98 protein-coding genes and 1 other RNA gene (2 of these 99 running past the window's edge) are annotated in these 115,343 nt (G+C 62.0%); 48 read left to right on the top strand and 51 right to left on the bottom strand.

What is annotated here, in order from left to right; all coding sequences use genetic code 11:
- From rssC to IB266_RS02000, 3 genes are all read right to left on the bottom strand, one after another.
- On the bottom strand, window positions 1-177 hold the 5' portion of the coding sequence (rssC, locus tag IB266_RS02010) for an anti-sigma factor antagonist RssC (protein ID WP_025212773.1). Its footprint begins 306 nt before the window's first position; 177 of the gene's 483 nt are visible here — the first part of the coding sequence; the start codon lies at window positions 175-177; its stop codon lies off the left edge, out of view.
- A complete protein-coding gene (gene rssB, locus IB266_RS02005) occupies window positions 177-1,358 on the bottom strand; it encodes a two-component system response regulator RssB (RefSeq protein ID WP_192259825.1) in 1,182 nt (393 codons plus the stop codon). Before rssB ends, rssC begins: the two co-directional genes overlap by 1 nt.
- A gap of 346 nt (window positions 1,359-1,704) precedes the next feature.
- The gene (locus IB266_RS02000) at window positions 1,705-2,394 is read right to left on the bottom strand and encodes a VacJ family lipoprotein (RefSeq protein ID WP_192259823.1); all 690 of its coding nucleotides are present in this window, start codon (window positions 2,392-2,394) and stop codon (window positions 1,705-1,707) included.
- Window positions 2,395-2,595: 201 nt separating this feature from the next.
- Here IB266_RS02000 and IB266_RS01995 point away from each other — a divergent pair, with 201 nt between their 5' ends.
- Window positions 2,596-3,216 carry an HAD family phosphatase gene (locus tag IB266_RS01995; RefSeq protein WP_192259821.1) on the top strand — a complete coding sequence of 207 codons (621 nt, stop codon included), beginning with the start codon at window positions 2,596-2,598 and terminating at the stop codon, window positions 3,214-3,216.
- A gap of 109 nt (window positions 3,217-3,325) precedes the next feature.
- Window positions 3,326-3,589, top strand: coding sequence for a DUF4404 family protein (locus IB266_RS01990; RefSeq protein WP_192259818.1), 264 nt, complete (start codon window positions 3,326-3,328; stop codon window positions 3,587-3,589).
- Window positions 3,590-3,775: 186 nt separating this feature from the next.
- On the opposite strand, the gene queF is transcribed toward IB266_RS01990, so the two are convergent.
- Window positions 3,776-4,606 (bottom strand): NADPH-dependent 7-cyano-7-deazaguanine reductase QueF, encoded by an 831-nt coding sequence (gene queF, locus IB266_RS01985; protein ID WP_013692631.1) that lies wholly within the window; start codon window positions 4,604-4,606, stop codon window positions 3,776-3,778.
- A gap of 61 nt (window positions 4,607-4,667) precedes the next feature.
- Window positions 4,668-5,189: a plastocyanin/azurin family copper-binding protein gene (locus tag IB266_RS01980; protein ID WP_192259817.1), complete on the bottom strand. Its 522-nt coding sequence runs from the start codon at window positions 5,187-5,189 to the stop codon at window positions 4,668-4,670.
- 152 nt (window positions 5,190-5,341) lie between these two features.
- On the opposite strand from IB266_RS01980, the gene IB266_RS01975 reads away from it, so the two are divergent.
- Entirely contained in the window at window positions 5,342-6,022 is a 681-nt protein-coding gene (locus IB266_RS01975; RefSeq protein WP_072407801.1) for a heavy metal response regulator transcription factor, read from the top strand.
- Window positions 6,019-7,377 (top strand): heavy metal sensor histidine kinase, encoded by a 1,359-nt coding sequence (locus IB266_RS01970; protein WP_192259815.1) that lies wholly within the window; start codon window positions 6,019-6,021, stop codon window positions 7,375-7,377. The genes IB266_RS01975 and IB266_RS01970 overlap by 4 nt, the downstream gene beginning before the upstream one ends.
- A 167-nt stretch (window positions 7,378-7,544) precedes the next feature.
- Here the strand turns inward: IB266_RS01970 and IB266_RS01965 are convergent, their stop codons facing one another.
- The 3 genes from IB266_RS01965 to IB266_RS01955 all read right to left on the bottom strand — a co-directional run bounded on the left by IB266_RS01965 (window position 7,545) and on the right by IB266_RS01955 (window position 10,794).
- The gene (locus IB266_RS01965; protein ID WP_072407805.1) at window positions 7,545-8,789 is read right to left on the bottom strand and encodes a lipoprotein-releasing ABC transporter permease subunit; all 1,245 of its coding nucleotides are present in this window, start codon (window positions 8,787-8,789) and stop codon (window positions 7,545-7,547) included.
- 63 nt (window positions 8,790-8,852) lie between these two features.
- Window positions 8,853-9,536, bottom strand: a complete 684-nt coding sequence (gene lolD, locus IB266_RS01960; RefSeq protein WP_162843734.1) for a lipoprotein-releasing ABC transporter ATP-binding protein LolD — start codon at window positions 9,534-9,536, stop codon at window positions 8,853-8,855.
- Window positions 9,537-9,543: 7 nt separating this feature from the next.
- On the bottom strand, window positions 9,544-10,794 hold the full coding sequence (locus IB266_RS01955; protein WP_092166585.1) for a lipoprotein-releasing ABC transporter permease subunit: 1,251 nt from the start codon (window positions 10,792-10,794) through the stop codon (window positions 9,544-9,546).
- A gap of 94 nt (window positions 10,795-10,888) precedes the next feature.
- Here IB266_RS01955 and IB266_RS01950 point away from each other — a divergent pair, with 94 nt between their 5' ends.
- Together IB266_RS01950 and IB266_RS01945 are read left to right on the top strand one after the other, a co-directional pair.
- Complete coding sequence (locus tag IB266_RS01950) at window positions 10,889-11,485, top strand: PilZ domain-containing protein (protein ID WP_103308894.1); 597 nt, start codon at window positions 10,889-10,891, stop codon at window positions 11,483-11,485.
- The gene (locus IB266_RS01945; RefSeq protein WP_072407809.1) at window positions 11,482-12,204 is read left to right on the top strand and encodes a glycerophosphodiester phosphodiesterase; all 723 of its coding nucleotides are present in this window, start codon (window positions 11,482-11,484) and stop codon (window positions 12,202-12,204) included. The genes IB266_RS01950 and IB266_RS01945 overlap by 4 nt, the downstream gene beginning before the upstream one ends.
- A gap of 42 nt (window positions 12,205-12,246) precedes the next feature.
- Here the strand turns inward: IB266_RS01945 and sthA are convergent, their stop codons facing one another.
- Window positions 12,247-13,641: a Si-specific NAD(P)(+) transhydrogenase gene (gene sthA / locus IB266_RS01940; protein WP_003183399.1), complete on the bottom strand. Its 1,395-nt coding sequence runs from the start codon at window positions 13,639-13,641 to the stop codon at window positions 12,247-12,249.
- A 211-nt stretch (window positions 13,642-13,852) separates the two neighbouring features.
- Entirely contained in the window at window positions 13,853-14,842 is a 990-nt protein-coding gene (locus IB266_RS01935; RefSeq protein WP_192260118.1) for an FAD:protein FMN transferase, read from the bottom strand.
- A 254-nt stretch (window positions 14,843-15,096) separates the two neighbouring features.
- Here IB266_RS01935 and IB266_RS01930 point away from each other — a divergent pair, with 254 nt between their 5' ends.
- Window positions 15,097-16,395 (top strand): MFS transporter, encoded by a 1,299-nt coding sequence (locus IB266_RS01930; protein WP_192259813.1) that lies wholly within the window; start codon window positions 15,097-15,099, stop codon window positions 16,393-16,395.
- Window positions 16,396-16,562: 167 nt separating this feature from the next.
- Here the strand turns inward: IB266_RS01930 and IB266_RS01925 are convergent, their stop codons facing one another.
- Window positions 16,563-18,026 (bottom strand): glyceraldehyde-3-phosphate dehydrogenase, encoded by a 1,464-nt coding sequence (locus tag IB266_RS01925; protein WP_060738403.1) that lies wholly within the window; start codon window positions 18,024-18,026, stop codon window positions 16,563-16,565.
- A 168-nt stretch (window positions 18,027-18,194) separates the two neighbouring features.
- Here IB266_RS01925 and mfd point away from each other — a divergent pair, with 168 nt between their 5' ends.
- Genes mfd through IB266_RS01910 form a run of 3 tightly spaced genes read left to right on the top strand, consistent with a single transcriptional unit; the run spans window position 18,195 to window position 24,926 of the window.
- Window positions 18,195-21,644 carry a transcription-repair coupling factor gene (gene mfd, locus IB266_RS01920; protein WP_192259811.1) on the top strand — a complete coding sequence of 1,150 codons (3,450 nt, stop codon included), beginning with the start codon at window positions 18,195-18,197 and terminating at the stop codon, window positions 21,642-21,644.
- Window positions 21,645-21,654: 10 nt separating this feature from the next.
- The gene (locus tag IB266_RS01915) at window positions 21,655-22,221 is read left to right on the top strand and encodes a CsiV family protein (protein ID WP_192259808.1); all 567 of its coding nucleotides are present in this window, start codon (window positions 21,655-21,657) and stop codon (window positions 22,219-22,221) included.
- 11 nt (window positions 22,222-22,232) lie between these two features.
- Window positions 22,233-24,926, top strand: a complete 2,694-nt coding sequence (locus tag IB266_RS01910; RefSeq protein ID WP_192259806.1) for a DEAD/DEAH box helicase — start codon at window positions 22,233-22,235, stop codon at window positions 24,924-24,926.
- Between the two features lie 586 nt (window positions 24,927-25,512).
- On the opposite strand, the gene nagZ is transcribed toward IB266_RS01910, so the two are convergent.
- Both nagZ and IB266_RS01900 read right to left on the bottom strand, forming a co-directional pair.
- The gene (gene nagZ / locus IB266_RS01905; protein WP_177431707.1) at window positions 25,513-26,511 is read right to left on the bottom strand and encodes a beta-N-acetylhexosaminidase; all 999 of its coding nucleotides are present in this window, start codon (window positions 26,509-26,511) and stop codon (window positions 25,513-25,515) included.
- Window positions 26,512-26,694: 183 nt separating this feature from the next.
- Window positions 26,695-27,402 (bottom strand): TetR/AcrR family transcriptional regulator, encoded by a 708-nt coding sequence (locus tag IB266_RS01900; protein ID WP_013692622.1) that lies wholly within the window; start codon window positions 27,400-27,402, stop codon window positions 26,695-26,697.
- A gap of 241 nt (window positions 27,403-27,643) precedes the next feature.
- Here IB266_RS01900 and lexA point away from each other — a divergent pair, with 241 nt between their 5' ends.
- Both lexA and sulA read left to right on the top strand, forming a co-directional pair.
- Entirely contained in the window at window positions 27,644-28,252 is a 609-nt protein-coding gene (gene lexA / locus IB266_RS01895) for a transcriptional repressor LexA (protein ID WP_003199651.1), read from the top strand.
- 10 nt (window positions 28,253-28,262) lie between these two features.
- Window positions 28,263-28,736, top strand: a complete 474-nt coding sequence (gene sulA, locus IB266_RS01890) for an SOS-induced cell division inhibitor SulA (protein ID WP_060738408.1) — start codon at window positions 28,263-28,265, stop codon at window positions 28,734-28,736.
- Between the two features lie 71 nt (window positions 28,737-28,807).
- Here the strand turns inward: sulA and IB266_RS01885 are convergent, their stop codons facing one another.
- From IB266_RS01885 to IB266_RS01855, 7 genes are all read right to left on the bottom strand, one after another.
- The gene (locus tag IB266_RS01885; protein WP_003183419.1) at window positions 28,808-29,041 is read right to left on the bottom strand and encodes a hypothetical protein; all 234 of its coding nucleotides are present in this window, start codon (window positions 29,039-29,041) and stop codon (window positions 28,808-28,810) included.
- Between the two features lie 106 nt (window positions 29,042-29,147).
- The gene (locus IB266_RS01880; RefSeq protein ID WP_060738409.1) at window positions 29,148-29,672 is read right to left on the bottom strand and encodes a DUF6586 family protein; all 525 of its coding nucleotides are present in this window, start codon (window positions 29,670-29,672) and stop codon (window positions 29,148-29,150) included.
- Window positions 29,673-29,908: 236 nt separating this feature from the next.
- Window positions 29,909-32,521: a type I DNA topoisomerase gene (gene topA, locus IB266_RS01875; RefSeq protein WP_192259804.1), complete on the bottom strand. Its 2,613-nt coding sequence runs from the start codon at window positions 32,519-32,521 to the stop codon at window positions 29,909-29,911.
- Window positions 32,522-32,636: 115 nt separating this feature from the next.
- On the bottom strand, window positions 32,637-32,873 hold the full coding sequence (locus IB266_RS01870; RefSeq protein WP_060738411.1) for a DUF1653 domain-containing protein: 237 nt from the start codon (window positions 32,871-32,873) through the stop codon (window positions 32,637-32,639).
- A 108-nt stretch (window positions 32,874-32,981) separates the two neighbouring features.
- Window positions 32,982-34,157, bottom strand: a complete 1,176-nt coding sequence (gene fadA, locus IB266_RS01865) for an acetyl-CoA C-acyltransferase FadA (protein WP_024618393.1) — start codon at window positions 34,155-34,157, stop codon at window positions 32,982-32,984.
- A 30-nt stretch (window positions 34,158-34,187) separates the two neighbouring features.
- On the bottom strand, window positions 34,188-36,335 hold the full coding sequence (gene fadB, locus IB266_RS01860; RefSeq protein ID WP_192259802.1) for a fatty acid oxidation complex subunit alpha FadB: 2,148 nt from the start codon (window positions 36,333-36,335) through the stop codon (window positions 34,188-34,190).
- Between the two features lie 591 nt (window positions 36,336-36,926).
- Window positions 36,927-37,364, bottom strand: coding sequence for a hypothetical protein (locus IB266_RS01855; RefSeq protein ID WP_060738414.1), 438 nt, complete (start codon window positions 37,362-37,364; stop codon window positions 36,927-36,929).
- Between the two features lie 101 nt (window positions 37,365-37,465).
- Here IB266_RS01855 and IB266_RS01850 point away from each other — a divergent pair, with 101 nt between their 5' ends.
- On the top strand, window positions 37,466-37,906 hold the full coding sequence (locus IB266_RS01850; protein ID WP_060738415.1) for a universal stress protein: 441 nt from the start codon (window positions 37,466-37,468) through the stop codon (window positions 37,904-37,906).
- A gap of 168 nt (window positions 37,907-38,074) precedes the next feature.
- On the opposite strand, the gene IB266_RS01845 is transcribed toward IB266_RS01850, so the two are convergent.
- A complete protein-coding gene (locus IB266_RS01845; RefSeq protein WP_192259800.1) occupies window positions 38,075-39,991 on the bottom strand; it encodes an ATP-binding cassette domain-containing protein in 1,917 nt (638 codons plus the stop codon).
- Window positions 39,992-40,205: 214 nt separating this feature from the next.
- On the opposite strand from IB266_RS01845, the gene IB266_RS01840 reads away from it, so the two are divergent.
- Window positions 40,206-42,134 carry a transglycosylase SLT domain-containing protein gene (locus tag IB266_RS01840; protein ID WP_060738417.1) on the top strand — a complete coding sequence of 643 codons (1,929 nt, stop codon included), beginning with the start codon at window positions 40,206-40,208 and terminating at the stop codon, window positions 42,132-42,134.
- Window positions 42,135-42,288: 154 nt separating this feature from the next.
- On the opposite strand, the gene IB266_RS01835 is transcribed toward IB266_RS01840, so the two are convergent.
- Window positions 42,289-44,061, bottom strand: coding sequence for an ABC transporter transmembrane domain-containing protein (locus IB266_RS01835; protein ID WP_192259798.1), 1,773 nt, complete (start codon window positions 44,059-44,061; stop codon window positions 42,289-42,291).
- Window positions 44,062-44,319: 258 nt separating this feature from the next.
- On the opposite strand from IB266_RS01835, the gene IB266_RS01830 reads away from it, so the two are divergent.
- A complete protein-coding gene (locus IB266_RS01830) occupies window positions 44,320-44,499 on the top strand; it encodes a PA1571 family protein (RefSeq protein ID WP_003199629.1) in 180 nt (59 codons plus the stop codon).
- A gap of 120 nt (window positions 44,500-44,619) precedes the next feature.
- Here IB266_RS01830 and pdxB read toward each other — a convergent pair whose 3' ends face one another.
- Window positions 44,620-45,774, bottom strand: coding sequence for a 4-phosphoerythronate dehydrogenase PdxB (gene pdxB, locus IB266_RS01825; protein ID WP_192259796.1), 1,155 nt, complete (start codon window positions 45,772-45,774; stop codon window positions 44,620-44,622).
- A 284-nt stretch (window positions 45,775-46,058) separates the two neighbouring features.
- On the opposite strand from pdxB, the gene IB266_RS01820 reads away from it, so the two are divergent.
- Entirely contained in the window at window positions 46,059-47,462 is a 1,404-nt protein-coding gene (locus tag IB266_RS01820; protein WP_318646564.1) for an MATE family efflux transporter, read from the top strand.
- Here the strand turns inward: IB266_RS01820 and tusA are convergent.
- Window positions 47,459-47,710, bottom strand: coding sequence for a sulfurtransferase TusA (gene tusA, locus IB266_RS01815; protein WP_003183455.1), 252 nt, complete (start codon window positions 47,708-47,710; stop codon window positions 47,459-47,461). The two genes, IB266_RS01820 and tusA, sit on opposite strands and share 4 nt — an antisense overlap.
- 187 nt (window positions 47,711-47,897) lie before the next feature.
- Window positions 47,898-48,971: a 23S rRNA (cytidine(2498)-2'-O)-methyltransferase RlmM gene (rlmM, locus tag IB266_RS01810; RefSeq protein WP_192259794.1), complete on the bottom strand. Its 1,074-nt coding sequence runs from the start codon at window positions 48,969-48,971 to the stop codon at window positions 47,898-47,900.
- 173 nt (window positions 48,972-49,144) lie between these two features.
- Here rlmM and acnA point away from each other — a divergent pair, with 173 nt between their 5' ends.
- From acnA to IB266_RS01795, 3 genes are all read left to right on the top strand, one after another.
- Window positions 49,145-51,886: an aconitate hydratase AcnA gene (gene acnA, locus IB266_RS01805; RefSeq protein WP_192259792.1), complete on the top strand. Its 2,742-nt coding sequence runs from the start codon at window positions 49,145-49,147 to the stop codon at window positions 51,884-51,886.
- Window positions 51,887-52,316: 430 nt separating this feature from the next.
- Window positions 52,317-53,105, top strand: coding sequence for a CPBP family intramembrane glutamic endopeptidase (locus IB266_RS01800; protein ID WP_192259790.1), 789 nt, complete (start codon window positions 52,317-52,319; stop codon window positions 53,103-53,105).
- 77 nt (window positions 53,106-53,182) lie between these two features.
- Window positions 53,183-54,748, top strand: coding sequence for a methyl-accepting chemotaxis protein (locus tag IB266_RS01795; RefSeq protein ID WP_192259788.1), 1,566 nt, complete (start codon window positions 53,183-53,185; stop codon window positions 54,746-54,748).
- Between the two features lie 162 nt (window positions 54,749-54,910).
- Here the strand turns inward: IB266_RS01795 and IB266_RS01790 are convergent, their stop codons facing one another.
- Window positions 54,911-55,603 carry an alpha/beta family hydrolase gene (locus IB266_RS01790; RefSeq protein WP_192259786.1) on the bottom strand — a complete coding sequence of 231 codons (693 nt, stop codon included), beginning with the start codon at window positions 55,601-55,603 and terminating at the stop codon, window positions 54,911-54,913.
- Window positions 55,604-55,699: 96 nt separating this feature from the next.
- Between IB266_RS01790 and ccoN (IB266_RS01785) the strand changes: the two genes are divergently transcribed.
- The 18 genes from ccoN (IB266_RS01785) to IB266_RS01700 all read left to right on the top strand — a co-directional run bounded on the left by ccoN (IB266_RS01785) (window position 55,700) and on the right by IB266_RS01700 (window position 72,208).
- Entirely contained in the window at window positions 55,700-57,124 is a 1,425-nt protein-coding gene (ccoN, locus tag IB266_RS01785; protein ID WP_003199614.1) for a cytochrome-c oxidase, cbb3-type subunit I, read from the top strand.
- Window positions 57,125-57,134: 10 nt separating this feature from the next.
- Entirely contained in the window at window positions 57,135-57,743 is a 609-nt protein-coding gene (gene ccoO, locus IB266_RS01780; protein ID WP_053120686.1) for a cytochrome-c oxidase, cbb3-type subunit II, read from the top strand.
- A 5-nt stretch (window positions 57,744-57,748) separates the two neighbouring features.
- Window positions 57,749-57,949: a cbb3-type cytochrome oxidase subunit 3 gene (locus IB266_RS01775; protein ID WP_060743060.1), complete on the top strand. Its 201-nt coding sequence runs from the start codon at window positions 57,749-57,751 to the stop codon at window positions 57,947-57,949.
- Window positions 57,946-58,899 (top strand): cytochrome-c oxidase, cbb3-type subunit III, encoded by a 954-nt coding sequence (gene ccoP, locus IB266_RS01770; protein WP_103308821.1) that lies wholly within the window; start codon window positions 57,946-57,948, stop codon window positions 58,897-58,899. Before IB266_RS01775 ends, ccoP (IB266_RS01770) begins: the two co-directional genes overlap by 4 nt.
- 482 nt (window positions 58,900-59,381) lie before the next feature.
- On the top strand, window positions 59,382-60,824 hold the full coding sequence (gene ccoN / locus IB266_RS01765) for a cytochrome-c oxidase, cbb3-type subunit I (protein ID WP_053120682.1): 1,443 nt from the start codon (window positions 59,382-59,384) through the stop codon (window positions 60,822-60,824).
- The gene (gene ccoO, locus IB266_RS01760; RefSeq protein ID WP_053120680.1) at window positions 60,824-61,432 is read left to right on the top strand and encodes a cytochrome-c oxidase, cbb3-type subunit II; all 609 of its coding nucleotides are present in this window, start codon (window positions 60,824-60,826) and stop codon (window positions 61,430-61,432) included. The genes ccoN (IB266_RS01765) and ccoO (IB266_RS01760) overlap by 1 nt, the downstream gene beginning before the upstream one ends.
- A gap of 5 nt (window positions 61,433-61,437) precedes the next feature.
- Window positions 61,438-61,623, top strand: a complete 186-nt coding sequence (locus IB266_RS01755; protein WP_192259784.1) for a cbb3-type cytochrome oxidase subunit 3 — start codon at window positions 61,438-61,440, stop codon at window positions 61,621-61,623.
- Window positions 61,620-62,603 carry a cytochrome-c oxidase, cbb3-type subunit III gene (ccoP, locus tag IB266_RS01750; protein WP_060738428.1) on the top strand — a complete coding sequence of 328 codons (984 nt, stop codon included), beginning with the start codon at window positions 61,620-61,622 and terminating at the stop codon, window positions 62,601-62,603. The genes IB266_RS01755 and ccoP (IB266_RS01750) overlap by 4 nt, the downstream gene beginning before the upstream one ends.
- Before the next feature lie 149 nt (window positions 62,604-62,752).
- Window positions 62,753-63,007 carry a type II toxin-antitoxin system Phd/YefM family antitoxin gene (locus IB266_RS01745; RefSeq protein ID WP_192259782.1) on the top strand — a complete coding sequence of 85 codons (255 nt, stop codon included), beginning with the start codon at window positions 62,753-62,755 and terminating at the stop codon, window positions 63,005-63,007.
- The gene (locus tag IB266_RS01740) at window positions 63,007-63,429 is read left to right on the top strand and encodes a type II toxin-antitoxin system VapC family toxin (protein WP_060738430.1); all 423 of its coding nucleotides are present in this window, start codon (window positions 63,007-63,009) and stop codon (window positions 63,427-63,429) included. Before IB266_RS01745 ends, IB266_RS01740 begins: the two co-directional genes overlap by 1 nt.
- 205 nt (window positions 63,430-63,634) lie before the next feature.
- Window positions 63,635-65,050: a cytochrome c oxidase accessory protein CcoG gene (ccoG, locus tag IB266_RS01735; RefSeq protein WP_192259780.1), complete on the top strand. Its 1,416-nt coding sequence runs from the start codon at window positions 63,635-63,637 to the stop codon at window positions 65,048-65,050.
- Between the two features lie 11 nt (window positions 65,051-65,061).
- Complete coding sequence (locus tag IB266_RS01730) at window positions 65,062-65,601, top strand: FixH family protein (RefSeq protein WP_060738432.1); 540 nt, start codon at window positions 65,062-65,064, stop codon at window positions 65,599-65,601.
- A 179-nt stretch (window positions 65,602-65,780) separates the two neighbouring features.
- Entirely contained in the window at window positions 65,781-68,231 is a 2,451-nt protein-coding gene (locus tag IB266_RS01725) for a heavy metal translocating P-type ATPase (RefSeq protein WP_192259778.1), read from the top strand.
- A 24-nt stretch (window positions 68,232-68,255) separates the two neighbouring features.
- Complete coding sequence (gene ccoS, locus IB266_RS01720; protein ID WP_192259776.1) at window positions 68,256-68,474, top strand: cbb3-type cytochrome oxidase assembly protein CcoS; 219 nt, start codon at window positions 68,256-68,258, stop codon at window positions 68,472-68,474.
- Window positions 68,467-69,150, top strand: a complete 684-nt coding sequence (locus IB266_RS01715; RefSeq protein WP_072407868.1) for a sulfite exporter TauE/SafE family protein — start codon at window positions 68,467-68,469, stop codon at window positions 69,148-69,150. Before ccoS ends, IB266_RS01715 begins: the two co-directional genes overlap by 8 nt.
- Window positions 69,151-69,371: 221 nt before the next feature.
- Window positions 69,372-70,754 (top strand): oxygen-independent coproporphyrinogen III oxidase, encoded by a 1,383-nt coding sequence (hemN, locus tag IB266_RS01710; protein WP_192259774.1) that lies wholly within the window; start codon window positions 69,372-69,374, stop codon window positions 70,752-70,754.
- Window positions 70,755-70,848: 94 nt separating this feature from the next.
- Window positions 70,849-71,583, top strand: a complete 735-nt coding sequence (gene fnr / locus IB266_RS01705; RefSeq protein WP_060738437.1) for a fumarate/nitrate reduction transcriptional regulator Fnr — start codon at window positions 70,849-70,851, stop codon at window positions 71,581-71,583.
- A 76-nt stretch (window positions 71,584-71,659) separates the two neighbouring features.
- On the top strand, window positions 71,660-72,208 hold the full coding sequence (locus IB266_RS01700) for an adenine phosphoribosyltransferase (RefSeq protein ID WP_003183509.1): 549 nt from the start codon (window positions 71,660-71,662) through the stop codon (window positions 72,206-72,208).
- Between the two features lie 126 nt (window positions 72,209-72,334).
- Here the strand turns inward: IB266_RS01700 and recR are convergent, their stop codons facing one another.
- The 4 genes from recR to dnaX form a co-directional block, all read right to left on the bottom strand.
- Complete coding sequence (gene recR, locus IB266_RS01695; RefSeq protein ID WP_060743061.1) at window positions 72,335-72,937, bottom strand: recombination mediator RecR; 603 nt, start codon at window positions 72,935-72,937, stop codon at window positions 72,335-72,337.
- A 66-nt stretch (window positions 72,938-73,003) separates the two neighbouring features.
- Window positions 73,004-74,038 carry an NADP-dependent oxidoreductase gene (locus IB266_RS01690; RefSeq protein ID WP_192259772.1) on the bottom strand — a complete coding sequence of 345 codons (1,035 nt, stop codon included), beginning with the start codon at window positions 74,036-74,038 and terminating at the stop codon, window positions 73,004-73,006.
- Window positions 74,039-74,313: 275 nt separating this feature from the next.
- On the bottom strand, window positions 74,314-74,652 hold the full coding sequence (locus IB266_RS01685) for a YbaB/EbfC family nucleoid-associated protein (RefSeq protein ID WP_003183512.1): 339 nt from the start codon (window positions 74,650-74,652) through the stop codon (window positions 74,314-74,316).
- A gap of 64 nt (window positions 74,653-74,716) precedes the next feature.
- Window positions 74,717-76,792 (bottom strand): DNA polymerase III subunit gamma/tau, encoded by a 2,076-nt coding sequence (gene dnaX / locus IB266_RS01680; protein ID WP_192259770.1) that lies wholly within the window; start codon window positions 76,790-76,792, stop codon window positions 74,717-74,719.
- Window positions 76,793-76,934: 142 nt separating this feature from the next.
- Here dnaX and IB266_RS01675 point away from each other — a divergent pair, with 142 nt between their 5' ends.
- Window positions 76,935-77,705: a substrate-binding periplasmic protein gene (locus tag IB266_RS01675; protein ID WP_192259768.1), complete on the top strand. Its 771-nt coding sequence runs from the start codon at window positions 76,935-76,937 to the stop codon at window positions 77,703-77,705.
- Here IB266_RS01675 and IB266_RS01670 read toward each other — a convergent pair.
- The gene (locus tag IB266_RS01670) at window positions 77,651-79,399 is read right to left on the bottom strand and encodes a putative bifunctional diguanylate cyclase/phosphodiesterase (RefSeq protein WP_192259766.1); all 1,749 of its coding nucleotides are present in this window, start codon (window positions 79,397-79,399) and stop codon (window positions 77,651-77,653) included. The genes IB266_RS01675 and IB266_RS01670 overlap by 55 nt on opposite strands.
- A gap of 338 nt (window positions 79,400-79,737) precedes the next feature.
- Between IB266_RS01670 and IB266_RS01665 the strand changes: the two genes are divergently transcribed.
- Entirely contained in the window at window positions 79,738-80,052 is a 315-nt protein-coding gene (locus tag IB266_RS01665; RefSeq protein WP_192259764.1) for a helix-turn-helix domain-containing protein, read from the top strand.
- A 199-nt stretch (window positions 80,053-80,251) separates the two neighbouring features.
- Window positions 80,252-80,758: a DUF4823 domain-containing protein gene (locus tag IB266_RS01660; protein ID WP_192259762.1), complete on the top strand. Its 507-nt coding sequence runs from the start codon at window positions 80,252-80,254 to the stop codon at window positions 80,756-80,758.
- Window positions 80,759-80,940: 182 nt separating this feature from the next.
- Here IB266_RS01660 and ffs read toward each other — a convergent pair.
- The 6 genes from ffs to IB266_RS01630 form a co-directional block, all read right to left on the bottom strand.
- An RNA gene (gene ffs, locus IB266_RS01655) (signal recognition particle sRNA small type) lies at window positions 80,941-81,037 on the bottom strand.
- A 293-nt stretch (window positions 81,038-81,330) separates the two neighbouring features.
- A complete protein-coding gene (locus IB266_RS01650) occupies window positions 81,331-82,491 on the bottom strand; it encodes a putative zinc-binding metallopeptidase (RefSeq protein WP_192259760.1) in 1,161 nt (386 codons plus the stop codon).
- Between the two features lie 233 nt (window positions 82,492-82,724).
- Window positions 82,725-85,082 (bottom strand): NAD-dependent DNA ligase LigA, encoded by a 2,358-nt coding sequence (ligA, locus tag IB266_RS01645; RefSeq protein WP_192259758.1) that lies wholly within the window; start codon window positions 85,080-85,082, stop codon window positions 82,725-82,727.
- A gap of 132 nt (window positions 85,083-85,214) precedes the next feature.
- Entirely contained in the window at window positions 85,215-86,060 is an 846-nt protein-coding gene (gene zipA, locus IB266_RS01640) for a cell division protein ZipA (protein WP_092166671.1), read from the bottom strand.
- Window positions 86,061-86,318: 258 nt separating this feature from the next.
- A complete protein-coding gene (gene smc / locus IB266_RS01635) occupies window positions 86,319-89,807 on the bottom strand; it encodes a chromosome segregation protein SMC (RefSeq protein ID WP_192259756.1) in 3,489 nt (1,162 codons plus the stop codon).
- 1 nt (window position 89,808) lies between these two features.
- Window positions 89,809-90,468 (bottom strand): GntR family transcriptional regulator, encoded by a 660-nt coding sequence (locus IB266_RS01630; RefSeq protein WP_192259754.1) that lies wholly within the window; start codon window positions 90,466-90,468, stop codon window positions 89,809-89,811.
- 370 nt (window positions 90,469-90,838) lie between these two features.
- Between IB266_RS01630 and xdhA the strand changes: the two genes are divergently transcribed.
- From xdhA to guaD, 4 genes are all read left to right on the top strand, one after another.
- Window positions 90,839-92,293, top strand: coding sequence for a xanthine dehydrogenase small subunit (gene xdhA, locus IB266_RS01625; RefSeq protein ID WP_192259752.1), 1,455 nt, complete (start codon window positions 90,839-90,841; stop codon window positions 92,291-92,293).
- Window positions 92,286-94,685: a xanthine dehydrogenase molybdopterin binding subunit gene (gene xdhB, locus IB266_RS01620; RefSeq protein WP_192259750.1), complete on the top strand. Its 2,400-nt coding sequence runs from the start codon at window positions 92,286-92,288 to the stop codon at window positions 94,683-94,685. The genes xdhA and xdhB overlap by 8 nt, the downstream gene beginning before the upstream one ends.
- Before the next feature lie 127 nt (window positions 94,686-94,812).
- Window positions 94,813-95,655, top strand: coding sequence for a xanthine dehydrogenase accessory protein XdhC (gene xdhC, locus IB266_RS01615; protein WP_192259748.1), 843 nt, complete (start codon window positions 94,813-94,815; stop codon window positions 95,653-95,655).
- Between the two features lie 19 nt (window positions 95,656-95,674).
- Window positions 95,675-96,979 (top strand): guanine deaminase, encoded by a 1,305-nt coding sequence (gene guaD / locus IB266_RS01610; protein WP_192259746.1) that lies wholly within the window; start codon window positions 95,675-95,677, stop codon window positions 96,977-96,979.
- A 122-nt stretch (window positions 96,980-97,101) separates the two neighbouring features.
- On the opposite strand, the gene IB266_RS01605 is transcribed toward guaD, so the two are convergent.
- On the bottom strand, window positions 97,102-97,866 hold the full coding sequence (locus tag IB266_RS01605; RefSeq protein ID WP_003183531.1) for a GntR family transcriptional regulator: 765 nt from the start codon (window positions 97,864-97,866) through the stop codon (window positions 97,102-97,104).
- A 355-nt stretch (window positions 97,867-98,221) separates the two neighbouring features.
- Here IB266_RS01605 and IB266_RS01600 point away from each other — a divergent pair, with 355 nt between their 5' ends.
- A complete protein-coding gene (locus tag IB266_RS01600; RefSeq protein ID WP_060738452.1) occupies window positions 98,222-99,412 on the top strand; it encodes a benzoate/H(+) symporter BenE family transporter in 1,191 nt (396 codons plus the stop codon).
- 167 nt (window positions 99,413-99,579) lie between these two features.
- On the opposite strand, the gene IB266_RS01595 is transcribed toward IB266_RS01600, so the two are convergent.
- Together IB266_RS01595 and IB266_RS01590 are read right to left on the bottom strand one after the other, a co-directional pair.
- Window positions 99,580-99,924 carry a YggL family protein gene (locus IB266_RS01595; protein ID WP_072407906.1) on the bottom strand — a complete coding sequence of 115 codons (345 nt, stop codon included), beginning with the start codon at window positions 99,922-99,924 and terminating at the stop codon, window positions 99,580-99,582.
- Complete coding sequence (locus tag IB266_RS01590) at window positions 99,914-100,108, bottom strand: hypothetical protein (protein ID WP_192259744.1); 195 nt, start codon at window positions 100,106-100,108, stop codon at window positions 99,914-99,916. Before IB266_RS01590 ends, IB266_RS01595 begins: the two co-directional genes overlap by 11 nt.
- Window positions 100,109-100,155: 47 nt before the next feature.
- On the opposite strand from IB266_RS01590, the gene dacB reads away from it, so the two are divergent.
- Complete coding sequence (dacB, locus tag IB266_RS01585; RefSeq protein WP_060738454.1) at window positions 100,156-101,622, top strand: D-alanyl-D-alanine carboxypeptidase/D-alanyl-D-alanine-endopeptidase; 1,467 nt, start codon at window positions 100,156-100,158, stop codon at window positions 101,620-101,622.
- A gap of 167 nt (window positions 101,623-101,789) precedes the next feature.
- Here dacB and IB266_RS01580 read toward each other — a convergent pair whose 3' ends face one another.
- Entirely contained in the window at window positions 101,790-104,174 is a 2,385-nt protein-coding gene (locus IB266_RS01580; RefSeq protein WP_192259742.1) for a GGDEF domain-containing protein, read from the bottom strand.
- Window positions 104,175-104,317: 143 nt separating this feature from the next.
- Window positions 104,318-106,588, bottom strand: coding sequence for a bifunctional 23S rRNA (guanine(2069)-N(7))-methyltransferase RlmK/23S rRNA (guanine(2445)-N(2))-methyltransferase RlmL (gene rlmKL, locus IB266_RS01575; protein ID WP_060738456.1), 2,271 nt, complete (start codon window positions 106,586-106,588; stop codon window positions 104,318-104,320).
- A gap of 531 nt (window positions 106,589-107,119) precedes the next feature.
- Here rlmKL and rmf point away from each other — a divergent pair.
- Window positions 107,120-107,335: a ribosome modulation factor gene (gene rmf / locus IB266_RS01570; protein WP_003223300.1), complete on the top strand. Its 216-nt coding sequence runs from the start codon at window positions 107,120-107,122 to the stop codon at window positions 107,333-107,335.
- Window positions 107,336-107,694: 359 nt separating this feature from the next.
- On the opposite strand, the gene IB266_RS01565 is transcribed toward rmf, so the two are convergent.
- The gene (locus IB266_RS01565; protein WP_060738457.1) at window positions 107,695-108,714 is read right to left on the bottom strand and encodes a quinone-dependent dihydroorotate dehydrogenase; all 1,020 of its coding nucleotides are present in this window, start codon (window positions 108,712-108,714) and stop codon (window positions 107,695-107,697) included.
- 221 nt (window positions 108,715-108,935) lie between these two features.
- Here IB266_RS01565 and IB266_RS01560 point away from each other — a divergent pair, with 221 nt between their 5' ends.
- A complete protein-coding gene (locus tag IB266_RS01560; RefSeq protein ID WP_225613373.1) occupies window positions 108,936-110,453 on the top strand; it encodes a hypothetical protein in 1,518 nt (505 codons plus the stop codon).
- A gap of 125 nt (window positions 110,454-110,578) precedes the next feature.
- On the opposite strand, the gene IB266_RS01555 is transcribed toward IB266_RS01560, so the two are convergent.
- From IB266_RS01555 to IB266_RS01520, 8 genes are all read right to left on the bottom strand, one after another.
- On the bottom strand, window positions 110,579-111,016 hold the full coding sequence (locus IB266_RS01555; RefSeq protein WP_225613372.1) for a hypothetical protein: 438 nt from the start codon (window positions 111,014-111,016) through the stop codon (window positions 110,579-110,581).
- Entirely contained in the window at window positions 111,006-111,713 is a 708-nt protein-coding gene (locus tag IB266_RS01550) for an oxygen-regulated invasion protein OrgB (RefSeq protein WP_192259740.1), read from the bottom strand. Before IB266_RS01550 ends, IB266_RS01555 begins: the two co-directional genes overlap by 11 nt.
- The gene (locus IB266_RS01545) at window positions 111,685-112,251 is read right to left on the bottom strand and encodes a secretion system protein (RefSeq protein WP_192259738.1); all 567 of its coding nucleotides are present in this window, start codon (window positions 112,249-112,251) and stop codon (window positions 111,685-111,687) included. The genes IB266_RS01550 and IB266_RS01545 overlap by 29 nt, the downstream gene beginning before the upstream one ends.
- Entirely contained in the window at window positions 112,238-112,960 is a 723-nt protein-coding gene (locus IB266_RS01540) for an EscJ/YscJ/HrcJ family type III secretion inner membrane ring protein (protein WP_103308500.1), read from the bottom strand. Before IB266_RS01540 ends, IB266_RS01545 begins: the two co-directional genes overlap by 14 nt.
- Window positions 112,957-113,265 (bottom strand): type III secretion system inner rod subunit SctI, encoded by a 309-nt coding sequence (sctI, locus tag IB266_RS01535; RefSeq protein ID WP_060738462.1) that lies wholly within the window; start codon window positions 113,263-113,265, stop codon window positions 112,957-112,959. The genes IB266_RS01540 and sctI overlap by 4 nt, the downstream gene beginning before the upstream one ends.
- 59 nt (window positions 113,266-113,324) lie before the next feature.
- Window positions 113,325-113,570, bottom strand: coding sequence for a type III secretion system needle filament subunit SctF (sctF, locus tag IB266_RS01530; RefSeq protein ID WP_371914564.1), 246 nt, complete (start codon window positions 113,568-113,570; stop codon window positions 113,325-113,327).
- Between the two features lie 21 nt (window positions 113,571-113,591).
- The gene (locus IB266_RS01525) at window positions 113,592-114,770 is read right to left on the bottom strand and encodes a PrgH/EprH family type III secretion apparatus protein (RefSeq protein ID WP_192259736.1); all 1,179 of its coding nucleotides are present in this window, start codon (window positions 114,768-114,770) and stop codon (window positions 113,592-113,594) included.
- A 128-nt stretch (window positions 114,771-114,898) separates the two neighbouring features.
- Window positions 114,899-115,343 carry the 3' portion of a transglycosylase SLT domain-containing protein gene (locus tag IB266_RS01520; protein ID WP_175459446.1) on the bottom strand. Its footprint extends 20 nt past the window's final position, so 445 of the gene's 465 nt are visible here — the last part of the coding sequence; its start codon lies beyond the right edge, outside the window — the gene reads right to left on this strand; its stop codon occupies window positions 114,899-114,901.

Here is a 115,343-nt window from a genome sequence, read left to right as displayed (position 1 = left end):
GCTGTCGATGCTGCGGGTTTCGGTCAGGTCGATCACGATGGCGCTGAAGTTCAGCGCGGTGAAGATCCGCTCAATAGTCGCATCCAGCGCCGAACACAGGGTCAGGCGCACTTCACCGACAAACTTCAGGACGAAGGTGCCGTCCTGCTCGGCGAACTGGATTCTACCGGTACTCATCAAAGGTTCCTGCTCAACACTAACAGGGCGATATCATCCGGCATCTCCCCGAGCGTGGCTAATCCAAACACTTGACGCAAGCCTTCCAGGCTGCCGCCCGCTGCGCTTACCCGTTCAGGCAAGGCCGCTTCTTTCTCTTTGAGTGTAGGTTCTGTCAAAAGGTCCAAAATGCCATCAGACATCAGCGTCAGGCTGAATGTCGATGGCAATTCCAGTACGTGGTCTTCGTAGGTGGCCTCGTTGAACAGACCCACCGGCAAACCACGCCCTTCCAGGTAACGAACACTGTCTGGCGTATACAACACAGGCAACGGCAGGTGACCGCCGATGCTATAGGTCAACAAACCAGTCTCCTCGTCGATGACTCCACCGACCATTGTGACGTGTTTGCCCAGCTTACAACTGATCAGGCCTCGGTTGATATGCCCAAGGACTTCAGAAGGCTTGAACTCTGGCAGCGTGCCATTGCGCTTGGATTCGAACAGCAGCCGCGTGGTCATGAACTTCAACAGCACCGTCACGAAGGCCGAGGACGCACCATGGCCGGAAACGTCCGCCAGGTAGAACGCCACTCGCCGCTCATCGACGCGGAAATAGTCCACGAAATCGCCCGACAGGTACAACGACGGGATGATCTGGTGGGCAAAACGGAAATCGTCGACGGTCCAGGGGCTGACCGGCAGCATGTTCATCTGCACCTGGCGCCCGGCGTTCTGGTCTTCCTGCAACAGGTTCAGGCTGGCTTCCAGCTCGCGGTTGGCGGTTTCCAGCTTCTCGCGGTAGCGCTGGTTCTCCACCAACAGCCGCGAACGGTCCAAGGCCCGGCGCACCGAGTGCTCGAGCACAGCAAGGTCTTCAAGGGGCTTGATCAGGTAATCCGCCGCGCCCAGGCGCAATGCCTCGACCGCATCGTTCATCACGCCCGCGCCCGATACCACGATCACCGGGGTCTGCGAGGAAAGCTCGGTCACCTGGCGAATGAGTTCGAGTCCGCCCATCTGCGGCATGCGCAGGTCGCAGATGACCAGGTCGGGCTTGTCTTGCTCGAATACCTGAAGACCCTGTTGGCCATTGCTGGCCTGCAGGACGCTGAAACCACTGTCTTCCAAGTAGGCTGCGAGACTGGCTCGCACCACTTCGTCATCATCGATTATCAGCAGCGTGGCACTGGTTTTTGGCATGTGGGCAAACGGCGCCAGAATTAGGTTGGCGTAGCGGGCTGGGCGGTCTGGCCTGGCACGCACTACTGGATTCGCTTTCTAGCCTCTCTGTCGTACCGGCTTCAGGCCTTTGCCCTACACGCCCTTACATCAGAGGTGCCCTTCTAAGGCGCAGACGGTACTCCCATCCGCGGGGCGTTTCAAGCTCATGCAGATAGCCGCTTGCCGTCTTTATTTGTCAAAGCACAGAGAGTTATAAGAACCGAGCGAAGCGTAACTCAATGGAAGGATCAAACCCGCTCAAACACGACGCCAAAGCACAGAAGGCGGCCTTTTGGGCCGCCTTCTGTGGTTTTACAAGTCGAAATCAAAAATCGTCTTCGACCTGGCCATCCTTGACTTTGAATTCGCGGTTCTGCAGGTAGGCATTGCGGATGAAGACGTATTTGTCGCCGCTCACCATCTTCTCGGCCGACAACAGGCTGGCGCGGGTATCGACGATGTTCAGGCCGTGAATGGAGTTACGCACCGAGACGTTATCGATATAACGATAAGGAGCGGTGTAGTCATCGACCAGCTTGGCCGGCGCGTCACGCAGGGTGCTTGGCCCCAGCAGCGGCAGCATCACATACGGACCACTGCCCAGGCCCCAGTAGCCAAGGGTCTGGCCGAAATCTTCATCGCTGCGCTGCAGGCCCATCTGGGTGCCCACGTCAAAGAAGCCCAGCAGGCCGAAGGTGGTGTTGAAGATCAACCGGGCGGTGTCGACCCCGGCGGCGGCCGGCTTGGCCTGCAGCACGTTGTTGGCCAGGTTGCCGACGTCGCCGATGTTACGGAACATGTTGTGGACGCCGTCTTCGAGGAACTGCGGCGTCACGTATTGATAACCCTGAGCCAGTGGCTTGAGCGCATAGGTATCGAGGGTGTCGTTGAAGGTGAAGATTGGACGGTTGATGCTTTCCCAAGGATCTTCTTCCGTCGCGGCCTGAGTGGCGAACGGAACCAGCAGGACACAGGCGGAAAGACACAGCTGAGCTAGACGATGGCTCCAGCGCATAGGGAAGAACTCCTTGGATTATTCAGGCAAGGGCGCCGAGCCCAGGCGGTAAGCTGGCTAGTATAAGACGGAACGCATGGATAGGCAGCACCGAAAAACACCCAGGCCGTAGGACTTTTCCGCGACTGGCATCCTTCACCTCACTGTCACCGGACTGTCATCGGAGCCCATTAGGCTGCTGGTTATTTCAAGGACGTTCCCATGCCCCGCGCCGAAGCCCTGCCCCTCCCCGCCCCCAGCCTGACCGCCGTACTGTTTGGCCTCAGCGGATGCCTGGTGGATTTCGGGGCGCGCATTCGTCAGCCAGGGGCAGCGCCAGCGGATCACGCCCAGCCGACACCCGGTGCCTTGGAAAGCCTGCAACGCTTGCAACATCTGAATATCCCCTGCGCCTGGCTCGACGAATTGCCTCCCGCCATCAGCCATAGCCTGGCGGCCTCACTGCCCGCGTCCATCAAAGCGCCGCAACTTCCTGCAACAAATTATCCATGGCCTGCGCCGCATGCCTGCTGGCAAGCGCTGATGGCGCTGAACGTCCAGCAGTTGGATGGCTGCGTACTGGTCAGCGGCGAACCACGGTTGTTGCAGTCAGGGCTCAATGCAGGTTTATGGACGATCGGACTGGCATCCTGCGGTTCTTTGTGTGGCCTGGCGCCCGCCGAGTGGCAGGCATTGAGCCAACAGGCGCGGGAAACCAAACGCGCCAAGGCCACCGTGCAATTGTTCGGCCTCGGGGTGCATTCAGTGATCGATCACTTGGGCGAGCTCGACACTTGCCTGGCCGATATCTGCCTGCGCCGCATTAAAGGCGAGAAGCCCTGACCGGGATCATGCAGGGCGCGTCAGTGTGGATTACTCTTAAGGCAGGCCATGGACTTTTGACGCAGCGTCGCGGTCCATGGCTGTGCCTATCAATAAAGGGAGTACGCCAATGCCTGCCCGCGAATTGCAAGAACAGCTCAACACACTGCGCGAGCAATTGGACCAGAATCCACCCCTGTCCGAAGCCGAACGCGCCGACCTGCAGGCGCTGATGGAACAGATCGAATTTGAGCTTGAACTGGAAACCCAAACACAGGACACCAACCTGGCTGACAATGTGAACCTGGCTGTCGAACGCTTCGAGCTGGAGCACCCCACGCTGGCCGGGACCTTGCGCAACATCGTGCAAGCCTTGGGCAACATGGGGATCTGAACCCTTCGCATGCAAAAAGCCCTGCTATCGCTAGCAGGGCTTTTTAGTTTCACGTGCCTGCAATGCATCCCCTGTGGGAGCGAGCTTGCTCGCGATAGCGGTGTATCAGCCAACCTCAATGTTGGATGTGCTGCCCTCATCGCGAGCAAGCTCGCTCCCACAAGAGCTTACTTCCACAAGGAAAGTTTATTGCCGGACCAGACGATGGTTCGGCAGTTGAACGTCTTCAGTACTGCGGTACGGGTTGATATCCAGCCCACCACGCCGGACATACCGCGCATACACCGTCAATTTCTCCGGTTTGAGCAAGCGCTGCAGGTCGAGAAAGATCCGTTCCACGCATTGCTCATGGAAATCGGAATGCTGGCGGAAGCTGACGATGTAGGCCAGCAGGCTGGCCGGGTCCAGGGCAGCGCCGCGATATTCCACCGCCACGCTGCCCCAGTCTGGCTGGCTGGTCACCGGGCAGTTGGATTTGAGCAGGTGGCTGTGCAGGCTTTGCTCGACGATGCGTGAAGCATCGCAGCGCAGCAGCTCCGGGCGCGGGTGCGCGTAGGAGTCGACGCTGATGTCCAGATCGTCGATGCAGGTACCGGGCAGCGCCACGATGCCTTCACGCTCCACGTCCTTGAGGCTGCGGATTCGCACACCCACCGCCTTGCCGGCCGCGGCCGACAGGTCCTGGCGCAGGGTGGCTTCCAGGCTCGCGGTGTCGGCGAACGGGGTCTGGTTCAAGGAGTTGAGGTACAGCTTGAAGGATTTGGATTCGATGATATTTGGCGAATCCGCCGGGATCGCGAATTCACCGATGGCCACCACCGGCTTGCCGGACGGCAACAGCCACGACAGCTCGAAACAGTTCCAGAAATCCACGCCCTTGTACGGCAGGGTCTCGGCCGTCAGGCCCAGTTCCGCCCATTTCGCGGTGCGCGGGATCGGGAACAGCAGTGACGGCGTGTACGTGGCGATGTATTCGCTGGATTTGCCCAGCGGCGAATGTTCGGCTGCGGGATGCATGACGGAAACCTGACTGAAGAATCAGCGGATTCTATCAGCCTTTGCCGCAGCCTTTGAGTGCTTACTGACTGACTGTCAGGTCGCCCTTCATCCCGGCCTGGTAGTGGCCGGGAATATTGCAGGCAAACTCCAGGCGCGTGGCCTTGCTGAAGGTCCAGGTCAGCTCGGCAGTCTTGCCCGGCTCCACCAACACGCTGTTGGGGTCGTCGTGGCGCATGCTCGCCTGGTCGTGGCCCATGGCGGCATGATCCATCCCCGGCTTCACCGCGGTTGGCATCAACTGGCCGCTCTGCTGCATCTTGAGCATTTCCTGTTGATGGTCGGCGTGCATGGCCGCGTTGCCCAGGTTGAACTCGTGGAGCAACTGGCCCTTATTGATCAGCACGAACCGAACCGTCTCGCCGGCCTTGATATCAAGGGCTCCGGGATCGAACGTCATATCGCCCATCACCACGTCAATGCTGCGACCGGCCTTGGCCGCCGGCGCGGGCTGGCCAAAATCGAAATGACCGGGCGATGCCCACAGCGGCGCACTGAGGGCCAGTGCACAAGCAGCCAGGATCAAGCGGTTTCCCATCAACATGTCCATACTCCAATCGGATTCAGCGTGTGGGAAACTCTATCGCTACAGCCCTGCCAGTCGGCTGACAGCTCGATTACAACTTTGTCAGGTTGCGCCACCAGCCCGCCTGCCACGGTATAACGCCCTTGTCCCAACCCAGCCTTGAGCCGCCCATGAAACTGCTGATCGTCGAAGACCAAACCAAAACCGGCCAATACCTGCGCCAAGGCCTGGGCGAAGCCGGGTTCAACGCCGATCTGGTGGCCGACGGCATCACCGGCCAGCAACTGGCCTTGAGCGGTGAATACGCCTTGCTGATCCTCGACGTGATGTTGCCCGGCCGCGATGGCTGGCAGATCCTGCAAGCCGTCCGCGGGGCTGGCCTGGATACGCCGGTGCTGTTCCTCACCGCGCGGGACGCGGTACAGGATCGGGTGCACGGGCTGGAGCTGGGCGCCGATGATTACCTGGTCAAGCCCTTTGCTTTTTCCGAGTTGCTGGCGCGGGTGCGCAGCCTGTTGCGCCGAGGCGGTTCGACGCAACAGGAAACCAGCCTGCAACTGGCCGACTTGCGCCTGGACCTGATCCGCCGTCGCGTCGAACGCAGCGGTCGGCGCATCGACCTCACCGCCAAGGAGTTCGCCTTGTTGGAAATGCTCCTGCGCCGCCAGGGTGAAGTGCTGCCCAAATCGCTGATCGCGTCCCAGGTCTGGGACATGAACTTCGACAGCGACACCAACGTCATCGAGGTCGCCATCCGGCGCCTGCGCATCAAGATCGACGATGAGTTCCCCAATAAGCTCATCCACACCGTGCGGGGCATGGGGTATGTGCTTGAAGAGCGCAGCCTGTGAGGGGCCGGTGGTCGCTGAGCAGCCGCCTGGCGCTGCTGTTCGCCGCCTGCACGGCAGTGGTGTCGTTGTTTGCCGGCGTGCTGTTCAGCCGTGGCAGCGAGGCACACTTCATCGAGCTGGACCAGCAACTGCTCGAAGGCAAGCTGATCGGCCTGCGCCGCGCCCTGCAAGACCTCAACGCCGATCAGACCCAGCGCCGACTGGAAGATGAGCTGAGCCGTCAGGCCGACCTGGCGCTGCGCATCAAGGGCAGCGATGGCGTGCGCTGGTACGACAGCTCGATCCGGATTCCGGCTCAGTTGCCGGAGCGGCCCGGCCTGTCGACCCTCAGCGATGCCGACAACGATTACCGGGTGTTGAATGCACCGCTGTATCCCGACCGAGCCGATTCACCGCAACTGACCCTGTTGCTGGACATCACCCACCACCAGCACTTCCTGCAACGCATGCAAAGGCTGATCTGGCTGACCGTCGGCCTTTCGGCCCTGGCCACCGCCCTGCTCGGTGCCTGGGCCGCCCGGCGGGCCTTGCGGCCGTTGCGACGCATGGGCGCCATCGCCGGCAACGTCTCGGCCCGTTCCCTCAACGCCCGCCTGCCCGAAGAGCAGATGCCCGCCGAACTGGCGGAATTGGCCCACAGCATCAACGCCATGCTCGGACGCCTCGACGATGCGTTTCAGCGGCTCTCGGCGTTCTCTGCCGACATCGCCCATGAGTTGCGCACGCCGCTGTCGAACCTGCTGACCCACACCCAGGTCACCCTCACCCGCGAACGCCCCCTGGAGGATTACCGCGAGGCGTTGCACAGCAATCTCGAAGAACTGCAATGGATGGCGCAACTGGTCAACGACATGCTGTACCTGGCCAAGGCCGACCATGGCCTGCTGGCGCTCAACCGCGAACCGCTGCAGTTGGGCGAGGAAGTGGACGTGCTGCTGGAGTTTTTCGCCCCCTTGGCCGAAGACGCCAAGGTCCGTTTGAGCCGCGAGGGCGACGGCCGCATCGAAGGTGACCGCAACATGTTGCGCCGGGCGCTCTCCAACCTGCTGGACAACGCCCTGCGCTTCACCCCCGTCGACGGCGAAGTGCGGGTGCGAATGGTCGATGGGACTCAAGAAGTGAGGGTAAGCGTGGAGAACAGTGGCGAGGGGATTCCAGCGGACTTGCTGCCACGCCTGTTCGACCGCTTCTACCGCGCCGACCCGGCCCGCCAGGAAGGCAGTAGCGAACACGCGGGACTTGGACTGGCCATCACCCGCTCGATCATCCGCGCCCATGGTGGGCAGATCCGTTGTGAATCGGCCGATGGCTGGACGCGGTTCCTGATCGAATTGCCGAAGACAAGCCAGCCCTGACACAAAACCCTGTGGCGAGGGGATTTATCCCCGCTGGGCCGCGAAGCGGCCCCAAGACAGTCAATTCAATCAGCCTGATGTACCGAGCTATCAGGGTTTAGGGCTGCTTCGCAGCCCAGCGGGGATAAATCCCCTCGCCACAAGGGTCTCGCGGCCATCCTGAGTTATCAGGAATACCGCAACGCCTGCGCCGGTTCGATCTTCGCCGCGCGCCATGCCGGGTAGACGGTGGCGAGGAAGCTCAGGATGAACCCGGCCGAGCAGATCAGCACGACGTCGCCACGCTGCAGCTCCGACGGCAGGTTGCTGACGAAATACACATCGGAACTGAAGATGTGCTGGCCGCTGACCCGTTCCAGCCAGCCCACCAACGCACTGACGTTCAACGCCGCGATCACCCCCAGCACGCCACCGATGAGCGTGCCGACGACACCAATCACCGTGCCCTGGACCATGAAGATCGCCATGATCTGCCGCGGCGTGGCGCCGATGGTCCGCAGGATCGCGATGTCCGCGCCCTTGTCGTTCACCACCATGATCAGCGTGGCGATGATGTTGAACGCCGCCACCGCGACGATCATCAGCAACAGCAAGCCAATCATGGTTTTTTCCATTTTCATGGCGCTGAACAGGCTGCCCTGGGTATGAGTCCAGTCGTCAGCCTTGTAATCCGCGCCAAGGCCAGTGGCGATGTCACCGGACACCTTCGGCGCCGCGTACAAGTCTTTCACCGCCAGGCGCACGCTTTGCACCTGATTCGGCTGCCAATGCTGCATCTGCGCGGCGTCGGCCAGGTGGATCAGGGCCATGGAGCCGTCCAGTTCGGCGCCGACCTTGAACACACCCACGACGTTCAAGCGCTGCATCCGCGGCGTGATGCCCCCCGGGGCGGTGCTGACTTCCGGCACGATCAACGTCAGTTTGTCACCGACATTCAAACGGAAACGCCGGGCCGTGATCTCACCGATGACCACACCGTATTCGCCCGGCTTCAAGGCATCGAGACGCCCCTGGACGATATGCTGGGCAACGATGGACACTTTGCCTTCCTGGGCCGGATCGATGCCGCTGATCTGGATCGGCTGCATCGAACCTTTATGGCTCAGCATGCCTTCCATCTCGGTAAACGGCACGGCGGCGGTCACTTCAGGATTCTTCAGCGCCGCGGCGGCCACCGGCTGCCAGTCGTCGATCGGGTTCACACCGACGATCGTGGCGTGGGGCACCATGCCGAGGATGCGCGAGCTCATCTCGCGCTGGAAGCCGTTCATCACCGACAACACCACGATCATTGCCAGCACACCCAGGGCGAGGCCGATCATCGAGGTCATGGAGATGAACGAAACAAAGCGATTGCGGCGCTTGGCGCGGGTATAGCGCGTGCCGATAAAGATCGATAACGGTCTGAACATTCGCGGGGCACCGTATGAAAATAAAAGACCCGGCACTGTTTCCAAGTGTCGGGTTTCGGTCGGTCAGATGGGCGTCAGGCAACCTTCCTGCAAGTGCAGGACGCGGTCCATCTGCCGGGCCAGGTTCATGTCGTGGGTCACCACCAGGAACGCCGTGCGCATCGAGGTGCTGAGCTCCAGCATCAAGTCCTGGATGCCTTGGGCGGTGTGGGAGTCGAGGTTGCCGGTCGGCTCATCGAGCATCACCAGACCAGGCTTATTGACCAGGGCCCGGGCAATCGCCACGCGCTGGCGCTCGCCACCGGACAGTTCGGCCGGCTTGTGTTCCAGGCGATGCCCCAGCCCTACCCGCTCCAGCAACGCCGTGGCGCGCTGACGGGCCTCGGGAATCGCCGTGCGGCCGATCAACAGCGGCATGCAGACGTTTTCCAGCGCGGTGAACTCGGGCAGCAGATGGTGGAACTGGTAGACGAAACCCAGGGAGCGGTTGCGCAGCAGGCCACGGGCCTTCTCGTTCAGTGCCGACAGTTCTTCGCCGGCCAGCCAGACACTGCCGGCGGTTGGCGTATCCAGGCCGCCCAGCAGGTTGAGCAAAGTACTTTTGCCGGACCCGGAGGTGCCGACAATCGCCACGCGCTCGCCCGGGTGCAGTTCCAGTTGCAGGCCCGACAACACCACCACCGACTCCGGGCCTTCCTCGTAGGATTTGCCCAGGTTGCGGCAGCTCAAGATTGCTTTTTCACTCATGCCCGACTCACTCATAACGTAACGCCTCCGCAGGCTGGGTGCGCGCGGCACGCCAGGCAGGATACAGGGTGGCGAGGAAACTCAGGACCAACGCGGCGCCGCAGACCATCAACACGTCATCGGACTGCAACTGCGATGGCAGGTAGTCGATGAAGTACACGTCGGCGTTGAGAAACTTGTGCCCGATCAGGCCTTCGAGGGCGGCAATCGCGGCGCTGACATTAAGTGCGGCGAACATCCCGACCAGGGCCCCCACGAACGTACCGATCACGCCAATGACCGTGCCCTGGACCATGAAGATCCGCATGATCTGCCCTGGCGTGGCACCGAGGGTGCGCAAGATCGCGATGTCGCCCTTCTTGTCGTTCACCACCATCACCAGCGTGGAGATGATGTTGAACGCCGCCACGGCGACAATCAGCAACAGCAGCAGGCCGATCATGGCTTTTTCCATGCGGATCGCCTGGTACAGGTTGCCGTGGGTGCGGGTCCAGTCCCGGGCGTAGTAGCGGTCTTCGCCAAGCTGCTGGGCGATGGTCCAGGCCACACGCGGGGCCTGGAACAGGTCATCGAACTTCAACCGCAGGCCCTGGACCTGATCCGGTTTCCAGCGATGCAGGCGAGCCAGGTCCTGAAGGTTGGTGACCCCCAGGTAACCGTCCAGCTCGCCGGCGCCGACATGAAAGATGCCGACCACGGTAAAGCGTTTCATGCGAGGGAACATGCCGCCCGGGGTCACGGTGACCTCCGGGGCGACGAAGGTCAGCTTGTCGCCGATGGCAACGCCGAGCTTGGCCGCGGCCTTGTCGCCGATGACGATGCCGAAGCTGCCGGGCGCCAGGTCGTCGAGTTTGCCCTGCTGCATGAAGTTATCGATGATCGACACCTGCCGCTCGAGTCCGGGGTCGATGCCATTGAGCAACACCTTGGACACCTTGCCGTCGTTGGTCAGCAACCCCTGCATCTGGATGAATGGCGCCACGGCCAGCACCTGCGGGTTCTGCTTGACCTTGGCGGCCAGACTCGGCCAATCGCTGATGGCTTCGCCGGTTTCGAGGGTCGCGTGGGGCACCATGCCCAGCACGCGGGTGCGCATCTCATGATCGAAGCCATTCATCACCGAGAGCACGACGATCATCACGACCACGCCAAGGGCCAGTCCGATGATGGACGTCAGGGAAATGAACGATACGAAATGATTGCGACGCTTTGCACGGGTATAACGCGTGCCGATAAATACGAAGAGAGGTCTGAACATGTCGGGGCTTGTTCGGAGGGAAAAGGAACGTCCTTGTGGCGGGGGTCACAAACCAGCTTTACACTCAGACCACCGCCGCTACCATGGGTTCGCCATGTCGACATTAGATGAAGAAGATCGCCGCGAATACTACCGTATCGAGGACACGATCGCACTGGAAATTCGGCCCCTCTCCATTCCTGAAGCTGCTGGCCAGGAAGTGTTGCAGGATGCTTCTCCACTGTTCAACCTGCTCAGTGAACTGCACCTGAGCGAATTCGAGTCACAGCACCTGCTGCGCCAGATCAGCGAGCGCGAACGCAGCGTCGCGGCGTACCTCAAGGCGATGAACAAACGCATCGACCTGCTCAGCCAGGTCATTGCCCTGACGGTGCTCGGCGAAATCGGCGAGCCACAGCCGGTGATCATTTCCGAAGGCGGCGTCGACTTCCAATACCCCACCCCAATCGCCGTCGGCGCCCACTTGTCGATCAAGCTGGTGCTGATGCCCCAGGCCCTCGGCTTGCTGCTGCGGGCGCGGGTCACCCACTGTGACCCCAAGGGCGACGGCTACGACGTGGGCACCGAGTTCGAACGCCCCACCGACGCCCAGCGCCAGTTGCTGGCCCGCTACATCCTGCAGAAACAGGCGCAAGAACGGCGCCTGGCCCGGGAACTGACCGAATCAGGTATCAATAAGGAAGAACCGTGACCCTCATTTATGGCCACCGCGGCGCCAAGGGCGAAGCGCCGGAAAACACCCTGACCGGTTTTCAGGAGTGCCTCAAGCACGGCGTACGCCGTTGCGAGCTGGACCTGCATCTTTCGATGGACGGCGAGTTGATGGTCATCCACGACCCGACCCTCAAGCGCACCACGGACCGCCGCGGCAAGGTGGTGGAACATTCCGCCGCCGAGCTGGTGACCTACGATGCGCGCAAGGGTGGCCCGGGCTGGATCAAGCCATGCCCGATTCCGCGCCTGGAAGAGCTGTTCGAGACGTGTGATTTCGAGCATTGGCAGTTGGAGGTCAAGAGCGCTTCACGCACCCGCGCTGCGGCCACCGTGTTGGGGATCCGCGAAATGGCCCAGCGGTTCGGGCTGCTGGACAAGATCACCATCACGTCCAGTTCCCGGGAAGTGCTCAAGGCAGCCCTGGACTTGACCCCGGACATCTCCCGCGGACTGGTGGCCGAATACGCCTGGCTCGACCCGTTGAAGGTCGCCCAGAGCTACGGCTGCGAGATTCTGGCGCTGAACTGGACCCTGTGCACGCCGGAACGCCTGATCAAGGCGCAGCGCCAGGGGCTGCATGTGTCGGTGTGGACCGTCAACGAGCCCGCGCTGATGCGCAGGCTCGCCGACTTTGGCGCTGACAGCCTGATTACAGACTTTCCCGGTTTGGCCACTGCCACCCTCGGGAAGGGCTGAAATCGGTCTCCCCGGCCGGCTCAGGCCACCGGCCGGAGCCGCTCAAAAAAGCCGGTTGAGTCCGTCATAGGCCGCTACCCGATAGGCTTCGGCCATGGTCGGGTAGTTGAACGTGGTGTTGACGAAATACTTCAGCGTGTTCAGCTCGCCCGGCTGGTTCATGATCGCCTGGCCGATGTGCACGATCTCCGACGCCTGGTAGCCGAAGCAGTGCACGCCCAGCACTTCCAGGGTCTCGCGATGGAACAGGATCTTCAGCATGCCTTGCGGCTCGCCGGCGATCTGCGCGCGCGCCATGCTCTTGAAGAACGCCTTGCCCACTTCGTACGGCACCTTGGCCTGGGTCAGCTCCTGCTCGTTCTTGCCGATCGAGCTGATCTCGGGAATGGTGTAGATGCCGGTCGGCACGTCGTTGACGAAACGCCAGCTGCCGTTGTCGACAATGCTGCCGGCGGCCGAACGGCCCTGGTCGTGGGCGGCACTGGCCAGGCTCGGCCAGCCGATCACGTCACCGGCACCGTAGATGTTCGGCACGCAGGTGCGGTAGTTCTCGTCGACTTCGATCTGGCCGCGGCTGTTGACCTTCACGCCGATGTTTTCCAGGCCCAGGGTGTCGGTGTTGCCGGTACGGCCGTTGCACCAGAGCAAGGCATCGGCCTTGATCTTCTTGCCGGACTTGAGGTGCAGGATCACGCCATTGTCGACGCCTTCGACCCGGTCGTAGTCTTCATTGTGGCGCACGGTGATGTTGTTGTTACTGAAGTGATAGCTCAGGGCCTGGGAGATTTCCGAGTCCAGGAAGCTCAGCAACTGGCCGCGGTTATCCACCAGCTCCACCAGCACACCCAGGCCGCTGAAGATCGAGGCGTATTCGCAACCGATCACGCCGGCACCGTAGACGATGAGCTTACGCGGGGTGTGACCCAGGCTCAGGATGGTGTCGCTATCGTAGATCCGCGCATGGTTGAAATCGATGTCAGCCGGGCGATAGGGGCGCGAACCGGTGGCGATGATGATGTGCTTGGCCACCAGCTTCTCGACCACACCATTGCCGCAGACCACTTCGACCGTCTGCTCGTCGGCAAAGCTGCCCGTGCCGAAGAACACGTCCACGCGGTTGCGGGCGTAGTAGCCGGTGCGCGAGGCCACTTGCTTGGAGATCACCTTCTCGGCGCTCTTGAGCACGTCCGGGAAGGAGAACCAGCGCGGCTCGCCGATGGCCCGGAACATCGGGTTGGTGTTGAACTGCATGATCTGCCGGACCGAGTGACGCAAGGCCTTGGACGGGATGGTACCCAAGTGGGTGCAGTTGCCGCCGACCTGCCGACGGCTGTCGACCATCGCCACCTTGCGCCCTGCCTTGGCCGCGTTCATTGCCGCGCCTTCCCCCGCCGGGCCGGAGCCCAGTACCACCACGTCGTAGTTGTAGACAGCCATGCGTACTCCTCAGAACAGGCCGCGACGCCTCACTAGGCATCGACGGCTAAATCATGCCGGCCTGCGGCATGAAGGAACAATTTGGGGCCGGTTCACGAGCCCGGCCACAGTCTATAGAAGCGTCAACGCCGCGCACATTACCCCTTGGTCGCGTCGTAGGCTAGTTTTGCCTGCGCTATTTCGCCACAGGTGACCTTTCAGGGCGCTGTCATCATTGAGGTTTTCCGCCCGTCATCCGTTCAAATGCTTCATTGGTGCGAACGACGAAACGGTCATTGTCCCGCAATACGAAAAATACCCCGACGCCCTGTTTCTGGGCATAGTCCCAACCCCGTTCAGGGCCGAGAATCAGCAACAGCGTCGATAGTCCATCGGCCATCAGCGCCGAAGGATGAATCACCGTGACTGACGCCAGGTTGTGCAGGACCGGCGCACCAGTACGTGCATCAAAGGTGTGGGAATAACGCCGACCGTCCTGTTCGAAATAATGACGGTAGTCACCCGAGGTGGAAACGCCGTAGCCGTTGACCTCGATGATACGCTCCGCCACCTGCCGGTCATCCCGGGGCTCTTCCAGGGCGATGCGCCAGGCCGAACCATCGGGTTTGCGCCCAACCGCCTTGAGTTCCCCAGTGGCTTCGGCCAGGTAACTGTCGATGCCCAGGGCCTGGAGCCTGGCGGCGATGCGGTCGACGGCATAACCGGCGGCGATACTGTTGAAGTCGACTTCCACCGCGGCGTCCTTGCACAACCGGTCGTCCTCAATACGCAAATGACCATGACCGACACGCTGGCGCACCAAGGCCAAGGCTTCTGCAGTCGGCACTTTCTCTTCCCGGGACTGGGGCCCGAAGCCCCACAGGTTCAACAGCGGCTCCACGGTCAGATCAAAGGCGCCATCGCTTTGAACCGACAACTGCTCGCCCACGCGGATCAGCTCCAGGACCGGCCCAGGCATGACCTGGCAACTGTTGGCCGGCAATGCGTTGAAGCGCTCAACGTCCGAATCGCTGCGATAAGTCGAGAATTGCCGATCCACTTCGGCAAGGATGTTTTCCACCTCGACCTGCACCGTTTTCGGCGCGGGCCCGGCGGAATGCCTGACGTACTGAATGGAATAATGACTGCCCATGGTCGGGCCGTCGAAACGTTCCAGGGTGTCGCCGCTGCCACAACCGGACAACACGCCGGCCAGCACCACAAGCTTTCCCCACCGTCCAGTTAACAAATCTTCATCTCCCCTCAAAACCGCGCCGGCCATTATGAGCTTCAGCGCGTGCATGCGCGAACCTGTAGGCGCACACCTGTGGGAGCAAAGCTTGCTCGCGATGAACGATAACGCAGCCTTGCAGCTGGACCGTGTCGCATGCATCGCGAGCAAGCTTTGCTCCCACAGGCTGCCCCCACAGCGTACAAGCGCCCCCATACAAGATTTGCCAGAGTGAGTACCTACCCATGTCTTCCACCACGAGCAACGGCAAGGCGATTTTTCGCGTCGTCAGCGGCAACTTCCTGGAGATGTTCGACTTCATGGTCTACGGCTTCTACGCCACAGCCATCGCCAAGACGTTCTTCCCCGCCGACAGTGCGTTCGCCTCGCTGATGCTGTCCCTGGCCACGTTCGGTGCCGGGTTCCTGATGCGTCCCCTGGGGGCGATTTTTCTCGGTGCCTACATCGACCGCCATGGCCGTCGCAAAGGCTTGATCATCACCCTGGCGCTGATGGCCATGGGCACCATACTGATCGCCTGCGTGCCAGGCTATGCGACCCTCGGCGTGACGGCCCCCTTGCTGGTGCTGCTGGGCCGATTGCTGCAAGGCTTCTCCGCGGGCGTGGAGCTGGGTGGTGTGTCGGTCTACCTGGCAGAAATCTCCACGCCGGGACGCAAGGGTTTCTTTGTCAGTTGGCAATCCGCCAGCCAACAGGCGGCCGTGGTGTTTGCCGGCCTGCTGGGGGTTGGCCTCAATCACTGGCTGAGCCCCCAGGAGATGGGCGACTGGGGCTGGCGCGTACCGTTCCTGGTGGGCTGCATGATTGTCCCGGCCATCTTCATGATTCGTCGTTCGCTGGAAGAAACACCTGAATTCCAAGCAAGAAAACACCGCCCCAGCCTGTCGGAAATTGTCCGCTCCATCGGTCAGAACTTCGGAGTTGTCTTGGCCGGCATGGCGCTGGTGGTGATGACTACCGTGTCGTTCTACCTGATCACCGCCTATACACCGACCTTCGGCAAGGCCGAGTTGAACCTGTCGGACCTGGATGCGCTGCTGGTCACGGTGTGCATCGGCTTGTCGAATTTCTTCTGGCTGCCTGTGATGGGGGCGTTTTCCGACAAGATCGGACGCAAACCCCTGCTGCTCGGTGCGACGATCCTAGCGATCCTGACGGCCTATCCGGCGCTGTCCTGGCTGGTAGCCAACCCCAGCTTCAGCCATTTGCTGATCGTCGAGCTGTGGTTGTCGTTCCTGTACGGATCCTACAACGGTGCGATGGTAGTGGCCTTGACGGAAATCATGCCGGTTGAAGTGCGCACCACCGGTTTCTCCCTGGCCTACAGCCTGGCGACGGCAACGTTCGGCGGATTTACCCCGGCGGCCTGTACCTACCTGATCCATGTGCTCGACAACAAGGCTGCACCGGGGATATGGCTCAGTGGAGCGGCGGTGCTGGGGTTGATTGCGACCCTGGTGTTGTTCAAGGGCAATCGGCATGAATTGCGGACTGCGCAGGCCTCAGTCATCGGCGGCGCCTGACAGATCGCCATCGTCGGATCGCCGCCCGGAGCAAGCTCGCTCCCACAGGATGTACACGATCAAACTGTGGGAGCGAGCTTGCTCGCGATGAGGCCAGCCCAGACACCACAAAACCCGGACAAAAAAACGCCCCGACAAGTCGGGGCGTTTTCACAAGCAGCTAAGGCTTAGCGCGGGAACGCTGGCGGGTTTACCCCGGCCATGTCTTCCATCACGCGAACCACCTGGCAGCTGTAACCGAACTCGTTGTCGTACCAGACGTACAGGACAACACGGTTGTCTTGGCTGATGGTGGCCTCGGCATCCACGACACCGGCGTGGCGCGAGCCCACGAAGTCGGTGGACACCACTTCCTGGGAATTGACGAAGTCGATCTGCTTATGCAGATCGGAGTGCAGCGCCATGTAGCGCAGGTACTCGTTCATCTCTTCACGGGTGGCGGCTTTCTCGAGGTTCAGGTTGAGAATCGCCATCGACACGTTCGGCGTCGGCACGCGGATCGCGTTGCCGGTCAGCTTGCCGGCCAGTTCAGGCAGGGCCTTGGCGGCGGCGGTGGCAGCACCGGTCTCGGTGATGACCATGTTCAGCGCGGCGCTGCGGCCACGGCGATCGCCCTTGTGGAAGTTGTCGATCAGGTTCTGGTCGTTGGTGTACGAGTGAACCGTTTCGACGTGACCGTTGACGATGCCGAACTTGTCGTTCACTGCCTTGAGCACCGGCACGATGGCGTTGGTGGTGCAAGAGGCGGCGGAGACGATCTTGTCGTCAGCGGTGATGTCGCCGTGGTTGATGCCGTGAACGATGTTCTTCAGCTTGCCCTTGCCTGGCGCGGTCAGGACAACGCGGTCGACACCCGGGCAGGCCAGGTGCTGGCCCAGGCCTTCGGCGTCACGCCATACACCGGTGTTGTCCACCAGCAGCGCATCCTTGATACCGTACTGGGTGTAGTCCACCTCGGTCGGGTTCTTCGCGTAGATCACCTGGATCAGGTTGCCGTTGGCGGTGATGGTGTTGTTTTCTTCGTCGATGGTGATGGTGCCGTTGAACGAACCATGGACCGAGTCACGGCGCAGCAGGCTGGCACGCTTGGTCAGGTCGTTCTCGGCGCCCTTGCGCACCACGATGGCCCGCAGGCGCAGGCCGTCGCCACCACCGGTTTTTTCGATCAGGATGCGCGCCAGCAGACGGCCGATACGACCGAAGCCGTACAGGACCACGTCAGTGCCTTTGCGAGCCGAAACGTTCTGCTGGCCAACCACATCAGCCATCTCTTCGCGCACGAACTGCTCGGCGCTACGGCCATTGCCTTCGTTGCGGAATTTGAACGCCAACTTGCCCAGGTCCACCGACGCCGCGCCGAGCTTGAGCTCGCTCATGGCCTTGAGCAGAGGGAATGTTTCGTGGACGGAGAGTTCGCTGTCGTCGGAAGAACGGTGGCGAGCAAAGCGGTGGGCTTTGAGGATCGCGATGACAGACTGGTTGATCAGGCTGCGGCCATAGATCGAGCTCACCACGTTGTTATTGCGGTAGAGCTGACCGATGAGAGGGATCATCGCTTCGGCGAGCGCTTCACGATCAATCCATTCACCAAGACACTGGTCGGGCTTCTGAGTCACGGTAACCTTCCACATGTAGGGGCTGAAAAAAGGGGCTACATTATGCCGCCGAGTCCTCGGCGGAGCAATGCGCGCCCGTCGCGCCGTGGTTTTCCTGCCGGCCAGGGTAGTCTGCGACTGACAGCAGCCCCCTTCCCCCGCTACAATTGTCGACTTTGTCGCAATGCTGGAGCTCAATCTTCCGTGCCCGTTCTGCGTCTTCCGCTTCTCCCTGCCGCGGCAGGTAAACAGCACTGGGGCAACCTGCCCGGTGCCGCCCTGAGCCTGGCCATCGCCGAGGCTGCCAGCGCTGCAAAGCGTTTTACCCTGCTGCTGACCGCCGACAGCCAAAGCGCCGAACGGTTGGAACAGGAGCTGAGTTTTTTCGCTCCGGATTTGCCGGTCTTGCATTTCCCGGACTGGGAAACCCTGCCCTACGACCTGTTTTCACCGCACCAGGACATCATTTCCCAGCGAATCGCCAGCCTTTATCGGCTGCCGGAGCTCAGTCATGGCGTTTTGGTAGTGCCGATCACCACGGCCCTACATCGCCTGGCTCCGACCCAATTCCTGCTCGGCAGCAGCCTGGTGCTGGACATCGGCCAGAAGCTCGATGTCGAGCAAATGCGCACCCGCCTCGAGGCCAGTGGCTATCGTTGCGTCGACACGGTGTACGAGCACGGCGAGTTCGCGGTGCGTGGCGCCTTGATCGACCTGTTCCCGATGGGCAGCAAACTGCCCTATCGCATCGACCTGTTCGATGACGAAATCGAGACCCTGCGCACCTTCGACCCGGAAAATCAGCGCTCCATCGACAAAGTGCAGTCGATCCGCCTGTTGCCGGCCAAGGAATTCCCGCTGCAGAAAGACGCCGTGACCCGTTTCAAGGCGCGCTTTCGCGAGCGCTTCGATGTGGATTTCCGCCGCTGCCCGATCTTCCAGGACCTGAGCAGCGGGATCACCCCCGCCGGTATCGAGTATTACCTGCCGTTGTTTTTCGAAGAAACCTCCACCCTGTTCGATTACCTGCCCCAGGACACCCAGGTGTTCTCCCTGCCGGGCATCGAGCAGGCGGCGGAAAACTTCTGGAACGACGTGCGCAACCGCTACGAAGAGCGTCGCGTCGATCCTTCCCGGCCTTTATTACCGCCGGCCGAACTGTTCCTGCCGGTGGAAGACTGCTTTGCCCGCCTCAAGAGCTGGCCGCGGGTGGTGGCAAGCCAGCAGGACGTGGAAACCGGCGTCGGCCGTGAACGCTTCCCGGCCAAGGCGTTGCCGGACCTGGCCATCGAAGCCAAGGCCACGCAGCCATTGGCGGCACTGGCGAACTTTCTCGACGCATTCCCTGGTCGCGTCCTGTTCACCGCCGAATCCGCGGGGCGTCGCGAAGTGCTGCTGGAACTGCTCGAACGCCTGAAGCTGCGTCCGAAGACAGTGGACAGCTGGCCGGACTTCGTCGCCGGCAAGGATCGCCTGGCGATCACCATCGCGCCGTTGAACGACGGCCTGGTCCTGGATGACCCGGCCCTGGCACTGGTGGCGGAAAGTCCTTTGTTCGGCCAGCGTGTCATGCAGCGCCGCCGTCGCGAGAAACGCGCCGACGCCGCCAACGACGCCGTCATCAAGAACCTCACCGAGCTGCGCGAAGGCGCGCCGGTGGTGCACATCGACCACGGCGTGGGCCGCTACCTGGGCCTGGCGACACTGGAAATCGACAACCAGGCAGCCGAGTTCCTGACCCTGGAATACGCCGAGGGCGCCAAGCTCTACGTGCCGGTGGCGAACCTGCACCTGATCGCCCGCTACACCGGCAGCGACGACGCCCTCGCCCCACTGCATCGCCTGGGCTCGGAAACCTGGCAGAAAGCCAAGCGCAAGGCGGCCGAACAGGTGCGCGACGTGGCCGCCGAACTGCTGGACATTTACGCCCGTCGCGCCGCCCGCGAGGGCTACGCCTTCGCCGATCCGAAAGCCGACTACGAAACCTTCAGCGCCGGTTTCCCGTTCGAAGAAACCGTCGATCAACAGACCACCATCGAAGCCGTGCGCGCCGACATGCTCGCGCCCAAGCCCATGGACCGACTGGTGTGCGGCGACGTGGGCTTCGGCAAGACCGAAGTGGCGATGCGCGCCGCGTTCATTGCCGTGCACGGTGGCAAACAGGTGGCGATCCTGGTCCCGACCACCCTGCTCGCCCAGCAGCACTACAACAGTTTCCGCGACCGCTTCGCCGACTGGCCGGTGACCGTGGAAGTGATGAGCCGCTTCAAATCCACCAAGGAAGTGAACGCCGCCGTGGCCGAACTGGCCGAGGGCAAGATCGACATCGTCATCGGCACGCACAAGCTGCTGCAGGACGACGTGAAGATCAAGAACCTGGGGCTGGTGATCATCGACGAAGAACACCGTTTTGGCGTGCGCCAGAAAGAACAGCTCAAGGCCCTGCGCAGCGAAGTCGACATCCTGACCCTGACCGCCACGCCGATCCCCCGCACACTGAACATGGCGGTGTCAGGCATGCGCGACCTGTCGATCATCGCCACGCCGCCGGCCCGACGCCTGTCGGTGCGCACCTTTGTCATGGAGCAGAACAAAAGCACGGTCAAGGAAGCCCTGCTGCGTGAGCTGCTGCGTGGTGGCCAGGTCTATTACCTGCACAACGACGTGAAGACCATCGAGAAATGCGCCGCCGACCTGGCCGAACTGGTGCCGGAAGCGCGCATCGGCATCGGCCACGGGCAGATGCGCGAACGTGAACTCGAACAGGTGATGAGCGACTTCTACCACAAGCGCTTCAACGTATTGATCGCCTCGACCATCATCGAGACCGGCATCGACGTACCGAGCGCCAACACCATCATCATCGAGCGCGCCGACAAATTCGGCCTGGCCCAGTTGCACCAGTTGCGCGGCCGGGTCGGTCGTAGCCACCACCAAGCCTATGCCTACCTGTTGACGCCACCGCGCCAGCAGATCACCCCGGATGCGGAAAAGCGCCTGGAAGCCATCGCTAACACCCAGGACCTCGGCGCCGGCTTCGTGCTGGCCACCAACGACCTGGAAATCCGTGGCGCCGGCGAATTGCTCGGCGACGGCCAGAGTGGCCAGATCCAGGCCGTCGGCTTCACCCTGTACATGGAAATGCTCGAACGCGCAGTCAAGTCGATCCGCAAGGGCGAGCAGCCGAACCTCGATCAACCCCTGGGCGGCGGGCCGGAAATCAATCTGCGTGTGCCGGCGTTGATCCCGGAAGACTACCTGCCGGACGTCCACGCACGGCTGATTCTCTACAAACGCATCGCCTCGGCCAGCGACGAGGAAGGCCTCAAGGACCTGCAGGTGGAGATGATCGACCGCTTCGGCCTGCTGCCGGAACCGACCAAGAACCTGGTGCGAACCACGCTGCTCAAGCTCAAGGCCGAGCAACTGGGCATCAAGAAAGTCGATGGCGGCCCCAACGGCGGCCGGATCGAGTTCGAAGCCCAGACTCCGGTCGACCCGCTGGTGCTGATCAAGTTGATCCAAGGCCAGCCCAAACGCTACAAGTTCGAAGGGGCCACGATGTTCAAATTCATGGTGCCCATGGAACGCGCGGAAGAGCGTTTCAATACCGTAGAGGCGCTGTTCGAGCGCCTCACTCCGACCACTGCTTGAAGGACGCCCCATGCGCCTGTTTCGCTCACTGACCTTGCTGTTGACCCTGGTCGCTCCCCTGGCGTTTGCCGCCGACCTGTATCAGGTTGAAATGATTCTGGTCCGCCAGAACGCCGAACCGGCGATTGTCAGCCGTGCCGCACCGGAAGACTGGGACGCCGGCGCGCAACGCCTGGGCGCGGACAGCCAGCGCACACCGGCCCTGGGCAACATCGTCGAGAAACTCACCGCCAGCGGCCAATACACGGTATTGATGCACAAGGCCTGGCAGCAGACCCTCGGTGAACAGGGACGCAAAGTCGCCATCAGCGATGGTGCCGAACAGTATGGGCAATTTCCCATCGAGGGCACCCTGGAACTGAAACTGGGCCGTTTCACCGACGTGGATGCCGATTTCTGGATCAACCAGATCGACGCCAATGGCCTGGTCACTGCCAGCGAGCGCCTCAAACAGCAGAGCCATACCAAGAATGGCCAACTGAATTTCCTCGATAACGGCCACCTCGGCCTGCTGATCAAGATCACCTCGCTGACCGCGCCCGCGCCACGGCAGGCACCTGAAGTCATTCCGGACTGATTGGCGCGCCTATGCCCTCGCCCCTGAGCAAACCCCTGGCACCTTCCTGGGTCAATCGATTCAAGGAACAGAGCCTGGAGCGCGGGCGCCGTTATGCGCTGGAAAACCGCGTCAGGATCGTCGAGGCCGGCGACAGCACCATCACCGCCAGTTGCGAAGGCTCTGGCGGCAACGTCTACCATCAGACCATTCGCCTTAAAGAGTCAGCCAAGGGCGCGCTGATTCTGCTCGAAGCCGCGTGCTCCTGCCCAGTGCGCATCAACTGCAAGCACTGCGCGGCAGTGTTGCTGCAAGTCCAGGAAACCCTGGCCTACCCGGCCGCCGAAAAAGACGCGCAATTGCTGGAAAAACTCCAGGCCGTGCTGGACAACCGCAGCCCCAAGGCCCCACCGCAAGTGCTGGTGGACAACGTACAACCGGTGCCGCGCCTATGGCTGGCCAGTATCGAGTTCAGCGCCTTCGAGCCACGCAACGGCAAGATGCAACGCTACATCCAGCACCGCGCCGCCTTGTCCTTCAGCTATCTGGACGAGTACGTCAGCGGCCAGCGCAACACCGACGTGCTGATTCGCCAGGAAACCCAGACACTGCGGATAAAACGCCACACCGATGTGGAACAGTCCTACCGCGAACAGCTGAGAATCCTCGGTTTCAAGGTCGCGACCCGACAAAGCAAGGCCCTGCCGGAAAGCGCTGGCGAACTGTACGAAATGGTCAACGACAGCGCCTGGCTGACGTTCACCCTCAACGACCTGCCGAAACTGCGCACCCAGGGTTGGGAATTGCAGATCGACGAGGACTTCGGCTTCGACCTGACGGCCGTGGACGAATGGTACGCCACGGTCGAGGAAACACCGGAACGGGATTGGTTCGACCTGGAACTGGGGATCATCGTTAACGGCGAGCGCCTGAGCCTGCTGCCGATCCTGTTGAACCTGATGCGCTCGCACATCGAGTTGTTCAACCCGGAACGCTTGGCCAGGCGTCGGGACGATGAACTGATTCTGGTCAACCTGCCCAACCGTCCGAACTCGGAGTTCGGTCCGCAGCAGGTGGCCCTGCCCTATGGCCGGCTGAAACCGGTGCTGGCGACCCTGGGCGAGTTCTACCTGCAAGAACCCGGCACCACCAAACTGCGCCTCAACAGCGCGGACGCCTTGCGCCTGAACCCGCTGCAGGACATGCCACTGACCTGGGAAGGTGGCGAACACATTCGCGGCCTGGCCCAGCGCCTGCGGGACATCAAGGATTACACCACCACCGCGCCGGAAGGCCTGAACGCGACGCTACGGCCTTATCAACTCGAAGGCTTGAGCTGGATGCAATCACTGCGACAACTGGAAGTCGGCGGCATCCTCGCGGACGACATGGGCCTGGGTAAGACCCTACAGACCCTGGCGCACATTCTCAGCGAAAAAAACTCCGGGCGCCTCGATCGCCCGTGCATGGTGGTGATGCCCACCAGCCTGATCCCCAACTGGCTCGACGAGGCCGCTCACTTCACGCCGCAACTCAAGGTACTGGCCCTGTATGGCGCCGGGCGCAAAAAGCATTTCGAACGACTGGCCGATTACGACCTGGTCCTCACCACCTATGCCCTGCTACCCAAGGATGTCGAGCGCCTGGCCGCGCAGCCATTGCACGTGCTGATCCTCGATGAAGCCCAGTACATCAAGAACCCCACCAGCAAAGCCGCCCAGGCCGCCCGCGAGCTGAACGCCCGCCAGCGGCTGTGCCTGTCCGGTACGCCCCTGGAAAACCACCTGGGCGAATTGTGGTCGTTGTTTCACTTCCTGCTGCCGGGCTGGCTCGGGGACGTCAAGAGTTTCAACCGCGATTACCGCGTACCGATCGAAAAGCGCGGCAGCGATGTAAGACTGCAGCACCTCAACGGTCGGATAAAACCCTTCCTGCTGCGCCGGACCAAGGAACAAGTGGCGACCGAGCTGCCGCCCAAGACCGAGATCATCCATTGGGTCGAACTCAGCGATGCCCAGCGGGACGTCTACGAAACCATGCGCCTGGCGATGGACAAGAAGGTCCGCGACGAGATCACTCGCAAAGGTGTGGCCCGTAGCCAGATCATCATTCTTGAGGCACTGCTCAAGCTGCGCCAGGTGTGTTGCGACCTGCGCCTGATCAACGACGCCACCCTGCCCGCCCGAGGCAGCACCTCGGGCAAGCTCGACAGCCTGATGGAAATGCTCGACGAGCTGTTTGAAGAAGGCCGTCGGGTGCTGCTGTTCTCCCAGTTCACGTCCATGTTGGCGCTGATTGAAGATGAGCTGAAGAAACGCGGCGTCGATTACGCCATCCTGACCGGCCAGACCCGGGACCGTCGCACGCCCGTCAAGGAATTCCAGAGTGGCAAGCGTCAGATCTTTCTGATCAGCCTGAAGGCCGGTGGTGTAGGCCTGAACCTGACCGAGGCCGACACGGTGATTCACTACGACCCATGGTGGAACCCGGCCACCGAAAACCAGGCTACCGACCGTGCCTACCGCATCGGCCAGGAGAAGCCGGTGTTCGTCTACAAGCTGATAGCCCGAGGCACGGTGGAAGAGAAGATCCAGCTGCTGCAAAAGGAAAAGTCCGACCTCGCGGCCGGCGTGCTGGACGGACGCGTGGCCGGAGATTGGAAATTGCAGAGCGACGATATCGAGGCGCTGTTCGCGCCGCTGCCGGACAAACTGGAAAAGCGCTGACCCCCCTCAATTCCTGTGGGAGCCGAGCTTGTCGCGATGGCGGTGGTTCAGCGGGCGCGGATGTTGACTGTACTGCCGTCATCGCGAGCAAGCTCGGCTCCCACAGGGGAGTTGCGGTGTTCATATAACCTGGGCCCACCACACTTCCAATGTGGGAGCGAGCTTGCTCGCGATGGCGGTGGTTCAGCGGGCGCGGATGTTGACTGTGCTGCCGTCATCGCGAGCAAGCTCGCTCCCACAGGGGAGTTGCGGTGTTCACACAACCTGAGTCCACCACACTTCCAATGTGGGAGCGAGCTTGCTCGCGATGGCGGTGGTTCAGCGGGCGCGGATGTTGACTGTACTGTCGTCATCGCGAGCAAGCTCGGCTCCCACAGGGGAGAGGCGGTGTTCATATAACCTGAGTCCACCACACTTCCAATGTGGGAGCGAGCTTGCTCGCGATGGTGGTGGTTCAGCGGGCGCGGATGTTGACTGTACTGCCGTCATCGCGAGCAAGCTCGCTCCCACAGGGGAGTTGCAGTGTTCACATAACCTGGCCCACCACACTTCCAATGTGGGAGCCGAGCTCCCACATTGCTCAGCGCTAATCAATCAGCTGGGCAGCCCTCAGCGCGCCGAGCGCCGCCAGCCAGCGAGGGTCCTGGCGATATTCCGTTGAAGCATAGGCCTGGCCGCGCATACGGGCGATCCGCGCCGAAGGCTTGACCTTCAGGCGCTGGGCAGCGCTCAAGGCCAACTCCGCGGCGGCGCGATCATTGCACACCAGCCCCATGTCGCAACCCGCCGTCAACGCCGCCTCGATACGACTGGCGGCATCACCGACCACATGCGCACCGGCCATCGACAGGTCATCACTGAAGATCACGCCCTCGAATTGCAACTCGCCGCGCAGGATGTCCTGCAACCAGCGGCGGGAAAACCCGGCTGGATTGGCGTCAACCTGCGGATAGATGACATGGGCCGGCATCACGGCGGCCAGTTGCTTGCTCAGCCTGGCAAACGGTACCAGGTCGTTGGCCCGAATCTGTTCGAGGCTGCGTTCATCGGTCGGAATCGCCACATGGGAATCGGCCTCGGCCCAGCCATGCCCCGGGAAGTGCTTGCCGGTGGCTGCCATGCCGGCGGCACTCATGCCACGGATGAAGGCACCGGCCAGCAACGCCGCGCGCTCGGGGTCGCCTTCGAAGGAACGACTGCCGACGACGGCGCTGCGCTGATAGTCGAGATCCAGCACCGGGGCAAAACTCAAGTCGAGACCGACCGCCAGCACTTCGGTGGCCATGATCCAGCCGCACTGCTCGGCCAGGTATTCAGCGTTCGGGTTGTCGGCTATCGCACGCATCGCCGGCAACCGCACAAAGCCCTGGCGCAGCCGCTGAACGCGACCACCTTCCTGGTCCACGGCCAATAGAAGATCAGGACGAATGGCGCGGATCGACGCGCTCAGCTCGCGCACTTGCCGCGGATGCTCGATATTGCGGGCAAAAATGATCAGGCCGCCTACTTCTGGCTGGCGCAACAGGTGGCGATCTTCGGCCGTCAGCCAGGTACCGGCGACGTCCACCATCAACGAGCCTTGCAGGCCAGCAGTCATAGCATTTCCTTAATAACGATGAACCCGCGCGGCGACACAGGCATGAGCAAACTGCCAGGCCCAGGGCCCGGCAGGTCGCGGTCATGCACTAAAGAATGGAACGGGTTCGAAACGAGAGTCGGCATGGGCGGCTAGCTTAGCGGATGTGGGCAACCGCGCCCACCCGTACACTCAAGCCTTGGCCAGCGCCGGCGTCGATTTGCTGCGTGGACGCAGTTGCGCGGCCGCCATGGCCTCATCGGTGACGCCACTCTCGGCACGCATGCCGGCCGCCAGGAACGGCACCATCAGGCGCATCACCTGCTCGATCGAGGTGTTCACGCCAAAATCGGTTTCAGCGATGGCCCGCAGCGCCTTGATCCCGGACATGCTGAACGCGGCGGCGCCGAGCATGAAGTGCACCCGCCAGAACAACTCGATGGGTGGGATGCGCGGTGCGGCTTCGTTGACCAACAGCATATAGCGACGGAACACCTTGCCGTACATGTCTTCCAGGTAACGCCGCAGGTGGCCCTGGCTCTGGCTGAAGGCCAGGCCCAGCAGGCGCATGAAAATGGACAGGTCGTTACCGCTGCGCGGTTGCACGACAAGGGCTTGCTCGACCAGGATTTCCAGCAGCTCTTCCAGGGTAGGCTTGACGTCAGGCTTGGCCTGGCGCCGCTCCAGTTCACGATCGAGGCTGAGGCAGAAAGGCCCGAGGAAACGTGAGAAGACCGCTTGGATCAAGGCTTTTTTCGAGCCGAAGTGATAGTTCACCGCCGCCAGGTTGACCCCGGCCTTGCTGGTGATCAGACGCAATGAGGTTTCGGCGAAACCTTTTTCCGCGAACAACTGCTCGGCAGCATCGAGAATGCGTTCAACGGTTTCCGACTGGGCCATGGTTACTCCGCCTGACAAACACTTGTTTGAAACATACGTTTCAGCCTAGGGGTTGTCAAGCCTGCCGGGGCGTTTTGCGAACGCCCGGTCACGTATTTAACCACACCTTTTCACAAGGGGTAGCCCTGCCCCATCCAACAACCCGACCGACCGTCCAGCGGCCTGTGGAAAAAGGAGGATTGCCAAGTGGCGTTCACTGTATATAATCCCAGTCACTGTATAAAAAGACAGAGCGATCAATATGCTAAAGCTGACGCCACGCCAAGCAGAGATTCTGGCCTTCATCAAACGCTGCCTCGAAGACAACGGCTACCCGCCGACCCGTGCGGAAATCGCCCAGGAACTGGGTTTCAAGTCGCCCAACGCCGCTGAAGAACATCTCAAGGCGTTGGCGCGTAAGGGCGCAATCGAAATGACCCCGGGCGCATCCCGTGGCATTCGTATCCCCGGTTTCGAAGCCAAGGCCGACGAAACCACCCTGCCGATCATCGGCCGGGTCGCGGCGGGCGCACCGATCCTTGCCCAGCAGCACGTCGAGGAATCCTGCAACATCAACCCTTCGTTCTTTCATCCCCGGGCCGATTACCTGCTTCGTGTACACGGCATGAGCATGAAGGACATCGGCATCTTCGACGGTGACCTCCTGGCCGTCCACACCACCCGCGAAGCCCGCAATGGCCAGATCGTGGTGGCGCGAATCGGCGACGAGGTGACCGTCAAGCGCTTCAAGCGCGACGGCAGCAAGGTCTGGCTCATTGCCGAGAACCCGGAGTTCGCCCCCATCGAAGTGAACCTGAAAGATCAGGACCTGGTCATCGAAGGCTTGAGCGTCGGCGTCATTCGCCGCTAAAGGAGGCTTTATGCAGTTCCCTCACACACCACAACACACACAACTTCCGCTGTTCGAGGCATTCATGGCCCAACCGCTGGTTCCAGTCCTGAAAGAGGTCATCGAGTCGCCCTGGGGCGTCGAACCCGAGGCCTTCAGCGAACTGTCGTTACGTGGTGCGGCCGGAAACTGCCTGAACCTGCTGGCGCCGATTCTGCGAGAACTCAGCCAGGACCAGGATGCTCGCTGGTTGACGCTGATCGCCCCACCGGCCAGCGTTACCCAGGCCTGGCTGCGTGACGCCGGCCTGAACCGTGAGCGCATCCTGTTGCTGCAGCCGCGGGGCACCCAAAGCGCCCAACAGTTGACTTGCGAGGCCTTGCGCCTGGGCCGTAGCCACACCGTGGTCAGCTGGCTCAACCCACTGACCACGGCCGCACGGCAACAGTTGATCAGCGCCGCCCGCACCGGGGACGCACAAAGCCTGAATATTCGATTGGGCTAAGACAAACGCGGGGCTTCTCCAAAGTAGAGAAGCCGACCAGCCACACTATTCAAAGAAGCCGACAGACGGGATCAGTGAAGAACCCGCGGCCCCTCTTCCTTGTTGAATTCGCCTTCAACCAGGCGACCTGCCATCTGGACGCCCACGCTCAGCATCGCCTTGGCGACTTCGACGTGTTGGCCCTGGAGGAATACCTTGGCATCTTCGGAGAAGTTCAAGGTAACCAGAGAACCCTCGTCCTCGGCCCTGCGCAGCTCGATGCGGCCATCAGGAAGTTCGACAATTTCTAGAAAGGACGTAGGCATAAAAGTCTGTTCTCCACGAAAGGCGAGGATTATATAGTCATCGGCCAGGCTCCGCTCGGGATCTTGACCAAGCGTTATCAACGAACGTAACGGGCCGAGGAGAAACTCAGCACTCGTTCAACCCTTCACGAAAGCGTATCGCCAGGCTCTTGAGGTTCTGGCGCCAGCTCTCCAGTTCCTCCCGGCTCAGCTCCTGCTCCGGGTCTTGCTCATCCAGATTGACCGCCACGATCAACGGCTGGGTCACGTCCCCCTTGGGCTTGCGCGGGGCCCGGGGCGGCTCGAACAGCGCCGCATGGGCCGCCAATAGCTTCGCAAGCCAGGTTTCCGGGTTATGCGCCAGCTCGACCATTTCGGCCAGTTCCGGAATCGCGATGGTTTCCAGCGCTTCGCGGGTCAACAGCAGCTCGGCTCGCGGGGCGTTTGCTTGTGGCAGGCGATAGAAACCAGCGATTTCATGGCACAACCCCAACAACGCTCCGTACAGGTGAAACAGCGCGGACTCACGTCCTGCCTGGAGCAGCGCCGGGGAATTCATCGCACGCCCGTCCTCGGCCCTGGTGAGTGCTTCGAGCGACAGGCCGGCGAAATAGATTTTCTGATTGGTGCGGGTATAGAGTTCGTGGGCCATGGCGGCATCTCCCCAACGAAATGAAAGCTTCACGCAAGTGCGACAGTGTCGTGGATCAACCGAGGCCACTGCAAGCCAAAAACAAAAAGGCCGCATGAAAACCTGTCGGTTGTCATGCGGCCTTTTTGTCAGGTCTATGCGGATTTAGCGATTGTAGAGGGCGGCTGCGCCGCCAGCGGGAGCAAGCTCCCTCGCCACAAGAGCCTCAACCCCGCCCTCCAGACAAGCCCTGGCGATCAGCGCTTGTCTTCAACGGTCCATTTACCGCCATCGTAGTACGCCTTCCAGCCGGTCGGCTTGCCGTCGACTTCGGTCTGCACGTACTGCTCCTTGGTCTTGCGGCTGTATCGAATGACTGCCGGGCGTCCTTCCGGATCCTTCTGCGGTGCCTCACAGAGGAAATGGTACTTCGGATCGATCTCATCCTTGTGCGGGAGGATTTCCATCACCAACGGTGCACGGGTCTCGCGGTTTTTCGGGAACTGGCTGGCCGCCAGGAACAGGCCGGAAGCGCCGTCACGCAGGATATAGGTGTCGTTGACCTTCTCGCACTTGAGCTCCGGCATTTTCACCGGGTCCATCTTCGGCGGCGCCGCGTCACCGCTCTTGAGCAGTTTGCGCGTGTTCTTGCAGGTCGGGTTGGTGCAGCCGAAGAACTTGCCGAAACGGCCGGTCTTGAGCTGCATCTCGCTGCCACACTTGTCGCACTCCAGGCTCGGGCCTTCGTAGCCCTTGATGCGATAAGTGCCCTCTTCAATCTCGTAGCCGGCACAGTCCGGATTGTTACCGCAGATGTGCAGCTTGCGCTTCTCATCCAGCAGGTAGGCATCCATCGCCGTGCTGCAGATCGGGCAGCGATGCTTGCCACGCAGCACCAGGGATTCCGATTCGCCCTCGTCGTCCGCAGCGATTTCGTCGCCCGGCACCAGGTTGACCGTCGCCTTGCAGCGCTCCTTGGGCGGCAGGCTGTAGCCCGAGCAACCGAGGAAGACACCGGTCGAGGCGGTACGGATTTGCATCGGACGGCCGCAGGTCAGGCACGGGATGTCGGTCATGACCGGCTGGTTGGCCCGCATGCCGTTGTCCGGGCTCTCCGCCACTTCAAGTTTTTTCTTGAAGTCGCCGTAGAACTCGTCGAGAACGTTTTTCCAGTCCCGCTCGCCCTGGGCCACATCGTCGAGGTTCTCTTCCATGCCGGCGGTGAAGCCGTAGTCCATCAGGTTCGAGAAGCTCTCGGACAAACGCTCGGTGACGATGTCACCCATCTTTTCCGAATAGAAACGACGGTTGTGCAGCGCCACGTAACCGCGGTCCTGGATGGTGGAAATGATGGCGGCGTAGGTCGAAGGACGACCGATGCCGCGCTTTTCCATTTCCTTGACCAGGCTGGCTTCGGAGTAACGGGCCGGCGGCTTGGTGAAGTGCTGGGTCGGATCGAGCTTGATCAGCTTCATCACGTCGCCCTGGGCCATGTCCGGCAGGACGTCGTCATCCCCAGGCTTGGTGATTTGCGGCATGACGCGGGTGTAGCCGTCGAACTTCAGGATGCGGCCCTTGGCACGCAACTCGAAGTCACCGGCACCGACGCTGACCGTGGTCGACAGGTATTGCGCCGGCAGCATCTGGCAAGCCAGGAACTGGCGCCAGATCAGCTCGTAGAGACGCTCGGCATCGCGCTCCATGCCCGACAGCTTGCTTGGCTCGGTGTTGGCGTCGGACGGACGAATCGCTTCGTGAGCCTCCTGCGCACCTTCCTTGCTGCTGTAGACGTTCGGCGTCTCCGGCAGGTACTTCTTGCCGAACTCGCTTTCTATATAAGTGCGCGCCATCGCCACGGCATCGACCGAAAGGTTGGTCGAGTCGGTACGCATATAGGTGATGTAGCCGGCTTCGTACAGACGCTGGGCCATCATCATCGTTTTCTTCACGCCAAAGCCCAGGCGGTTACTTGCGGCCTGTTGCAGCGTGGAGGTGATGAACGGCGCCGACGGCTTGCTGCTGGTCGGCTTGTCTTCGCGCTTGACGATGCTGTAGCTGGAAGCCTTGAGCTTCTCCAGCGCCGCCATGGCCTGGGCTTCGTTGAGTGGCTTGAAGGCCTCGCCCTTCTCGCGGGCCACGTCGAAGCGCACGGTCGCGCCCTTGGCGGTGCCGAGGTCGGCGTGGACTTCCCAGTACTCTTCAGGGATGAACGCGCGGATCTCACGCTCGCGCTCCACCACCAGCTTCACCGCAACCGACTGCACCCGACCAGCCGACAGGCCACGGGCGATCTTGGCCCACAGCAGCGGCGAGACCATGTAGCCCACCACGCGGTCGAGGAAGCGACGCGCCTGCTGGGCGTTGACCCGATCGATATCCAACTCGCCCGGTTGGGAGAAGGCTTCCTGGATGGCCTTCTTGGTAATTTCGTTGAACACCACGCGCTTGTAGCGGCTGTCATCCCCACCGATGGCTTCGCGCAGGTGCCAGGCAATGGCTTCCCCTTCGCGGTCCAAGTCCGTCGCGAGATAGATGGTGTCGGCATCCTTGGCGAGCCGACGCAGCTCTTCGATGACCTTTTCCTTGCCCGGGAGGATCTCGTACTTGGCTTTCCAACCGTGTTCCGGATCGACCCCCATGCGGGAAACCAGCTGCTTGCGCGCCTTGTCCTTGGGCGACAGCGCCGGCGCTTCACCGGCAGCAGCCTTGCCGCGCTTGGCGGCTGGCTCCTTGCTGGCGCTAGCCGAACCGCTGGTGGGCAGGTCTCGGATATGGCCGATACTCGACTTCACCACGTATTGGTTGCCCAGATACTTGTTGATGGTCTTGGCCTTAGCCGGGGATTCCACAATGACCAGCGATTTGCCCATGGATCAGAAAATTCCTGAATTCTAAAAAGTGAAAGGCGGTTGGCGCCTGACGCGGCACCGCTATATATAGTGGCTGCAAGGTGAGGTCAAGCGCAGGGTTGCCCGCATACCGGCCTCAAGGCGTGGAAAAAATGCTCTCCTCGGCCTGCACCAAAGCAAAGCGTGGCACCTGTTCGCCGTCAACCTCGACGGACTCCTGGAACATGCTCAAGGGACGCACCCAAAAGCCGTAATCGCCATACAGGGCTTGATAGAACACCACTTCTTCTTCGGTCTCGGAATGCCGCGCGATGCTGAATACGCGGTACTGCGGACCTTTGTAATGCTGGTAGAGCCCAGGTTGTATCGGCATGTCTTGGCCCTCACTCAAATCTTTTCAAAATAAAAACAAAATTTTTCTACTAAACCCGGAAAAAACAAAAACCGGGGCACTTGGCCCCGGCTTCCATCGACGCAACGCTTAGACGCGTTCGAAGACAGTGGCGATGCCCTGGCCGAGGCCAATGCACATGGTGGACACACCGAAGGTGCCGCCATTCTGCTTCATGACGTTGAGCAGCGTGCCGGAGATACGCGCACCGGAGCAACCGAACGGGTGACCCAGGGCGATCGCGCCGCCGTGCAGGTTAACCTTCTCGTTCATCTTGTCGAGCACTTTCAAATCTTTCAGCACAGGCAGGGCCTGTGCGGCGAAAGCTTCGTTGAGCTCGAAGAAGTCGATATCGGCAATACCCAGGCCTGCGCGCTTCAAGGCTTTCTGCGTGGCCGGTACTGGACCATAGCCCATGATCGCCGGGTCCACACCCGCCACGGCCATCGACCGGATCACCGCCATCGGCTGGATACCCAGGTCCTGGGCACGCTGGGCCGACATCACGATCATGCACGAAGCACCGTCGGTGATTTGCGACGAAGTACCGGCTGTCACGGTGCCGCCCTTCGGATTGAAGGCCGGCTTGAGGGCCGCCAGACTTTCCAGGGTGGTTTCCGGACGAATGGTTTCGTCGTAGTCGAACAGCTTCAGGAAGCCGTTCTCGTCGTAGCCCTGCATCGGGATGATCTCATCCTTGAACTTGCCTTCCACGGTCGCCTTGTGGGCGAGCTGGTGGGAGCGCACGCCGAAGGCGTCCTGCTGTTCGCGGGTGATGCCATGCATCTTGCCAAGCATTTCCGCAGTCAGGCCCATCATGCCCGAGGCTTTTGCCGCGTACAGCGACATGTGCGGGTTCGGATCGACGCCGTGCATCATGCTCACGTGGCCCATGTGCTCGACACCACCGACGACGAACACATCACCGTTGCCGGTCATGATCGCCTGGGCGGCGGTGTGCAGTGCGCTCATGGACGAACCGCACAGGCGGCTGACGGTCTGGCCCGCCGCAGTGTGAGGAATCTGGGTCATCAGCGAGGCCATGCGGGCGATGTTCCAGCCCTGCTCCAGGGTCTGGTTCACACAGCCCCAGATCACGTCTTCGACTTCGTTCGGGTCGACCTTGACGTTGCGCTCCAGCAGCTTGCTGATCAGGTGCGCCGACATGTCTTCGGCGCGGGTGTTGCGGTGCATGCCGCCCTTGGAGCGGCCCATCGGCGTACGACCGAAGTCGACGATCACGACGTCTCTAGGATTCAAGCTCATAAATGTTCTCTCGCTCTAGTCGTTGGGCGCTTAACCGAAGAAACGCTGGCCGTTCTTGGCCATTTCACGCAGCTTCGCGGTCGGGTGGTACAGCGCGCCCAGATCAGCGTACTGGTCAGCCAGGGCAACGAACTCGGCCACACCGATCGAATCGATGTAACGCAGCGCACCGCCACGGAATGGAGGGAAACCGATACCGTAGACCAGACCCATGTCGGCTTCGGCGGCGGTTTCGACAATGCCGTCTTCCAGGCAACGCACGGTTTCGAGGCACAGCGGGATCATCATCCAGTTGATGATGTCCTCGTCGGTGACTTCGCGCTGCTCGTAGACGATCGGCTTGAGCACTTCCAGCACCGACGAGTCGGCGACTTTCTTCTGCTTGCCGCGCTTGTCGGTCTCGTAGGCGTAGAAGCCCTTGCCGTTCTTCTGGCCCAGGCGCTTGGCTTCGTAGAGCACGTCGACGGCCGAACGACGGTCGTCCTTCATGCGGTCCGGGAAGCCTTCAGCCATCACGTCGCGACCGTGGTGGCCGGTGTCGATGCCGACCACGTCCATCAGGTACGCCGGGCCCATCGGCCAGCCGAATTTTTCCATGATCTTGTCGATGCGCACGAAGTCCACACCGGCGCTGACCAACTTGGCGAAACCGCCGAAATACGGGAACAGCACGCGGTTGACCAAAAAGCCCGGGCAGTCGTTGACGACGATCGGGTTCTTGCCCATTTTCTTGGCGTAGGCCACGGTGGTGGCCACCGCCAGTTCGCTGGACTTCTCGCCACGGATCACTTCCACCAGCGGCATCATGTGCACCGGGTTGAAGAAGTGCATGCCGACGAAGTTTTCCGGACGCTTGAGGGCCTTGGCCAGCAGCGAAATGGAGATGGTCGAGGTGTTCGAGGCGAGGATGGTGTCCTCTTTGACCTTGTCTTCGACTTCAGCCAGTACCGCCTGCTTTACCTTCGGGTTCTCGACAACCGCTTCGACCACCAGGTCGACATGGCCGAAATCGCCATAGGACAGGGTCGGACGAATGCCGTTGAGCACTTCGGCCATCTTCGCGGCGGTCATGCGACCTTTGTCGACGCGACCGACCAGCAGCTTGGCAGCTTCGGCCAGGCCCTGCTCGATCCCGTGTTCGTTGATGTCCTTCATCAGGATCGGCGTGCCTTTGGACGCCGACTGGTAGGCGATGCCGCCCCCCATGATACCGGCGCCGAGCACGGCGGCCTGCTTCACGTCACGGGCGATTTCGTCGTAGGCCTTGGCCTTTTTCTTCAGTTCCTGGTCGTTGAGGAACAGCCCGATCAGGCTTTGTGCAGCCGAGGTCTTGGCTAGCTTGACGAAGCCGGCGGCCTCGACTTCCAGTGCCTTGTCGCGACCGAAGTTCGCGGCTTTCTGGATGGTCTTGATCGCTTCGACCGGCGCCGGGTAGTTCGGGCCTGCCTGACCGGCCACGAAACCCTTGGCGGTTTCGAAGGCCATCATTTGTTCGATGGCGTTGAGCTTGAGCTTTTCCAGCTTCGGCTGGCGCTTGGCCTTGTAGTCGAACTCACCGCTGATGGCACGCTTGATGGTTTCAAGGGCCGCTTCCTGGAGCTTGCCAGGTTCGACCACGGCATCCACGGCACCGACTTTCAGCGCGTCTTCGGCACGGTTTTCCTTGCCGGCGGCAATCCACTCGATAGCGTTGTCAGCACCGATCAGGCGCGGCAGGCGCACGGTGCCGCCAAAGCCCGGGTAGATGCCCAGCTTGACTTCCGGCAGGCCGATCTTGGCCGTGGAGGCCATGACGCGGTAATCCGCCGCCAGGCACATTTCCAGGCCGCCACCCAGGGCGATGCCGTTGATGGCCGCGACGGTCGGTACGTTGAGGTCTTCGAAATCGCTGAAAATACGGTTGGCTTCGAGGTTGCCAGCGATCAGTTCGGCATCGGGCAGCTTGAAGTTGTCGACGAATTCGGTGATGTCGGCACCGACGATGAACACGTCCTTGCCGCTGCTGACGATCACACCCTTGATCGAAGCATCTGCCTTGATAGTGTCTACGGCCTGACGCAATTCATTCAGGGTTAGACGGTTGAACTTGTTGACGGACTCACCCTTGAGGTCGAATTTCAGTTCGACGATGCCACTTTCAAGAGCCTTAACCGTGATGGCTTTACCTTCGTAAATCATCAACTGATCTCCACGATATGGAAGCTGAACAGTACACGTTGGACGCTGGCTGCTGGTTCGGCATTGACGTTACCGTCGATGCTACGCCAATCCGCCAGGCACACCCGTCAACGCGATAGTCGGGGTCTGTAGGAGCCGTCTGAAAATACAAACGCTCAATTCATACGCCCGTTTGATTTGGGTACGTCACCTTCACGGAATTTCCGACAATTGTCAATCGCCCTAAACACAGGCGTGAACGCGACTTTACGGTCATTTCCGTACCCTACGGATCCGCAACACGGCGCCGCATGAGCAGCCATTCATAGAATCAATCATTAGAAAAATCGCCCTAATTCCAGACAGACCGGATCCAGCCGACTAAGCTGTCGGGAATGCGATTGAATTTTGCGAAATGAAGGGCGCTGCGAGCGCACGCCCTGACACGAGATGGATTACCGGCCTGCCTGGCCAACCCGCCCGATGAGACTGTCGGGCTTTTTTATGCCCGTAGGAGCTGCCGAAGGCTGCGATCTTTTGATCTTTCACTCAAGATTCAATTGAGCCTGGACAGATCGCGGCCTCGCTGCGCTCGACAGCTCCTGCAGCGTTTCAGGCCAACGCCTTCAGCACCGAGGAAATCTCCTGTAAAACACTCGCCTCGCCTTTCTCGCCCCAATACAAGGCGATCATTTGCCGGTCGGCTTCAACTTTGTAGACGTTGGCCGGCAATTTTTCGAAATGATTGAGCAGGGACTCATCCAGGCAGACTTCCCGCCACTGATTGGCCCAGACGCCCGGCGCAGTTTGCCAGTAGCTCCAGCAGGCCGGCTGGCTGCCGCGCCGAGGCCGATAGTACTGGGCACAGGGGTTTGGCGGCTGTTGGTCGAGCCAGTGCGGCCACTCTTGTGGCGCCAGTTGCATGGCCAGGCCCAGGCGTCGCGCTTCCATGCGCAGGGCCATGCGACCGCTCTGTACACGGGACGGACGCAACCATGCCAGCGGACTTAACACCACCAACAGGATTGACAGCACTATCCAGACCGTCATATTCGTACTCCCCGATTCTGATGAGCCCATTGACCCAGGTCGCGTCAATGCGCTTGAAACCAGCCATACTTACCGTATCGCAATTCTCTGGAGTGCCTTCCATGTACTACAACCACGTTCTGGTCGCCGTTGACCTCACTGAAGAATGCGATCCGGTCGTCAAGCGCGCCCTCGCCCTCTGCGAAGGCCGAGACACCCAGCTGTCACTGGTGCATATCGTCGAACCGATGGCCATGGCCTTCGGCGGCGACGTGCCGATGGACCTTTCCCAGTTGCAGCAGCAGCAATTCGACCAGGCCAAGGAACGCCTTGACCGACTGATCGTGAAATACCCGGCCCTGAAGAAGGAATTCAGCCACCTGACCTACGGCCAGCCGCGCCAGGAGATCCATCACCTGGCCAAGGAACAGGGGTGCGACCTGATTGTCGTCGGCAGCCATGGTCGCCACGGCCTGGCGCTGCTGCTGGGCTCGACCGCCAACGATGTGCTGCATGGCGCGCCTTGCGATGTATTGGCAGTACACCTGGTCAAGCGCACATAAACCTAAACCTGTGGGAGCGAGCTTGCTCGCGATCGTGGTAGATCAGCAGCATTGATGCTGACTGTCACACCGCTATCGCGAGCAAGCTCGCTCCCACAAGGGGATGGCGTTTCAAGTAAAAAATCCCGGCGCTCATTGCTGAACGCAGGGATTTTTCTCGTCAGTGGATCAAGCGTCCAGCTCGGCCCAGCGCTCGACCAATGCATCCAGTTCGGCCTGCAGTTGCTCCAGGTGCGCAATCACCTTGGCGGTTTCGGCAGCAGGCCGCTGGTAGAACCCGGTGTCGGCCATTTCGGCTTCTACCGCTGCGATCTGCTGCTCCTTCGCGTCGATATCACCCGGCAAGGCTTCCAGTTCACGCTGCAGCTTGTAGCTGAGCTTTTTCTTCGCGGGGGCCGGGGCTGCTGCGGCAACCGGCGCAGGCTCGGCCTTGACCACGGCCGAATTCAGGTCGGCCTTGCCGGACTTGCTCTCGGTGACCCCCAGCAGACGCGGCGAGCCGCCCTGGCGCAGCCAGTCCTGATAGCCACCGACGTATTCGCGAACCAGGCCTTCGCCTTCGAACACCAGGGTGCTGGTGACCACGTTGTCGAGGAATGCCCGGTCGTGACTGACCATCAGGACAGTGCCGTTGAAGGTCAGCAACACCTCTTCCAGCAATTCCAGGGTTTCCACGTCCAGGTCGTTGGTGGGCTCGTCGAGCACCAGCAGGTTCGCCGGCTTGCTGAACAACTTGGCCAGCAACAGACGGGCGCGCTCACCACCCGACAATGCCTTGACCGGCGTACGGGCACGCTGGGGGCTGAACAGGAAATCGCCGAGGTAGCTCAGCACATGGCGGCTCTGGCCATCGATGTCGATGAAATCGCGGCCTTCGGCGACGTTGTCGATCACGGTCTTTTCCAGATCCAGTTGATGACGCAACTGGTCAAAGTAGGCGACGTCGATCTTCGTGCCCTCTTCCACCTTGCCGCTGGTGGGCACCAGGCCGCCGAGCATCAGCTTGAGCAAGGTGGTCTTGCCAGTGCCGTTGGCGCCCAGCAGGCCGATGCGATCGCCACGCTGCAGCACCATGGAAAAGTCCTTGATCAGGAACGGGCCGCCAGGGTGCGCGAAACTCACGTTCTCCAGGACCATCACCTGCTTGCCGGACTTGTCAGCGGTGTCCAACTGAATGTTGGCCTTGCCGGTGCGCTCGCGACGCTCACTGCGCTCCATGCGCAAAGCCTTGAGCGCACGCACACGGCCTTCGTTGCGGGTGCGACGCGCCTTGATACCCTGGCGAATCCAGACTTCTTCCTGGGCCAGTTTCTTATCGAACAGCGCGTTAGCGGTTTCTTCCGCTGCCAACGCCGCTTCCTTGTGCACCAGGAAGCTGGCGTAGTCGCCGTTCCAGTCGATCAGGCCGCCGCGGTCCAATTCAAGGATGCGCGTCGCCAGGTTCTGCAGGAAGGAACGGTCGTGGGTGATGAACAGCACCGCCCCCTGGAAGTCTTTCAGGGCTTCTTCAAGCCAGGCGATGGCGCCGATGTCCAGGTGGTTGGTCGGTTCGTCGAGCAGCAGCAGGTCTGGCTCGGAGACCAGGGCCTGGGCCAGCAGGACGCGGCGACGCCAACCGCCGGACAACTCGGCGAGGGTCTTGTCGGCCGGCAGTTGCAGGCGGCTCAGGGTGCTGTCGACCAGTTGCTGCAAGCGCCAGCCGTCTCGGGCCTCAAGGTCGTGCTGCACGTGCATCAACTTGTCCAGGTCGGCATCGGTGACGATGTTCTGGCTCAGGTGGTGATACTCGGCCAACAGCGCGCCGACACCGTCCAGGCCTTCGGCGACCACATCGAACACGGTCCGCTCGTCGGCCACCGGCAGTTCCTGGGGCAATTCGCCGATTTTCAGGCCTGGCGCACGCCAGACCGAGCCGTCGTCAGGCTTCTGATCGCCCTTGACCAGCTTCATCATGCTGGACTTGCCAGTGCCGTTTCGGCCGATGATGCACACCCGCTCACCACGGGCGATCTGCCAGGACACCTTGTCCAACAACGGCATAGCGCCGAACGCAAGGGACACATCGCTGAATTTGAGCAGGGTCATGAGCTTCTCCAAAAACCGGGCGCGCATTCTACCTGAGATGAGGCCTCAAGGGTCCGCCAATTTCGCCACTGAAGCACTCTGCATAACAAATGTTGCGAACTTGCACCGACGGCCCCGCAAAGCTTTCGCCGGCTGCTGGCAAAAGGCTAAGCTACAGACAGTTACCCTGGGTTAACCCTTGGGCTTGTCATGTTTTTTTCTGCCCGGACGTCTCATGCGCAGTCGCCTTTTCAGTGTTTTATCGTGTCTTTTTGTATGTGCCACTGCCGTTCAATCCGCTCAGGCGGTGGATATCTCCACTCAGCGCCAATACTACGACGAGGCCAAGCGTGCCTTGGCCAAGGGTGATTCCGGCCCTTACTTTCGCTACAGCCAGGCCCTGCGCGATTACCCGCTGGAGCCGTACCTGGCCTACGACGAATTGACCGCTCGCCTCAAGAGCGCCAGCAACGCCGAAATCGAGAAATTCCTCGCCGAGCACGGTGACCTGCCCCAGGCCAACTGGATGAAGCTGCGCTGGCTGCGTTGGCTGACCGAGCGCGGCGACTGGGAGACCTTCGTCAAGTATTACGACCCCAAGCTCAATTTCACCGAGCTGGACTGTCTCAACGCTCAGTACCAACTCAGCCATGGCCTGAAGGCCGAGGGCTATGCCAACACCGAAAAGCTGTGGCTCACCGGCAAGTCCCAACCCCAGGCGTGCGATGCGTTGTTCGGCCTGTGGGCATCCCAGGGCCAGTTGACCGAGCAGAAGCGCTGGGAGCGCGCCAAGCTGGCCGCCCAGGCGCGCAACTACCCGCTGGCCAACAGCCTGGTCAGCGGCCTGACCACCCTCGCTCCCCGTGGCAACTTGCTGGTGGACGTGGCGCAAAAGCCCGAGTTGCTCAACCAGCCCTCGCGCTTCGTGCCAGCCGATGAACCGATGTCCGATATCGTCAGCCTCGGCCTGCGTCGCCTGGCCCGCCAGGACCCGGAAAAAGCCATGGCGCTGCTGGATGGCTACGCCAGCACCATGCATTTTTCCCGGGATGAAAAAGTCGCGATCGCCCGCGAGATCGGCCTGACCCTGGCCAAGCGCTTCGACAGCCGCGCCCTGGACGTGATGACGAAATACGACCCGGAGTTGCGTGATGACACCGTTTCGGAATGGCGCTTGCGCCTGCTGTTGCGCCTCGCTCGCTGGGACGATGCCTACCAGTTGACCCGTCGCCTGCCCGAGTCGCTGTCCAGCACCAACCGCTGGCGGTACTGGCAAGCCCGCACGCTGGAACTGGCGCAGCCGCAGAACCCGGAAGCCCTGACGCTCTACAAGCACCTGGCCCGTGAGCGGGACTTCTATGGCTTCCTGGCCGCCGACCGATCCCAGTCGCCGTATTCGCTCGTCAACAAGCCACTGGTGATGAGCCAGGCGCTGATCAACAAGGTGCGCAATACGCCTGGCGTGCGCCGGGCGCTGGAATTTCATGCCCGTGGCGACATCGTCGACGGACGCCGTGAGTGGTATCACGTCAGCCGTCATTTCAACCGGGACGAAATGGTCGCCCAGGCTAAACTGGCTTACGACCTGAAATGGTATTTCCCGGCCATTCGCACCATCAGCCAGGCCAAGTACTGGGACGACCTGGACATCCGTTTCCCGATGGCCCACCGCGAGACCCTGGTGCGCGAAGCCAAGATCCGCGGCCTGCATCCAAGTTGGGCGTTCGCCATTACCCGCCAGGAAAGTGCATTCATGGATGATGCCCGCTCCAGCGTCGGCGCCGCCGGCCTGATGCAACTGATGCCTGGCACCGCCAAGGAAACCGCGCGCAAGTTCAGCATTCCCCTGGCCTCGCCACAGCAAGTGTTGAACCCGGACAAGAACATCCAGTTGGGTGCGGCCTACCTGAGCCAGGTTCATAGCCAGTTCAACGGCAACCGCGTCCTGGCCTCGGCCGCCTACAACGCCGGCCCCGGCCGCGTGCGCCAGTGGCTGCGCGGCGCCGACCACTTGAGCTTCGACGTCTGGGTCGAGAGCATCCCGTTCGACGAAACCCGCCAATACGTGCAGAACGTGTTGTCATACTCGGTGATCTACGGCCAGAAACTCAACTCGCCGCAACCGCTGGTGGACTGGCATGAGCGGTATTTCGACGATCAGTGATTAACACTCCCACAAAGCCCTCTTCTTGTGGGAGCGAGCTTGCTCGCGATGGCGGCATGGCAATCACTTTGATGCTATCTGACGCACCGCTATCGCGAGCAAGCTCGCTCCCACAGGCTCTGCATCAAACACAGCATCCCCTGTGAACGCGGTATCAGTCGGTTGCTGCCTCCGCCCCCACATTGAACTGCAACGCCGCCAATCGCGCATACAGCGCATTGTTGGCGACAAGCTCCTGGTGAGTGCCCACGGCAACCACCTTGCCCTGGTCCATCACCGCGATCCGATCGGCGTTTTTCACCGTGGCCAGGCGATGGGCGATCACCAACGTCGTGCGGTTTTTCATCAGGCTGGGCAAGGCTTGCTGGATCAGGTGCTCGCTTTGCGCATCAAGGGCGCTGGTGGCTTCGTCCAGCAGCAGGATCGGGGCATCCACGAGCAACGCTCGGGCGATAGCCAGGCGTTGGCGCTGGCCGCCGGATAACCCGAGGCCGCCGTCGCCCAGGTGCGTCTGGTAGCCGTCGGGCATTTTTTCGATGAAGTCGTGGGCGTGGGCGATCTGTGCGGCCTCGCGTACCTGCTCCGACGTCGCCTCCGGGTTGCCATAGCGGATGTTCTCTTCGACCGTGCCGAAAAACAGCGCCGGGCTTTGTGAAACCAGGGCGAAATGCCGGCGCAGGTCCAGCGGATCGAGTCGAGTCAACGGTACATCGTCGATCAGTATCTGCCCTTGCACGGGATCATAGAAACGCAGCAGCAAATCGTAGACCGTCGACTTGCCCGCGCCGGAAGGCCCGACCAGGGCCAGGGTCTCACCGGCCTTGATACTCAGGTCGAGGCCGTCGACCGCATAACTGTCCGGCCGGGACGGATAGGAAAAACGCACGCCTTCGAGACGCAAATCGCCGCGGACCCGCGCCGGCAAGGTCACGAGGCCTGAAGCCGGCGGCTGGATGATGTTTTCCGAACGCAGCAGCTCGGCAATGCGCTCTGCCGCACCGGCTGCCCGCTGCAACTCGCCAATCACTTCGCTCAGGGTCCCGAAGGCACTGCCGACGATCAGGCTGTAGAACACGAACGCCGCCAGCTCGCCACCGGAAATCCGCCCGGCGATCACATCCATGCCACCGACCCAGAGCATCACCCCCACCGCCCCCAGCACCAGCACGATCACCAAGGTGATCAACCAGGCCCGCTGGGCAATGCGCTTGCGAGCGGTGTCGAAGGCCTGCTCCACCGTCACGGAAAAACGTTGTTCGTCCTGGACCTGATGGTTGTAGGCCTGCACGGTCTTGATCTGGCCGAGGGTTTCGGAGACATAGCTGCCGACGTCGGCAACGCGGTCCTGGCTCTGGCGCGACAGGCTGCGCACCCGCCTGCCGAAGACCAGGATCGGCGCCAGCACCAGCGGCAATGCGATCACCACGATGCTGGTGAGTTTGGGATTGGTGATGAACAGCAGCACGATGCCGCCAATGACCATCAAGACATTGCGCAAAAACAACGACAGCGACGAACCGATCACCGATTGCAACAAGGTTGTATCGGTGGTCAGTCGCGACTGGATCTCCGAACTGCGGTTGTTTTCGTAGAAACCGGGGTGCAAGTACACCAGATGGTTGAAGACCTGCCGCCGGATATCCGCCACTACCCGTTCGCCGATCCACGACACCAGGTAGAAACGGGCAAAGGTACCGATCGCCAGCCCCACCACCAGCACCATGAACAGGCCGATGGATTGATTGAGCAGGTGCGGTGAGCGGGTCATGAAGCCCTGGTCCACCAGCAAGCGGATGCCTTGGCCCATGGACAAGGTAATGCCCGCGGTGACAATCAACGCCAGCAAAGCGCCGGCGACCTGTTTGCGATAAGGGGCGATGAAGCCGCTGGCCAGGCGTATGGCACGGCGATGTCGGGAAGAAAGCATCAAAGGCGTCCGATAATGGAGCAGGAAAAAGGCCAGCTCGCGACGCCGAAACGCAGCGGAACCAAGTTGAATCGCAATGAGTCAGGTTAAATATGACCACTATGACTAGCGGCTAGATGTTATCGGTCTAAAGTCTGGCTGGAAACGCAACTGTGTTTCTGATTGAGTGGAGGTGTCGCCATGAACCTACAAGGAGTGTCATGGCTCGGTCACCTGGCGACACTAAAGTAGGCATACAACCTGATGAGGAGACAGGCCATGTCCTTGCAACACAGCAGCGACGACAAGATTCAAGTAATCCGCACGCAACCGGACCAGTCTCTGGGCTGCTCGTTCATCGATGCCCAAGGGCGCGAAGTACCGATCACCGAAGACATGATCCAGAAAGCCTGCAGCGAGCTGGAAAAACGACTGGTCAAGCCTGCCGAACAAAAGTGATACAGCCCGTCTTCAATTGGACCCGACGTTGATGTCGGGTTTTTTATGCCTGCCAGAAAGATTGTGGGAGCAAGGCTTGCCCGCGATGCAGGCACCTCGGTCCCCTGACCACGTCATCGTTCATCGCGAGCAAGCTTTGCTCCCACAACCCAGCGCCGTCACGATCTGTTGCAAAGCCGCCGACGGCCCTTCGATATGAACCTTCAAGCTGTCGATCTCCCGCCGTGGCGGATAATGCTTGCGCAAGGCATCGAAGGCGCGGCGTTGCTCATCGACGGTGCCCACCAGGCTGCGGCGAAAATCCGCGTCGTCGCGACGGGGGTCGTACACGCCCCGGCACAGCGCCGCCAAGGCCCAGGCCGGGTCGGTTTCGGCATCCAGGGTGATGCCACCCAGCCACGGCCGAGGCAACAGGTCGCTGAGGCTGACTTCAACCGGTCGCTCCAGGAACGCGCACAAGGCCTGGTAGATCTGGGCCGTGCCACGCTGGCGACCATCGAGGCTGTAACCGGCAATGTGCGGGGTAGCGATCACGCACAAATCGGCCAGGTCCACATCAACGGTGGGCTCCTGCTCCCAGACATCCAGCACCGCTTGCAGGTCTTCACGCTCCAGCAACACCTCGCGCAGCGCGGCGTTATCGATCACCGGCCCTCGAGCCGCATTGATCAGCCAGGTCCCGGGCTTGAGCTGGTTCAGGCGCGTTTCGTCGAACAGGTGCCAGGTCGGTTGCTCGCCGTCGCGGGTCAACGGGGTGTGCAGGCTGATCACATCGCACTGCTCGATGATCTGCTCCAGGCTCACATAGTCGCCGCCCTCGGCGGCCTGACGCGGCGGATCGCAGACTTTCACGGCCCAGCCCAGCCCCTTGAGCACCTCGATCAACCGCCCGCCCACCTGGCCCGCGCCAACCACGCCGAAGGTCCGCTGTTCCAGCGTCGCACCTTCGATTTCTGCCAGGGTCATCAGGCTGCCCAGCACGTAGTCCACCACGCCACGGGCATTGCAGCCGGGTGCACTGGCCCAGCGGATCCCCGCCTCGGCAAGATAATCCAGGTCCAGGTGGTCGGTGCCGATGGTGCAAGTGCCGACGAAGCGTACCTTGCTGCCTTCCAGCAGGGCCCGATTGACCTGGCTGACCGAACGCACCAGCAATACATCGGCGTGCTCGACCATCGTCCGGTCGATCCCCCGGCCCGGTACCCGGCGGATTTCGCCGAATCCTTGGAAAAACGCATCAAGCAGGGGGATGTTTTCGTCGGCGACGATCAGCATGGCAGAGCTCCTTTGGCGGGATGGGCAGTGTAGGCGCTCCTCGCCTCAATGGGCCAGCGCATTACTTCAGTGAACGATGGTATGGCGAGGGAGCTTGCTCCCGCTCGGGTGCGCAGCAGCCGCCAGTCTCCTTGGGCCTGCTGCGCAGTCCAGCGGGAGCAAGCTCCCTCGCCACGGGTAAAAGCTGGAACGCTTACAAATCCACAACACAGGTTTTTTCCTGACTACTGCGTCAAGGCGTAGAATTCGCCGCCTCGCGCTTAACCCTTTCGGACGCTTGCCCTGTGAATCCTGTCATCGACACCCCCGCTCCCCTCTCCCGCCCGGCCCGGGTACGCCTGGAATTCAAGACGTTGCTGGCCCTGGCCTTGCCGATCATGGTGGCGCAACTGGCGACCACCGCCATGGGCTTCGTCGATGCAGTGATGGCCGGTCGGGTCGGTCCACGGGACCTGGCGGCCGTGGCCCTGGGCAACTCGATCTGGGTGCCGGTGTTCCTGTTGATGACTGGCACCCTGCTGGCGACCACCCCGAAAGTTGCCCAGCGCTTCGGTGCCGGGACGTTCGACGAGATCGGGCCGCTGGTACGCCAGGCGCTGTGGCTGGCGCTGGTGGTGGGGTTGATCGCGACACTGGCGCTGTTCAGCGCCGAGCCGATCCTGCACATCATGAAAGTCGATCCCGAATTGATCGGCCCGTGCATGGAATACCTGCGGGGCATCGGCACGGGCCTGCCGGCCGTGGCGCTGTATCACGTACTGCGCTGCTTCAGCGACGGCCTGGGTCGCACGCGACCGGCGATGGTGCTGGGGCTGTGCGGGCTGGCGCTGAACATTCCGCTCAATTACATCTTCATCTATGGGCACCTGGGCGTGCCCGCCATGGGCGGCGTCGGTTGCGGCTGGGCCACGGCCATCGTGATGTGGGTCATGGCCCTGGGCATGGCCGGTTGGGCACGGTGGGCACCGGCCTATCAGTCGAGCCGGTTGTTCAGCCGTTTCGACTGGCCGCAATGGGCGGTCATCAAGCGCCTGCTGGGCATCGGCTTGCCGATCGGCATTGCGGTGTTCGCCGAGTCGAGTATTTTCGCGGTGATCGCCCTGCTGATCGGCAGCCTCGGCGCCACCGTGGTGGCCGGGCACCAGATCGCGCTGAACTTCAGTTCCCTGGTGTTCATGATCCCCTACTCCCTGGGCATGGCCGTCACCGTGCGGGTCGGCCAGGCCCTGGGGCGGCAGCAGCCTCGCGAAGCGCGCTTCGCCGCCGGAGTGGGCATGGGCACCGCGCTGGCCTACGCTTGCCTGTCGGCGAGCCTGATGTTCGCGTTGCGGGGGCCTATCGCGGCGATCTATACCGCCGATTCGGTGGTGATCGAGGTGGCATCGATGCTGATCGTCTATGCGGCGCTGTTCCAGTTTTCCGATGCGATCCAGGTCACGGCGGCAGGCGCATTGCGCGGCTACCAGGACACCCGGGTGACGATGATCCTGACCCTGTTCGCCTATTGGGGCATCGGCCTGCCAGTGGGTTACGCCCTGGGCCTGACCGACTGGCTCGGCGCGGCCAGCGGCCCGAGCGGATTGTGGCAAGGCCTGATCGTGGGCTTGAGCTGCGCGGCACTGATGTTGTCGATCCGTCTGGCACGTAGCGCGCGCAAGCAGATCCGCATCAGCCGCTCGATGGATTAAGCGAGTTTCTTGCGGATCCAGTAGAGGTAGGTGCCTGCCTCTTCCTGCTGGGCCACCAGTTCGTGGTCCAGGAACACGCAAAACTTGGGGATGTCGCGGCGGGTCGAGGGGTCGGTGGCGATGACTTTCAGCAGGCCACCGGGGGCCAGGTCGCGAATGTGCTGGTGCAGCATCATCACCGGTTCCGGGCAATTGAGGCCGGTGGCATCCAGCGTGCCGTCGACCGGCGTGTCGTTCATTTCACTCATGTTCTACTCCTGAAACTGGCCGGCATTGTCGCGCAATGTCGGCGCCCTTAACAGACCTGCATCAATCCCTGTGGCGAGGGAGCTTGCTCCCGCTCGGCTGCGCAGCAGTCGTCGCTCTTTGGATTGGGGTTGCTTCGCAACCCGGCGGGAGCAAGCTCCCTCGCCACAAAAGCTGTTCAAGGCAGCATCAACGGGATTTCGGCTTTTTCGTGTCCAACCGCCGCAGATGGCACGTCACTTCCTCACGGTCGTGGTACAGCTGCTTGCAACCGATCTCGACCTTGATGCCCCGGGTCTTGAAGCCATCGGCGATACGCTCGAGCAGGCGCTTCACCTCGGCATAACGCTGTTTCATCGGCAGCTTGAGGTTGACCACGGCCTCGCGACAATGGCCCTCGCCAATCCACTCTTCCAGCATCGCCGCATTGCGCGCGGGCTTTTCGACGATGTCGCAGACCATCCAGTCCACCGGCTGCTTGGGCTTGAACGTGAAACCGTCCGCCATCAGGTGTTGCACCAGGCCGGTGTCCATCAGGCTTTCGGCCATCGGCCCATTGTCGATGGCCGTCACCAGCATGCCACGATTGACCAATTGCCAGGTCCAGCCGCCTGGCGCGGCACCGAGGTCCACGCCGGTCATGTCACTGTGCAGGCGCTCGTCCCACTGCTCCCGAGGGATGAAATGGTGCCAGGCCTCTTCGAGTTTGAGCGTGGAGCGACTCGGCGCTTCCCGGGGGAACTTCAGGCGCGGGATGCCCATCGGCCACATCGCCGAATTATCCGCGTCCGCCAGGCCCAGGAACACTTCGCGGCCACTCTTGAACGTCAGCAGCAGGCGCGGCTTGTGCGGGTCGTCCACCAGCTTGCCGGCCCCGCCCAGCGCTTTGCGCAACGGGCCTTCGAATTTCTTGCAGAAGTTCGACAGCTCCTTGCCGTCATTGGTGTCGACCACCTCCAGCCACAGGCTGCCGCAGGTCGGGAACGCCGACATGTGAGCCAGGATGACGCTGATACGGTCGGTTTCCGGCAATTCAATGAACGTGCCCCGCGCCCACTGACGCGGAAAAATCAGCTCGGCAAAACGCTGCCCGCGCATCAGCCGCTCGGCGCCGTCCTCTTCGGTACAGACAAATTCGGCGCAGGCACTGGCCGGTTTGGCCTTGGCGTAGCCGGCCACGTTGAGCCGGGCCGCGTGTTCGGCGATCTCGGAACAGACCTCGCCTTCGAAGCCTGGCCGGCAGTGCATAAAAAGCGTGTTCATTGAAACTCCGTAGCAAAGCCTGTCACGAAAACCGCCGCATGATAGCGGAGTTCGGAACCGCGAACCTTGCTATAGAGTCCAGTGATTAGTCATATGCTCAAAACAGGGCTAGGTTAAAGGCTCTGTCCGTCCCCCTCAGTCCGTAGCCGTGCGGACTCAAAGGAGTGATTTCAATGCCGTCCCTCGATAGCCTGAAAACCCTTAAGACACTGCAAGTCGACGCCAGGACCTACCACTACTTCAGCCTGCCGGATGCCGCCCGAAGCCTGGGTGACCTGGACAAGCTGCCCATGTCCTTGAAGGTGCTGCTGGAAAACCTGTTGCGCTGGGAAGATGAAAAAACCGTCACCGGTGCCGACCTCAAGGCCCTGGCCGGGTGGCTCAAGGACCGTCGTTCCGACCGCGAGATTCAATACCGCCCGGCACGGGTACTGATGCAGGATTTCACCGGCGTCCCCGCCGTGGTCGATCTGGCCGCCATGCGCGCCGCCGTGGAAAAGGCCGGCGGCGATCCCCAGCGGATCAACCCGCTGTCACCGGTGGACCTGGTGATCGACCACTCGGTGATGGTGGACAAGTTCGCCAGCAGCCAGGCGTTCGAGCAGAACGTCGACATCGAAATGCAGCGCAACGGCGAACGCTACGCCTTCCTGCGCTGGGGCCAGAGCGCCTTCGCCAATTTCAGCGTGGTGCCGCCAGGCACCGGCATCTGCCACCAGGTCAACCTTGAATACCTGGGCCGCACCGTGTGGACCAAAGAAGAAGACGGCCGCACCTACGCCTTCCCCGATACCCTGGTGGGCACCGACTCCCACACCACCATGATCAACGGCCTCGGCGTACTGGGCTGGGGCGTCGGCGGGATCGAGGCGGAAGCGGCCATGCTCGGCCAACCGGTGTCGATGCTGATTCCCGAGGTCATCGGTTTCAAACTCATCGGCAAACTGCGCGAAGGCATCACCGCCACCGACCTGGTGCTGACCGTCACGCAGATGCTGCGCAAGAAAGGTGTGGTGGGCAAATTCGTCGAGTTCTATGGCGACGGTTTGGCCGACCTGCCCCTGGCCGACCGCGCCACCATCGCCAACATGGCTCCGGAATACGGCGCCACCTGCGGTTTCTTCCCGGTGGACGAGGTGACCCTGGACTACCTGCGCCTGTCCGGGCGTCCGGCAGAAACCGTGAAGCTGGTGGAAGCCTATTGCAAGGCCCAGGGCCTGTGGCGCCTGCCCGGCCAGGAGCCGGTCTTCACCGACACCCTGGAGCTGGACATGGGCAGCGTCGAGGCCAGTCTCGCCGGGCCCAAACGCCCTCAAGACCGGGTTTCGCTGCCGAATGTCGGCCAGGCTTTCAGCGACTTCCTGGGGTTGCAGGTCAAACCCACCAGCAAAGAAGAAGGCCGCCTGGAAAGTGAAGGCGGCGGTGGCGTCGCGGTGGGCAATGCCGACCAGGTGGGCGAAGCCGAGTACGAATTCGAAGGCCACACCCATCGCCTGAAAAACGGCGCGGTGGTGATTGCCGCCATCACCTCGTGCACCAACACCTCCAACCCCAGCGTGATGATGGCCGCCGGGCTGCTGGCGAAAAAAGCCGTGGAAAAAGGCCTGGTCCGCAAGCCTTGGGTCAAGAGTTCCCTGGCGCCGGGCTCCAAGGTGGTCACCGATTACTACAACGCGGCCGGCCTGACCGAGTACCTGGATAAACTCGGTTTCGACTTGGTGGGCTATGGTTGCACGACCTGTATCGGCAACTCCGGGCCGTTGCCGGACCCCATCGAGAAAGCCATCCAGAAAGCCGACCTGACCGTGGCCTCGGTATTGTCGGGCAACCGCAACTTCGAAGGCCGGGTGCATCCACTGGTGAAGACCAACTGGTTGGCCTCGCCGCCGCTGGTGGTCGCCTATGCCCTGGCCGGCACGGTGCGCATCGACATCAGCAGCGAGCCGCTGGGCAACGACCGGGACGGCAAGCCTGTGTACCTGCGGGACATCTGGCCCAGCAGCCAGGAAGTGGCCGCCGCCGTGGCCCAGGTCAACACCAGCATGTTCCACAAGGAATACGCCGCCGTGTTTGCCGGTGACGAGCAATGGCAGGCCATCGAAGTGCCGCAAGCGGCGACTTACGTCTGGCAGGATGACTCGACCTACATCCAGCACCCACCGTTCTTCGACGACATCGACGGGCCGCCACCGGCCGTCAGGAACGTCGAGGGCGCCCGGGTCCTGGCCCTGCTGGGCGACTCGGTGACCACCGACCACATCTCCCCGGCCGGCAACATCAAGGCCGACAGCCCGGCCGGTCGCTACCTGCGCGAACAGGGCGTGGAGCCACGGGACTTCAACTCCTACGGCTCCCGACGCGGCAACCATCAAGTCATGATGCGCGGCACCTTCGCCAATATCCGCATCCGCAACGAAATGCTCGACGGCGAAGAAGGCGGCAACACGATCTACATCCCCAGTGGCGAACGAATGCCGATCTACGATGCCGCCATGCTCTACCAGGCCACGGGCACGCCCCTGGTGGTGATCGCCGGCCAGGAATATGGCACGGGCTCGAGCCGGGACTGGGCGGCCAAGGGCACCAACCTGCTGGGGGTCAAGGCGGTGATCGCCGAAAGCTTCGAGCGCATCCATCGCTCCAACCTGGTGGGGATGGGCGTGCTGCCGTTGCAGTTCAAGCTCGACCAGAACCGCAAGAGCCTGAACCTCACGGGCAGGGAAACCCTGGACATCCTCGGGCTCAATGACGTCGAACTGACGCCACGGATGAACCTGCCCCTGGTGATTACCCGCGAGGATGGCCGCCAGGAACGGATCGAAGTGTTGTGTCGGATCGATACCTTGAATGAAGTGGAATACTTCAAGGCGGGCGGGATTCTTCACTATGTGTTGCGGCAATTGATTGCAGGTTAAGCACGCCCCCCTGTGGGAGCCGAGCTTGCTCGCGATAGCGGTGGATCAGCCTGCATCTGTGCTGAATGCTCCGCCATCATCGCGAGCAGGCTCGCTCCCACAATAGATTCTGGCTGCTCACAGACGCAGCGTTCGACCCCGATCCCCTGTGGGAGCGAGCTTGCTCGCGATAGCGATGGATCAGCCAGCATCAGTGTTGGCTGACCTGCCCCTATCGCGAGCAAGCTCGCTCCCACGGTTACTTAACAGGCGCTGTTTTGTATGAGCCCGCCTATAATCCCGCCGGCACTCACGCAACCGCGTCAGTCAACTGCCTGCCTCTCCTGCGCATGAATCTGCATGGACACAAATGTGCTCTTTGCGCGACACGGTGGCGTCGAAGCCCCGACGGCCGCCCTCGCCCAGAGCTTTCCCGCTAAAAGGATGTTGTATGCCCGCTTTACCCTGGCTTCACCTGGCCCTTCTTTCCACAGGCTATGGTCTGGCGCTGGTCTATGGCCATCTGGCCTGGACCGCGCTCATCTCGGTGGCGCTGCTGCTGTTCGCCGGTTACGCGGTGCGCCAGCAGGAAATGCCGGTGGGCCGGTTTCTCGGGCACGTCCTGTTTCTGGTGATGGCCTTGGCCCTGGCGATGCACTGGATGCCAGGCTTCTTCAACGGCCGGGCCATCCCGGCGCAACGCTTCACCGATGATGCGGCACGCTTCGCCATGTACCTGAACCAGGACAAGCCGCTGATCGGCTTCTGGCTGTTGCTGGCCTGCCCCTGGATCGTCGGCCGGCGCTCATTGCGCCTGTCGGTCCAGGCCACGGCGCTGGGCCTGGCGCTGAGCGCGGTGCTGGCCCTTGGCGGCGCGATGCTGCTGGGGATGATCCACTGGGCACCGAAATGGCCGGACCATGCGTGGATGTGGGTACTTAATAATCTTTTATTGGTCACGCTCGTGGAGGAAGCGCTGTTTCGTGGCTACATTCAGGGGGGCCTGAGTCGGCGCTTCAAACATATGGCCCAAGGCGACAACCTGGCGTTGCTCATGGCTTCGTTGCTGTTCGGCCTTGTGCATGCGGGCGCGGGTTGGCAATGGGTGCTGCTGTCGGGCCTGGCGGGGCTAGGTTACGGCCTGGCGTATCGTTTTGGTGGCCTGGGCGCGGCGATTGCCACGCACTTCCTGCTCAACCTGCTTCATTTCGCCCTCTTTACCTACCCGATGCTGGCGTGATAGCGACAGGCAAAAATAACTTCAACTAAAACCTGACGGCGCCGACAACCTTTCAAAGCCTTGCGGATCTACACACCATGCGTAACAACCAACCCGTCACACAACGCGAAAGGACCTTCCCGGCCCAGCAACGATTGATTTCGACCACCGACGCCAAGGGCGTGATCACCTACTGCAACGACGCGTTCGTTGAAATCAGTGGGTTTTCGAAGGAAGAACTGATCCGTTCGCCGCACAATCTCGTGCGCCATCCCGATGTCCCATCCGCTGTGTTCGCGCACATGTGGGACACGCTGAAACAAGGCTTGCCATGGATGGGCATCGTCAAGAATCGCTGCAAGAGCGGTGATCATTACTGGGTCAACGCCTATGTCACGCCCGTGTTCGAGGGCAATCAGGTGGTCGGCTATGAATCGGTGCGGGTCAAACCCTCCGCCGAGCAGATCGCCCGCGCCGAAGCCCTGTATCAGCGCATCAACCAGGGCAAATCCGCGGTTCCGGCCAGCGACAAATGGTTGCCGATGCTGCAGGACTGGCTGCCGTTTATCCTGGTCAGCCAACTCAGTTTCGTCGTCGGCGCCTTCCTGAACTCCCACTGGGGCTTTGCCCTGGCCGCCCTGCTGTCGGTGCCCTTGGGGCTGATGGGCCTGCAATGGCAACAACGCGGGATCAAGCGCCTGCTGCGCCTGGCCGAGCAAACCACCTCCGACCCCCTGATCGCCCGGATGTACACCGACAGCCGCGGCGTCCAGGCACGCCTGGAAATGTCGATCCTCAGCCAGCAAGCGCGCCTGAAAACCTGCCTGACGCGCCTGCAGGACACCGCCGAGCACCTTAACGACCAGGCTCGCCAGTCCAACACGTTGGCCCATGACAGCTCCAGCGGCCTTGAGCGCCAGCGGGTGGAAACCGAACAGGTCGCCACGGCCGTCAACCAGATGGCGGCAACGACCCAGGAAGTCGCCAGTCACGTGCAGCGCACCGCCGATGCCACCCAGGAAGCCAATCGCCTGACCAGCCGCGGCCGCGACATCGCCGGGGAAACCCGCGAAGCCATCGAGCGGCTGTCGGTGGTGGTCGGCGAGACCGGCAACACCGTGACTCAGTTGGCCAAGGACAGCGACGAGATCGGTGGCGTGGTCGACGTGATCAAAGGCATCGCCGACCAGACCAACCTTCTGGCCCTCAACGCCGCCATCGAAGCGGCCCGTGCCGGTGAGATGGGGCGCGGCTTTGCCGTGGTGGCCGACGAAGTACGCCAACTGGCACAACGCACCAGCGAATCCACCGGGCAGATCCATGCCCTGATCGCCAAGCTCCAGCAAACCGCCAACAATGCCGTGCAAACCATGGAGGCCGGCCACCGCCAGGCCGAAGAAGGCGTGGCGCGGGTCATGGAAGCGGACCAGGCATTGGTGGGCATCAGCGAAGCGGTGGCCCACATCACCGACATGACCACCCAGATCGCCGCCGCCACCGAGGAGCAAAGCTCGGTGGCCGAGGAGATCAGCCGCAACATCAGCAACATCTCGGAACTGGCCGACCAGACCTCCGGCCAGGCCCACAGCTCGGCGCTGCTGAGCGAAGAACTGACCCGCACGGCGAATTCGCAGTATTCGTTGGTGGAGCGGTTCAACCGCTGATTTCAGTGGGCAATCTGAAAACCCGGACAGCGAACGCTTCCGGGTTTTTTGTTGCCTGAGCAACCGCTATCGCGAGCAAGCTCGCTCCCACAACGGGGTTGTGAACGCCACAAATCCAGTGTGGGAGCGAGCTTGCTCGCGAAGAGGCCGGGACAGGCGCTATCAATCCTGAAAAAGAAACGCCGCCACCTTACCTGCCACCGCCTCCAGATGCTGCTCATGACTGAACCCCGACGCCTTCAGCGGCTTCAGGTCATGATCCCCCGCCACCAGCCACATCACCTCAATGCTCGGTGACAATTCATACCCCTGCACCGCCTCCCGGTTACCCAAGGCATCGCGCTCGCCCTGGACGATCAAGGTCCGGGTCTTTAACCCTGCCAAGTGCTCGACCCGCGGTTTCTCCGGCTTGCCCACCGCATAGAAGGGATAGCCCAGGCACACCAGCGCATCGGCGCCCAGCTCATCGACCAGCAGACTCGCCATGCGCCCGCCCATGGACTTGCCGCCAACGGCCAACCGCCCAGCGACATAAGGCCGCACCGTGGCGTACACCTCACGCCAGCATTCCAGCAGCTTGGGTGCCGGGTTTGGAGGACGCTTACCCCCATCCTGGCGCCGCTGGGCCATGTAGGGAAACTCGAAGCGCAACACGTTGACGCCCCGTGCGGCAAGGCGCGCGGCCATTTCTTCCATGAAGCCGCTGTCCATCGGTGCACCGGCACCATGGGCCAGGATCAGGGTTGGCGGCTCGGCGCCCGCGCCCGGTTGCGCGGCCGTCCACCGCCAACCGTGTTGCTCCACGCACCGCGCCCATTGATCCCCGTCAATACTGGCCTTGTGCTGTTTGTCCATGCTTGCCTCGCTTTTAGTCTGCCTATAACTCCAGGCGAAGAACGCCGCACTGCCTTGCGCAGGCGCTCACTTCGGCTGAACCGTGGATGGGGAACCATGAACACTTCTATCAGTACCGCCTACAACTACAAGGTGGTCCGCCAATTCGCCATTATGACGGTGGTGTGGGGCATCGTCGGCATGGGGCTCGGGGTTTTTCTCGCCGCCCAATTGGTCTGGCCGCAGCTCAACTTCGATTTGCCCTGGACCAGCTTCGGCCGCCTGCGCCCGCTGCACACCAACGCGGTGATCTTCGCTTTTGGGGGCTGTGCCCTGTTCGCCAGCTCGTTTTATTCGGTGCAACGCACCTGCCAGACACAGCTGTTCGCGCCAAAAATCGCCGCGTTCTGCTTCTGGGGCTGGCAATTGGTGATCCTGCTGGCGGCCATCAGCCTGCCCCTGGGCTACACCAGTTCCAAGGAATACGCCGAGCTGGAATGGCCGATCGACATCCTGATCACCATCGTCTGGGTGGCCTACGCCATCGTGTTCTTCGGCACCGTGGCCAAGCGCAACACCAAGCACATCTACGTCGGCAACTGGTTCTTCGGCGGGTTCATCCTGACCGTGGCGATCCTGCACATCGTCAACAACCTGGAACTGCCGGTGAGTTTCACCAAATCCTACTCGGTGTATGCCGGGGCCACGGATGCGATGGTGCAGTGGTGGTACGGCCACAACGCCGTAGGCTTTTTCCTCACTGCTGGCTTCCTGGGGATGATGTACTACTTCGTGCCCAAGCAGGCCGAGCGCCCGGTGTATTCCTATCGCTTGTCCATCGTCCACTTCTGGGCGTTGATCACCCTGTACATCTGGGCCGGCCCGCACCACCTGCACTACACCGCGCTGCCGGACTGGGCGCAGTCCCTGGGCATGGTGATGTCGCTGATCCTGCTGGCGCCAAGCTGGGGCGGCATGATCAACGGCATGATGACCCTGTCGGGGGCCTGGCATAAGCTGCGCAGCGACCCGATTCTGCGCTTCTTGGTGGTGTCCCTGGCGTTCTACGGCATGTCGACCTTCGAAGGTCCGATGATGGCGATCAAGACCGTCAACGCCCTCTCCCACTACACCGACTGGACCATCGGCCACGTACACGCCGGTGCCCTCGGCTGGGTGGCGATGATTTCCATCGGTGCGCTGTACCACATGATCCCGAAAGTCTTCGGCCGGCCACAGATGCACAGCATCGGCCTGATCAACGCGCACTTCTGGCTCGCGACCATCGGCACGGTGCTGTACATCGCCTCGATGTGGGTCAACGGCATCGCCCAGGGCCTGATGTGGCGCGCGGTGAACGAGGACGGCACGCTCACCTACTCCTTCGTCGAAACCCTGGTGGCCAGCCACCCAGGCTTCGTCGTGCGGCTGGCGGGCGGGTCGATCTTCCTTCTCGGCATGCTGCTGATGGCCTACAACACCTGGCGCACCGTGCGGGCCTACCAGCCTGCCGAAGCCGCCGCTGCCGCGCAGATGGCCTGAGGAGTCCACCATGAAACACGAAACAATCGAAAAAAACGTCGGCCTGCTGATGCTGCTGATGGTCCTGGCCGTGAGCATTGGCGGCCTGACCCAGATCGTGCCGCTGTTCTTCCAGGACGTGACCAACAAGCCGGTGGACGGCATGAAGCCCTACACCGCCCTGCAACTGGAAGGCCGCGACATCTACATCCGTGAAGGCTGCGTCGGCTGCCACTCGCAGATGATCCGTCCGTTCCGCGCCGAGACCGAGCGCTACGGCCACTACTCCGTCGCCGGCGAAAGCGTCTGGGATCACCCATTCCTGTGGGGTTCCAAGCGTACCGGGCCGGACCTGGCACGGGTCGGCGCGCGCTACTCCGATGACTGGCACCGCGCCCACTTGTACAACCCGCGCAACGTCGTGCCCGAGTCGAAAATGCCGGCCTACCCATGGCTGGTAGCCCAGGCGGTGGACAGCAGCCACACCGAAGGCAAGCTGCGCGCCATGCGCACCCTCGGCGTGCCGTACACCGACGACGACATCGCCGGCAGCGTGGCCTCGCTCAAGGGCAAGACCGAAATGGACGCGCTGGTGGCCTACCTGCAAGTGCTCGGCACTGCCATCAAGAGCAAGAGGTGAGCCTGATGTTCTTTGAAATGAGCACTGGAATGATCCGTGGCCTGGGCACCGTCGTGGTGTTCATCGCCTTCATCGGCCTGACCCTGTGGGTATTCAGCAGCAAGCGCGGCCCGGAATTCGCCCAGGCGCGCCTGCTGCCGTTCGCCGACGAACCGCCCGCCGACATCACCCCCCAAGACCCTGCGACAAGGAGTACCCGGCCATGACCACCTTCTGGAGTACGTGGATCTGCGTACTGACCATCGGCAGCCTGATCGGCCTGACCTGGCTGCTGATCGGCACCCGCAAGGGCGAGACCAAGGGCAGCGTCGACCAGACCATGGGCCACAGCTTCGACGGCATCGAGGAGTACGACAACCCGCTGCCACAGTGGTGGTTCCTGTTGTTCGCCGGCACCCTGGTGTTTTCCGTCGGTTACCTGGTCCTGTATCCGGGCCTGGGCAACTGGAAAGGCATCCTGCCCGGCTACGAGAACGGCTGGACCGGGGCCCATGAATGGGAAAAGGAAATGGCCAAGGCCGATGCCAAATTCGGACCGATCTTCGCCAAATTCGCCGCCATGCCGGTGGAAGAAGTGGCCAAGGACCCGCAGGCACTGAAAATGGGCGGTCGCCTGTTCGCCTCCAACTGCTCGGTCTGCCATGGCTCGGACGCCAAGGGTGCCTTTGGCTTTCCGAACCTGGCCGACAGCAACTGGCGCTGGGGCGGTGCTGCCGACACCATCAAGGCGACCATCATGGGCGGCCGCATGGCGGCGATGCCGGCCTGGGGCGAAGTGCTGGGGGACGCGGGGGTCAAGAACGTGGCCGCGTATGTACGCCACGACCTGGCCGGCCTGCCGTTGCCGGCAGACAGCGGTGCCGATCTGCAAGCCGGCCAGCAGGCCTTCAACACCACCTGCGTCGCCTGCCACGGCGCCAACGGCCAAGGGACTGAAGCCATGGGCGCGCCGAACCTGACGCAACCGGCCGGTTTCATCTACGGCACCAGCCTGGCCCAGTTGCAGCAGACCATTCGCCATGGTCGCCAGGGCCACATGCCGGCGCAGAATGAGTTGCTGGGCAATGACAAGGTGCAACTGCTCGCCGCTTACGTCTACAGCCTGTCCCAGGGTGCCCGCACCGAGCGCCTGCAAGCGGAACACAAAAGCGAATAAATCCTGACCACACAAACAGCCGCATTCATCTGGATGCGGCTGCTTCGTGCCCCTGCGCGACGCATTGTCGCACCCCTCCCATCGTCTTCCTTTCGGTTCCCCGGAATCAGGTCTAAGCTTGCCTCTGCGTGCGCTGGCGACTGCCGGTTTCAGGTCGACCCGACCCGATGCGTTCGACAATCGTTCGATAAAAAGGCCGCAAAGGCAGGTGAATACCGGCTGTTGCGACAGTTGCCTGGCATCACCCGAACGCCGTGTTCGAACACACCCCGTTACAACCGACCTGACCCCCTCGCCTCTTTCCTTCGTTGCGACATTTTGCCGAGGGCCAATTTTGTCCCTACTCAGCACATGGAAAGGCCGCAGAATCAGCTTTGGAAAGCATTGACCCAGGTCATGGCGCGTTGCAATGACCCCCCGCTTTCTCCATACTTGCGACCGATTTTTATCCTAATAAAACACCCAAACCGTGGAACCTTAGAATGAGCACAGCAATCAGTCCGACTGCTTATAACTATAAGGTAGTCCGCCAGTTCGCCATCATGACGGTGGTCTGGGGGATCCTTGGCATGGGGCTCGGTGTCTTCATCGCCTCGCAACTGGTCTGGCCGGAGTTGAACTTCGATCTGCCATGGACGACATTTGGACGCCTGCGCCCGCTGCACACCAACCTGGTGATCTTCGCCTTCGGTGGTTGTGCGTTGTTTGCCACTTCTTACTACGTCGTGCAGCGAACCTGCCAAACGCGACTGATCTCCGACAGCCTCGCCGCCTTCACCTTCTGGGGCTGGCAAGCGGTCATCGTCGGTGCGATCGTGACCTTGCCAATGGGTTTCACCACCACCAAGGAATACGCGGAGCTGGAATGGCCCCTGGCTATCCTGCTGGCCATCGTCTGGGTGACCTACGGTTTGGTGTTCTTTGGCACCATCGTCAAGCGCAAGACCAAGCACATCTACGTCGGTAACTGGTTCTACGGTGCCTTCATCGTCGTGACCGCCATGCTGCACATCGTCAACCACGCCTCCCTGCCGGTCAGCTTCTTCAAGTCGTACTCGGCCTACTCGGGCGCGACCGACGCGATGATCCAGTGGTGGTACGGCCACAACGCCGTGGGTTTCTTCCTGACCACCGGCTTTTTGGGGATGATGTACTACTTCGTGCCGAAACAGGCCGAGCGTCCGATCTATTCCTATCGCCTGTCCATCGTCCACTTCTGGGCGCTGATCACCCTGTACATCTGGGCCGGTCCGCACCACCTGCACTACACCGCACTGCCGGACTGGGCGCAGTCCCTGGGCATGGCGATGTCGATCATCCTGCTGGCGCCAAGCTGGGGCGGCATGATCAACGGCATGATGACCCTCTCGGGTGCCTGGCATAAGCTGCGCACCGACCCGATCCTGCGCTTTCTGGTCGTGTCGCTGGCGTTCTACGGCATGTCGACCTTCGAAGGCCCGATGATGGCCATCAAGACCGTCAACTCCCTGAGCCACTACACCGACTGGACCATCGGCCACGTACACGCCGGTGCCCTTGGCTGGGTGGCGATGATTTCCATCGGCGCCATCTACCACATGATCCCGAAACTGTTCGGTCGTGCGCAGATGCACAGCACCGGCCTGATCAACGCGCACTTCTGGCTCGCGACCATCGGCACCGTGCTCTACATCGCCTCGATGTGGGTCAACGGCATCACCCAAGGCCTGATGTGGCGTGCGATCAACGACGACGGCACCCTGACCTACTCGTTCGTCGAAGCGCTGCAAGCCAGCCATCCTGGCTTCATCGTACGTGCCCTGGGCGGCGCGTTCTTCGCCAGCGGCATGCTGTTCATGGCCTACAACGTGTACCGCACCGTTCGTGCCTCTGACCCGGCTGAAGCTGAAGCCGCCGCCAAGATCGCCGTAGTTGGAGCTCACTGATGAAGCACGAAGCAGTAGAGAAGAATATCGGCCTGCTGGCCTTCTTCATGGTCATCGCCGTGAGCATCGGCGGCCTGACCCAGATCGTTCCGCTGTTCTTCCAGGATGTCACCAACAAGCCGGTCGAAGGCATGAAGCCGCGTACCGCCCTTGAACTGGAAGGCCGCGACATCTACATCGCCAACGGCTGTGTCGGCTGCCACTCGCAGATGATCCGTCCGTTCCGTGCCGAGACCGAACGCTACGGCCACTATTCGGTTGCCGGTGAAAGCGTCTGGGACCACCCGTTCCTGTGGGGCTCGAAGCGGACCGGCCCGGACCTGGCCCGCGTTGGCGGCCGCTACTCCGACGACTGGCAGCGTGCGCACTTGTACAACCCGCGCAACGTTGTGCCTGAGTCGAAGATGCCGGCCTACCCGTTCCTCGTAGAAAACAAGCTCGACGGCAAAGACACCGCCAAGAAAATGGAAGTCCTGCGCGCCTTGGGCGTGCCTTACACCGACGAAGACATCGCCGGTGCCAAGGATGCCGTCAAGGGCAAGACTGAAATGGACGCGCTGGTGGCCTATCTGCAAGGCCTGGGCACCATCATCAAAAGCAAACGGTGATCTGGATGGATATCGGGATGATTCGTGGCCTGGGCACCGTCGTCGTGATGGCGGCCTTTATCGGCCTGGCCTTGTGGGTGTTCAGCCCCAAGCGCAAGTCGGAGTTTGACGACGCGACCTTGCTGCCGTTCGCGGATGATCCCGAGGCCATCAAGCACGTCGAGCAAGCTTCTAGGAGTAACAAAGAATGACTACGTTCTGGAGTCTGTACGTCACAGTCCTCAGTCTGGGTACGATCTTCGCCCTGACCTGGCTGCTGCTGTCGACCCGCAAGGGCCAGCGCAGCGAAGCCACCGAAGAGACGGTTGGCCACTCCTTCGACGGGATCGAGGAGTACGACAACCCGCTGCCGAAATGGTGGTTCATGTTGTTCGTGGGCACCATCGTGTTCGCCCTCGGTTACCTGGTGCTCTACCCTGGCCTGGGCAACTGGAAAGGCCTGCTGCCAGGCTATAACTACCTGGACAACGAAAAGCAGACCGCCTTCGCCAACGGCCAGACCGGCTGGACAGGCGTTCACGAGTGGGAAAAGGAAATGGCTCGCTCGGACGCCAAGTTCGGTCCGATTTTCGCCAAGTTCGCCTCCATGCCGATCGAAGAAGTCGCCAAGGACCCGCAAGCCCTGAAGATGGGTGGCCGCCTGTTCGCCTCCAACTGCTCGGTCTGCCACGGTTCCGACGCCAAGGGTGCCTATGGCTTCCCCAACCTGACCGACGCCGACTGGCGCTGGGGCGGCGAGCCGGAAACCATCAAGACCACCATCATGGGCGGCCGTCACGCCGTGATGCCGGGCTGGGCTGCCGTGGTGGGTGAACAAGGCGTGGCCGACGTGGCTTCCTACCTGGTGACCAGCCTGCACGGTCGCAAGCTGCCGGAAGGCGCCAAGGCCGACCCGGCCAACGGCCAGAAACTGTTCGCGGCCAACTGCGTGGCCTGCCACGGTCCTGCCGGCAAGGGCACGCCCGCCATGGGCGCACCTGACCTGACGCATCCGGCCGGTTTCATCTACGGTTCGAGCTTCGCCCAACTGCAGCAGACCATCCGCTACGGTCGCCAGGGCCAGATGCCGGCCCAGGCCGACCTGCAAGGCAACGACAAGGTCCACTTGTTGGCCGCCTATGTCTACAGCCTGTCTCACGGCGAGAAAGCACCTGCGGCTGACGCCCAGTAAAGCCAACGCCTGATGCACCAAAGGCCCCGTCAACCAACGTTGACGGGGCCTTTTTGTTTGCCGGTGCGACAGGACGAAATTGTTTTATCTTGCCCGCAATCAGTAGCGGTAGTAACGTGCCTACATTCATTTTTATTGAGGACGCCGCCATGTCCATCACCACTATTTCCAGCCGCGAATTCAACCACGACACAAGTGGTGCCAAAAAAGCCACCCGCCAGGGGCCGGTCATCATTACCGACCGTGGCAAGCCGGCCCATGTGCTGCTAAGCATTGAGGAGTACCAGAAACTGACCGGCATCGGCACCAGCATTGTCGAGTTGCTGGTCATGCCCGACACGCCGGATATTGATTTCGATACCGACCGTGCCGTCATCTCTCCTCGACCGGTGGACCTGTCCTGATGTACCTGCTCGACACTAACGTCATCTCGGAACTGCGCAAGCCTCAAGCCGATAAGAATGTACAGGCCTGGGCGCGTGGCGTGCCCGCCCCCAGCCTTTACCTTTCGGCGATTACCGTATTGGAATTGGAAACCGGCGTGTTGCGGTTCGAACGCAAGGACCCGGTGCAAGGCAGCCACCTGCGCGCATGGCTGGACAACCATGTCATGCCCGCATTCGCCGGAAGAATCCTGGCGGTCGACCGCGCCGTCGCGCTGCGCTGCGCTCGCCTGCACGTTCCGGATCGCAGCAATGAATGCGATGCACTGATTGCCGCCACTGCGCTGGTCCACGGACTGACCGTAGTCACCCGCAACGTGAATGATTTCCAGAGCAGCGGCGTGGCGGTGCTCAACCCATGGTCATCCAGTCCACCCGCTTGAGACGGCAGCTCCTACAATAGTCAATTGATCTGGGTCATGACTTGTTACATCCGCTACACCATTCTGGGCAGGCGCCCAACGCGACCAAAGGTCGCACCCTTGAGCCAGAGCGACAGGCGTATCATTGCGCCACTGCAATACCCTTTCTGACCGTGGTCGGCACGTACTGACCCCGGCACTTTTCCACTGCCGTGGGATGCAATTGATGAGCAACCAGATTCCGGTACATGACGTTACCCCGCCTGCCAAGGACGCGAACAAAAGCGTCGACCTGTATGCCTCTCGGGAAAAAATCTACACCCGCGCCTTCACCGGTCTGTTCCGTAACCTGCGGATGCTGGGCGGAGCGTTCTTGTTCCTGCTGTATTTCGGTACGGTCTGGTTGAACTGGGGCGGCCATCAGGCCGTCTGGTGGAACCTGCCGGAACGCAAGTTCTTCATTTTCGGTGCGACGTTCTGGCCCCAGGATTTCATCCTGCTGTCGGGGATGCTGATCATTGCGGCATTTGGCCTGTTCTTCATCACGGTCTATGCCGGACGGGTGTGGTGCGGCTACACCTGCCCACAAAGCGTGTGGACCTGGATCTTCATGTGGTGCGAAAAAGTCACCGAAGGCGATCGCAACCAGCGCATCAAGCTCGACAAGGCCCCCATGGGCGCCAACAAATTCCTGCGCAAGTTCGCCAAGCACAGCCTGTGGCTGCTGATCGGCTTCGCCACCGGCGTGACCTTCGTCGGTTACTTCACGCCGATCCGCGAACTGGTGTTCGAGTTCTTTACCGGCCAGGCCGATGGCTGGTCGTATTTCTGGATCGGCTTCTTCACCCTCGCCACCTATGGCAACGCCGGCTGGCTGCGCGAGCAGGTGTGCATCTACATGTGCCCTTACGCGCGCTTCCAAAGCGTGATGTTCGACAAGGACACCTTGATCGTGTCCTACGACCCGCGTCGTGGCGAAAGCCGTGGCCCGCGCAAGAAAGGTGTGGACTACAAGGCCCTGGGCCTTGGGGACTGCATCGACTGCACCATGTGCGTCCAGGTCTGCCCGACCGGCATCGACATTCGCGACGGCTTGCAGGTCGAGTGCATTGGCTGCGCAGCCTGCATCGACGCCTGCGATAGCATCATGGATAAGATGGACTACCCGCGCGGCCTGATCAGCTACACCACCGAACACAACCTGTCGGGGCAGAAAACCCATAAACTGCGCCCACGCCTGATCGGTTACGCCTTGGTGCTGCTGACCATGATCAGCTTGCTGGCGGCGGCATTCTTCATGCGTTCGCTGGTGGGGTTCGACGTCAGCAAGGACCGCGTGTTGTACCGCGAAAACGCCGAAGGCCGGATCGAGAACGTCTACAGCCTGAAGATCATGAACAAAGACCAACGCGACCATACGTACGTCCTGGAAGCCTCAGGCCTGCCCGACCTCAAGCTGCAAGGCCGTCGGGAAATCAAGGTCGCGGCCGGCGAGATCTACAGCCAGCCGGTTGAGCTGTCCAGCGCACCGGAGCAACTGCCATCGAGCACCAACGAGGTGACCTTCATCCTCAAGGACGCCGATGACGAAAGCGTACATGTCGAAGCCAAGAGCCGGTTCATCGGCCCACAAACTCGTTGAGAGAACTGAACATGCCTGCAGCAACCGCCACCAGCCCTTGGTACAAGCACCTCTGGCCGTGGATCATCATCGCGATCCTGAGCTGTTCGGTGACACTGAGCCTGACGATGGTGACCATTGCGGTGAAGAACCCGGACAACCTGGTCAACGACAACTATTACGAAGCCGGCAAGGGCATCAACCGCTCGCTGGAGCGCGAACTGCTGGCCCAGACCCTGCAACTGCATGCCAACGTGCAACTGGATGACGTGACCGGCGAAGTGAACCTGCGCCTGAACGGCGACAGCCGCCCCCAGACCCTGGAACTGAGCCTGATCTCACCGACCCAGCCGGAGAAGGACCGCAAGATCGTCCTGACCCGCAACGACAGCGAACCGGGGCGCTACGTCGGCCAGTTGACGGACAAGATCGAAGGCCGGCGCTTTGTCGAATTGCTGGGGGTGGAGAACGACAAGACCTGGCGCCTGTTCGAAGAAGAACAGATCAACCACGACCAGGACATCCTGCTCGGCGATGAACCGCTGCAAGGCGCTGAAGACCTGAAGAAATAAATCGCTTCTCTGTGGCGAGGGAGCTTGCTCCCGCTGGGTCGCGAAGCGGCCCCGTTCTTCGTGTGACCGGCTCACCCGATTACGACTGCTACGCAGCCGAGCGGGAGCAAGCTACCTCGCCACAACAGCGCCCATAAACCAGCAAACGCCCCAGCCAAAAAGGCCTTCATGCGACAACCATGACCACTCCACAGCCGTGCTACCACTGCGCCCTGCCCGTCCCTCCTGGCAGTCGCTTCACCGCCGTTGTCCTCGGTGAAACCCGCGAGCTGTGCTGCCCGGGCTGCCAGGCGGTGGCCGAGGCCATTGTCGCCGGTGGCCTGGAAAGCTATTACCTGCATCGCAGTGAAGCGTCGGCCAATCCCGAGACCCTGCCCGTCCAGTTGACCGATGAACTGGCGCTGTACGATCGCCCTGACGTGCAGCAGTCGTTCGTGCGTCATGAGGGCGAATTGGCCGAAACCACCCTGTTGATGGAAGGCATCAGTTGCGCCGCCTGCGGCTGGTTGATCGAAAAACAGCTGCGCAGCCTGCCGGCCGTGGCCGAGGCGCGATTGAACCTGTCCAATCATCGCCTGCATGTGCGCTGGGCCGACGCCCAGTTGCCGCTGAGCACGCTGCTCGCCGAACTGCGCCAGATCGGCTACGTCGCCCACCCGTACCAGGCCGACCAGGCGTGCGAGCAACTCGCCGCACAAAACCGCCTGGCCCTGCGCCAGTTAGGCGTGGCCGGCCTGTTGTGGTTCCAGGCGATGATGGCGACGATGGCCACCTGGCCGGAATTCAACATCGACCTGAGCCCGGAGATGCACACCATCCTGCGCTGGGTCGCCTTGTTTCTCACCACGCCCATCGTGTTCTACAGCTGCGCGCCATTCTTCAAAGGCGCCATGCGCGACCTACGCACCCGCCACCTGACCATGGACGTTTCCGTGTCCCTGGCCATTGGCAGCGCCTACATTGCCGGGATCTGGACGTCGATCACTGGCGTTGGCGAGTTGTACTTCGATGCCGTGGGCATGTTCGCCCTTTTCCTGCTGGCCGGCCGTTACCTGGAGCGCCGGGCCCGGGAGCGCACGGCCGCCGCCACCGCCCAACTGGTCAATCTGTTACCGGCCTCGTGCCTGCGCCTGGCGGACGATGGCCAGAGCGAACGCATCCTGCTCAGCGAATTGCGCACCGGCGACCGAGTGTTGGTGCATCCCGGGGCGGTCCTGCCGGCTGATGGCAGAATCCTCGAGGGGCAGTCCAGCATCGACGAATCCCTGCTGACCGGTGAATACCTGCCACAAGCTCGGCAGGTGGGCGATGCGGTCACCGCGGGCACGCTGAACGTCGAAGGCGCCTTGACCGTCGAGGTGCTGGCCCTCGGCCAAGACACCCGGTTGTCGGCCATCGTTCGCCTACTGGAGCGGGCCCAGGCCGAGAAACCGCGATTGGCGGAGATCGCCGATCGCGCCGCCCAATGGTTCCTGCTGTTCTCCCTGGTCGCGGCGGCGGCAATCGGCCTGTTGTGGTGGCAACTGGATGCCTCGCGAGCCTTCTGGATCGTCCTGGCGATGCTGGTCGCCACTTGCCCCTGTGCATTGTCCCTCGCCACGCCGACCGCCCTCACCGCAGCCACCGGTACCTTGCACAAACTTGGCCTGCTGCTGACGCGCGGCCATGTACTGGAGGGCCTGAACCAGATCGACACGGTCATTTTCGACAAGACCGGCACCCTCACCGAAGGCCGCCTGGCGTTGCGCGCCATTCGGCCACTGGCGACCCTCGACAGCGATCACTGCCTGGGCTTGGCCGCGGCCCTGGAAAACCGCTCGGAACACCCCATCGCCCGTGCTTTTGGCCGCGCGCCAATGGCCGCCGAGCAGGTGCAAAGCACCCCGGGGCTGGGGCTGGAAGGCCTCGTGGCCGAACAACGCCTGCGCATCGGCCAGCCCGGTTTTGTCTGCGAACTGAGTGGCGCGGCCATACCGCAGATGCCGGAAGAAGCCGGGCAATGGCTGTTGCTGGGCGATGAGCTCGGGCCGCTGGCCTGGTTTGTCCTCGATGACCGCTTGCGCGTCGACGCCCCGACCCTGCTGGCGGCCTGCAAGGCGCGGGGCTGGCGAACGCTGCTGCTGTCGGGCGACAGTTCGCCGATGGTTGCCAGCGTCGCCGCCGAACTGGGCATCGACGAGGCCCGGGGCGGCCTGCGCCCGGACGACAAACTGGCGGTGTTGCAGCAATTGCACCAACAGGGCCGCAAGGTGCTGATGCTCGGGGATGGCGTGAACGACGTGCCCGTGCTGGCGGCGGCGGACATCAGTGTCGCCATGGGCTCGGCCACCGATCTGGCCAAGACCAGCGCCGACGCCGTGCTGCTGTCCAACCGCCTCGACGCCCTGATCCACGCCTTCGACCTGGCTCGACGCACTCGCCGGGTGATCGTCGAGAACCTGGTGTGGGCCGGGCTGTACAATGGCCTCATGTTGCCGTTCGCCGCCCTCGGCTGGATTACACCGGTGTGGGCCGCGGTCGGCATGTCCATCAGTTCGTTGACCGTGGTGTTGAATGCCCTGAGGCTGACGCGTCAGCCCAAGGCGCAGGTTTTCACCGCCACGCCCGATACCCGCCCGCTGCCGGCCTGAGCCGCGCGGGCATGGAGTTCCAACATGCCAGCTCTTTACGTGATGATCCCGGCCGCGCTGCTGATCGTGGCCATCGCCGTGTACATTTTCTTCTGGGCCGTGGACAGCGGACAGTACGACGACCTCGACGGTCCGGCCCATAGCATCTTGTTCGACGATCAGGACCCGCACCACAAGGCGGCGGTGGACGAAGCCAGTGGCGAAGTCCGCAAGCCGGACGACAAGGCCCCACCCCATGCTTGACCTGGCGCCACTGCTGGTTTCGGCCGTTATCCTTGGCCTGCTGGGCGGCGGTCATTGCCTGGGCATGTGCGGCGGCCTGATGGGCGCCCTGACCCTGGCGATTCCCAAGGAACAGCGCAGCCGCCGCTTTCGGTTGCTGCTGGCGTACAACCTGGGACGAATCCTGAGCTATGCCACCGCCGGGCTGCTGATCGGCCTGGCCGGTTGGGCCGTGTCCAACAGTCCAGCAGCGATGATCATGCGGGTGCTGGCCGGCTTGCTGTTGATTGCCATGGGCCTGTACCTGGCGGGCTGGTGGAGCGGCCTGACCCGCATCGAAAGCGTGGGACGTGGCTTGTGGCGGCACATCCAACCCGTCGCCAACCGCTTGCTGCCGGTGTCGAGCCTGCCCCGGGCCTTGCTGCTCGGTGCCCTATGGGGCTGGCTGCCGTGCGGGCTGGTCTACAGCACCCTGCTATGGTCCGCCAGCCAGGGTAATGCCCTGGACAGCGCCCTGCTGATGCTCGCCTTCGGCCTGGGCACCTGGCCGGTGCTGCTCGCCACTGGCCTGGCCGCCGAGCGCATCACCGCCCTGCTGCGCAAACGCAGCGTGCGCATGGCCGGCGGGCTGTTGGTGATTGTTTTCGGGATCTGGACACTGCCGGGGCCGCATCAGCATTGGCTCATGGGCCACTGAATGTGGGAGCCGAGCTTGCTCGCGATAACGGCGGCACATCCAACGCTGATGTCAGCTGAACCACCGCCATCGCGAGCAAGCTCGGCTCCCACAGGTCATGTATCGTCTTCAAAAGCCTTGCACACCCTTTCTGCGCAGCGCGCTCGTTGACACAAATCAAGACCACCCCGCGCCTCCCCCCCTAGACTCGCCCCATGCCAGCCTACCCGGGGAACACCCGCATGCTCGACGCCATCCGTTGGGACTCAGACCTGATCCGCCACTACGACCTGGCGGGACCACGCTACACCTCGTACCCGACTGCGGCGCAGTTCGGCGGCCAGGTGGGCACCTTCGACCTGCTCCATGCCCTGCGTGACAGCCGCAAGGCCCGGCGACCACTGTCGGTGTATGTGCACGTGCCGTTCTGCGCAAACATCTGTTACTACTGCGCCTGCAACAAGGTCATCACCAAGGACCGTGGCCGCGCCCACGCCTATCTGCAACGCCTGGAACAGGAAATCCAGTTGATCGGCTGCCACCTGGACCCTACCCAGCCCGTGGAACAGCTGCACTTTGGCGGCGGCACCCCGACGTTCCTCAGCCACGACGAGCTGCGCCAACTGATGGCCACGCTGCGCAAGCACCTCAACCTGCTGGACGACGATTCCGGCGACTACGGCATCGAGATCGATCCCCGGGAGGCCGACTGGTCGACCATGGGGCTGTTGCGTGAACTGGGGTTCAATCGGGTCAGCATCGGCCTGCAAGACCTTGACCCGGCGGTGCAGCGTGCCGTCAATCGCCCGCAAAGCCTGGAAGAAACCCGCGCGGTGGTCGAGGCTGCCCGAACCTTGCAGTTCCGTTCGATCAACATTGACCTGATCTACGGCCTGCCCAAGCAGACCCCGGACAACTTCGCCCGCACCGTCGAGGAAGTCATCCACCTGCAACCGGACCGGCTCTCGGTGTTCAATTACGCCCACCTGCCGGAACGCTTCATGCCCCAGCGGCGCATCAACAGCCAGGACTTGCCGAACCCGGAACAGAAACTGGCGATGCTGCAGGGCACTATCGAACAACTGACCGCCGCCGGCTACCGCTACGTCGGCATGGACCACTTCGCCCTGCCCGACGACGAGCTGGCCATCGCCCAGGAAGAGGCCACGTTGCAGCGCAACTTCCAGGGCTACACCACCCATGGCCATTGCGACCTGATCGGCCTCGGCGTGTCGGCCATCAGCCAGATCGGCGACCTGTATTGCCAGAACAGCAGCGACCTGAACCATTACCAGAACACCCTCGCCGACGGGCAACTGGCGACCAGTCGCGGCTGGGTATGCAACGCCGACGACCGGCTGCGGCGTGCGGTGATCCAGCAATTGATTTGTCATTTCAACCTGGTCTTCGCCGAGATCGAGCAAACCTTCAATATCGATTTTGGCGGATATTTTGCGCCGCTATGGCCGCAATTGCAGGCCATGGCCAAGGACGGCCTGATCGAGCTCGACAACACGCACATCAAAGTCCTGCCCGCCGGGCGCCTGCTGGTGCGATCCGTGTGCATGGTCTTCGATGCCTATCTGGAGCAGCACAATCGGCAGCGCTTCTCCCGAGTTATCTGAGCGCGACAATTTGACGACGAAACCGCACTGGCCGGAGTGCCTACGCTGGGGTACCCTTACGGCCTATGTGTGTTTTCCCACAAGGATTGAAGAAATGTCCGAGCCAGTCAAACTGCGCGCCCACAACCAGGCCCACTGCAAGGATTGCAGCCTGGCCCCGCTGTGCCTGCCACTTTCATTGAATCTGGAGGACATGGAGGCGTTGGACGAAATCGTTAAACGGGGCCGCCCGTTGAAAAAAGGTGAATTCCTGTTTCGCCAGGGTGACACCTTCGATTCCGTCTACGCGGTGCGCTCGGGCGCCTTGAAAACCTTTAACTTGAGCGATGGCGGCGAAGAGCAGCTCACCGGTTTCCACCTGCCCAGCGAACTGGTAGGCCTGTCCGGCATGGACACCGAGACCCATCCGGTCTCGGCCCAGGCACTGGAAACCACCTCGGTGTGCGAAATTCCCTTCGACCGCCTGGACGAGCTGGCCCTACAGTTGCCGCAACTGCGTCGCCAGTTGATGCGGGTCATGAGCCGGGAAATCCGTGACGATCAGCAGATGATGCTACTGCTCTCGAAAAAAACCGCCGACGAGCGCATCGCCACCTTCCTGGTCAACCTCTCTGCACGCTTCCGCGCCCGCGGGTTCTCGGCCAACCAGTTCCGCCTGAGCATGTCGCGCAACGAAATCGGCAATTACCTGGGCCTGGCGGTGGAAACCGTGTCCCGGGTGTTCACCCGTTTCCAGCAGAACGAATTGATTGCCGCCGAAGGCAAGGAAATTCACATCCTCGACCCGATCCAGCTCTGCGCCCTGGCCGGCGGCTCGATCGACGGCTGATGGACGAGCGCGGCTGAGGGATTTGCCTCGCCGCGCTATACTGCCGCGTTTGCAGCCCTGCCAGGACACCTCCACGATGGTCTTTGACTCCTTCGACATCAAATCCCTGATCCGCCCCGTGATCGACTTCCCCAAGCCCGGCGTGATCTTTCGCGACATTACCCCACTGTTCCAATCCCCGACCGCCCTGCGCCTGGTCATGGACAGTTTCGCCCACCGCTATGTCGAGGCCGAGTTCACTCACATTGGCGCGATGGATGCCCGCGGTTTCCTGATCGGTTCGATCCTGGCCTATCAGTTGAACAAACCGCTGGTCTTGTTCCGCAAGCAAGGCAAACTGCCGGCCGACGTGCTGGCCGAGGGATACCAGACCGAATACGGCGAAGCCTTCCTTGAAGTGCATGCCGACAGCCTGTGCGAGGGGGATTCGGTGGTGATGTTCGATGACCTGATCGCCACTGGTGGCACGCTGATCGCCGCCGCCAACCTGATCCGCCGCATGGGCGCCAAGGTCCACGAGGCCGCAGCGATCATTGACTTGCCGGAACTGCTCGGCTCCCAACGCCTGGAAGACATGGGGATCCCGACGTTCTGCCTGACGCAGTTCTCCCTCAGCGAAAAATAATTGCCAGGCAACCATCAAACCTGTGGGAGCGAGCTTGCTCGCGATAGCGGTTTATCAGTCGCATGGATGTTGACTGATCCACCGCTATCGCGAGCAAGCTCGCTCCCACAGGGTATGGGGTAGCGGTTACAACGCGATCGGCTTACGGCCCGCAAACGAATGCGCCAGCGTTCCACCGTCCACCAACTCAAGCTCCCCTCCCAGTGGCACGCCGTGGGCGATGCGGGAGGCGACCAGGCCTTTGTTGTTCAGCAGCTGGGCGATGTAATGGGCGGTGGCTTCGCCTTCGACCGTCGGGTTGGTGGCGAGGATGACTTCCGTGAACGTGCCCGCCTCTTCGATCCGCGCGATCAACTGTGGAATGCCGATGGCTTCCGGCCCCAAGCCGTCGAGCGGGGACAAATGGCCCTTGAGCACGAAGTAACGGCCACGAAAACCGGTCTGCTCCACCGCATACACATCCATCGGCCCCTCCACTACGCAGAGCAAGGTGTCGTCCCGACGCGGGTCGGCGCATTGCGGGCAGAGGTCGTCTTCGGTGAGGGTGCGGCATAAACGGCAATGCCCTACGCCTTCCATGGCCTGGCTCAGGGCCTGGGCCAGGCGTGAACCGCCGCTGCGATCACGCTCGAGCAATTGCAACGCCATGCGCTGGGCAGTTTTCTGACCCACACCCGGCAACGTTCGCAGGGCATCGATCAGTTGGCGAATCAAAGGGCTGAAGCTCATGGAGGAAATGTCCGACATAACAACGAGACGCGGTTTATACCCGCGCCTCCGGTTAGCGTCAAATACTCAATCCTGCGCGACCCGCACCACCAACTTGCCGAAGTTGCGCCCTTCCAACAGGCCGATAAACGCCTGTGGCGCATTTTCCAAGCCATCGACCACGTCCTCACGGAACTTGACCTTGCCATCGCGCACCCAAGGGGCCATGGCACTGATGAACTCCGGCTGACGGTCACCGTAGTCGTCGAACACAATAAACCCCTGGATCCGCACGCGCTTGGTCAGCAAGGTGCGCTGCAGTTGCGGCAAGCGATCCGGACCGCTCGGTGCTTGATGATCGTTGTAGGAGGCGATCAGGCCACAGAGCGGGATCCTCGCCTTGGCGTTGAGCAACGGCACGACGGCATCGAAGACCTTGCCGCCGACGTTTTCGTAATAGATATCGATGCCCTTGTCACAGGCCCGCGCCAGTTCTTCGGCAAAATTGGCGCTCTTGTGATCGACACAGGCATCAAAGCCCAGCTCATCGACCACGTACTTGCATTTCTCGTTGCCGCCCGCGACCCCGACGACACGCAGGCCCTTGATCTTCGCCACCTGGCCGACCACCGAGCCCACGGCACCCGAGGCGGCCGCGACCACCAGGGTTTCCCCGGCCTTGGGCTGGCCAATGTCCATCAGCCCCATGTAAGCGGTCATGCCCGGCATGCCCAGTACACCCAAAGCCATCGACGGGCTGGGCAGCCCGGAGGGGATGGGCATCACGTTGCGCCCATCGCTGATGCTGTGGCTCTGCCAACCCGTGGCGCCCACCACCAGATCACCCTCCTGGAATTTCGGGTGCATCGAACGCTCCACGCGGCTGACAGCGCCGCCGGTCATCACCTCGTCGATTTCCACCGGCGCGGCGTAGGAAGGTGCATCGCTCATGCGCCCACGCATGTAGGGGTCCAGGGACAGGAACAGCGTCTTGAGCAGGATCTGCCCCTGTGCCAGGTCCGGCAGGGTCACCTGCTCCAGGCGGAAATTCTCCGGGGTCGGGGCGCCGTGGGGGCGAGAGGCCAGGACGATGCGCTGGCTGGTGGTCGATGCTTGTGACATGGAAGCGTCTCCTTGATCGTTGAGTGGCACGTATAGGGAGCAGACCCTTGCCGAGGGGGCAGCGTTCGATGTTTGTTCAGCGGGCACTTGTGGGAGCAAGGCTTGCCCGCGATACAGACACCTCGGTGTGTCGGAGCGGCGCGCCATCGTTCATCGCGGGCAAGCCTTGCTCCCACAGGTATGATTTCTACCACCGCTCGCGCCTATGACAGAAACAAAAATGCCAGGCGCGATGCCTGGCATTGTGTGTAGCCCATCCCGACCGGGATGGCGAATCAGAACGGCAGTTTCATGCCCGGTGGCAGTTGCATGCCCGCGGTCATGCCGGACATCTTGTCCTGGCTGTTGGCTTCGATCTTGCGCACCGCGTCATTGACGGCGGCGGCGAACAGGGCCTCGAGCATTTCCTTGTCATCTTCGCTCAGGCCTTCGACCACGCTTGGGTCGATGCTGACACGCTTGATGTCGTGACGACCGGTCATGACCACGGTCACCATGTCGCCACCGGATTTGCCGGTAACTTCGGCGTTGGCCAGTTCTTCCTGCATCTTGGCCATTTTTTCCTGCATCTGCTGCGCCTGCTTCATCAGGCCGGCCATGCCACCTTTCATCATGGGAATCACCTCGAAAGTACTTGGATAAACAACACGCCCGGCCCGTTCGGCCCGGCGCCTTCAGTTATGAGCCCTGGGTGACCGGGGCCTCGACAGGTTCGATAGTATCGTGACGGACCACGGCGCCGAACTGTTGCATCATCTGCTGGATGAATGGATCACCGTGGATCGACTCCTCGGCTTCGCGCTGACGGTCGGCACGGCGGCGGGACGCGGCCTGAGCCGGAGTCTCCTGCTCGGGCTTGATCAGCTCGATGGTCAGCGTCAGGGTCCGCTCGTGGTACTGGTTCAGTGCATCGTTGAGGCGACGTTGCTGGGTCGCGTTGAACAGTGCGCTGTGGGCCGGGTCCAGGTGCAGCAGCCAGTGGTCGCCTTCCACGGCCATCAGCGTGCAGTTGGCGGCAATGCTGCCGGTCATGCCGCTGATCGGCAGTTTAGGGAACAGTTCCAGCCATTGCAGGGCCAGCCCGGTGGCCGGCATCGCCGCCGGTTCCGGCTCGGGCTCCGGGGTCGGCTCAGCGGCGTGCTCGCTGGCCAGGTCGTCCAGGTAGCTGTACGCCGAGTCCATGTCCGGCTCGATGTAATCCTCATCCAGCGGCGGCTCGTCGTCCAGGTCGATGCCTGGCGTGGCGATATCGACGTCGGCCACCGTCGGCTCGGGCACGGGCGCTGCGACCCATTCCGGCGCATCGGGGACCACGCTGTCGGGCGTCGGCAGGGGCATCGGCGGCAACTCGGGCTGCTCGGCGACGGTTTCCAACACGGGCTCGACGACCGGCTGCTGGACCACTGGCGGCTCGACCGGGTCGTTCCAAGGCAGGTCGACGACTTCTTCGGCGACAGGCTCGGGCAGTGCCTCGACGACCGGCTCGGGTTCCGGCTCGGGCGTCGCGACAACAGGCGCCGGCACCGGCTGGGGTACAGGTGCCACCGCTGCCGGAGCCGAAGTCACTGCCGGCGCAACGACGGGCGCGGCAGCCACTGGCTTGGCGGAATCAGCTGTGGCCTGGCTGATCCCCACTGGCTTTAGCGTTTGCCTCGGGGCGTCCGCCGTGTCGGCTGGCCGGAACGCCAGCATTCGCAGCAGGACCATTTCGAAGCCGCCTCGCGGATCCGGTGCCAGGGGCAGGTCGCGACGGCCGATCAGGCCCATCTGGTAATAGAACTGCACGTCTTCGGCCGGCAGCGCCTGGGCCAGGGCCAGTACGCGATCACGGTCGCCATGGCCGTTGTCGACGCCTTCAGGCAGGGCCTGGGCAATGGCGACACGGTGCAGCACGTTGAGGATTTCCGAGAGTACGCCATTCCAGTCCGGGCCCTGCTCGGCCAGGTGACGCACCGCCTCGAGCAGCGCCTTGGCATCGCCTTCGATCAGCGCATGCAAGACGTCATAGACCTGGCCGTGATCGAGGGTGCCGAGCATGGCTCGGACATCGGCGGCCATGACCTTGCCTTCACCGAAAGCGATGGCCTGGTCGGTCAGGCTCATGGCGTCGCGCATCGAACCATCGGCGGCGCGGCCCAACAGCCACAGCGCATCGTCTTCGAATGGCACGTTTTCGACGCCCAATACGTGGGTCAGGTGCTCGACCACCCGCTCCGGCGTCATGTTTTTCAGGGAGAACTGCAGGCACCGCGACAGAATCGTTGCAGGAAGTTTCTGCGGGTCGGTGGTCGCCAGGATGAACTTGACGTAGGGCGGCGGTTCTTCGAGGGTCTTGAGCAGCGCATTGAAGGAATGGCTGGAGAGCATGTGCACTTCGTCGATCAGGTAGACCTTGAAGCGCCCACGGCTCGGGGCGTATTGCACGTTGTCGAGCAGTTCGCGGGTGTCTTCGACCTTGGTGCGGCTGGCGGCGTCGATCTCGATCAGGTCGACGAAGCGGCCCTCGTCGATTTCCCGGCAGACCGAACACTCGCCACAAGGTGTCGAAGTGATACCGGTTTCACAGTTCAGGCACTTGGCAATGATCCGCGCGATGGTGGTCTTGCCCACGCCCCGGGTACCGGTGAACAGGTAGGCGTGGTGCAGCCGCTGGCTGTCCAAGGCATTGATCAGAGCCTTGAGCACATGGGTCTGGCCGACCATTTCGCGGAACGAGCGCGGACGCCATTTACGTGCAAGAACCTGATAACTCATCGAAAACCGTCGCAACGAAGGAACATAAGCGGCTAATGCTAGCGGAGCAGGGGCGAAATTGCATCCGGTGTGCTCGTCTAATGTGACTAAGCTAGGCCAGGGGGCTTGTTGTCGACACGGTTTTACACAGTCAGGAGAGTTTATGCGCTCAGCCATGGGGGCTTTGCTGTTGTTGAGTACCGGTTGTCTTGCCGAGGAAGCCCCCTTGCGTTTCGCCATTACCGATGGCTGGGCGATGCCCATGGTGCAGATCGAACGAGGCCGCCCGACCCAGGGCATCATTCCCGACATCATGACCAGCCTGGCGACCCAGATAGGAAAGCCGGCGCAATTCCACGTCCTCTCCCGCGCCCGGCTCGACGGTGCCATGAAACACGGCGAGATCGACATGCGTTGCTATGTCAGCCCTGACTGGGTGAAGGACAATGGTGATTATCTGTGGAGCATCCCGTTGTTTTTCCAACGTGACCTGCTCGTCGCCACCACAAGCGTACCCGCGACGGTAACGCCAACAACGCTGTCGCCCCAACCCATCGGCACGGTGCTCGGCTACAGCTACCCGACCTTGCAACCCTTGTTCGACGCCGGTCAACTGCACCGCGACGATGCCCGCAGCCAGGAACAAGTGCTGGCGAAACTGTTGGCCGGGCGTTATCGCTATGGGATCAGTAATCAATGGGCGCTGGACTGGTTCAATCAACGCCATACCGCTGATCGCCAACTTCATGAGGTGGCTGTCCTGCAGGAACAGCGGTTGAGCTGTTATGTGCGCAACGATCCGAGCATTCCCGCACAGCACATTCTGAGGACATTGCTGAACATGAAGACGTCCGGGGAAATCGACGCGATCATCCAGCTCTACACCGGCCGCAGTGAAGCATCACGGGCCGAGAGCGAGGCGCCCTCGCCCTGATCGCCTGGCCGCTGCTGCCATTGCGACGGCGGAACGAACCCCTGCACCCAGCCGGGTATCTGTTCGGACGGCATGGGCCGGGCGATGAAATAACCTTGTGCCACCTCACAGCCCAGGCGCAGCAACAATTGGCCATGCTCCAGGCTGTCCAGCCCTTCGGCGACCACCTCGCGGCCAAACGCCCGAGCCAGGCCGATCACCGCTTCGGTCAGCGCCAGGTCGTCGCGGTCATCGAGAATGTCGCGCACGAAGGTCTTGTCGATCTTGATGGTTTGCGTGCGCAGGTGCTTGAGGTCGTTGAGCGAGCAGTAGCCGGTGCCGAAACCGCCCAGGGAAAACCCCACGCCCAGCGCCTGGCACGCCTGGAGGCAGGCGCTGACGTGGGCCAGGTTCTCCACGGCGACGGACTCGACAATCTGCAGATCCAACAGCCGTGGCGGCACCGCCGAATGCCGCTCCAACACCTGTCGCAGCCGCTCGACAAAATCCGCCCGCTGGAAATGCCGCGCCGAGATATTGATGCTCACCGGCCAGCCCTGCCCCGCCTGCTGCCATTGTTGCAACTGAGTCAAGACCTGTTCCATGACCCACTCGCCGATCTCGACGATCAGGTCAGTCTCCTCCACCAGGGGCAAGAATTCCCGAGGCGGTACCAGGCCACGTTGCGGATGCTTCCAGCGCAGCAGCGCCTCCAGGCCGACCACGGTGCCATGACGCATATTGACCTTGGGCTGGAAATGCAGCCGCAGTTCGTTATCGGCCAGTGCCTGGCGGACCCGCTCGACTGTCTGGTAAGTGGCCCGCACCTCCTTGTCCCGGGACACATCGAACAAGTGGAAACGATTGCGACCGCTTTGCTTGGCCACGTACATCGCCTGGTCGGCGTGACGCAACAGGGTCTCGGCGTCTTCGTTGTCCCACGGGAACAACGTGACGCCAATACTGGCGAAGACCTTGATGTCCTTGCCGTCAATGGCATACGGCATGGAGACGGCGATCAACACCCGATTCAACGCGGCATGCAGCTCTTCCATCCCACGCACATGGCGCAACACCAGCACGAACTCATCCCCGCCCAGCCGCGCCACCACGTCCTCGCCACGCACAATGCTGCGCAGGCGCCTGGCGACCTCCACCAACAGTCGATCACCGCTGGCGTGACCATAGCCGTCATTGACCGCCTTGAAGCCATCGAGGTCGAGCATACACACCGCCAGGGGCAGGTTCTCCGCACGGGAAAACTCCAGGGCCTGGTCCAGCAGATCCGACAGATAAGTACGATTGGGCAGGCCGGTCAGCACATCGTGACCGACCCGCCATTGCAACGAATGCAGCAGGCGACGCTTTTCGCTGACATCGAAGCGAATCGCCAGGTAGCGCTCGATTCGGCCTGTCTCGTCGTCGATCACCGGCACCAGGGTGGTGTCGACCCAGTGCAGCGTACCGTCCTTGGCCCGATTGCAGATTTCCCCTTTCCAGACCTGGCCCAGGGCAATGGTGCTCCACATGGCGCTGAAGAACTCGCCAGGGTGCTGGCCGGAATTGAGCAGGCGATGGTTCGCGCCCAGCAGCTCATCGCGCCGGTAACCGAAAAGACTGCAAAATTGATCGTTGACGTAGGTGATGCGCCCGCTCAGATCGGTCTCGGAAAAAATCGCGGCGGCGTCAACGGCCCTGCGGTACTTCTTATCCATCGAAGCAGTCATCCATGAGTCAGGCTCATTTGTCGCGCGCGGTTGCACCGCCTTCAAGACAGGCGAAAATCAACTAGGCTCAAACACTCTGAGAGAAGCTGGAGCGCGGGCCCTGGCGATGCCAAGGGAGAGCTTCAGCCCTTGCCTTGTATCGTGGCAAGAACACAAGGCCCGGCCTCTGCATACACCTCGGCTTCGAAAAGCAGGTCACCAAATACCCGTGCCAAAGGCCGATTCTACGAAACACATCACATTTTGCAAAGCAAGGTGATGGATCACGCGGTTGCCTAATGCGAAAATCTATCGTTAAGTTCTTGATTCTAAATGGGAATTAAGCGATGCAAATTTCAAGTTTGGGTCCGGCCATCAGACGCTACCGCAAAGTAGCGGGGCTTACTCAGGCTGAACTTGGCGAAAAAACCGGTTTTGACCCTAAAACCATCAGCCGCTTCGAAACCGGCACCTACACCCCCAGCGTCGAAGCCTTGTTCCTGCTTGCCAATGTGCTGGATGTGCAACTGAAGGCCTTTTTTACCGACATGGCCGATGAGGACGAACAGCGGGCGTACCTGTTCGGTGTCATACACAAAGCCACCCCGAAGGACCTGGGAAAGCTGATCGCAGCGGTCGACCAGGCCTTGTCCAAGCCTTGACCCAGTGAAAGAGCAGCCTGGCCTGTCGAGGCGAGACAGGCCAGGCTTCTCTTTGCTCGCCTGCCCAATTCCGAGGATGACGCACGACATAATGTCACGTTGACATCTCTTGCCACGAACCCGGACTATCAACGCGCTGATTCCTGCGTCCCGATGACGCCCACCGACTCGTCGACACAACAAAATCCCAGGGGACTCCGTGCATAAACTTTCGATCATTCTGGTCTCGATACTCGCCACCGGCTGCACCGCCAAATACGCGCAACAAGACGTATTCCCCAACCCGGGAAAACTTGATCGACAAATGCCCGTCACCATCGCCATACCGGTCGACGGACGCTACGAAACGACGCCCTACCCTGCCTCCGGCGATATGACAGCTGCCGCCGTCAAGACGGCCTTCTCTTACTACACCAACCGCGTGACGGTAATGGGCGCGTGCCGTGAGTTGAGCTGCCTGAGACAGAACAGCCCTTCGGGCTACTACGTCATCCCGGAAATCCTGCACTGGGAAGAACGCGCCACGGAATGGTCGGGCCTCCCCGACAAGATTGAAGTGAAGCTCGCTATTTATGGCCCGACTGGCGCACAGCCGCTGGGGTCTGCGATCTTGTCCGGCAAAAGCAAATGGGCGACTTTCGGCGGGGATCATCCACAGGATCTTTTGCAAGAGCCGATTGCTGAGTACGTGAAGACTCAGTACTGACCCCAGGGCCCGGTCCTGTCATTGCACAGGACCGGCCTGCTTGTTGACGTTGAAGCTCGATTGCCCCTGTCCGGCCAAAGCCTGGGCAGCAGAAAGCACCGATCGGTATCGATCAGCAAAACAACAAGAAATTTTGAAGTTGGCAAACCTTGCGAACGAAGGCTTGGGCGTTATGGAGGCAACCCCACCAGCCACACCCCGGCACACAATGTTCCCGCTGTGGCTGCTTCCTTCCGGATCTGACCAGGTTCACGGGTAATCGTTGCGGGGGGACCGATGGGGTCACCATAACGACGCCCGCCTGACGGCGAGCCGCGCCATTGTACCTATCTGGCAAGAAGTTACAACCGTTCGCGGCGGATTAAAAAACTGAAGATGTTCAAGTACTTGCTATGGGAACAAAGCGTGTCTGCGATGAAGTCGGCCCATCCGGCATGATCGCAAGCTGACCTGTCGCTATCGCGAGCAAGCTCGCTCCCACAGGGGGATCTGCGCTTCGTGTGTGTGGGAGCGAGCTTGCGCGCGAAGGCGTCGGTACATTCAACAGGGTTGCAAGCGGCCTCCACAGAAAACTACAACAACACCTCATCCGCCCGACCACCCTCTTCCTGGATCACCAGATGGATGAAATGCAGTTTGGTGATCACCGCCGCCGGCACGACGAACGGGTAGAAATCCGGCTGGCCCATGCTGCGGGACAACTCGTTGAGCATGCCGGCCAGTTCGATCCAGGCGTTGACGAACGAGAGGAAAGCCGCGCCGCCAGTGTGTTCGGGGTCGTACAAGGTCTCGGGCGGGAACGGCTGGTAGTCGAAATCCATCTCCCGGGCACTCATGCCGAAGCCCAGGGCGGTGTCTACCGCATCCATCATGTGCAGGTAATGGGCCCAGGTTTCCGCCCAGTCTTCCCAAGGGTGCATGGTGGCGTAGGCGCTGACGTAGCGGGTTTGCCAATCCTGCGGCGCGCCTTGCTGATAGTGGCGTTCCAGGGCTTCGGCGTAGCTGGCGCGCTCATCGCCGAACAACTCGCGAAACGCCTCGAGCCAGTGGCTGTTGGCAATCAGTCGATCCCAGTAGTAATGCCCCACCTCATGACGAAAATGCCCGAGCAAGGTGCGATACGGCTCGCGCATCTGCTGGCGCACGTACTCACGATGAGCATCGTCCGCCTCTTTGATGTCGAGGGTGATCAGCCCGCTGGCATGGCCGGTCATCGGCGATTTGCCGTCGGGGTCGACGCCGATGAAGTCGAAAGCCAGGCCGATGTTTTCGTCGACGGTTTTCGGGATGACCGGCAAGCCAAAGGTTATCAGTTGCGCGACCAGCCGACGCTTGGCGGTCTCGACCTTGCGCCAGCGCTCAGGGTTTTCCGGAATCGACAGGTCGGGGATGGTGCGGTTCAGGCTGCAGGCGATGCACAGGGTATCGCGCCCATTGTCCGGCAGCAGCCAATTGCAGGCCGCCGGGGTGTCGAGGTTGGCGCAACGGCGGAACAACCCGGCTTGCGGATCGGCATCCAGCGTCCAGGTGTCGGGCTGCTCAGCGGGCTGCAGGGACGACAAGCGACTCTGCTCGGGTTGATACCCCAGGGCCGCCAGGCAGGCCAGGCATTGGCTGTTGCGAAAGAACAACGACTGGCCGCAGCGGCACGACCAGACCTTGCTGTTACGTGACCGATCGCCCAGGAACGGCGCAGCGATGCGTGAACTCAGTTGTTCGAAGAAGCGGTACATGGCGATCTCTCCCTGGAGCTTGCAAGACTAGATCATGCTCCGTGTCGGATCGTTCCCCCGCGCTGCGTCACAACACTGAATAAACCGTGGCGAGGGAGCTTGCTCCCGTTGGATGGCGCAGCCGCCCCAATCGGAACGACTCAACCTACCAGACAGACCGCGTCAGGAGGTTTTACGACGGCTGCGCCGCCGAGCGGGAGCAAGCTCCCTCGCCACGGAGGGAGCCCTCACGATTAAACCGTGATGCCATGCTGACTCAAAAAAGCCACGAACGCCGCTTCGTCGAGTACCTTGAGGCCCAGCTCATTGGCCTTGGTCAATTTCGAACCCGCCCCCGGCCCGGCCACCACGCAATGGGTTTTCGCCGACACGGAACCGGCCACCTTCGCCCCCAGACTCTCCAGCTTGTCCTTGGCGACGTCACGACTCATCAGCTCCAGCGAACCGGTCAGCACCCAGGTGTGCCCGGCCTCCGGCAAGCCTTCGACGACTTTCTTCTCGCTTTGCCAGTGCATGCCGAAGTCGCGCAACTGCTGTTGCGCCGCTTCGGCCTGTTGACGGTTGGCGGCGATGGCGAAGAACTCGCGTACGGCGTTGGCCTGCTTTTCCGGCAGCGCCTGGCGCATGTCCAGCCAATCGGCGTTCATCACGCCTTCGAGCGAGCCGAACTTGTCCGCCAGTTTCTGCGCCCCGCCCGGCCCCACCGAAGGAATGTGCAACTTGTCGAGAAAGCCACCCAGGGTGGTGCTGGCGGAAAACTCGGCGCCCAACTCGCCCTGGTCCTGGATCTCGAGGCCATGGCGCAGCAGGTCCTTGATCACCTGGCGGTTGTGCGGGTCTTCAAAGAAGCTGTGGATCTCGTGGGCGACTTCCAGACCGACGTCTGGCAAGTACGTGAGCACCTGGGGCAAGGCCGCCTGCACGCGCTCCAGCGAACCGAGGGAGCGGGCCAGGACCTTGGCCGTCTCCTCGCCCACGTCCGGAATACCGAGGGCGTAGATAAACCGCGCCAGGCTTGGTTTTTTGCTGTCGACGATGGCGGCCAGCAGGTTCTTGCTCGACAGTTCGGCAAAGCCTTCCAGGTCGACCACCTGTTCGAAGGTCAAGGCATACAGATCGGCGGGCGAACCCACCAGCCCCTCATCCACCAGTTGCTCGACGCTCTTCTCGCCCAGGCCCTCGATGTCCATGGCCCGACGCGAAACGAAGTGAATGATCGCCTGCTTGAGTTGCGCGCCACAGGCCAGGCGACCGACGCAGCGGTACACCGCGCCTTCGCTGACGGTTTCGCGGCCCTTGCTGCGCTTGATCAATTGCGTGCGCTCGACGTGGGAGCCGCAGACGGGACATTGCTGGGGCACCTCCACCGGGCGGGCGTTTTCCGGACGGCGCTCGGTGACGACCTGCACCACCTGCGGGATCACATCCCCGGCGCGGCGGATGATCACGGTGTCGCCGATCATTACGCCCAGGCGCGCCACTTCGTCCATGTTGTGCAGGGTGGCGTTGGCCACGGTCACGCCGGCGACTTTCACCGGCTTGAGTCGGGCCACCGGAGTCACCGCGCCCGTGCGGCCAACCTGGAACTCGACGTCCAGCAACTCGGTGAGTTCTTCAGTGGCGGGAAACTTGTGGGCGATGGCCCAACGCGGTTCCCGGGCGCGGAAACCGAGCTCGCGCTGGGAGGCGATGCTGTTGACCTTGAACACCACGCCGTCGATCTCGTAGGGCAACGCGTTGCGCCGCTCGCCGATGTCACGGTAGTAATCCAGGCATTCGTCGATGCCGCGGGCCAGTTTCAGCTCACGGCTGATGGGCATGCCCCAAGCCTTGAGTTGCTTGAGGTTACCGATGTGGGTGTCGGCGATGTCCGACGTCACCTGGCCGATGCCGTAGCAACAGAACTCCAGGGGACGGTTGGCCGTGATCCTGGAATCGAGCTGACGCAGGCTGCCGGCCGCCGCGTTGCGCGGGTTGGCAAACGTCTTGCCGCCCACCTCCAACTGCGTGGCGTTGAGGCGCTCGAAGCCGGCCTTGGACATGTACACCTCGCCGCGCACTTCCAGCAGCGGTGGCCAGCCCGTGCCCTGCAACTTGAGGGGAATGTTGCGCACGGTGCGCACATTGACGCTGATGTCCTCGCCCGTGGTGCCGTCACCGCGTGTGGCGCCGCGCACCAGCATGCCGTCCTGATACAACAGGCTGACCGCCAGCCCATCGAGCTTCGGCTCGCAGCTGTACTCCACCACCGCGCCACCGCCCAGCAAGTCACCCATGGGCAGGTCGAGACCTTCCGTCACCCGCCGGTCGAACTCACGCATGGTGGTTTCGTCGAAGGCGTTGCCCAGGCTGAGCATCGGGATCTCGTGGCGCACCTGGCTGAACGCCGACAGCGCCACGCTGCCGACCCGTTGGGTCGGGGAGTCGCTGGTGACCAGTTCCGGATGCTGCTCTTCCAGGGCCTTGAGCTCGTGGAACAGGCGGTCGTACTCGGCATCGGGAATGCTTGGCTCATCGAGGACGTGGTAGCGGTAGTTGTGCTGATCCAGCTCGGTACGCAGCTTTTGGATGCGGGTTTCAACGGCGTTCATGGGTGTTCTCTCATAAAGCAAAAGAGCAGCCTAGGCTGCTCGATTTTCTTGATACATGGGGGTGCTTCGCACCCCAGCGGGAGCAAGCTCCCTCGCCACACAAAGCTCTCTGGGCAGGAGAGCCATCATCGCTCAGCGCTTCTGGGTCAGCGCCCGACGCTCGAATTCGACGATGCGCTGGCGGTAGTGCTCGATGGTCTGGGCGGTCAGCACGCTGCGCTGGTCATCCTTCAGTTCACCATTGAGTTCCTGGGACAGCTTGCGCGCCGCGGCCACCATCACGTCGAAGGCCTGCTTGGGATGACGCGGGCCCGGCAGACCGAGGAAGAAGCTCACCGCCGGCGTGCTGAAATGATCGATGTCGTCGAGGTCGAACACACCGGGCTTGACCGCGTTGGCCATGGAGAACAGCACCTCGCCGTTACCGGCCATGCTTTCGTGACGGTGGAAAATGTCCATCTCGCCGAAACGCAGGCCGCTTTCGAGGATGTTCTGCAGCAACGCCGGGCCCTTGAAGCCGGCCGGGTCGCGGCAGATCACGCTGATCACCAGCACTTCTTCAGCCTGGGCCTGGTCCTTGTCGGCGCTCGGGGTCTTGGTCTCGTCCGGGAAGTCGCCGTCGCGACTGCTGAAGCTCGGCCCACCATCCAGGTCGAGGTTCAGGTTCAAATCACCCTGGGACGGCTCGCTGTTGCGCTTGCCGCGCTTGGAACCCGACTCCCGTGGCTCGCGGACAGGTGCGCTCATCGACGGCAAGTCGTGTTCGTCCAGCTGCGGTTCCTTGTGGGTGTCCAGCACCCGCGGCGGGCCCAGCAGTTCGGCGCTGTCATCCTCATCGGGCAGGTTCGACAGGCTGCGATCCAGGCGAAACTTCAGTTTCCCCTTGCCGCCGCGCATGCGACGCCAGCCGTCGAAAAGAATACCGGCAATGACAATAATGCCGATGACGATCAGCCACTCGCGCAGACCGATTTCCATGTAATCCCGTGCCTCTATAAAAATGCTGAAAAATAAGGGGCTTAGCTATTTGCAAACCGCTTTAAAACGTGGCGCCAACTCTATGTTCTGAATGGCGTTTTGCCCACGCATACGAAAAATTGACATTAAACTAGCACGACCAAAGATAACTTTACACCGTCTGTCGCATAGGCTTGTGCCCAATCTGTGAATTGAACATCAACCCCCCGGGTAAAAAATACCTACAGCGTTCGAAGTAGAAGCCCTACAACCGGTTGTTCAGGCATCCACCATGGCCATGGCCTCCTCCACATCCACCGCCACCAGTCGCGAACAGCCGGGCTCATGCATGGTCACCCCCATCAACTGATCGGCCATTTCCATGGCGATCTTGTTGTGGGTGATGTAGATGAACTGCACCGTTTCAGACATCTCCTTCACCAGCCGTGCGTAACGGCCTACGTTGGCGTCGTCCAGTGGCGCGTCGACCTCGTCGAGCATGCAGAACGGCGCCGGGTTCAACTTGAAGATGGCAAAGACCAGGGCCAGCGCGGTCAGCGCCTTTTCGCCACCGGAGAGCAAATGGATGGTGCTGTTCTTCTTGCCAGGAGGACGCGCCATGATTGTCACCCCTGTATCGAGTAAATCTTCGCCCGTCAGTTCCAAATAGGCGCTGCCGCCACCGAAAACTTTTGGGAAAAGAGCCTGCAAACCGCCGTTGATCTGATCAAAGGTATCCTTGAAGCGGTTGCGGGTTTCCTTGTCGATCTTGCGGATGACGTTTTCCAGGGTCTCCAGCGCTTCCACCAGGTCATCGTTCTGTGCGTCCAGGTAGCGCTTGCGCTCGGACTGCTGCTGGTACTCGTCGATGGCCGCCAGGTTGATTGCCCCCAGGCGCTGGATACGCTGGGCAATGCGCTCCAGTTCTTCCTCGGCGTCCTTTTCGTTCGCCCCGGCCACCAGGGTGGCGAGTACGCCGTCGAGGTCGTAGCCGTCTTCCAGCAATTGGTCCTGCAAGGCTTTGCGCCGCACCGTCAGGGCTTGCCACTCCATGCGCTGCTGTTCCATCTGGCCGCGGATCAGTTGGGATTGCTGCTCGGCCTGGCTGCGGCGCTTCTCAGCGTCGCGCAGTTCGCGGTCGGCGTCCTCCAAGGCGATCTGCGCCGTCTTGAGTTCTTCGTCGACGCTCATGCGCTTGTCGAGCAACTCTTCGAGCTTGAGGCGCAGCTCTTCCAAAGGTGCCTCGCCCTCCTCCAGATTGAGGCTCAACTGCTCGCGTTTTTCGGTCAGGCGTTCGGACTGCATTTCCAGCCGTTCCAAGGCCTGACGCGTGGAGTCGTATTGAGCCTTGAGCGAGCCCAGGCGCACCGCCAACTGATGGGCGTGGTCCTTGTGCTGGCGTGCTTCCTGGCGTACCCGATCCAGGCGCTCCCGCAAGCTGTCGCGCTGGGCCAGCAGCAGTTCACGCTGCTCGGTGTCCAGTGCCATGGCATCGAGGGCTTCTTGCAGTTGCAAGCGCGCCTCGCCGATCTGTTCGTGCTCCAGCGCCCGCTGCTCGCCCAGCTCGGTGATTTCTTCTTCCAGGCGGGTGCGACGCAGCGCCAGTTGCTCGACCTTGGCCTTGCCGGCCGACAACTGCGCCTTGAGCTCGCCTTGCTGGCGCGCTTCATCCTGCAACAGCCGCCGCAGGTGCTCGCGGCCGTTTTCCTGTTGACGCTGTTGCGCCCGCAGGTTTTGCAATTCGGTTTCCAGGGCTTCGACGCTGGCTTCGCGCTCTTCCCGTTCGGCGCCCAGGCGCTGGATTTCCTGGCCACGGGCGAGCATGCCGCTCTCGGCTTCGCTGGCCCGGCGCACCCGCAGGAAATGCCGGCCGACCCAATACCCGTCACGACTGATCAGGCTTTCGCCGGCCGCCAATTGCCCGCGCAGGGCCAAGGCCTGCTCAAGGCTGTCCACCGGCTTGACCTGTCCCAGCCAGGGCGACAGGTCCACCTGGGCCTCGACCTTGTCCAGCAAGCTGCCGGGCACGCGTACGCCATCGCCAGCCGGGCTGAGCAGGCGCAGATCGCCCTGGGTAAAGCCCGACAGGTCGAAGCCGCCGAAGTCGTCCACCAGCACCGCTTGCAGGTCGGCCCCCAGCACGGTTTCCACCGCCAGTTCCCAACCGGCATCGACCTTCAGCCCCTCGGCCAGCCGCGGACGCTCGGCCAGGTGCTGGTCGCGCAGCCATTCGGCGGTGCCGGTGCCCGGGTCCAGCGCCGCTTGCTGCAAGGCTTCCAGCGAAGCCAGGCGCCCATTGAGCCGCTGCAACTCACCCTGGCCCTGTTGCTGGTTCTGCAAGGCCAATTGCAAGGCCTGGCGCAGTTGCTCAAGACGTTCGACCTGGGCGTCTTCGCTGGCCTGCAAGTCTTCGAGGGTGGCTTCGCTGGTCGCCAGTTGTTCGCTCAGTTCCAGGATCGCTGCGTCTTCCGGGTCCGCCGCGAGCAAGGCGCGCTCTTCGGAAAGCCGGCGCTGGCGTTCGGCCAGGCGCTCCATACTGGTTTCCAACTGCTGGATGCGCGACTGCTGGACTTCAGCCTGGCGCCGCGGCTCGGCCGAGGCCAGGTTGAAACTGTCCCACTGCTCTTGCCAGCCATGCATGGTCAGTTCGGCTTCTTCCAGGGCCGCGGCGGCCTCTTCGGCGGCGGCACTGGTGATTTCCTGCTCCGGCGTGAGCCTGTCCAGCTCTTCACCGAGGGTCAACAGCAGTGTGCGGTCGTGGCCCAGGTGCGATTCGGTTTCCAGGCGCGCCCGCTCGGCTTCCTTCAAATCATCCTGCAACTGCCGCAGCCGTTGCTGCCCATGCTGGATGCTCTGCTCGACCCGGGCGATGTCGCCGCCCACCGAATAGAAGCGTCCTTGCACCAGATTGAAGCGCTCGGACAGGTCGTGATGGCCGTCGCGCAGGCGCTCGATGGCGGCGTCCGCATTACGCTGCTCGGCCACCAGGGCTTCGAAGCTGACTTCCTGGTTGCCGATGATCGCTTCACGCTGGCCGACCTGCTCGTTCAACGCCTGCCAGCGCAGGGCCGAAAGCTGGGCCTTGAGCTGGCGCTCCTCGCCCTTGTATTCCTGGTACTTCTTCGCGGCCTCGGCCTGGCGGTGCAGACGTTCGAGCTGGCGTTCGAGTTCTTCGCGCAGGTCAGTCAGGCGCGCCAGGTTTTCGTGGGTGCGACGAATGCGGTTTTCGGTCTCGCGCCGCCGCTCCTTGTATTTGGAGATCCCCGCAGCCTCTTCGATGAAGTTGCGCAGGTCCTCGGGCTTGGCTTCGATCAGCTTGGAGATCATGCCCTGTTCGATGATCGAGTAGCTGCGAGGACCCAGGCCGGTGCCGAGGAAAATATCGGTGATGTCGCGACGCCGGCACTTGGTGCCGTTAAGGAAATAGCTGTTCTGGCTGTCGCGGGTCACTTTGCGACGAATGGAGATTTCCGCATAGGCTGCGTACTCGCCCACCAGGGTGCCGTCGGAGTTATCGAACACCAACTCGATGCTCGCCTGGCTTACCGGTTTGCGACTGGTGGAGCCGTTGAAGATGACGTCGGTCATCGACTCGCCGCGCAGGTTCTTGGCTGAGCTCTCGCCCATCACCCAGCGCACGGCGTCGATGATGTTCGACTTGCCGCAACCGTTGGGTCCGACCACCGCCGCCATGTTACTGGGGAAGTTCACCGTGGTCGGGTCGACGAAGGACTTGAACCCCGCCAACTTGATGCACTTGAGCCGCACGTCAGGCCGCCGTCAGGGCAGAAACCACCAGATCGCAACTGCGCTGGGCGTAGGCCGTGAGCACGATGCGGATCTGCGGCAGATCACGGGCCAGCACGGCGGCGAGCAGGCGCTGGAACAGGTCGAGGAATTCGCTCATTTCCGCCTTGCGCTGTTCCAGTGCCAGGAAATAGGCACGGCTCATGGCCGGTTGCAGGTTCTCGACGGTTTCCTGCAAGTACGGGTTGTTGGCAAAGGGATAGGCCGCGCGCATCACACTGAAGCTTTCATCGACGAAGGTGCGGATATCCTGGCGCGTGTAGGCGTCCTGGAGACGCTGCTGGATGGCGACGAACGGCGCCATGTCGGCCTGTTCTTTCCAGCCATGGGCCACGGCGTTGCCCAGCAGAATGTACAGCTCGCTCATCAGCGCGCAGAGGCTGCGCACCTTGTGTTCGGTGAGTTCGGTGACGTGGGCGCCACGGCGCGGCAGGATCGCGATCAAATGGCGTCGTTCCAGGATCAGCAGGGCCTCGCGGACCGAGCCGCGGCTGACATTGAGCGCCAGCGTGACCTTCTGTTCCTGGATGCGCTCTCCCGGCTTCATTTCGCCGCGAATGATGCGTTCGGCGAGATGGTGGGCGATTTGCTCGGCGAGGCTGTCCGGGGCCTTGAACGTCATGGTTGTCCTTCAAACTCTTCGATTTGCACAAGCGGCGCAGTGTAGCGCACTCGATACGTCATGGCGCAGGGCCTGCAGCGGGTTTTTGGCACGATATAAGCAAAAAAGTTTGAGCTTTTCATCCTGAACCAAACCTGTGGGAGCGAGCTTGCTCGCGATGGCGGTGCACCAGCCGATGAACGCATCGACAGACCCGGCGCTATCGCGAGCAAGCTCGCTCCCACAATGGGTCCATACTGACCAAACACGGCAGTTGATCGACCAAACGAATTTTTCTGACCTTTAAGTCAGAAAATCATTGACCGAAAAGTCAGACCTGATAAATTCAGGCCCATGTCGATACAACAATAATGAGTCTGCGAGGCCTTCCGTGATCCAGTTTTTACTCAACCAGGAACTCCGTAGCGAGCACGCCCTGGACCCGAACCTGACCGTGCTCAACTATTTGCGCGAACACGTTGGCAAACCAGGCACCAAAGAAGGTTGCGCCAGCGGCGACTGTGGTGCGTGCACTGTGGTGGTGGGCGAATTGGAAACGGACGCAAATGGCCGCGAACGCATTCGCTACCGCAGCCTCAATTCGTGCCTGACCTTCGTCTCGTCCCTGCACGGCAAGCAACTGATCAGCGTCGAAGACCTCAAGCACCAGGGCCAACTGCACAGCGTCCAGCAGGCGATGGTCGATTGCCACGGTTCGCAGTGCGGTTTCTGCACGCCCGGCTTCGTCATGTCGCTGTTCGCCCTGCAAAAAAACAGCGAGCAGCCCGACGCCCATAAGGCCCACGAAGCCCTGGCCGGCAACCTGTGCCGTTGCACCGGCTATCGGCCGATCCTGGCCGCCGCCGAGCAGGCCTGCTGCGGCAAGCAACCGGACCAGTTCGACGCCCGCGAGGCCGAGACCATCGCCCGCCTCAAAGCCATCGCACCGACCGAGACCGGCGAGCTCAACAGCGGCGACAAACGCTGCCTGGTACCGCTGACCGTGGCCGACCTGGCCGATCTCTACGACGCCTATCCCCAGGCGCGCCTGCTGGCCGGCGGCACGGACCTGGCCCTGGAAGTCACGCAATTTCACCGCACCCTGCCGGTGATGATCTACGTGGGCAACGTCGCCGAACTCAAGCGCATCGAGCGTTTCGACGATCGCCTGGAGATCGGCGCCGCCACCGCCCTCTCCGATTGCTACGAAGCCCTGAAAGCCGAATACCCGGACTTTGGCGAACTGCTGCAACGCTTCGCCTCGCTGCAGATCCGCAACCAGGGCACCCTCGGCGGCAACATCGGCAACGCCTCGCCGATTGGCGACTCGCCGCCCCTGCTGATCGCCCTCGGCGCGCAAATCGTGCTGTGCAAGGGCCAGACCCGGCGCACCCTGCCCCTGGAAGACTACTTCATCGACTACCGGGTCACCGCCCGCCAGGAAAGCGAATTCATCGAAAAGATCATCGTGCCCCGGGCCAGTGCCGAACAGGCGTTCCGCGCCTACAAAGTCTCCAAGCGCCTGGACGATGATATTTCCGCGGTGTGCGCGGCGTTCAACCTGCGCATCGACAACGGCGTGGTCCGCGACGCCCGCGTGGCCTTCGGCGGCATGGCCGCCACACCCAAGCGCGCCAAGCATTGTGAAGCGGCATTGATCGGTGCGCCGTGGACCGACAGCACCGTCGAACGCGCCTGCGCTGCCCTGGCCGAGGACTTCACGCCGCTGTCGGACTTCCGCGCCAGCAAGGAATACCGCCTGCTCAGCGCCCGCAACCTGTTGCGTAAATACTTCATCGAACTGCAAACGCCGCACATCGAGACTCGGGTGACCGCTTATGTCTAACCATCACGCCGTAGAGAAGACCCAAGCCGAACTGGCCGAGCTATTCGCCCGCGACCTCACTACTGGCGTGGGCCGCAGCGTCAAGCATGACAGCGCCGCCAAGCATGTGTCCGGCGAAGCGCAGTACATCGATGACCGCCTGGAATTCCCGAACCAGTTGCACGTCTACGCCCGGCTGTCGGACCGCGCCCACGCCCGGATCATCCGCATCGATACCGCGCCCTGCTATGCCTTCGAAGGCGTGCGCATCGCCATTACCCATGCCGACATTCCGGGGCTGAAGGACATCGGCCCGCTGCTGCCCGGCGACCCGCTGCTGGCCATCGATGACGTGCAGTTCGTCGGCCAACCGGTGCTGGCCGTCGCCGCCAGAGACCTGGAAACCGCCCGCAAGGCGGCGATGGCCGCCATCGTCGAATACGAAGACCTGGAACCGGTGCTGGATGTGGTCGAAGCCCTGCGCAAGCGGCATTTCGTGCTCGACAGCCACACCCACCAACGTGGCGATTCGGCCACTGCACTGGCGAGCGCCGAGCATCGCCTCCAGGGCTCGCTGCACATCGGCGGCCAGGAGCATTTTTACCTGGAAACCCAGATTTCCTCGGTGATGCCCACCGAGGACGGCGGCATGATCGTCTACTGCTCGACCCAGAACCCCACCGAAGTGCAGAAACTGGTGGCCGAAGTGCTGGGCGTGCCGATGAATAAAGTCGTTGTGGACATGCGCCGCATGGGCGGCGGCTTTGGCGGCAAGGAAACCCAGGCCGCCAGCCCGGCGTGCCTGTGCGCGGTCGTCGCGCACCTCACCGGGCAGCCGACCAAGATGCGCCTGCCCCGGGTCGAAGACATGCTGATGACCGGCAAGCGCCACCCCTTCTACATCGAATACGACGTGGGCTTCGACAGCCGCGGGCGCTTGCACGGCATCGCCCTGGAACTGGCCGGCAACTGCGGTTGCTCGCCGGACCTGTCGGCCTCCATCGTCGACCGGGCCATGTTCCACGCCGACAACGCCTACTACCTGGGCGATGCCACCATCAACGGCCACCGCTGCAAGACCAACACCGCGTCGAACACCGCCTACCGTGGTTTCGGCGGCCCCCAAGGCATGGTCGCCATCGAAGAGGTGATGGACGCCATCGCCCGGCACCTGGGTCTGGATCCGCTGGCGGTGCGCAAGGCCAACTACTATGGCAAGACCGAACGCAACGTCACCCACTACTACCAGACCGTCGAGCACAACATGCTCGAGGAAATGACCGCCGAGCTTGAAGAAAGCAGCCAGTACGCCGAGCGCCGCGAAGCGATCCGACGCTACAACGCCAACAGCCCGATCCTGAAAAAAGGCCTGGCGCTGACCCCGGTGAAATTCGGTATTTCGTTCACCGCCAGCTTCCTCAACCAGGCCGGCGCCTTGATCCACGTCTATACCGACGGCAGCATCCACCTCAACCATGGCGGCACCGAAATGGGCCAGGGCCTGAACACCAAGGTCGCCCAGGTGGTGGCCGAGGTGTTCCAGGTGGAAATGGACCGCGTGCAGATCACCGCGACCAACACCGACAAAGTGCCGAACACCTCGCCCACCGCCGCCTCCAGCGGCGCCGACCTGAATGGCAAGGCGGCGCAGAACGCAGCCGAAACCATCAAGCGGCGCCTGGTGGAGTTCGCCGCGCGGCAGTACAAGGTCAGCGAAGAAGACGTGGAATTCCACAACGGCCATGTGCGGGTACGCGATCACATCCTGAGCTTCGAGGCGCTGGTGCAGCAGGCGTATTTCGCCCAGGTCTCGCTGTCGAGCACCGGCTTCTACAAAACCCCGAAAATCTATTACGACCGCAGCCAGGCCCGCGGCCGGCCGTTCTACTACTACGCCTATGGCGCAGCCTGTGCCGAGGTGATCGTCGACACCCTCACCGGCGAGTACAAGATGCTGCGCACCGACATCCTCCACGACGTCGGCGCCTCGCTGAACCCGGCCATCGACATCGGCCAGGTCGAGGGTGGTTTCATCCAGGGCATGGGCTGGCTGACCATGGAAGAGCTGGTGTGGAACGACAAGGGCAAGCTGATGACCAATGGCCCGGCCAGCTACAAGATCCCCGCCGTGGCCGACATGCCGCTGGACCTGCGAGTCAAGCTGGTGGAAAACCGCAAGAACCCTGAAGACACGGTGTTTCACTCCAAGGCCGTGGGCGAACCGCCGTTCATGCTCGGCATCGCCGCGTGGTGCGCCATCAAGGACGCCGTGGCGAGCCTGGGGGATTACCGGCATCAGCCGAACATCGACGCCCCGGCCACGCCGGAGCGGGTGTTGTGGGGGTGTGAGCAGATGCGGGGGTTGAAGGCGGTCAAGGCTGAGGAAGCTGAAGTCGAAGTGGCTTCGCTCTAGACCGCGGCGCGGCCGATCGCGAGCAAGCTCGCTCCCACAGGAGTTTTGTTAACCCTGAGGTCCTCTGTGGGAGCCGAGCTTGCTCGCGATGAGGCCGGAACAGACAAAACAGATGTCGAGGTGGAATATGTACAACTGGATCAGCGCCCTCGCCGACCTGCAAACCCGCGGCGAACCCTGTGTGCTGGTGACGATCATCGAAGAACTCGGCTCCACCCCGCGCAACGCCGGTTCGAAGATGGTCATCAGCGCCAGCCAGACGTTCGACACCATCGGTGGCGGCCACCTGGAATACAAGGCCATGGAAATCGCCCGGAACATGCTCGCCAGCGGCCAGCAGAATACCCATCTGGAGCGCTTCAGCCTCGGTGCGAGCCTGGGCCAGTGCTGCGGCGGCGTCACCGTGTTGCTGTTCGAACCCATGGGCCAAGTCCAGGCGCAGATCGCCGTGTTCGGCGCCGGCCATGTCGGCCGCGCCCTGGTGCCACTGCTGGCGAGCCTGCCCTGCAAGGTACGCTGGATCGATTCGCGGGAGGCGGAATTCCCCGAACACTTGCCCCACGGCGTACGCAAGATCGTCACCGAAGAACCACTGGATGAAGTCGACGAATTGCCCGCCGGCAGCTACTGCATCGTCATGACCCACAACCACCAGCTCGACCTGGAACTGAGCGCCGCGATCCTCAAGCGCAACGACTTTGCCTACTTTGGCCTGATCGGCTCGAAGACCAAACGGGTCAAGTTCGAACATCGCCTGCGCGATCGTGGTTTCGACAGCGCCACCTTGCAACGCATGCGTTGCCCGATGGGCATCGGCGAAGTCAAAGGCAAGTTGCCTGTGGAAATCGCCATCTCCATCGCCGGCGAAATCATCGCCACCTATAACGCCGATTTCGGCCAGCACACCGTGCGCGCCGAACCGATTGCCAAGCTGCTGCCGGCCTCGCGCCGCAGCCAGGCGAACCGTTGAACACTCGTTGAGAATTCCCATGCCCCTGACACGCAAAGCCTACCGCGCCGCCCTGCTCCACAGCCTCGCCGACCCGGCCGAAGTAGGTATCGAAGCGTCCTATGAATATTTCGAAGACGGTTTGCTGGTGGTGGAGAACGGCCAGATCAGCGCCATCGGCCACGCCCATGACCTGCTGCCAACCCTGGCGGCGGATATCGAAATCGCTCATTACCCGGACGCGCTGATCACCCCAGGTTTGATCGACACCCACATCCACCTGCCGCAAACCGGCATGGTCGGCGCCTATGGCGAGCAACTGTTGGACTGGCTCAACACCTACACCTTCCCCTGCGAAAGCCAGTTCGCCGACAAGGCCCACGCCGACGCGGTGGCGGATATTTTCGTCAAGGAATTGCTGCGCAACGGCACCACCACCGCGCTGGTGTTCGGCAGCGTGCATCCACAGTCGGTGAACGCGTTTTTCGAAGTGGCCCAGAAGCTCGACCTGCGGATGATCGCCGGCAAGGTGATGATGGACCGCAATGCCCCGGACTACCTGACCGACACCGCCGAATCCAGCTACACCCAGAGCAAGGCGCTGATCGAGCGCTGGCACGGCAAGGGCCGCCTGCACTACGCCGTGACCCCACGCTTCGCGCCCACCAGCACCCCGGAACAACTGGCCCTCGCCGGTCAGTTGCTGGGGGAATACCCCGATTTGTACATGCAGACCCACATCAGCGAGAACCTGCAGGAAGTGCAGTGGGTCAAGGAGCTGTTCCCGGAGCGCAAGGGTTACCTGGACGTCTACGATCACTACCAATTGCTCGGCGAGCGCTCGGTGTTCGCCCACGGCGTGCACCTGTGCGACGACGAATGCGCGCGCCTGGCCGAGACCGGTTCGGCCATCGCCTTCTGCCCGACCTCGAACTTTTTCCTCGGCAGCGGCCTGTTCAACCTGCCGATGGCCGAGAAGCACAAGGTGAACGTAGGGTTGGGCACAGACGTCGGTGGCGGCACCAGTTTTTCGCTGCTGCACACCCTGAACGAAGCCTACAAGGTAATGCAGTTACAAGGGGCGCGGCTGAGCCCGTTCAAGTCGCTGTACCTGGCCACCCTCGGCGGCGCCCGGGCCTTGCGCCTGGAGGACAAGATCGGGACCTTGCAACCGGGTACGGATGCGGACTTCCTGGTGCTGGACTACAACGCCACGCCGCTGCTGGGCTATCGCCTGAAGCAGGCCAGGGACATTGCCGAGCGGTTGTTCGTGTTGATGACGTTGGGGGATGACCGGACGGTGGCGCAGACTTATGCGGCCGGTAAATTGGTGCATCAGCGCTAAAGTTTCAGCGCCTGTTGGATCGCTATCGCGAGCAAGCTCGCTCCCACAAGGGTTATGTGAACAACACAAATCCACTGTGGGAGCGAGCTTGCTCGCGATTGACGGTATGACTGATTCAACCCTCAGAGCTTGGCCGTCGACCGCCCCGGCTTCTTGCTCTGCAACAAATGCGAGAAAACCGCGTGCAAGTCATCCGACGCGCTCTCTTCGTCGAGGTTGAGTTTGCTGTCGATGTGGTCCATGTGATGCATCATCAGGTCCACCGCCAACGTCGCATCGCGCGCCTCGATGGCGTCGATCAACTGGGTGTGTTCGTCGTAGGAACAGTGGGAGCGGTTGCCGCTTTCGTACTGGGCGATGATCAGCGACGTCTGGGACACGAGGCTGCGCTGGAAACTGATCAGCGGTGCATTCTTCGCCGCTTCGGCCAGCTTGAGGTGAAACTCGCCCGACAAACGGATGCCGGCGCCGCGGTCGCCACGGGAAAAACTGTCGCGCTCATCGCTGACCATCTGCCGCAGCTCAGCCAGTTGTTCGGCCGTGGCATGCTGCACCGCCAGTTCGGTGATCGCCCGCTCCACCAGGCGCCGGGCCATGAACACCTGGCGGGCCTCCTCGACACTGGGGCTCGCCACCACGGCACCGCGATTGGGCCGCAGCAACACCACGCCTTCGTGGGCCAGGCGTGACAACGCCCGGCGGATGATCGTACGGCTGACCCCGAAAATTTCCCCCAGCGCCTCTTCGCTCAACTTGGTACCGGGCGCCAGGCGTTGCTCGAGGATGGCCTCGAAGATATGCGCATAGACAATATCGTCCTGGGTTCCGCTGCGGCCGGCTTTACCAGCTCGCGGTTGTTTCTTGAGGGGCTGCAACTGTTCGTTCATGGGCACTCGAGTCGGGAGAACTGCGGCGAATTGACCGTGACTGTAATACGGCACAGCGGGTCGCTGGCAAGTATCGCGTAAAAAACAGCTCGATTGTACACAACCTCTGATGGCAACACGACTGTACGGCTGTTTGCGGGCATGGCTGTATTGCAATCGGCAGTTGGGTTGAGTTTAGGCTTAAACCCACCATTCTGTGACACCTGTGGGAGCAAGGCTTGTGGGAGCAAGGCTTGCCCGCGATGAACGACAACGCGGTCCTTTGACAGACCGAATCGTCTGCATCGCGAGCAAGCTTTGCTCCCACAGGCCTTGCTCCTACACGCATAATCTATAATAAGGAACATCACGCACCATGACCGAAGTCACGACCACGCCACTTCGTCCATTAGCCGACACCTCGCCCTCGGCCATCGTCGCCGGGTTCATCGCGATGATGACCGGCTACACCAGTTCCCTGGTGCTGATGTTCCAGGCCGGGCAGTCGGCCGGGCTGACCAGCGGGCAGATTTCCTCGTGGATCTGGGCGATTTCCATTGGCATGGCCGTGTGCTCCATCGGGTTGTCGCTGCGTTATCGCACGCCGATCACCATCGCCTGGTCGACACCCGGCGCGGCGCTGCTGATCACCAGCCTGGGTGGTGTGAGTTACGGCGAGGCCATCGGCGCCTATATTACCTGCGCAGTCCTGGTGACGATCTGCGGCCTGACCGGCAGTTTCGAGCGCCTGGTCAAGCGCATTCCGGCCTCGCTGGCGGCGGCGTTGCTAGCGGGCATCCTGTTCAAGATCGGCAGCGAGATCTTCGTCGCCACCCAACATCGCACCGGCCTGGTGCTGGGGATGTTTTTCACCTACCTGATCGTCAAGCGCCTGTCCCCTCGCTACGCGGTATTGGCGGCGCTGCTGATCGGCACGGCGCTGTCGGGCCTGCTGGGGCTGCTGGACTTCAGCGGCTTTGCCCTGGAAGTCGCGACGCCGGTGTGGACCACGCCGCACTTCTCCCTGGCGGCCACCATCAGCATCGGCATTCCACTGTTCGTGGTGGCGATGACCTCGCAGAACATGCCCGGCATCGCCGTGCTGCGGGCCGACGGCTACAACGTACCGGCCTCGCCACTGATCACCAGCACCGGCATTGCCTCGCTGTTGTTGGCGCCGTTCGGCTCCCATGGCATCAACCTGGCCGCCATCAGCGCGGCCATCTGCACCGGCCCCCACGCCCACGAAGATCGCAACAAGCGCTACACGGCGGCGGTCTGGTGCGGGATTTTCTACGGGATTGCCGGGGTGTTCGGCGCGACGCTGGCGGCGTTGTTCGCGGCGCTGCCCAAGGAATTGGTGCTGTCCATCGCGGCCTTGGCGCTGTTCGGCTCGATCATCAATGGCTTGAGCATCGCCATGAGCGAAGTGAAGGAACGGGAAGCGGCGCTGATCACCTTCATGGTCACGGCGTCGGGGCTGACGCTGTTCTCCATCGGTTCGGCGTTCTGGGGGATTGTGGCGGGGGTGTTGACCCTGGTGATTCTGAACTGGCGTAGCGCTTGAAAGCTTCGCGAGCAAGCTCGCTCCCACAGGAGATTTGGGGCATTCATGCGCCCCTTGTGGGAGCGAGCTTGCTCGCGAAGGCGGCCTGAAGGTCATCAATACCCAACAGACAGGCACAAAAAAACCGGCCCCCAGACGGGCAGCCGGCTCGGAACATCATCGGACCATCAAGCGACCGGATTGATCGGCTTTTCCGGGTACCAGACGTCCATCAGCGGGCTGACTTCCACGCTGGTCAGCTCAGGACGGGCCTTGAGCCAGGCTTCAACGGCAGCGCGCTGCTCTTCGGTGACCGAGCCACGCTTCTGCAGGCAAACCAGACCGTAGTCGTCGCCGCCGACGTAGCCCAGGCCGTTGGCTTCCATGGCTTCTTTCAGGAAAGCGTCGAGGAAAGCGTCAATAGCCTCATCGGCCAGATCTTCTTTGAAATCCAGGTTCAGTTCGAAACCCAGCTCTTGAAATTCATCCACGCACAGTTTTTTGCGCAGACGCTGGGAACGGTTAGTCGCCATTGGAACAATCCTCATAAGTAATAACGGCCGGCACTTTACCAGTTTGATGCGTCGATTGCCCGACTGATCGGGCGTATCGGCCTACCGTCGGTAAAAAATAGCGGCCGAAGGGCTCAGGCACGGCCCAAGCCGTTGCGGCTTGGGGCATAATGCCGACACTTTCATGACCGTTGAGGACGTTCATTTTCATGTCCTCGTTTTTTCCCCCTCGCCCGTAGGGTTCTATTTCAAATGATCAAATCTTTGCGTCCACTGCTTCTGGCCAGCCTTCTTCTTCCCCTGGCCCTTCCTGTCACCGCCCACGCCGCCACGATCAACACTGCCCTGTCGCCCAATGTACAAAAGGCCCTCAAGGCCAGCAAACTGCAGGATGACGCCCTGTCCCTGGTGATGGTGCCGCTCAATGGCCCCGGCACTCCGACCCTGTACAACGCCGACGTTTCGGTCAACCCCGCTTCCACCATGAAACTGGTGACCACCTACGCGGCCCTGGAAATGCTCGGCCCCAATCACCAGTGGAAAACCGAGTTCTACACCGACGGCACCCTCAGCGGCGGGATTCTCAACGGCAACCTGTACCTCAAGGGCGGCGGTGATCCCAAGCTGAACATGGAAAAACTCTGGCTGCTGATGCGCGACCTGCGGGCCAACGGCGTGCAGCAGATCACCGGCGACCTGGTCCTGGACCGCAGTTTCTTCATCCAGCCGCAACTGCCCGAGTTCAACGACGACGGCAACGACGAAAACAAGCCGTTCCTGGTCAAGCCCGACTCGCTGCTGGTCAACCTCAAGGCTCTGCGCTTCGTCGCCCGCAATGACGGCGGCCGGGTGCTGGTGTCGGTGGAACCGCCGATTGCCAGCATTCGCATCGAAAACCAGGTCAAGGCGGTCAATTCCAAGCAATGTGCCGGCGGCGTGCGCTACAACCCGGTGCCACAGGCAGACGGCAGCGTGACGGTGACCGTCGGCGGCCAGCTCGGTGATGGTTGCAGCTCCCAGACCTACCTGTCGCTGCTGGACCATGCCACCTACACCGCTGGTGCGGTGCGGGCGATCTGGAAGGAACTGGGCGGCAGCATCCAGGGCAAGGACCGCCTGGCTGCGACCCCGAGCAACGCCAAGGTGCTGGCCCGGGCGTTCTCCCCAGACCTGGCGGAGATCATCCGCGACATCAACAAATACAGTAACAACACCATGGCCCAGCAGTTGTTCCTGAGCCTCGGCGCGCAGTTCCGTAACGAAGCCGATGGTGATGACGCCAAGGCGGCGCAACGGGTGGTGCGCCAGTGGCTGGCCAAGAAAGGCATCACCGCGCCGCACCTGGTGATGGAGAACGGCTCCGGTCTGTCCCGTGCCGAACGGGTCAGCGCCCGGGAAATGGCGGCGATGCTGCAAGCGGCCTGGCGCAGCCCGTATTCGGCGGAGTTCATTAGCTCGATGCCGATTGCCGGCACCGACGGCACCATGCGCAAACGTCTGAAGACCACTGCCATGGCCGGCGAGGCCCACGTCAAGACCGGGACCCTGAACACCGTCCGCGCCATCGCCGGCTACAGCCGCGACATCAATGGCAACACCTGGGCGGTGGTAGCGATCCTCAACGATCCGAAGCCATGGGGCGCTTCGTCGGTGCTGGACCAGGTGCTGCTGGACCTGTACCGCCAGCCGAAACTGCCACAGACGGCTTCGGTGCTCTGACTCAACACAAAACCCAATGTGGGAGCGAGCTTGCTCGCGATTCGGTCGGTCAGTTGATAGGGATCTGACTGACCTGGCGCTATCGCGAGCAAGCTCGCTCCCACAGGGGATTTGTGTCGTACACAAATTTTGTGCCCACTTCGACCCCATGTACCCAGCCCAAGTGGCTAACCCAGCTGCGTCTCGACCCGATCCCGCCCGGCCTGCTTGGCCGCGTACACACCCGAGTCGGCCCTGAGCAGCAACGCATCGGCGCCCTCCCCGGCGCGCCAGGTGGCGATGCCGAAACTGGCGGTGACCACCCCCACATCCTCGATGGGCTCGGCCCGCAAGCCTCCCCACAGTTCCAGAGCCAGGGAATAGGCGCTGTCGCTGTCAGTGTCCGGGCATAGCACCACGAACTCTTCCCCACCCAACCGGCAGAACACATCGGTGCGGCGCAACCGTTGGGCAATGCGCTGGCAGACCGCCTGCAATACCCGGTCGCCCACCGCATGGCCGTGTTGGTCATTGATGCGCTTGAAGTGGTCGATGTCGAGCATGATGACCGCCAGCCCGCCGGAACCACGCTCGACCCGGGCCATCTCCGAGGTCAGGCGCTCCTGGAAATAGCGGCGATTGCGAATGCCGGTCAGGGCGTCGGTCACGGACAACGCCCGCAGTTCTTCTTCCACGCGCTTGAGGTCGGAAATATCCGAGATATAACCGTGCCACAACACCCCCCCGCCAGGCAGCTCCTCGGGCGTGGCCTCGCCACGCACCCAACGCAGGCCGCGCAAAGGCAATTGCACCCGATACTCTTCACGCCACGGGCTCAAGGTGTGGGCCGAAGCACGAATCGAAGCGCGGACGCGCGTACTGTCCAAGGAGTGAATACGCGAGAAAATCGCCTCGGCGTTCTGCACCAGTACATCGGGTTCCAACTCATAGATGTCGCGGATGCCGTCGCTGGCATAGATCACGCTGAAGCGACCATTGAAGTCCATCTTGAACTGGTAGATTCCCCCGGGCACATGAGCGCTGAGCTTTTTCAACAACAGGTCACGGGCCGCCAGCGCTTCGTGGACGCGTTTGCGTTCGGTGACGTCGATGCAGATTGCCAGGTGCCCGATCCACAGCCCCTGCTCATCGAGCATCGGTGTGGCGAGCATGTTCACGGTCAGGTGGCTGCCATCGCGGCGTACCAGGGTCCATTCCCGCGCCTGTTGCCCACCCTGCTCACCGCCCTCGAGCAGCATCGCATGGCAGGTGGGGATCGGTTTGCCAAAACGCGCGCCGAGCTGGGCGGCCCGGGCCTGGAGCTCGCGGGGCACATGCAGGCTCTCCAGGGTCATGCTTTGCAGCACCTCGCAACTCGGGTAGCCGAGCATCTGTTCGGCGCCAGCGTTGAATGTCGTGATAACGCCGCGCAGGTCAGTGGCGATGATCGCGACCTGGGTTGCGGCATCCAGCACACCGCGCAACTGGCCGTGGGTACCGCGCAATTCCTGTTCCCGGGCGCGCAGTTCACGGGTGCGTTGCTCCACCAGCTTCAAGGCCCGCTGCCGCTGGCTGACCAGCACGTAGAGCAAGGCACTGAGCAGCAGGCTGAGCAAGCCGCCAAGTATCACCATGCCCGTGACCGAGGAGTGATTGGTCGACACGAACGCCCGGCTGGGCCGCAATTCCACTCGGTAATTGTGATCGGCCAGGCGTAACAGGCGGGTCGCCGACAAATCGCTGTCACCCGGCACGTCGAGGGAATCGAACAGCACTTCCCCCCGGTCGTCCGTGGACAGGTCGAGAACACGCATCGAAAGGTTGTCATGACCTGCGGCCGGCAAGCCATCGCCCACCAGCTGACGCATGTTGATACCCGCCACCACGTAACCGAACGGTTCCTTGGCCGAGGCTCGGGTGACCGGCGCCACCAGCAACACGCCACGGGCGAAGTCCGGTCCGACACCCATCAGGTCCAACGGCTGCGAAACCGCCACCGTGCCGAGCAAACGCGCTCGTTCAAGCGCGGCCCGCCGCAATGGATGGGAAAGCAGATCGAACCCCAGGGGGGACATCGAAAGCGGCTGGCTCTGGAGGTACAGCACCGGCACGTACTCGTCCCGCTCGGCGGCCCGCCGCAAGCCGCCGCTATCGTCCGCCTCGCGGATGGCAAAGGCGTCGTCCCCCTGGGCTCGCGTCTCTTGTTCGAAGGATTGTCGCAGGTCCCGAGATACCCGTGGCGCCCAGGCGAAGGCCAGGGTGCGCCGCAACAGCGGTTCGACGTAGCCGTGAAATTCCGCGTTGGAAACCCCGACCGAATTGGCAAAGAACCGCCGCAAGCCATCGAGACGTTGTTCCTCGTCCTGGAAGCGTTCTTCGATGCGGCTGAAGCGCTCCTCGGCTTGCAACTCGAAGCGCTGGCGCAATTGCTGATTGAACAGGTTCGTCATCGCCCAGCTCAGCAAGCCGGTCAGGAAAGTGCCGGCCAGCAGCACCAGCGAAGCCACCAGCCAGGCCGACACATCTTCGCTGATAAAGCCCAGAATTCTGGGGCGCACCTGATGCAATGCCATAAACACAACTCAGAATGGAGCCAGGCATAGGCACAGCCCTGGACACAGCCTAAGTTATAGCTATTAGCCATTACTTTAGCCAGCCCAAAAATGCGGCTGGAAGCCTTGAATTACAAGGCTTCATGGATCCAATCAGACTTCGATCAACGGGCCATGATCTTCCAGGCACGGTGGATCTTGCCGTTGCGGGCAAAATCCGGATCAATGGTCTTGGCGGTGATCTCTTCCACCGCGTAGCGCTCGCCGAGATTGTCCTCGAGCTGGAACTTGCGGAAGTTGTTGGAGAAATACAGCACACCGCCCGGGGCCAGGCGCGCCATGGCCAGGTCCAGCAATTGGACGTGGTCGCGCTGCACATCGAACACGCCTTCCATGCGCTTGGAGTTGGAGAAGGTCGGCGGGTCGATGAAGATCAGGTCGTACTCGTCACGACTGGCTTCCAGCCAGGCCATCACATCGCCCTGCTCCAGGCGGTTCTTGTCGGAAAAACCATTGAGCGACAGGTTGCGCCGCGCCCAGTCCAGGTAGGTTTTCGACAAGTCGACACTGGTGGTGCTCCGAGCACCACCCTTGGCAGCGTGGACGCTGGCGGTCGCGGTGTAGCAGAACAGGTTGAGGAAGCGTTTGCCGGCCGCCTCTTTCTGGATCCGCAGGCGCATCGGCCGATGATCGAGAAACAGCCCGGTATCCAGATAGTCGGTAAGGTTGACCAGCAGCTTCACGCCGCCTTCGTTGACCTCGGTGAACTTGCCCTGGGCGCTCTGGCGCTCGTACTGCTTGGTGCCGCTCTGACGCTCGCGGCGCTTGATCACCACGCGGCTCTTGTCGACGTTCAGTGCCTGGGGGATGGCCGCCAGGGCGTCGAACAAGCGGGCCGAGGCCTTTTCCGGGTCGATGGACTTCGGCGCAACGTATTCCTGGACGTGAACCCAGTCGTGGTAGAGGTCGATGGCCATGGAATATTCCGGCATGTCGGCATCGTAGACCCGGTAGCAGTCCACACCTTCACGCTTGGCCCATTTACTCAGCAACTTGAGGTTCTTTTGCAGGCGATTGGCGAACATCTGCCCGCCTTCGCTCAACCGCGCCTGCTCGACCACAGGGGCCGGTGCCGGAGCCGGCTTGATCGGGTTGCCGTTCTTGTTGTACTGGCGCTCTTGCGGTACTTCAGGGGCCTGATCGTAGGCGGCCTGTTCGCGCTCGGCCTGGCGTTGCTCCGGGGTGCGGCGCTCGCCGGTGACGAACTGATCCGGCAAGACCTTGATCAGCAACAGCTTGCACGGCAAGGCGCCGTTCCAGAACGAATACTGCTTGTGGCTGCGAATGCCCATGCGCTTGCCCAGGTCTGGCGCGCCGGTGAACACCGCCGCCTCCCAGTTCAGGCAGGCCTGGCGCAGACGTTCGCCGAGATTCTGGTAGAGGTAAAGCAGGCTGGCTTCGTCGCCCAGACGCTCGCCGTACGGCGGGTTGCAGATCACCAGGCCTTTCTGGTTCTGGTCCGGACGCGGTTCGAAGGTGGCGACTTCGCCCTGATAGATCTTGATCCACTCGCTCAGGCCCGCACGCTCGACGTTGTTGCGGCCCGGCTGGATCAGCCGTGGGTCGGCTTCGTAGCCGCGAATCCACAACGGCGGCTTGGCCAGCCCGGCGGCGGCGCGGGCGGTGGCCTCTTCGTGGAGTTTCTTCCACAACGCCGGCACATGGCCGAGCCAGGCGGTGAAACCCCACTGCTGGCGACGCAGGTTCGGCGCCATATCGGCGGCGATCATGCCTGCTTCCACCAGGAACGTGCCGACACCGCACATCGGGTCGGCCAGCGCCCCGCCTTCAGCGGCAATGCGCGGCCAACCGGCGCGGATCAGGATCGCGGCGGCGAGGTTTTCCTTCAGCGGCGCGGCGCCTTGCTGCAGGCGATAACCGCGCTGGTGCAGGCTGTGGCCGGAAAGGTCGAGGGAGAGGATCGCTTCGCCGCGGTCCAGGCGCAGGTGGATGCGCAGGTCCGGGTTGAGCTTGTCGATGGATGGCCGCTCGCCCGTCGGGGTGCGCAGTTTGTCGACAATGGCGTCCTTGACCTTCAAGGCGCCGAAGTGAGTGTTGTCGATGCCCGAGCCATGACCACTGAACTCCACCGCCAGGGTGCCATCGGCCAGCATATGATCTTGCCAGTCGACATCCAGCACGCCGTGGTACAGGTCTTCGGCATCCTTCATCGGGAAGCGCTTGAGCACCAGCAACACGCGGTTGGCCAGGCGCGACCACAGGCACAGGCGATAAGCCGTTTCCATGTCGGCCATGCCGCGCACGGCCGAGGTGTGCTCGCGCGCCTCTTCAAGGCCAAGCCCGACGGCTTCCTCGATCAGCAGGCCTTCGAGGCCCTTGGGGCAGGTGAGGAAGAGTTCGAAACGATCGGACATGGGATTTCCAGAGCCTTTGGCTAAGTGGACCGGGCAACGCATTGCCGGGCCGGGTTCAGTCAGGTGCTTTTCTCAAGAGCACCCGCGTGGCACGAATGTGTGCCGTGCCGCCCTCGCCGCTCAGGTTAAAAGAGCTTTGATGCGAAGGCAGGTAAAAAATTCTGTGCAACAAATTGTGAAAACTCGACCCTTTCGTCGAATAGTACCCGAGTGCAACAGGGGGACATTCTCATTCAAGCAAAGCCAGTCCCCTTTGGCGCAGGGCCGATCATACAGGGGTCTTGCTCAAAAGCGGTCAACGAACATGAAGTTACTTATCGCCCTAACATCTTTATTGTTACGTGCTTATGACAAAACGATCATTCCATCCCTGTGACGCTTTGGTTAGAACTCAACACAGGTTGACGTCGCAACGGCGTCAACACCTCGGCTCGTCACGCCGGCAACGAGCCACCAACGGCAGAATGATTCTGCCCCGGCCTCGATAGAGGTCGACGCTAAGTAACAGTCAACAAGTGAGGGCAACACCCTATGAGAAGACTTAAGCGTGATCCGTTGGAAAGAGCATTTTTACGTGGTTACCAATATGGCGTTGGTGGTAAATCCCGTGAGCTTTGCCCCTTTACTCTACCGTCGGTACGTCAAGCCTGGATCAATGGCTGGCGAGAAGGACGCGGCGACAACTGGGACGGTATGACCGGCACTGCGGGTATCCACAGACTCAACGAACTTCACGCCGTCGGCTGACACAGGGCTTAATACTCAAGAACTCGACAATTTGACACCCATATCGATTTAACCACGCACGTCCCATCCGGACGGCGGGCTACGGCCCAGGGGGCTCCTTCGAGGAGCCCTTTTTAATGCCTGGGGTTCATGTCATTGCCTGAGCTGCGAGCACCTTTGTGGCGAGGGAGCTTGCTCCCGCTGGGCCGCGCCCTGTAGGAGCTGCCGAGTGCAACGAGGCTGCGATCTTGCTCCAGACAATTGAGTCGAGAGCGAACGATCAAGATCAAAAGATCGCAGGCTGCGCCAGCTCCTACAGAGTCTAGCGGGAGCAAGCTCCCTCGCCACAGGGGTCTGTTCAGACTTCAAGGCGCGGCTGATCAACCCAACGCCGCAATGGCATCCACCGACTCACGGATCAGCGCCGGCCCTTTATAGATAAAGCCCGAATAGATCTGCACCAGGCTCGCCCCGGCGGTGATCTTCTCGGCGGCATGCTTGCCTTCGGTAATCCCGCCCGCCGCGATGATCGGCAAGCGCCCCGCCAATTCAGCGGCCAGCACCTTCACGGTGTGGGTGCTCTTGTCACGCACTGGCGCGCCAGACAAACCACCCGCCTCGTCACCGTGCTCCAGCCCTTCGACACCTTCGCGCCCCAGGGTCGTGTTGGTGGCGATCACCGCGTCCATGCCCGTCTCGATCAGGGCCTGGGCCACCTGGGTAGTCTCCTCGTCGGTCATGTCCGGGGCGATCTTGATCGCCAGTGGCACATGCCGGCCGTGGGTCAACGCCAGTTCCGCGCGACGCCGGGCCAGGTCGGCCAGCAATTGCTTGAGGGAATCACCGAATTGCAGGCTGCGCAGCCCCGGGGTGTTGGGGGAGCTGACGTTGACGGTCACGTAGCTGGCGTGGGCGTAGACCTTGTCCAGGCAGATCAGGTAGTCGTCAACGGCCCGCTCCACTGGCGTGTCGAAGTTCTTGCCGATGTTGATGCCCAGCACGCCCTGGTACTTGGCCGCTGCGACGCGAGCCAGCAGGTTGTCTACACCCAGGTTGTTGAAACCCATGCGGTTGATGATCGCCTCGGCTTGCGGCAGGCGGAAGATCCGTGGCTTGGGGTTGCCCGGCTGGGGTCGTGGGGTAACGGTGCCGATTTCGACGAAACCGAAACCCAACTGGGCGAACCCGTCGATGGCCGCACCATTCTTGTCCAGGCCCGCCGCCAACCCGACCGGGTTGGGAAACGCCAGGCCCATGACCGTCACCGGCAATTTCGCCGGTGCCTTGCACAGCAAACCGTTGAGGCCCAAACGTCCGCCCGCGCCGATCAGGTCCAGGGACAGATCGTGGGAGGTTTCCGGGGAAAGTTTGAACAGCAGCTGACGGGCCAGGGTGTACATGGGTGGGTTTGACTCTGGGGAATAAAAAGTGACGCGATTATACCGAGCAGGAGCGTCAGCGGCGAGAACCGCTTATTCCGGGCGCCATCTTTGCGCCGCCGCGCCGCGCCCCTTTGCCTCGGAGCGTTATTTGATAGTTGCAAGCGCCAAAAGCCTGCAAAAGAGCGATGCAGCTGCAATGGCAGCCACCCAGTAGCCCTTTCGTCACGCAGGATCAAAAAATGATTGCCTTACCTTCAGGCGCCTCCGTAGCTCAATACACGCCAAACGACTCCGTTCGCGCTCAGAAACAGGACAACGTCATCGATATCGAACGGCGCTCAACCGACACCGACACCGTTATAGAGATACTCAGTGAAGGCATTCCTGCCGAGCAGAGAAGCCCGCTTTCAGCGCAAGACGTGACGCTCGGGCTGATGAGCGTCGAGGATGCGCTCAATGCAATCATTACCGAGCAAAGGAATAGCGCCGACAACGCCACTGAGCAATTCATCGACGCCATCGTCGTGCAGATGACCGGCACCTCTGACGATTCAGCATCCCCTGACGATGTCTCTCTGGATATTCCCGACTTGGCGCTGTTCGAAGACTCAAGTCACTCGTCAGATTCAGACTCGTTCATACAACGCGGCCAAATCATTCTGAAATACCTCGGCGAACAACTGGGCAAACTGCTCAACAACGAATTCGAAGGCGATCTCGGGCGCTGGGCCGCCAACCTGACCATATCCGGCCTGCGCACCGGCCTGGTCACCGGCACCCTCACGGTGATCAGGCAACTGGTCGGCTTCGCCCTGGAGAAAACCCTCCAATCCAATGCGGCTTCGCCACTGACCCGCAGTGTGATCGGCGTCGTTGCCCAGAGCATCGGCCCCTTGCTGAACATCCTCGGCGCCATCAGGGACGAGTGCAATGGCACCGCGAACGCCGAAACGCGCATGGCTCGCTCCATCACCCTCGCGGTCTCGGCCATGGCCCTGACAGCCGCCGTAATCGTGCCAACCGCGCTGCCGGCCTTGGCATCCTTCAGCACGCAAATGGCGTTCTACACGTTTGCCCAAGACCTGGTGAACCTGTTCTTCCCCACGGGCGACAACGCAAAACCCAACCCCGGCGGCACGGCCGCAGCAGGCGCGCTGAACGCCATGTTCCAATTCCTGTCCTTCACCGGCATGAACTACACCGCGCCGCACTCCGGGCCCGGTTATGTCATGGCGCAAGGCAGAACGCCCCCGGCCTCAGAACCGGAAAGCTTTGCCTTTCAACTCTCGGCCTGGGTGGAACAACAAGCCAATACGCCCTTCGACGCAAATCTGCCGATTGAGGCCCGAGCCGCACAAATTGTCGAATCCCTGACCCCGATACTGAAAGACGATGCAGCGCGGGGGGGCTACAACGGCGCTGCCGATGTCCTCGGCCAAGTGATCCTGGGCCAAGTAATGCACACCCTACAGGAAAACCCTTCCGAAGAAGGTTTTCGTGTCAACTCGATCTCGGCACGAATACCCACTGCCGAGCAGGTGGCCAATCAATTCCTGTCCACCAATGCGATACGCACCTCCATAGGCCAGATCATCACGGCCACCGTCATCGCCGCATCCCGATTCTTTTCAGACCTGCCCATTTCAAAAGAAATGGTCGACCATATGGTCAACACAGTAGTCGCGATGGTGGTGTTCGTTGTCCGTCCCGGCACGACCTACGTCAACGCACGCACCGCCGCGCCAAAAAACCCCTGAGGCCCAAAGCGCATCGGCCTAGCCTGGCATACAGGCTGACCGTGGCGAGGGCGCAAGCCCCCTCGCCACAAAAAACCATGCTCGTTTCGGTCGTGCTCCGTTGGCCGACAGGGTGCGGCCCAGCCTCACCACTCAGTCTTCTCCCACGCCTCATCCCCCATCGGCTGGAACACATCGCGCATAAAGCTTTTGGTGAACAGATCCATCGCGAACGCCAGGCCATTGGCACCGCTGACTTCTTTATAGAGCTGCGATTTTTCCAGCCCCTCATCCTTCAATCGAACCAACACCTGCAGCGTGATCGCCAGCAACGCCTGGGCAGTGGGATACGCCGCCGTCGTGCCATCCGGCCCGCGCAGCGTGCGTAAAAACGCATGGATCGCCTTTTCCCCCTGCCCTTCCATGGCCAACAGCAATTGATACAGGTGCTCGAATTCAGGATCCGGACGCTTGCCGTCCGGTGCCTGTTCGCGGGCAGCCAGCAACCGCGACTCCAGCGTCTGGACCGATGAATTCCCGTCGCGATCCAGCAGGCTGGAAACCGTCATGGATTCAATCTTCATGGCGAACCTCGGCAGCGCCGGTTGACGCGGATTCGATGAAGCTTGCACACAGGTCTGCAAGCGCCTGTCTCGATGCCTGATCCAGGGAGTGCACGGTCTCGGGCAGGTTGGCCAGGCTTGCCAACAACCGGGGCTCCAGCCGTTCCCGGGTCGCCTCGACATCGAATTCCAGTAGTTGATCCCCCAGCCGCAGCACATAGCGATCTTGCGGGTGATATTCCAGAATCAGCTCGCCGGTCCATTGCCTGCCCACGCTTTCGCGCAACGCATGGCAGCGCCCACGACAATGCAGTGGCAACAACAGGTGCAGGACCGCACCCGAGTCACCCGGTTGCCCGGCCAGCCACCGCGCCAGTAGCTCATCCAACCACTCGGGGCGGCTCAAGGCTTGCGCAAGCAGCTCACGACTGGCCTGGGCCAGCGCGTTGCGCAATTGCTGTCCCAGGGTTTGCGTCTTCAACAACGCCTCGGCCAGATGCCCGCTCGCCCGCAGGATGCCTTCGGCGTAGCCTTGCTGAAACGCCTGGGCCTGCACCGCCTCGGCCTCGCGGTGAGCCTGTTCGACACAGGCCCGTGCCCGGCGCCGGGCCTCGAGCTGCAAGGCATGACGGCGGCGGGCGGCGGCGATGTCTTCGCGAGCCAGGTGCACGTCTTCGCCAACGGGCACGTCAGTCAGGGTTCGGATGGAGTCGAGCATGCTGCACCGCCAAAAAGAACAAGGTTGGATCAGGTTTCGTGACGGGCCATTGCCGGTGCAGGTGAACCACCGCCTCGCAGAACTGCAAGTCCAGGCGTTCGAGCAGCGGGGACGGGATGTACCCGTGCCAGCCCCATAATGCGTTGAGGCCGGCCGCTTGTACCTGCTCCAGCGAAACCGGCGGACATTCGATCGCCAGGCGTTCCCGAGCCTCCAGGTTGAAGCTGGCGAATCGGCGAACCGAGCCTGGCAGGCCCAGCAGCGCCGCGCCGCACGCCAGTTCGGCGCGCAAACGACAGGCGCCCATGAGCGAGGCGATGTAGGGCAATTGCCGCCAATGACGAACCCATTGCATCACCACGCCGGTCAACGGCAGCGAAGGCCACGGCCCTTGCAGTGCCAGCCCCTCGAGGACGATCCGGTTGAGCAGATCGCGGGCCTCATCGCCCTCGAAGCCCGTCGGTACGACCAGGCGCTGGGGGTGCAGGTAGGCCAAAGGCTCGGCGAGGATGCGTTCCAGACACTCAAGGTCCGACATCACGCGGCCTTGCAGTTGACTGGCGATACAACCAAGCGCCACCACCGGCCACCAGCACCGCGCCAATCGCCGCCAACCACCACGGCCACGGCGAATGCCGCCGCGTCGTGACCACCGACGGCGCGACATGCTGGGTTGCAGAGCGTTTGGACAGCACCACCGAAACGTTCTCGTACGCCACCGCGGCAAAACTGTTCTTGAGAAAGCGCTTGATGTCGGTGATCAGCAACTGCGGTTCGACATCGCGCTCATGCAACACCACCGCTGAAAGGTGGATGGGCGACGGCTTGCGCCCACCTTCGCCCGCATCAAGGTCGTAACTGACGTGGACCCGTGCCGACACCACGCCTTCGAGCACACCCAGCGACTGTTCGATGCGCTGCTCCAACGCCGAATACAGCCGGGCCTTTTCCGCACGGGGCGAGGCCACCAGGGAATCGGCGGGAAACATTTCGGCCACCTGCAGGCGTGGCCGGGAAGGCAATGAATACAGGTTGAGCAGATCGACGGCGGCGGGCAAATCCAACTGATCGATTTTCACCGCATAACCGTTCTTGCCGGCGTCGACTTTCACCGCGGCGATATTGTTGCGCTGCAGCACCGAAAGCACTTCATTGGCCTGCTGCTGATCCAGCCCTTCCAGCAGGTTCGGCTGACGGCAACCCGCCAGCGCCAGGCACAACAGCAGTCCCCACAGGCCTGGCTTCATGACGCACGCAACAAGGTTTCTGCCGTGCTCACCCCTTTGCGCACCAGCACGTTGAGCAGATTGATCTCCACGTTGTACTGCCCGGTCAACTCCTGCAGGTGGGCCAGCACTTCGGGGTGAGTGACGTCCGGCCGTTGCATCAACTGATTGATCGCCGAGACCTCTTGCTCGCTATTGACGGCGGAACCGGCAAACAATTCGATCATTCGCGATTCCAGTGACACGACCGGACCTTCCTGCGGGCCGCGCAACTCAATCAAGGCCGAGCGTGCACTGACCGACGGGGAAACAGCTTGGATGGACATACGATGCACTCATGAAAAAGGCCATCGTCATGAGCGACGGCCAACTGAAAGAGAACGGGTCAGCGAGCCGCCTGGATGATCGCCATGTCGATATCCTTGAAGCCCTTGATCGTGTTGGTCTGGGCGTTGCGGAACACGGTGTAGGAGGAAAACGCGGTCTGGTAGGCCGCCAGTTTTCCAGGGTCCGAGGCATCCGCCTTGAGGTCCACCAGTGCTTGATCCAAGGCCTCCTTCAGGCCTTGGGCGCCAAGCTCGAAGGCAACGGCTTGCTCGCCGAGAAAGTCATCGGGGAATAAGGGAAACATGATCGGGATACCAGGCATTCGTTATTCACTCTGCATGTTGGAGAAATGCCAGGACGAAGCGCTCGTCTTGACGTAGCCCTGCGGGCCGGTTTGGAACGACTTGCCCTTGAGCCCGTCGTCCCGGAGCTCGACAGTGAAATGCACGTAGCGGCCACCCCACTGCCGGTAAAAATCGTCGACGTACCGGCGGGCGGCAGCCAGTTCGGCATCCTGCAGATCGCCCGCGACGGCAAACGTGACACTGTTCCCATGCTCGACTCGACTGAAGGCCAGCGAAAGACGCTGCAAACCACCCTGGGCCAGATCGGCGAGCAACGCGTCATCCTGCACTTGCAGCACGACATCGCGGGCATACGGCGCCGCCGCGAGCAAGGTCTCGAGCAGCCTGGCCTGCTGGTCCGGCGTGAGCAGATTGCGTTGCGCGCTGAGCAGCAGCCGCGGCACCGACGGGTCCTTGAGATCGAGGAAATGCCAGGCCAGTTGCGGATCATGGTCCACCAGCACCTGCTCCAGCCGGCTCCGCTCCTGGTCCATTACCCGCACGTGCCCACTCAAGGAGGCGTGGCGCGTCAGCACCTGCCGGCTCCAGCCGGCATCGCGCTCGGACGCCACAAAGACATAAACGCCCTGATCACGCCCGCGCAGCACCCGAACCTGCGCACTGGCGCCCGCCATCAGCGCACGCACATCGGCTTCAGGCGCAGGCGTCGGCATCGACCAGAGGCTGATCGCGACGACCGCTACCGTCAGCGCCAGAGCGCCGCCAATCCCGTGCAGCCACCGTCGGCGCCCACCCGGCAGCGCGCCAACATCAGCCCGGGCGTCGAGTGGCGAATCGAGCAACTCCGGCGCCCAAGGCTGGTCTTCAGGACGCAAGGCGATGTGCAGGCCGCCGATCCGCACCCTGGCCTGGAAGGCACACTGCCGGACTTGCACAGGATCGCCGAGCAGCCGCAATGGCAAACCGTCCGGCGTGACCTGATCGGCCAGCACCTCGAAATTGCACCCGCCGTCCTCCAGGGGCACGAAGACGGCATCCACCGGCACGCTGGCTGAATGTGAACCGTCTGCGAGCCCATCCATCGCCCCGACGATGAACAGGGTCGTGCCTTCGCCCAGGGGGAACTCGCAGCCCTGCAAGGGACCATTGAGTATCCGTAGGACACAGGGCTGTGGCGTGGGGGCTGTCAGGACTGTCACCGTCCAGGCTCCAGGGCAGTCAAATGAGCTGCCATGGTAGAAAGGCCGGCCGCCGGCTTCCTGATCGGATTCTGCCGATAGCGTGCGGCAAACGATCAGAATCCTGCGCCGGCCTGGTCATGGCGCGGTCATCGTCGGGCCTGGGTAAACACTTGATAGCGCTGCCAGACCTTGCGCGCATAGCGCAGCCGCGCAGCCTGGCGATGGGGAGAATTGCCAGCGTTGTAGGCACCGACCGCCGTCCAGTTATAGCCATAACGGGTGATGAACCCGGCCAGCACCGACGCCCCGACCTCCACCGACAGGCAAGGATCGTCCAGCAGGCGTTGTTCGGTAATGCCCTGGGCATTGAGCCGTGAGAGATGGATGCTGTTGATCTGCATCAGCCCGATATCGCGGGTGCCATCGCGGTTGTGGTGGATGGCATCCGAGCGCAGGCCCGACTCGACCTCGGCAATCGCTTGAAGCAGTTCGGGTTCGATGGCGTGCAATTGTCCCGCCTTGCTCCAGCACCAGGCGTGCGCCTGGGCCATGCCAAACCCCAGGCCGAGACACACCGGCAGGCATAACCAC

Origin of the sequence: Pseudomonas sp. Pdm06 (assembly GCF_014851795.1) — a bacterium.
Classification (GTDB): domain Bacteria; phylum Pseudomonadota; class Gammaproteobacteria; order Pseudomonadales; family Pseudomonadaceae; genus Aquipseudomonas; species Aquipseudomonas fluorescens_AA.
This window is presented reverse-complemented; position numbering and strand designations above follow the sequence as displayed.

Coding starts and splice junctions, on each gene's coding strand:
- IB266_RS01965 (WP_072407805.1), bottom strand. CDS start 8,789: ATGTTCAGACCGTTATCGATCTTTATCGGCACGCGCTATACCCGCGCC.
- IB266_RS01590 (WP_192259744.1), bottom strand. CDS start 100,108: ATGAACGTCCTCAACGGTCATGAAAGTGTCGGCATTATGCCCCAAGCC.
- xdhC (WP_192259748.1), top strand. CDS start 94,813: ATGTACAACTGGATCAGCGCCCTCGCCGACCTGCAAACCCGCGGCGAA.
- rmf (WP_003223300.1), top strand. CDS start 107,120: ATGAGAAGACTTAAGCGTGATCCGTTGGAAAGAGCATTTTTACGTGGT.
- IB266_RS01665 (WP_192259764.1), top strand. CDS start 79,738: ATGCAAATTTCAAGTTTGGGTCCGGCCATCAGACGCTACCGCAAAGTA.
- IB266_RS01730 (WP_060738432.1), top strand. CDS start 65,062: ATGCCTGCAGCAACCGCCACCAGCCCTTGGTACAAGCACCTCTGGCCG.
- IB266_RS01915 (WP_192259808.1), top strand. CDS start 21,655: ATGCGCCTGTTTCGCTCACTGACCTTGCTGTTGACCCTGGTCGCTCCC.
- IB266_RS01725 (WP_192259778.1), top strand. CDS start 65,781: ATGACCACTCCACAGCCGTGCTACCACTGCGCCCTGCCCGTCCCTCCT.
- sthA (WP_003183399.1), bottom strand. CDS start 13,641: ATGGCTGTCTACAACTACGACGTGGTGGTACTGGGCTCCGGCCCGGCG.
- IB266_RS01545 (WP_192259738.1), bottom strand. CDS start 112,251: ATGTCGGACCTTGAGTGTCTGGAACGCATCCTCGCCGAGCCTTTGGCC.
- IB266_RS01830 (WP_003199629.1), top strand. CDS start 44,320: ATGTCCTTGCAACACAGCAGCGACGACAAGATTCAAGTAATCCGCACG.
- IB266_RS01700 (WP_003183509.1), top strand. CDS start 71,660: ATGGTCTTTGACTCCTTCGACATCAAATCCCTGATCCGCCCCGTGATC.
- IB266_RS01850 (WP_060738415.1), top strand. CDS start 37,466: ATGTACTACAACCACGTTCTGGTCGCCGTTGACCTCACTGAAGAATGC.
- IB266_RS01600 (WP_060738452.1), top strand. CDS start 98,222: ATGACCGAAGTCACGACCACGCCACTTCGTCCATTAGCCGACACCTCG.
- IB266_RS01605 (WP_003183531.1), bottom strand. CDS start 97,866: ATGAACGAACAGTTGCAGCCCCTCAAGAAACAACCGCGAGCTGGTAAA.
- IB266_RS01650 (WP_192259760.1), bottom strand. CDS start 82,491: ATGTACCGCTTCTTCGAACAACTGAGTTCACGCATCGCTGCGCCGTTC.
- IB266_RS01790 (WP_192259786.1), bottom strand. CDS start 55,603: ATGGACAAACAGCACAAGGCCAGTATTGACGGGGATCAATGGGCGCGG.
- zipA (WP_092166671.1), bottom strand. CDS start 86,060: ATGGAAATCGGTCTGCGCGAGTGGCTGATCGTCATCGGCATTATTGTC.
- IB266_RS01795 (WP_192259788.1), top strand. CDS start 53,183: ATGCGTAACAACCAACCCGTCACACAACGCGAAAGGACCTTCCCGGCC.
- IB266_RS01900 (WP_013692622.1), bottom strand. CDS start 27,402: ATGGCCCAGTCGGAAACCGTTGAACGCATTCTCGATGCTGCCGAGCAG.
- dacB (WP_060738454.1), top strand. CDS start 100,156: ATGATCAAATCTTTGCGTCCACTGCTTCTGGCCAGCCTTCTTCTTCCC.
- IB266_RS01950 (WP_103308894.1), top strand. CDS start 10,889: ATGTCGACATTAGATGAAGAAGATCGCCGCGAATACTACCGTATCGAG.
- ccoG (WP_192259780.1), top strand. CDS start 63,635: ATGAGCAACCAGATTCCGGTACATGACGTTACCCCGCCTGCCAAGGAC.
- ccoN (WP_053120682.1), top strand. CDS start 59,382: ATGAGCACAGCAATCAGTCCGACTGCTTATAACTATAAGGTAGTCCGC.
- IB266_RS01835 (WP_192259798.1), bottom strand. CDS start 44,061: ATGCTTTCTTCCCGACATCGCCGTGCCATACGCCTGGCCAGCGGCTTC.
- IB266_RS01880 (WP_060738409.1), bottom strand. CDS start 29,672: ATGGCCCACGAACTCTATACCCGCACCAATCAGAAAATCTATTTCGCC.
- guaD (WP_192259746.1), top strand. CDS start 95,675: ATGCCCCTGACACGCAAAGCCTACCGCGCCGCCCTGCTCCACAGCCTC.
- IB266_RS01775 (WP_060743060.1), top strand. CDS start 57,749: ATGTTCTTTGAAATGAGCACTGGAATGATCCGTGGCCTGGGCACCGTC.
- queF (WP_013692631.1), bottom strand. CDS start 4,606: ATGCATCCCGCAGCCGAACATTCGCCGCTGGGCAAATCCAGCGAATAC.
- IB266_RS01560 (WP_225613373.1), top strand. CDS start 108,936: ATGATTGCCTTACCTTCAGGCGCCTCCGTAGCTCAATACACGCCAAAC.
- IB266_RS01855 (WP_060738414.1), bottom strand. CDS start 37,364: ATGACGGTCTGGATAGTGCTGTCAATCCTGTTGGTGGTGTTAAGTCCG.
- IB266_RS01925 (WP_060738403.1), bottom strand. CDS start 18,026: ATGTGGAAGGTTACCGTGACTCAGAAGCCCGACCAGTGTCTTGGTGAA.
- ccoO (WP_053120686.1), top strand. CDS start 57,135: ATGAAACACGAAACAATCGAAAAAAACGTCGGCCTGCTGATGCTGCTG.
- rlmKL (WP_060738456.1), bottom strand. CDS start 106,588: ATGTCCGATCGTTTCGAACTCTTCCTCACCTGCCCCAAGGGCCTCGAA.
- lexA (WP_003199651.1), top strand. CDS start 27,644: ATGCTAAAGCTGACGCCACGCCAAGCAGAGATTCTGGCCTTCATCAAA.
- sulA (WP_060738408.1), top strand. CDS start 28,263: ATGCAGTTCCCTCACACACCACAACACACACAACTTCCGCTGTTCGAG.
- IB266_RS01690 (WP_192259772.1), bottom strand. CDS start 74,038: ATGTCACAAGCATCGACCACCAGCCAGCGCATCGTCCTGGCCTCTCGC.
- sctF (WP_371914564.1), bottom strand. CDS start 113,570: ATGTTTCCCTTATTCCCCGATGACTTTCTCGGCGAGCAAGCCGTTGCC.
- IB266_RS01670 (WP_192259766.1), bottom strand. CDS start 79,399: ATGGATAAGAAGTACCGCAGGGCCGTTGACGCCGCCGCGATTTTTTCC.
- IB266_RS01540 (WP_103308500.1), bottom strand. CDS start 112,960: ATGAAGCCAGGCCTGTGGGGACTGCTGTTGTGCCTGGCGCTGGCGGGT.
- IB266_RS01845 (WP_192259800.1), bottom strand. CDS start 39,991: ATGACCCTGCTCAAATTCAGCGATGTGTCCCTTGCGTTCGGCGCTATG.
- IB266_RS01975 (WP_072407801.1), top strand. CDS start 5,342: ATGAAACTGCTGATCGTCGAAGACCAAACCAAAACCGGCCAATACCTG.
- IB266_RS01715 (WP_072407868.1), top strand. CDS start 68,467: ATGCTTGACCTGGCGCCACTGCTGGTTTCGGCCGTTATCCTTGGCCTG.
- dnaX (WP_192259770.1), bottom strand. CDS start 76,792: ATGAGTTATCAGGTTCTTGCACGTAAATGGCGTCCGCGCTCGTTCCGC.
- acnA (WP_192259792.1), top strand. CDS start 49,145: ATGCCGTCCCTCGATAGCCTGAAAACCCTTAAGACACTGCAAGTCGAC.
- ccoN (WP_003199614.1), top strand. CDS start 55,700: ATGAACACTTCTATCAGTACCGCCTACAACTACAAGGTGGTCCGCCAA.
- hemN (WP_192259774.1), top strand. CDS start 69,372: ATGCTCGACGCCATCCGTTGGGACTCAGACCTGATCCGCCACTACGAC.
- IB266_RS01870 (WP_060738411.1), bottom strand. CDS start 32,873: ATGCCGATACAACCTGGGCTCTACCAGCATTACAAAGGTCCGCAGTAC.
- rssB (WP_192259825.1), bottom strand. CDS start 1,358: ATGCCAAAAACCAGTGCCACGCTGCTGATAATCGATGATGACGAAGTG.
- IB266_RS01565 (WP_060738457.1), bottom strand. CDS start 108,714: ATGTACACCCTGGCCCGTCAGCTGCTGTTCAAACTTTCCCCGGAAACC.
- xdhB (WP_192259750.1), top strand. CDS start 92,286: ATGTCTAACCATCACGCCGTAGAGAAGACCCAAGCCGAACTGGCCGAG.
- IB266_RS01840 (WP_060738417.1), top strand. CDS start 40,206: ATGCGCAGTCGCCTTTTCAGTGTTTTATCGTGTCTTTTTGTATGTGCC.
- ligA (WP_192259758.1), bottom strand. CDS start 85,082: ATGAACGCCGTTGAAACCCGCATCCAAAAGCTGCGTACCGAGCTGGAT.
- tusA (WP_003183455.1), bottom strand. CDS start 47,710: ATGAGTGAAATGAACGACACGCCGGTCGACGGCACGCTGGATGCCACC.
- fnr (WP_060738437.1), top strand. CDS start 70,849: ATGTCCGAGCCAGTCAAACTGCGCGCCCACAACCAGGCCCACTGCAAG.
- topA (WP_192259804.1), bottom strand. CDS start 32,521: ATGGGCAAATCGCTGGTCATTGTGGAATCCCCGGCTAAGGCCAAGACC.
- pdxB (WP_192259796.1), bottom strand. CDS start 45,774: ATGCTGATCGTCGCCGACGAAAACATCCCCCTGCTTGATGCGTTTTTC.
- IB266_RS01910 (WP_192259806.1), top strand. CDS start 22,233: ATGCCCTCGCCCCTGAGCAAACCCCTGGCACCTTCCTGGGTCAATCGA.
- ccoP (WP_060738428.1), top strand. CDS start 61,620: ATGACTACGTTCTGGAGTCTGTACGTCACAGTCCTCAGTCTGGGTACG.
- sctI (WP_060738462.1), bottom strand. CDS start 113,265: ATGTCCATCCAAGCTGTTTCCCCGTCGGTCAGTGCACGCTCGGCCTTG.
- IB266_RS01740 (WP_060738430.1), top strand. CDS start 63,007: ATGTACCTGCTCGACACTAACGTCATCTCGGAACTGCGCAAGCCTCAA.
- IB266_RS01595 (WP_072407906.1), bottom strand. CDS start 99,924: ATGGCGACTAACCGTTCCCAGCGTCTGCGCAAAAAACTGTGCGTGGAT.
- recR (WP_060743061.1), bottom strand. CDS start 72,937: ATGAGCTTCAGCCCTTTGATTCGCCAACTGATCGATGCCCTGCGAACG.
- IB266_RS01685 (WP_003183512.1), bottom strand. CDS start 74,652: ATGATGAAAGGTGGCATGGCCGGCCTGATGAAGCAGGCGCAGCAGATG.
- ccoO (WP_053120680.1), top strand. CDS start 60,824: ATGAAGCACGAAGCAGTAGAGAAGAATATCGGCCTGCTGGCCTTCTTC.
- IB266_RS01580 (WP_192259742.1), bottom strand. CDS start 104,174: ATGGCATTGCATCAGGTGCGCCCCAGAATTCTGGGCTTTATCAGCGAA.
- IB266_RS01955 (WP_092166585.1), bottom strand. CDS start 10,794: ATGTTCAGACCTCTCTTCGTATTTATCGGCACGCGTTATACCCGTGCA.
- IB266_RS01995 (WP_192259821.1), top strand. CDS start 2,596: ATGCCCCGCGCCGAAGCCCTGCCCCTCCCCGCCCCCAGCCTGACCGCC.
- ccoP (WP_103308821.1), top strand. CDS start 57,946: ATGACCACCTTCTGGAGTACGTGGATCTGCGTACTGACCATCGGCAGC.
- IB266_RS01745 (WP_192259782.1), top strand. CDS start 62,753: ATGTCCATCACCACTATTTCCAGCCGCGAATTCAACCACGACACAAGT.
- IB266_RS01990 (WP_192259818.1), top strand. CDS start 3,326: ATGCCTGCCCGCGAATTGCAAGAACAGCTCAACACACTGCGCGAGCAA.
- rlmM (WP_192259794.1), bottom strand. CDS start 48,971: ATGAACACGCTTTTTATGCACTGCCGGCCAGGCTTCGAAGGCGAGGTC.
- lolD (WP_162843734.1), bottom strand. CDS start 9,536: ATGAGTGAAAAAGCAATCTTGAGCTGCCGCAACCTGGGCAAATCCTAC.
- IB266_RS01755 (WP_192259784.1), top strand. CDS start 61,438: ATGGATATCGGGATGATTCGTGGCCTGGGCACCGTCGTCGTGATGGCG.
- ccoS (WP_192259776.1), top strand. CDS start 68,256: ATGCCAGCTCTTTACGTGATGATCCCGGCCGCGCTGCTGATCGTGGCC.
- IB266_RS01930 (WP_192259813.1), top strand. CDS start 15,097: ATGTCTTCCACCACGAGCAACGGCAAGGCGATTTTTCGCGTCGTCAGC.
- IB266_RS01550 (WP_192259740.1), bottom strand. CDS start 111,713: ATGCTCGACTCCATCCGAACCCTGACTGACGTGCCCGTTGGCGAAGAC.
- fadA (WP_024618393.1), bottom strand. CDS start 34,157: ATGAGCTTGAATCCTAGAGACGTCGTGATCGTCGACTTCGGTCGTACG.
- IB266_RS01555 (WP_225613372.1), bottom strand. CDS start 111,016: ATGAAGATTGAATCCATGACGGTTTCCAGCCTGCTGGATCGCGACGGG.
- IB266_RS01675 (WP_192259768.1), top strand. CDS start 76,935: ATGCGCTCAGCCATGGGGGCTTTGCTGTTGTTGAGTACCGGTTGTCTT.
- fadB (WP_192259802.1), bottom strand. CDS start 36,335: ATGATTTACGAAGGTAAAGCCATCACGGTTAAGGCTCTTGAAAGTGGC.
- IB266_RS01630 (WP_192259754.1), bottom strand. CDS start 90,468: ATGACGTTCAAGGCCCCGGACAGCCTCGCCGAGCAAATCGCCCACCAT.
- IB266_RS01800 (WP_192259790.1), top strand. CDS start 52,317: ATGCCCGCTTTACCCTGGCTTCACCTGGCCCTTCTTTCCACAGGCTAT.
- IB266_RS01980 (WP_192259817.1), bottom strand. CDS start 5,189: ATGTTGATGGGAAACCGCTTGATCCTGGCTGCTTGTGCACTGGCCCTC.
- IB266_RS02000 (WP_192259823.1), bottom strand. CDS start 2,394: ATGCGCTGGAGCCATCGTCTAGCTCAGCTGTGTCTTTCCGCCTGTGTC.
- IB266_RS01885 (WP_003183419.1), bottom strand. CDS start 29,041: ATGCCTACGTCCTTTCTAGAAATTGTCGAACTTCCTGATGGCCGCATC.